At 39.0% G+C, this 89,852-nt stretch carries 79 protein-coding genes and 1 tRNA gene; 25 read left to right on the top strand and 55 right to left on the bottom strand.

What is annotated here, in order from left to right; translation table 11 throughout:
* The first annotated feature begins 79 nt into the window (after positions 1-79).
* Complete coding sequence (locus tag CXF76_RS14955; RefSeq protein ID WP_024590156.1) at positions 80-1,660, top strand: BCCT family transporter; 1,581 nt, start codon at positions 80-82, stop codon at positions 1,658-1,660.
* A gap of 242 nt (positions 1,661-1,902) precedes the next feature.
* Here CXF76_RS14955 and CXF76_RS14950 read toward each other — a convergent pair whose 3' ends face one another.
* The 3 genes from CXF76_RS14950 to trhO form a co-directional block, all read right to left on the bottom strand.
* Positions 1,903-2,613 carry a 3'-5' exonuclease gene (locus CXF76_RS14950; protein ID WP_024590155.1) on the bottom strand — a complete coding sequence of 237 codons (711 nt, stop codon included), beginning with the start codon at positions 2,611-2,613 and terminating at the stop codon, positions 1,903-1,905.
* A 3-nt stretch (positions 2,614-2,616) separates the two neighbouring features.
* Positions 2,617-4,512, bottom strand: coding sequence for a DUF294 nucleotidyltransferase-like domain-containing protein (locus CXF76_RS14945; protein ID WP_024590154.1), 1,896 nt, complete (start codon positions 4,510-4,512; stop codon positions 2,617-2,619).
* Between the two features lie 148 nt (positions 4,513-4,660).
* Positions 4,661-5,668, bottom strand: a complete 1,008-nt coding sequence (gene trhO / locus CXF76_RS14940; RefSeq protein ID WP_024590153.1) for an oxygen-dependent tRNA uridine(34) hydroxylase TrhO — start codon at positions 5,666-5,668, stop codon at positions 4,661-4,663.
* A gap of 208 nt (positions 5,669-5,876) precedes the next feature.
* Here trhO and CXF76_RS14935 point away from each other — a divergent pair, with 208 nt between their 5' ends.
* Entirely contained in the window at positions 5,877-7,205 is a 1,329-nt protein-coding gene (locus tag CXF76_RS14935) for a DEAD/DEAH box helicase (RefSeq protein WP_007583068.1), read from the top strand.
* A 2-nt stretch (positions 7,206-7,207) separates the two neighbouring features.
* A complete protein-coding gene (locus tag CXF76_RS14930) occupies positions 7,208-8,041 on the top strand; it encodes a CvfB family protein (protein WP_024590152.1) in 834 nt (277 codons plus the stop codon).
* A gap of 43 nt (positions 8,042-8,084) precedes the next feature.
* Here CXF76_RS14930 and CXF76_RS14925 read toward each other — a convergent pair whose 3' ends face one another.
* The 10 genes from CXF76_RS14925 to gyrA form a co-directional block, all read right to left on the bottom strand.
* The gene (locus tag CXF76_RS14925; protein WP_101164055.1) at positions 8,085-8,459 is read right to left on the bottom strand and encodes a hypothetical protein; all 375 of its coding nucleotides are present in this window, start codon (positions 8,457-8,459) and stop codon (positions 8,085-8,087) included.
* Positions 8,460-8,552: 93 nt separating this feature from the next.
* Positions 8,553-9,257, bottom strand: a complete 705-nt coding sequence (pyrF, locus tag CXF76_RS14920; RefSeq protein ID WP_010552857.1) for an orotidine-5'-phosphate decarboxylase — start codon at positions 9,255-9,257, stop codon at positions 8,553-8,555.
* Positions 9,258-9,607: 350 nt separating this feature from the next.
* On the bottom strand, positions 9,608-10,744 hold the full coding sequence (gene lapB / locus CXF76_RS14915; RefSeq protein WP_010552858.1) for a lipopolysaccharide assembly protein LapB: 1,137 nt from the start codon (positions 10,742-10,744) through the stop codon (positions 9,608-9,610).
* Between the two features lie 2 nt (positions 10,745-10,746).
* Complete coding sequence (locus tag CXF76_RS14910) at positions 10,747-11,028, bottom strand: lipopolysaccharide assembly protein LapA domain-containing protein (protein WP_007583056.1); 282 nt, start codon at positions 11,026-11,028, stop codon at positions 10,747-10,749.
* Positions 11,029-11,049: 21 nt separating this feature from the next.
* Positions 11,050-11,337, bottom strand: a complete 288-nt coding sequence (gene ihfB, locus CXF76_RS14905) for an integration host factor subunit beta (RefSeq protein WP_007583054.1) — start codon at positions 11,335-11,337, stop codon at positions 11,050-11,052.
* Between the two features lie 67 nt (positions 11,338-11,404).
* Positions 11,405-13,072, bottom strand: coding sequence for a 30S ribosomal protein S1 (gene rpsA / locus CXF76_RS14900; protein ID WP_002961176.1), 1,668 nt, complete (start codon positions 13,070-13,072; stop codon positions 11,405-11,407).
* 96 nt (positions 13,073-13,168) lie between these two features.
* Complete coding sequence (gene cmk / locus CXF76_RS14895; RefSeq protein WP_024590151.1) at positions 13,169-13,879, bottom strand: (d)CMP kinase; 711 nt, start codon at positions 13,877-13,879, stop codon at positions 13,169-13,171.
* A 106-nt stretch (positions 13,880-13,985) separates the two neighbouring features.
* The gene (aroA, locus tag CXF76_RS14890; protein WP_024590150.1) at positions 13,986-15,263 is read right to left on the bottom strand and encodes a 3-phosphoshikimate 1-carboxyvinyltransferase; all 1,278 of its coding nucleotides are present in this window, start codon (positions 15,261-15,263) and stop codon (positions 13,986-13,988) included.
* On the bottom strand, positions 15,263-16,345 hold the full coding sequence (gene serC, locus CXF76_RS14885; protein ID WP_010552860.1) for a 3-phosphoserine/phosphohydroxythreonine transaminase: 1,083 nt from the start codon (positions 16,343-16,345) through the stop codon (positions 15,263-15,265). Before serC ends, aroA begins: the two co-directional genes overlap by 1 nt.
* Before the next feature lie 321 nt (positions 16,346-16,666).
* A complete protein-coding gene (gene gyrA, locus CXF76_RS14880) occupies positions 16,667-19,366 on the bottom strand; it encodes a DNA topoisomerase (ATP-hydrolyzing) subunit A (protein WP_007583046.1) in 2,700 nt (899 codons plus the stop codon).
* Positions 19,367-19,542: 176 nt separating this feature from the next.
* Between gyrA and ubiG the strand changes: the two genes are divergently transcribed.
* From ubiG to yfaE, 5 genes are all read left to right on the top strand, one after another.
* Positions 19,543-20,253: a bifunctional 2-polyprenyl-6-hydroxyphenol methylase/3-demethylubiquinol 3-O-methyltransferase UbiG gene (ubiG, locus tag CXF76_RS14875; protein ID WP_008171708.1), complete on the top strand. Its 711-nt coding sequence runs from the start codon at positions 19,543-19,545 to the stop codon at positions 20,251-20,253.
* On the top strand, positions 20,253-20,933 hold the full coding sequence (locus CXF76_RS14870; RefSeq protein ID WP_101164054.1) for an HAD family hydrolase: 681 nt from the start codon (positions 20,253-20,255) through the stop codon (positions 20,931-20,933). Before ubiG ends, CXF76_RS14870 begins: the two co-directional genes overlap by 1 nt.
* Positions 20,934-22,011: 1,078 nt before the next feature.
* Positions 22,012-24,294 (top strand): class 1a ribonucleoside-diphosphate reductase subunit alpha, encoded by a 2,283-nt coding sequence (gene nrdA / locus CXF76_RS14865; protein WP_010552863.1) that lies wholly within the window; start codon positions 22,012-22,014, stop codon positions 24,292-24,294.
* Positions 24,295-24,359: 65 nt separating this feature from the next.
* A complete protein-coding gene (nrdB, locus tag CXF76_RS14860) occupies positions 24,360-25,490 on the top strand; it encodes a class Ia ribonucleoside-diphosphate reductase subunit beta (RefSeq protein WP_007583038.1) in 1,131 nt (376 codons plus the stop codon).
* A complete protein-coding gene (gene yfaE / locus CXF76_RS14855; RefSeq protein WP_024590148.1) occupies positions 25,490-25,762 on the top strand; it encodes a class I ribonucleotide reductase maintenance protein YfaE in 273 nt (90 codons plus the stop codon). The genes nrdB and yfaE overlap by 1 nt, the downstream gene beginning before the upstream one ends.
* Before the next feature lie 34 nt (positions 25,763-25,796).
* Here yfaE and CXF76_RS14850 read toward each other — a convergent pair whose 3' ends face one another.
* Together CXF76_RS14850 and CXF76_RS14845 are read right to left on the bottom strand one after the other, a co-directional pair.
* Positions 25,797-26,351, bottom strand: a complete 555-nt coding sequence (locus tag CXF76_RS14850; protein ID WP_407072743.1) for a DUF1287 domain-containing protein — start codon at positions 26,349-26,351, stop codon at positions 25,797-25,799.
* A 60-nt stretch (positions 26,352-26,411) separates the two neighbouring features.
* Complete coding sequence (locus CXF76_RS14845; RefSeq protein WP_024590146.1) at positions 26,412-26,885, bottom strand: hypothetical protein; 474 nt, start codon at positions 26,883-26,885, stop codon at positions 26,412-26,414.
* 293 nt (positions 26,886-27,178) lie between these two features.
* On the opposite strand from CXF76_RS14845, the gene CXF76_RS14840 reads away from it, so the two are divergent.
* The 3 genes from CXF76_RS14840 (at position 27,179) to CXF76_RS14830 (ending at position 29,150) form a co-directional block, all read left to right on the top strand.
* Entirely contained in the window at positions 27,179-27,589 is a 411-nt protein-coding gene (locus CXF76_RS14840; RefSeq protein ID WP_024590145.1) for a hypothetical protein, read from the top strand.
* 53 nt (positions 27,590-27,642) lie between these two features.
* Positions 27,643-27,990 carry a hypothetical protein gene (locus tag CXF76_RS14835; protein ID WP_024590144.1) on the top strand — a complete coding sequence of 116 codons (348 nt, stop codon included), beginning with the start codon at positions 27,643-27,645 and terminating at the stop codon, positions 27,988-27,990.
* A 164-nt stretch (positions 27,991-28,154) separates the two neighbouring features.
* Positions 28,155-29,150, top strand: a complete 996-nt coding sequence (locus CXF76_RS14830) for an alpha/beta fold hydrolase (protein ID WP_101164053.1) — start codon at positions 28,155-28,157, stop codon at positions 29,148-29,150.
* A 136-nt stretch (positions 29,151-29,286) separates the two neighbouring features.
* On the opposite strand, the gene CXF76_RS14825 is transcribed toward CXF76_RS14830, so the two are convergent.
* Positions 29,287-29,715 carry a hypothetical protein gene (locus CXF76_RS14825; RefSeq protein ID WP_024590143.1) on the bottom strand — a complete coding sequence of 143 codons (429 nt, stop codon included), beginning with the start codon at positions 29,713-29,715 and terminating at the stop codon, positions 29,287-29,289.
* 199 nt (positions 29,716-29,914) lie between these two features.
* The gene (locus tag CXF76_RS14820; RefSeq protein ID WP_024590142.1) at positions 29,915-30,094 is read right to left on the bottom strand and encodes a hypothetical protein; all 180 of its coding nucleotides are present in this window, start codon (positions 30,092-30,094) and stop codon (positions 29,915-29,917) included.
* 284 nt (positions 30,095-30,378) lie between these two features.
* Between CXF76_RS14820 and CXF76_RS14815 the strand changes: the two genes are divergently transcribed.
* Positions 30,379-30,768 carry a YkgJ family cysteine cluster protein gene (locus CXF76_RS14815; protein WP_024590141.1) on the top strand — a complete coding sequence of 130 codons (390 nt, stop codon included), beginning with the start codon at positions 30,379-30,381 and terminating at the stop codon, positions 30,766-30,768.
* A 215-nt stretch (positions 30,769-30,983) separates the two neighbouring features.
* Positions 30,984-33,353, top strand: a complete 2,370-nt coding sequence (locus tag CXF76_RS14810) for a TonB-dependent receptor (RefSeq protein WP_101164052.1) — start codon at positions 30,984-30,986, stop codon at positions 33,351-33,353.
* 375 nt (positions 33,354-33,728) lie between these two features.
* Here CXF76_RS14810 and CXF76_RS14805 read toward each other — a convergent pair whose 3' ends face one another.
* From CXF76_RS14805 to CXF76_RS14775, 7 genes are all read right to left on the bottom strand, one after another.
* A complete protein-coding gene (locus CXF76_RS14805) occupies positions 33,729-34,349 on the bottom strand; it encodes an FKBP-type peptidyl-prolyl cis-trans isomerase (protein ID WP_007586200.1) in 621 nt (206 codons plus the stop codon).
* Between the two features lie 69 nt (positions 34,350-34,418).
* Positions 34,419-34,805 (bottom strand): hypothetical protein, encoded by a 387-nt coding sequence (locus CXF76_RS14800; RefSeq protein ID WP_024590139.1) that lies wholly within the window; start codon positions 34,803-34,805, stop codon positions 34,419-34,421.
* A gap of 52 nt (positions 34,806-34,857) precedes the next feature.
* Positions 34,858-34,948 (bottom strand) — tRNA-Ser (locus tag CXF76_RS14795).
* A 158-nt stretch (positions 34,949-35,106) separates the two neighbouring features.
* Positions 35,107-35,484 (bottom strand): hypothetical protein, encoded by a 378-nt coding sequence (locus tag CXF76_RS14790; protein WP_007582705.1) that lies wholly within the window; start codon positions 35,482-35,484, stop codon positions 35,107-35,109.
* A 203-nt stretch (positions 35,485-35,687) separates the two neighbouring features.
* A complete protein-coding gene (locus CXF76_RS14785; protein ID WP_024590138.1) occupies positions 35,688-36,236 on the bottom strand; it encodes an NAD(P)H nitroreductase in 549 nt (182 codons plus the stop codon).
* Positions 36,237-36,365: 129 nt separating this feature from the next.
* Positions 36,366-37,049: an HvfX family Cu-binding RiPP maturation protein gene (locus CXF76_RS14780; RefSeq protein ID WP_007582701.1), complete on the bottom strand. Its 684-nt coding sequence runs from the start codon at positions 37,047-37,049 to the stop codon at positions 36,366-36,368.
* Between the two features lie 93 nt (positions 37,050-37,142).
* Positions 37,143-39,104: an oxidoreductase gene (locus CXF76_RS14775; protein ID WP_101164051.1), complete on the bottom strand. Its 1,962-nt coding sequence runs from the start codon at positions 39,102-39,104 to the stop codon at positions 37,143-37,145.
* A 219-nt stretch (positions 39,105-39,323) separates the two neighbouring features.
* Between CXF76_RS14775 and sppA the strand changes: the two genes are divergently transcribed.
* Positions 39,324-41,189, top strand: a complete 1,866-nt coding sequence (gene sppA / locus CXF76_RS14770) for a signal peptide peptidase SppA (RefSeq protein ID WP_101164050.1) — start codon at positions 39,324-39,326, stop codon at positions 41,187-41,189.
* An 82-nt stretch (positions 41,190-41,271) separates the two neighbouring features.
* Positions 41,272-42,282, top strand: coding sequence for an asparaginase (gene ansA / locus CXF76_RS14765; protein ID WP_101164049.1), 1,011 nt, complete (start codon positions 41,272-41,274; stop codon positions 42,280-42,282).
* A gap of 69 nt (positions 42,283-42,351) precedes the next feature.
* Here ansA and gndA read toward each other — a convergent pair whose 3' ends face one another.
* Positions 42,352-43,725 (bottom strand): NADP-dependent phosphogluconate dehydrogenase, encoded by a 1,374-nt coding sequence (gene gndA / locus CXF76_RS14760; RefSeq protein ID WP_010554474.1) that lies wholly within the window; start codon positions 43,723-43,725, stop codon positions 42,352-42,354.
* Positions 43,726-44,102: 377 nt separating this feature from the next.
* Between gndA and pyk the strand changes: the two genes are divergently transcribed.
* Entirely contained in the window at positions 44,103-45,539 is a 1,437-nt protein-coding gene (gene pyk, locus CXF76_RS14755; protein WP_101164048.1) for a pyruvate kinase, read from the top strand.
* Between the two features lie 68 nt (positions 45,540-45,607).
* Here the strand turns inward: pyk and CXF76_RS14750 are convergent, their stop codons facing one another.
* The 10 genes from CXF76_RS14750 to thrS form a co-directional block, all read right to left on the bottom strand.
* Positions 45,608-46,432: a LytR/AlgR family response regulator transcription factor gene (locus CXF76_RS14750; protein ID WP_007582688.1), complete on the bottom strand. Its 825-nt coding sequence runs from the start codon at positions 46,430-46,432 to the stop codon at positions 45,608-45,610.
* The gene (locus CXF76_RS14745; protein WP_007582687.1) at positions 46,425-47,501 is read right to left on the bottom strand and encodes a sensor histidine kinase; all 1,077 of its coding nucleotides are present in this window, start codon (positions 47,499-47,501) and stop codon (positions 46,425-46,427) included. The genes CXF76_RS14750 and CXF76_RS14745 overlap by 8 nt, the downstream gene beginning before the upstream one ends.
* Positions 47,502-47,752: 251 nt before the next feature.
* Complete coding sequence (locus tag CXF76_RS14740) at positions 47,753-49,309, bottom strand: SulP family inorganic anion transporter (protein WP_010554472.1); 1,557 nt, start codon at positions 49,307-49,309, stop codon at positions 47,753-47,755.
* Between the two features lie 128 nt (positions 49,310-49,437).
* Positions 49,438-49,896 carry an Lrp/AsnC family transcriptional regulator gene (locus CXF76_RS14735; RefSeq protein WP_007375323.1) on the bottom strand — a complete coding sequence of 153 codons (459 nt, stop codon included), beginning with the start codon at positions 49,894-49,896 and terminating at the stop codon, positions 49,438-49,440.
* Between the two features lie 107 nt (positions 49,897-50,003).
* Complete coding sequence (locus CXF76_RS14730; RefSeq protein WP_101164047.1) at positions 50,004-50,645, bottom strand: MBL fold metallo-hydrolase; 642 nt, start codon at positions 50,643-50,645, stop codon at positions 50,004-50,006.
* Position 50,646: 1 nt separating this feature from the next.
* Positions 50,647-52,464 (bottom strand): M14 family metallopeptidase, encoded by a 1,818-nt coding sequence (locus tag CXF76_RS14725; protein WP_101164046.1) that lies wholly within the window; start codon positions 52,462-52,464, stop codon positions 50,647-50,649.
* Between the two features lie 486 nt (positions 52,465-52,950).
* On the bottom strand, positions 52,951-53,310 hold the full coding sequence (rplT, locus tag CXF76_RS14720; protein WP_002960711.1) for a 50S ribosomal protein L20: 360 nt from the start codon (positions 53,308-53,310) through the stop codon (positions 52,951-52,953).
* 15 nt (positions 53,311-53,325) lie between these two features.
* Positions 53,326-53,526, bottom strand: a complete 201-nt coding sequence (gene rpmI, locus CXF76_RS14715; protein WP_002960713.1) for a 50S ribosomal protein L35 — start codon at positions 53,524-53,526, stop codon at positions 53,326-53,328.
* A gap of 212 nt (positions 53,527-53,738) precedes the next feature.
* Positions 53,739-54,299 carry a translation initiation factor IF-3 gene (gene infC / locus CXF76_RS14710; protein WP_002960714.1) on the bottom strand — a complete coding sequence of 187 codons (561 nt, stop codon included), beginning with the start codon at positions 54,297-54,299 and terminating at the stop codon, positions 53,739-53,741.
* A 59-nt stretch (positions 54,300-54,358) separates the two neighbouring features.
* Positions 54,359-56,269, bottom strand: coding sequence for a threonine--tRNA ligase (gene thrS / locus CXF76_RS14705; RefSeq protein WP_101164045.1), 1,911 nt, complete (start codon positions 56,267-56,269; stop codon positions 54,359-54,361).
* Between the two features lie 355 nt (positions 56,270-56,624).
* Here thrS and CXF76_RS14700 point away from each other — a divergent pair, with 355 nt between their 5' ends.
* Positions 56,625-57,071, top strand: coding sequence for a DUF3010 family protein (locus CXF76_RS14700; RefSeq protein WP_002960715.1), 447 nt, complete (start codon positions 56,625-56,627; stop codon positions 57,069-57,071).
* A gap of 185 nt (positions 57,072-57,256) precedes the next feature.
* Complete coding sequence (locus CXF76_RS14695; protein ID WP_101164044.1) at positions 57,257-58,990, top strand: AMP-binding protein; 1,734 nt, start codon at positions 57,257-57,259, stop codon at positions 58,988-58,990.
* Positions 58,991-59,090: 100 nt separating this feature from the next.
* On the opposite strand, the gene hflX is transcribed toward CXF76_RS14695, so the two are convergent.
* The 8 genes from hflX to CXF76_RS14655 form a co-directional block, all read right to left on the bottom strand.
* Positions 59,091-60,440 carry a GTPase HflX gene (gene hflX, locus CXF76_RS14690; RefSeq protein ID WP_024592374.1) on the bottom strand — a complete coding sequence of 450 codons (1,350 nt, stop codon included), beginning with the start codon at positions 60,438-60,440 and terminating at the stop codon, positions 59,091-59,093.
* Positions 60,441-60,637: 197 nt separating this feature from the next.
* Complete coding sequence (gdhA, locus tag CXF76_RS14685; protein ID WP_101164043.1) at positions 60,638-61,990, bottom strand: NADP-specific glutamate dehydrogenase; 1,353 nt, start codon at positions 61,988-61,990, stop codon at positions 60,638-60,640.
* A 381-nt stretch (positions 61,991-62,371) separates the two neighbouring features.
* On the bottom strand, positions 62,372-62,845 hold the full coding sequence (locus CXF76_RS14680) for a DUF1456 family protein (RefSeq protein ID WP_101164042.1): 474 nt from the start codon (positions 62,843-62,845) through the stop codon (positions 62,372-62,374).
* Positions 62,846-62,955: 110 nt separating this feature from the next.
* Positions 62,956-63,348 (bottom strand): hypothetical protein, encoded by a 393-nt coding sequence (locus CXF76_RS14675; RefSeq protein WP_101164041.1) that lies wholly within the window; start codon positions 63,346-63,348, stop codon positions 62,956-62,958.
* A 14-nt stretch (positions 63,349-63,362) separates the two neighbouring features.
* The gene (locus CXF76_RS14670; protein WP_008134012.1) at positions 63,363-64,607 is read right to left on the bottom strand and encodes a lipoprotein-releasing ABC transporter permease subunit; all 1,245 of its coding nucleotides are present in this window, start codon (positions 64,605-64,607) and stop codon (positions 63,363-63,365) included.
* Positions 64,597-65,295 carry a lipoprotein-releasing ABC transporter ATP-binding protein LolD gene (lolD, locus tag CXF76_RS14665; RefSeq protein ID WP_007375330.1) on the bottom strand — a complete coding sequence of 233 codons (699 nt, stop codon included), beginning with the start codon at positions 65,293-65,295 and terminating at the stop codon, positions 64,597-64,599. The genes CXF76_RS14670 and lolD overlap by 11 nt, the downstream gene beginning before the upstream one ends.
* Positions 65,288-66,505, bottom strand: coding sequence for a lipoprotein-releasing ABC transporter permease subunit (locus tag CXF76_RS14660; protein WP_024590127.1), 1,218 nt, complete (start codon positions 66,503-66,505; stop codon positions 65,288-65,290). Before CXF76_RS14660 ends, lolD begins: the two co-directional genes overlap by 8 nt.
* A gap of 147 nt (positions 66,506-66,652) precedes the next feature.
* On the bottom strand, positions 66,653-67,525 hold the full coding sequence (locus tag CXF76_RS14655; RefSeq protein ID WP_197192344.1) for a LysR family transcriptional regulator: 873 nt from the start codon (positions 67,523-67,525) through the stop codon (positions 66,653-66,655).
* Between the two features lie 134 nt (positions 67,526-67,659).
* Between CXF76_RS14655 and CXF76_RS14650 the strand changes: the two genes are divergently transcribed.
* Both CXF76_RS14650 and fghA read left to right on the top strand, forming a co-directional pair.
* Positions 67,660-68,781, top strand: a complete 1,122-nt coding sequence (locus CXF76_RS14650) for an S-(hydroxymethyl)glutathione dehydrogenase/class III alcohol dehydrogenase (protein WP_007375333.1) — start codon at positions 67,660-67,662, stop codon at positions 68,779-68,781.
* Between the two features lie 72 nt (positions 68,782-68,853).
* Entirely contained in the window at positions 68,854-69,696 is an 843-nt protein-coding gene (fghA, locus tag CXF76_RS14645) for an S-formylglutathione hydrolase (RefSeq protein WP_101164039.1), read from the top strand.
* Here the strand turns inward: fghA and CXF76_RS14640 are convergent.
* The gene (locus CXF76_RS14640; RefSeq protein ID WP_101164038.1) at positions 69,650-69,988 is read right to left on the bottom strand and encodes a hypothetical protein; all 339 of its coding nucleotides are present in this window, start codon (positions 69,986-69,988) and stop codon (positions 69,650-69,652) included. The two genes, fghA and CXF76_RS14640, sit on opposite strands and share 47 nt — an antisense overlap.
* A gap of 72 nt (positions 69,989-70,060) precedes the next feature.
* Complete coding sequence (locus CXF76_RS14635; protein WP_232785129.1) at positions 70,061-71,578, bottom strand: BCCT family transporter; 1,518 nt, start codon at positions 71,576-71,578, stop codon at positions 70,061-70,063.
* 213 nt (positions 71,579-71,791) lie between these two features.
* Between CXF76_RS14635 and CXF76_RS14630 the strand changes: the two genes are divergently transcribed.
* Positions 71,792-72,208, top strand: a complete 417-nt coding sequence (locus tag CXF76_RS14630; protein WP_024590122.1) for an MgtC/SapB family protein — start codon at positions 71,792-71,794, stop codon at positions 72,206-72,208.
* Between the two features lie 107 nt (positions 72,209-72,315).
* Here the strand turns inward: CXF76_RS14630 and CXF76_RS14625 are convergent, their stop codons facing one another.
* Positions 72,316-73,341 carry an energy transducer TonB gene (locus tag CXF76_RS14625; RefSeq protein ID WP_101164037.1) on the bottom strand — a complete coding sequence of 342 codons (1,026 nt, stop codon included), beginning with the start codon at positions 73,339-73,341 and terminating at the stop codon, positions 72,316-72,318.
* Between the two features lie 181 nt (positions 73,342-73,522).
* A complete protein-coding gene (locus CXF76_RS14620) occupies positions 73,523-75,430 on the bottom strand; it encodes a beta-ketoacyl synthase (protein ID WP_101164036.1) in 1,908 nt (635 codons plus the stop codon).
* A 126-nt stretch (positions 75,431-75,556) separates the two neighbouring features.
* Between CXF76_RS14620 and CXF76_RS14615 the strand changes: the two genes are divergently transcribed.
* The gene (locus tag CXF76_RS14615; protein ID WP_101164035.1) at positions 75,557-76,567 is read left to right on the top strand and encodes a GlxA family transcriptional regulator; all 1,011 of its coding nucleotides are present in this window, start codon (positions 75,557-75,559) and stop codon (positions 76,565-76,567) included.
* 54 nt (positions 76,568-76,621) lie between these two features.
* Here CXF76_RS14615 and CXF76_RS14610 read toward each other — a convergent pair whose 3' ends face one another.
* Genes CXF76_RS14610 through CXF76_RS14600 form a run of 3 tightly spaced genes read right to left on the bottom strand, consistent with a single transcriptional unit; the run spans position 76,622 to position 79,654 of the window.
* Complete coding sequence (locus CXF76_RS14610) at positions 76,622-77,134, bottom strand: MgtC/SapB family protein (RefSeq protein ID WP_007582656.1); 513 nt, start codon at positions 77,132-77,134, stop codon at positions 76,622-76,624.
* Between the two features lie 8 nt (positions 77,135-77,142).
* Positions 77,143-78,255 carry a GNAT family N-acetyltransferase/peptidase C39 family protein gene (locus CXF76_RS14605; RefSeq protein WP_101164056.1) on the bottom strand — a complete coding sequence of 371 codons (1,113 nt, stop codon included), beginning with the start codon at positions 78,253-78,255 and terminating at the stop codon, positions 77,143-77,145.
* Positions 78,256-78,259: 4 nt separating this feature from the next.
* Complete coding sequence (locus CXF76_RS14600; protein WP_101164034.1) at positions 78,260-79,654, bottom strand: RimK family protein; 1,395 nt, start codon at positions 79,652-79,654, stop codon at positions 78,260-78,262.
* A gap of 303 nt (positions 79,655-79,957) precedes the next feature.
* Here CXF76_RS14600 and CXF76_RS14595 point away from each other — a divergent pair, with 303 nt between their 5' ends.
* The gene (locus CXF76_RS14595) at positions 79,958-80,296 is read left to right on the top strand and encodes a zinc ribbon domain-containing protein YjdM (RefSeq protein ID WP_101164033.1); all 339 of its coding nucleotides are present in this window, start codon (positions 79,958-79,960) and stop codon (positions 80,294-80,296) included.
* A gap of 125 nt (positions 80,297-80,421) precedes the next feature.
* On the opposite strand, the gene CXF76_RS14590 is transcribed toward CXF76_RS14595, so the two are convergent.
* From CXF76_RS14590 to CXF76_RS14570, 5 genes are all read right to left on the bottom strand, one after another.
* Positions 80,422-81,183 carry a DUF4145 domain-containing protein gene (locus tag CXF76_RS14590; protein WP_101164032.1) on the bottom strand — a complete coding sequence of 254 codons (762 nt, stop codon included), beginning with the start codon at positions 81,181-81,183 and terminating at the stop codon, positions 80,422-80,424.
* Between the two features lie 306 nt (positions 81,184-81,489).
* Entirely contained in the window at positions 81,490-81,966 is a 477-nt protein-coding gene (locus tag CXF76_RS14585) for a GreA/GreB family elongation factor (RefSeq protein ID WP_101164031.1), read from the bottom strand.
* 181 nt (positions 81,967-82,147) lie between these two features.
* Positions 82,148-83,092, bottom strand: coding sequence for a protein translocase subunit SecF (secF, locus tag CXF76_RS14580; RefSeq protein ID WP_101164030.1), 945 nt, complete (start codon positions 83,090-83,092; stop codon positions 82,148-82,150).
* The gene (gene secD / locus CXF76_RS14575) at positions 83,085-84,923 is read right to left on the bottom strand and encodes a protein translocase subunit SecD (RefSeq protein WP_101164029.1); all 1,839 of its coding nucleotides are present in this window, start codon (positions 84,921-84,923) and stop codon (positions 83,085-83,087) included. Before secD ends, secF begins: the two co-directional genes overlap by 8 nt.
* Before the next feature lie 108 nt (positions 84,924-85,031).
* Complete coding sequence (locus tag CXF76_RS14570) at positions 85,032-85,493, bottom strand: hypothetical protein (RefSeq protein ID WP_101164028.1); 462 nt, start codon at positions 85,491-85,493, stop codon at positions 85,032-85,034.
* A 101-nt stretch (positions 85,494-85,594) separates the two neighbouring features.
* Between CXF76_RS14570 and CXF76_RS14565 the strand changes: the two genes are divergently transcribed.
* Positions 85,595-87,373, top strand: a complete 1,779-nt coding sequence (locus CXF76_RS14565; RefSeq protein ID WP_101164027.1) for an ABCB family ABC transporter ATP-binding protein/permease — start codon at positions 85,595-85,597, stop codon at positions 87,371-87,373.
* Positions 87,374-87,613: 240 nt separating this feature from the next.
* Positions 87,614-89,692 carry a M13 family metallopeptidase gene (locus CXF76_RS14560; RefSeq protein WP_101164026.1) on the top strand — a complete coding sequence of 693 codons (2,079 nt, stop codon included), beginning with the start codon at positions 87,614-87,616 and terminating at the stop codon, positions 89,690-89,692.
* Positions 89,693-89,852: the final 160 nt, after the last annotated feature.

Below are 89,852 nucleotides of genomic sequence, written 5' to 3'. Positions count from 1 at the left end.
CTTAATATTTAAAGGCTAATGTAATTCGATATGACGCCGAATTTATTTTGGCTTGTTAGGACAACTAAAGAGGTATTGCATGAAGGAAAATCATGACAAATATAGTATTGACAATACGGACTACACCGTAGGTCAGGACAACGTACAAAAGTGGGGTTTTGATATACACAACCCTGTTTTTGGAACTAGTGCGGGCCTGATTGTCATCTTTTTAATCGCCATACTTGTTACCGACCCACAAACTGCAAAAACAGCGCTTGATAGTATCAAGACCGATATTATTAATAATTTTGATGCCCTATTTATGTGGGCTGCTAACTTCTTTGTACTCTTTTGTTTAGCACTTATTGTTTCTCCTTACGGGAATATTCGCCTTGGTGGTGATGATGCTAAACCTTCTCACTCTCGAGTTTCATGGCTTGCTATGTTATTTGCTGCAGGTATGGGTATCGGCCTTATGTTTTGGGGCGTTGCTGAACCGGTTGCTTACTTTACTGGTTGGTACGAAACACCACTTAATGTAGCCGCTAATACACCAGAAGCTGCAAAATTAGCAATGGGCGCAACTATGTTCCATTGGGGTCTTCATCCTTGGGCTATTTACGCTGTTGTTGGTTTATCTCTTGCATTTTTTACGTATAACAAAGGTTTACCGCTTTCTATTCGTTCTATTTTTTATCCTATATTAGGTGATAGAGCATGGGGTTGGCCTGGTCATATCATTGATATCTTAGCTGTACTTGCTACGTTATTTGGCCTTGCAACATCTTTAGGTTTAGGTGCTCAACAAGCCTCTGCAGGTATTAACCATGTATTTGGTACAGAAGGTGGCATTGGCTCTCAAATTCTAGTTATTGCGGGTGTAACACTTTTAGCCATTGTTTCTGTGGTTCGCGGTATTGACGGTGGTGTGAAACTGCTAAGTAATGTAAACATGTTAATTGCTTTCTCATTATTATTGTTTGTTTGTTTAGTGGGCTTTGCTGTAGCAATGGGTAATGTACCGACTACCGTGATGGGCTATGTAGAAAACATTATTCCATTGAGTAATCCTCACGGCCGTGAAGACGAAACATGGATGCATGGCTGGACTGTATTTTACTGGGCTTGGTGGATTTCTTGGTCACCGTTCGTAGGTATGTTTATCGCGCGTGTATCACGTGGTCGTACAATTCGTGAGTTCTTAATTGCGGTATTACTCGTCCCTACTGCTGTTACCATTTTATGGATGTCTATATACGGCGGTATTGCTATTGATCAAGTAGTTAATGGTGTTGGTGCACTAGGCACTAATGGTTTAACTGATGTCCCTTTAGCTATGTTCCAGATGTTTGATGCATTACCTCTATCTAATATCTTATCATTTATTGCGATTATATTAGTGTTAGTATTTTTTATTACGTCATCTGACTCAGGCTCATTAGTCATTGATTCAATTACAGCTGGCGGTAAAATTGACGCACCGGTGCCACAACGTATATTTTGGGCAACGGTAGAGGGCGCAATTGCAGCGGCCTTACTTTGGATTGGTGGTACACAAGCAATCGAAGCACTACAAGCAGGTGCTGTTTCTACAGGCTTGCCATTTACTATTGTATTGTTGTTTATGTGTTTAAGCTTAGTTTTAGGTTTACGAACTGAGCCTCGCCCAGTTAAATAATACTTTTAGTAAGCAATACTTTTAATTAGTAACGAAAGCGCCGCAATTTTTGCGGCGCATTTTTATTTAACTATTTAAGGTTATACCCATTCGCTTAATAAAGTGATCTATTTTGTGGCAGGAAAAACTTCTCGATAGTAAGGCAAAATTTCTTTATTTAGTTGCTCTAAATGAGAAATTTTTAACGCAGCTAGCGTCAGGTTTAACCCTCAATATGATTAAAGTATTATTGCGTATTAGTATTATACCCACAACTCTGAGATTGGAGTATCTACACGGTAATGATGACTCAGTTGCGCTTGTAAAAGCTCAGCTGTGGCAAGTGCATCCGTTAACGCATTATGATTTTGGTACGCAGGTAGGGAATAACGCGCACGGCAATCTGTTAATCTGAGCGAGCCTAGTTTTGTATTAAATAATCGGCCTAATAAACCTTGCCTCTCTTTTAGTGCTCTTTTTTCTAGCTCCATTGTGTCAACAAGAGCAAACTCAATACCTTCTTTAAGCCTTAGTAATAACGCATTATTTAAAAAATGGCGTTCTATTGCGGCGTAATGTACCACGACAACTTTACCACTTAGCGCTTCAAGTAAAGGCTCAATAATTCGATTAAAGTCTGGGGCGTCATCGACCTCAGAGTGCGTTATTCTATGGATTAAAATAGACTCTTCATGCAGGTTACGTCTTGGTTGAACAACCCAATGCCGGCTGTGTTTGCAATAAATACGCTTTAAATTAAACGGCACTAAGCCAACACTCACAATATCGTCGTTTTGGCTATTTAAACCTGTTGTTTCAAAGTCCATTGCTACGAAAGGCACATCTTCTACAGCGGCTTTATCTTGATTATAAGCACCTGCATAAAAGTGTTTTAGAAGTTTATTTTCGGTGCTGTTGGCAAGCTCGTTATATCTAGCTTGCCAATCAACTGCTTTGTAATTACGCGGGTTCATAGGCTACTTCACACCTGAGTTTGCTGTGTAGCTAAATTTCAAATAGCTTTGTGCTTTTTCTAAAATAGCGAATGCCTCTTTCAAGTTTCGCTGTTCAAAAGGAGACAGTAAATGTGGGTCTAAGTCGTTATCAGGCTCTTCGCCCTTCTCTATTTGCCACGCTTGATGGCGAATTCGCATCATGGCAATATACTCAAGTGAATCACGTAAATCTTGCGCTTTACCCTGCGGTAATAGCTTAGCTTCAATAATGTCTTCTAATCGCTCAAACGAGTTTTGTTTACGCGAACCAATAGCTAATGCGTGTACACGTATAACATCAGAAAGTGGTGCAGTACCTCTTCGTTTTAAGTTCATTGAACGCTTATGTTGGCCGTTATGCTCCATAACAAAGCCTTTAAAAAAGCCAAGAGGTGGTGTCCTATTTCGAGCATTTGCCGCCATATTTGCTAGAAATATACGATTCACTTTACTTTGTTTCGCTATAAATATTTTAAGCTCGTCGGCCCACTTGGTTTTGCCCCATACACCGTCTAAATCAAAAAATATAGAGCTATTAAGCAGTGCTTGTGGTTTTGGCTGGGCTATCCAATCAGCAAATTGATCAAACCACTCTGAGCGAGTTTTACGCCATTTTTTAAACGACGCCATTATTTCTCCATCACAGTAGGTGTAACCACACTGCGCTAAGCCATCACACACAAAATCGGCAATACTTTGAAAATACGCGTTATGTTTTTCGTCATCGTAACTGTCATCTAAAATTAGTGCGTTATCTTGATCAGTTACAATAAGTTGCTCGTCGCGAGCCATTGAGCCCAGTGCAATAAAACAATAAGGAACGGGAGGTGGACCAAAATTTTCTTCAGCTAATACAAGTAATCTTTGTTTAAATGTACGTCCTATAACGGCCATGGCAGTACCAATCATGTGTGAATTTGCATCTTCATTAACCATACGGACAAATACATTGGGCAATTGGCGTGCATAATGGGCTAAATCCTCAATTGTTTGTTGAGCAAGTATGCCGCGTACAAGTAATAAGCTGCTTTGCGATTCGTAACGTAAAATATCAGAGAGGGAGATAACTCCTATAGGACGTCTTTTTTGTACTACGGGCAAATGATGGAGATTATCTCTGAGCATGGCAAGTACTGCTTCAAAAATATAGTCATTAGCGTCTAAAAGCACTAAGTTAGTAGACATAATATCTTTTGCTTGTGTATTAAAGCTAAGCCCTTTAGCCACTACTTTTGATCGTAAATCCCTATCGGTTATAATGCCAACGACTTGTCCATCATCTTCCTCAGGATCGTCGTTTATTGGTTTATTTACATCGGTTACCAAAACTGACGATACCGCCTCTTCGGTCATTAATTTAGCGATATCTTGTATTGTAGAGGTTGCATCTACGGTGACTACATCTCTGTGAATTAATGATTTTACTTTAGCTGTTGTAAGGTCATTGCCATCGGCTTGTTCAACAATAGCTTGATGCAAACGTACGTTACCGTCTGTTTCAAAGTAATCAGCAAACGCATCAAACTCATCACAGTAACGATTGAATAGCTCAACATTTATACAATAAACTAACGTATCTTCAAGAGCAGTTGCAGGAAAACGCACCTTACGGTTCATCAATAAACCCATTTGACCAAATATCCCTGCGATGGCCAAACGATTGTATAGCTCACCATTTCGGCGATACATTTCTACAGAACCACTTCTAATCACATACAAATCAGATATGTCTTGTCCAAAACTCAAAATATCTGTTTTTGCTCTAAAATAAGCAACTTCTACTTGTTGAGCTAGCTCATTAAGCGCTTTTTGAGGTAAGTCATCAAAAGGAGGATGTTGTGCTAAAAATTGTGCGATTTCAACTTGTTCGGCTTGCATAAATCCCTTCCTGTATGCGCATTAAAATGACTAAATCTGTTTTGCAGATTAACACTATCATCGGAGTGTGAAAACAATTACTGCACAATTTTGGGCACAAAAAAAGAGTCTAAATAGACCCTTTAAATGTAATACTTATTGTAAAAATTTATTTACCGCGCTGAGCGTCTTTTTGGGCTTTTTTGGCTTCTTTACGTTGCTGTAAAACAGCCTGTGCCTCATTACCAATATGGCCTTCACCACGGGCTTGCGCTAATTCTATTTGCTTTTGGCGCTCCGCAAAACGTGTCCGTTGCTCGTCTGTCACTTCTTCAATACAATGATGACAAGATACACCTTCCATGTATTCAGGCTTTAACTTTTCGTCTTCTGTAATTGGCATACGGCACGCGTGGCATTGATCATAAGAGCCTTTTTGTAAGTCGTGATCAACCGCAACGCGATTATCAAATACAAAACATTCGCCTTCCCACATGGTTTCTTCTTTTGGCACTTCTTCTAGATATTTTAAAATGCCGCCTTCAAGATGATAAACTTCGTCAAAACCTTGCTCTTTCATGTAGGCCGTCGATTTTTCGCAGCGGATACCACCTGTACAAAACATCGCTACTTTTTTATGTTTTTCAGGGTCTAAGTTTTCTTTAGCCCACTGTGGAAATTCGCGAAAGGTTTTAGTATTTGGATCGACTGCATTTTGAAATGTACCAATTTCAATTTCGTAATCATTACGTGTATCAATTAAAATTACTTCTGGATCAGATATAAGTGCGTTCCACTCATTTGGCTTTACATAGCTACCCACAACTTTAAGCGGATCTACGCCTTCAACGCCCATCGTTACAATTTCTTTTTTTAGTTTTACTTTAGTGCGGTAAAACGGGCATTCATCATCGTAAGATTCTTTTGTTACGATGTTTTTTAAATTTGGTTGCTCATCAAGCCAGGCTAATAAGTTGTCTATCCCTTCACGTTTTGCAGAAACAGTGCCGTTTATACCTTCGGCAGCGAGTAGTAAAGTACCGCGTACTTCATTTGCTTCCATCACTTCAAGCAAAGGCTTACGGATAGCTTCAAATCCAGGTAAACCAACAAATTTATACAGCGCACATACTACAAAGTGATCGCCCGTTACATTATCTTTATGAACAACAGTCATTATATTTCCTATTTTGCCTTGTTAGCCAGTATTGGCGTTTACCGAATCGTAAATCCGGCGCATATGGGGCGCGTATTTTACGCTTTTTTAGTTTAATTGCAAAAAATAGCGCTATAGATTGGTTTTTACTGTTAGCGACCTATCTGTGTAAGCTATAATGCGCTGATAAATTTATAGACTTAATTTGCTCATTTTGGAGAAACACACATTGCAGTTTACTGATCTTGGGATTGATACACGCCTTGAAACACAACTAGCACATCAAGGGATCACCCAGCCCACCGATATTCAAGCGCATGCAGTGCCTACCGCACTTGCAGGGCATGACATTTTCGCTCAGTCTAAAACTGGGTCGGGCAAAACCTTGGCGTTTTTATTACCTGCTGTACAAAGGGTTATGAAACAAAAAGCACTCAGTAAACGCGATCCTCGTGTACTTATTGTTGCTCCTACTCGTGAGCTTGCTACGCAAGTATTTACCCAGCTGCGTTTATTAATTGCAGGCACAGCCATTAAGGCCGTAAAAATACTTGGTGGCGAAAACTTTAATGACCAAATAAAAGCACTTAGAAACGACCCACAATTCGTAGTTGCTACACCTGGGCGTTTAGCTGATCACATTACAAAACGCTCATTACAATTGAGTGGACTAGAACTGCTTATTTTTGATGAAGCCGATCGTATTTTAGATTTAGGCTTTACCGAGCAGTTAAAAATGATTAACGAGCAAGCTAATCACCGCTTACGTCAAACGTTATTGTTTTCTGCAACACTTGACCATGCACAAGTAGATGCTCTATCACGTAACCTATTAAAAAAACCAAAGCAAATTACGCTAAGTGCAGCGAACGAGCAACATAGCGATATTAAACAAACTTTATATCTAGCCGATCACCTTGACCATAAAGAAGCGCTATTAGAGCACTTTTTGAATCAAGATGATGTTGGTCAATGCATTATCTTCACAGCAACACGTTCTGACACGAGTCGCTTGAGTGAAGCGCTTAATGCTAAAGGCTTCAAGTCTGTAGCGCTTGCTGGTGATTTAACACAAAATAAACGTTTAGATATAATGGATTCGTTTAGTCGCGAAAACTTTAAAATATTAATCACAACCGATGTTGCATCTCGTGGTTTAGATTTACTAAGTGTAACGCATGTTATTAACTTTGATTTGCCAAAACACGCTGAAGAATATGTACACCGCATAGGTCGTACAGGACGAGCAGGCTTTAAAGGTAACGCAATTTCATTAGTTGGCCCAAAAGATTGGGCAAGTTATTTAGCTATTAAAGCATTTTTAAATGATGAGTTAAAATTTGCGAGCGTAGAGGGCTTAAAAGCTAAGTTTAAAGGTTTAAAAGAGAAAAAGCCTGAGGCAACGTGGGATAAATCTAAAGAAAAATCCGCCGCTGTTAAAAAGCCTGTATTTAAACGCAAAGCCAAACCTAAAAAGCCAACAGCACCAATTAAAGCACCAATGAACATTGATGGCGATACACCAATGCGCCGTAAAAAAAAGACTGAGCAGGAATAATTATGAGTTACCTAGGAACCACACAAACATTATTTGTAAAAGAAGTGAGTAACGAAGGTGCTTACTTAGACGGTCATGATTTAGGTGAAGTGTTTTTACCAAAACAAGAAATTAAACATGAGCTTGAAGCGGGCGATAGCATTAGTGTATTTATCTTTTTAGACAACGCTAACTTAGCAACTGCCACAACTAAAAAGCCACACGCACAAGTAGGTGAATATGCCCTGCTTCGCGTTAAAGAAATTAATAGTATTGGTGCATTTTTAGATTGGGGTCTTGAAAAAGATGTACTAACCCCGTTTAACGAACAAAAACCACGCATGCAAGAAGGTCACTCATATTTAGTTCGTTTGTACCTTGATAATGCAAGCCAACGTATTTGTGCATCAAATAACTTTAATCGCTTCCTATCTAAAGATGAGCCACAATATACTCACTTACAAGAAGTGGATTTAATTGTTGCTGGCAAAACAGATATTGGCTACAAGGTATTAATTGAAGAATCGCATTTCGGTGTTGTTTTTTACAATATGGTATTTAAAAGCTTATTTGTGGGTCAAAAGCTTAAAGGCTTCATTCAGAAAGTACGTGAAGACGGAAAAATTGATGTTGTATTAGAAAAGCCAGGTATGGGAAAAGTAAGTGACCTTGGTGAAACTATTATGCAAAAACTAAAAAATGAAGGTGGTGTTATCCCATTAGGTGATAAATCTGAACCTGAAGCTATAAAAAAGATGTTTTCTACTAGTAAAGCTAACTATAAAAAAGCAATTGGTGGATTATTCAAACAAGAGTTGATAGATATTGAAGCGAAATCCATTCGCTTAAGATCTTAATTATAAATAATAGGCTGTAATTACTAATATTATCTGTTTGTAATTAACCTAAAATATACTTATAAGGCAATGTACATTGCGTATATTGCCTTGAATAATCAAGCACTTCACCTTTTGACTCTAGGTTAAGCGGTGCCAAACGAAAAACCTTCTTTTCGCATTCTATTTTTTTATCATCAAGCTTAGATATGCAATCAGTTACTGTTATATGCTGAGATATGAGTGTATCCTCATTTTTGTAACATAGGTGGTGTGCATAATCTTGCATTGTTTGTTTAAAATCGAACATATTGACAGGGTAACTCGTGATTATATCTGTTACTGATGTAACATCATCATATGCTTTATTAGAAAAAAGATTTTTATTTACTGAAAAACCCGCAACAATAATAATTATAAAACCTAATAATAACTTCAAAACAAACCCCTACTACATTTCAATCCTAATAATGTAACATAAAATATACATGAGGTAAGGGCTTTTAGCACTATATTGCTGCTTTTTGTTAAATTATGCTATAGATCTATTAACATCACTAAGCACTTTTACGGGATCATCTGCCTGAGTAATAGGTCGGCCTATAACTAAATAATCACTTCCTGCATCTATTGCTTGCTTAGGAGTCATAATACGCTTTTGATCGCCAGCATCACTGCCTTCAGGACGTATACCTGGTGTTACAAGTTTAAAGTTCTCACCTAACTCTGCTTTTAAAGCTTTTGCTTCTTGTGCAGAACACACAACGCCATCAAGCCCTGCTTCCTTTGCAAGCTTAGCTAAATATATAACTTGCTCTTGAGCAGATTTATCAACGCCTAAACGCTTTAGTTCTGTTTCATCCATGCTTGTTAATACAGTAACCGCGATAAGTAATGGCGCTTTATCGCCAAATTGTTCTAGAGCCGATTTAGCTTTGCTCATCATTTCAAAACCACCAGAAGCATGAACGTTTACCATCCACACACCCATTTTCGCAGCTGCAGTAACAGCTTTAGCTACTGTATTAGGGATGTCATGAAATTTTAAATCTAGAAAAACATCAAAACCTAAATCAATTAACTCTTTAACAAATGCAGGTCCAAAATAAGTAAACATCTCTTTGCCTACTTTAAGACGACATGTATCAGGAGAAAGTTGTTTAACAAAGTTTAAAGCAACCTCTTGATCATCGTAATCTAATGCTATAAGAATTTTTTTTGAGTGTTCGAAAGACATGACTATCCTAATGTATGGCTATAATACCAATCCGCAATAATACTTAATCAATTTGAGGACCAAATCTGACGCTAACTGCGTTAAAAATTTCTTATATAGAACAATAATATTACGAAATTTTTGCCTTGTTATCGACACAATTTTCTTACCTCAAAACAGACCACTTAATTAAGCGAATTGATATAAAGTAATTGTATAAGTAGATTTAATGCAATAGTGCTAGCTGGTAATTTGAGAGAAGGTGTAGAGAAATTTATATAGACACAACATCAAAAAATTCCAACCCAGTAAACTCTCAGTTTAATTTGCTAAAATTATCATAGTTAAATCCGATATTATTTAAGGGGTTATTAAAATCCGTCTAAGCCTCGACTTGGAACAATGGTTTCCCAATGCTTACAAGAAGGGCAATTCCAATATATTGTGTAGCTTGTAAAACCGCAATGCTGACATTGGAAATCAGGTTTTGTAGCAATATAAGAGGTTACAAGCTTATCAATTTCATTAAGTACTTCTTTAGTATTTTTATTTTGGTCACCCATTAATTGCAGTAAAAAACTGAAACCACGAATAGTCGGTTGACGTTTTAAGCTATCAGTTAGAAATTCAAAGGCTTGTTTAGTGTGTCCTTGCTCAAGCAATGCCTGGCAATGTTTTATTTTAATTAATACACCGCCCTTTTCTAACAAGTCACTGACTAATTCATGAAATTGATGCGTTAAATTTAATTGTTTATAGCTGTGAGCCAGCTCATCAATAAACAACGGCGCAAACAAAGTGAATTGTGATACAAGCTCACGCCAGTAATAAATAGCTTTAACGTAATCTTCTTTCGCGTAAGCAACTAATCCTAACTCGTAAAGCGGACGTACGGCTTTATAATTTAAGCTAATCGCTTTTCTCATTAGTTGGGGCGTGTTGTCACTTAAAGCTGACTCACAATAAAAATTAGCAATCGCTTTAAATTGCTGTTCTTTTGAAAATAGTTCGCTGTGGGCTTCAAACATGTTGATGCCTTTTTCCCATTCACGGGTTTGCGAATATAAAGTAATAATAGGGTCTAGCGCTTCTACATGGCCAGCCTTAACTAACCAAACTAAGTGCTCTTCTGCACTATCTAGTAGACCAGCCATTATATAATCTTCGGCAAGTTCTAAACGGCTAGTTGCAGCTTGTTGTTCATTTAAGCCTGGGTGTTTTAATAGAAGTTCATGAATTTTAATTGCGCGGTCCAATTCACCTCTACGGCGAAACATGGTGGCAAGTGTAGAATAGTGTTCAACAGAGTCAGCTGAAACTTCAAGCAAATTAATCAAGTGCTCTAAGCCTTGGTCTTCTTCTCTGTCGAGTAGAAACTTTAAGCCTTTGCTGTATTCAGAAGTGATCTGACGATTTAGTTGATGAGCTTGGTTTTTAGCACTGTTTTTACCCATAATCCAGCCGTAACCGGCGGCAACAGGTAATAGTAAAAACAAAAGCTCAATCATAGTTAGGTGTCTTTATTCGCGGCAAGCTTTTTTTTATCTTTTTCAGGCGCTAATTGCTTTTTTAAGCGGTAGTTTTGCCACTTTAATTGTGAAAACAATTTAAAGCTAATAAAACAACCCACTAAAACACCTAATAAAAAGCAGATACTTATTATTACAGCTAAAGGTAGTGTATTACTGGCTATAATATAATTTATTTGTACTAACTGTGGGTTTTGTGACCCTAATACAAATGCACTGATAAGGCATAGCGCAACCAGAATAATTTTTAATACCTTGAACAAGTAACTACTCCACTAAGTTAACTAGGCAATGCTTTCATTTACGCGGTCGCGTAATTCTTTGCCTGGTTTAAAATGAGGTACATGCTTTCCTTCAAGCTCAACTGTATCGCCAGTCTTAGGATTACGACCTGTGCGAGGAGCGCGGAAATGCAAAGAGAAACTACCAAAACCTCTGATCTCAATACGATCTGAAGTAGATAATGAGCCGGCCATTTGTTCAAGAATTTCTTTTACAGCATTCTCAACATCTTTCACTGGAACGTGTGCGTGTTGTTCCGCAAGTGTTTCTATCAGTTCTGACTTAGTCATAGCGTTTCCTTAAAAAGAGATATAGGAAGGGCAAAAAATGCCCTTCCAACTAAAAACTAATTATATATTAGTCTTTTTGTGCATTTGCGAAAGCAGCTGCCATTGCGTTTTCAAACACTGGCTCTTCTTTCTTAAGCTTCTCTAGTACTTCTTTCTCTTCTGCTTCGAAAAGAGCTTTTACAGATAAGCTTAAAGTGCGGTTCTTACGATCAACACCAACGTATTTAACTTCAATCTCGTCGCCTACAGAAACAACAGTAGTTGCATCTTCAACGCGTTCTTGAGCGATATCAGCTACACGGATGTAACCTTCAACGCCTTCGATAAGTTCAACAGTTGCGCCTTTCGCATCAACTTCAGTCACTTTACCTTTAACAATAGCACCTTTTTTGTTTGCATCAAGGTAGTTATTGAATGGGTCAGCTTCGATTTGCTTAACACCTAGAGAGATACGTTCACGCTCTGGGTCAACTTGCAATACGATAGCAGTGATTTCGTCGCCTTTCTTGAATTCACGTACAGCTTCTTCGCCAGGTGTATTCCAAGAAATGTCTGAAAGGTGTACAAGACCGTCAATACCACCGTCAAGACCGATAAAGATACCGAAGTCAGTGATTGATTTGATCTTACCAGTAACTTGATCGCCTTTGTTTTGTAGACGAGCAAATTCCTGCCAAGGATTAGCAATACATTGCTTAAGACCAAGAGAAATACGACGACGTTCTTCGTCAATTTCTAAAACCATAACTTCAACAGTGTCGCCTAAGCTAACAACTTTTGAAGGATGGATGTTTTTGTTAGTCCAATCCATTTCAGAAACGTGTACTAAACCTTCAACGCCTTCTTCGATTTCCACGAAACAGCCGTAATCTGTAAGGTTAGTAACACGACCAGAAAGTTTAGAACCTTCTGGGTAACGACCAGCGATAGCTGCCCATGGATCTTCACCAAGCTGTTTAAGGCCTAGAGATACACGAGTTTTATCTTTGTCGAATTTTAGAACTTTAACTGCGATTTCGTCGCCAACATTAACGATTTCTGAAGGGTGCTTAACACGCTTCCAAGCCATATCAGTAATGTGTAGTAGACCATCAACACCACCAAGGTCAACGAATGCACCGTAGTCAGTAAGGTTCTTAACGATACCTTTAACTTCTTGGCCTTCAACAAGGTTAGCAAGAAGCTCTTCACGTTCTTGTGAGTTTTCAGATTCGATAACTGCACGACGTGAAACAACAACGTTGTTACGTTTTTGGTCAAGCTTGATTACTTTAAATTCAAGCTCTTTGCCTTCAAGGTGAGTTGTGTCACGTACTGGACGAACATCAACAAGTGAACCAGGTAGGAAAGCACGGATTGAATCAACTTCAACTGTGAAACCGCCTTTAACTTTACCGTTGATAACACCAGTAACAGTCTCTTGCTCTTCACATGCTTTCTCAAGACGGATCCATGCTTCGTGACGCTTAGCTTTCTCACGAGAAAGTATAGTTTCACCGAAACCGTCTTCAATTGCATCTAGTGCAACATCTACTTCGTCGCCAACAGCAACTTCAAGTTCACCAGCAGCATTTTTGAACTGCTCAGCAGGGATAGCACTTTCTGATTTAAGACCAGCATCTACAAGTACAATGTTGTTCTCGATTGAGATTACTGTACCTTTAACGATAGAGCCTTGCTCTGCTTCAAAACCCTTTAAGCTTTCTTCAAATAACTGCGCAAAATTTTCTGACATACGAATATACGTCTCTATATATTATACCAATAAGCAACCATGCTGCATGGGGTTGTTAAAATAGCACTGGCATCCTGCTGGCGCATAAAATGTGTTTTAGCTTCGTTTAGGAAGCTTACCTTCAGAGATTGCAATATCTAATAAAGTTATTACTTTATCAAACACTTGCTGTGCATTGAGTTCGCTAGTATCAAGCTCAATAGCATCTTCTGCAGGTACAAGCGGAGCAACGGCACGATTCATATCGCGCTCGTCACGAGCTTGAATGTCCTGTAATAGACCACTTAGTGTAACATCAAGACCGCGCGTATTCAACTCAACAAAGCGTCTACGAGCACGCTCTTCTGCACTTGCTGTTAAATATATTTTTAACGGCGCATCTTGAAAAACCACAGTGCCCATATCACGGCCATCGGCAATTAAGCCGTTTTCAGTGCGAAATGCACGCTGGCGACGTAATAACGCTTCACGAACGCGAGGTAATGCTGCAACTTTTGATGCTGCAGCGCCTACTTCTTCATTACGAATAGTAGTAGTTACATCTTCGCCTTCTAAAATAACTTTTCCTGCATTAGTTTGGCTATCTACCAAAAACTGCACATCTAAATTTGCAGCAAGAGGGACAAGCCCTTCTTCATTGTCTAATGCAATTTGGTGATGAAGTGCAGCTAAAGATAAAACGCGATAAATCGCACCGCTATCTAATACATCCCACCCTAACTTGTCGGCTAACAAGCGACAAACAGTTCCTTTACCTGAACCACTTGGGCCATCAACGGTGATCACGGGCATTAATAACGCCTGCATTTAAAACCTCCTGCAATGCACACCTAAATAAACCGCGACATTATACGTCAGTTATTAAAATATATCTGCTATTAGTGTGTAACTTTTGTAATTACTTCTAATTAGCTTATTCACTGACTGACGCTAAAACATTGAAAAATGTAGGAAATGTTTTATAGGTACACTTTGGATCATTAATCGTTATTGGCTTTCCACCAACGGCAACCATTGCAAAACACATGGCTATACGGTGATCGTCGTAAGTGTCTATTGCTACATCGTTGAAGTGTTTAGGCGGTGTAATTTCTATAAAGTCATGCCCTTCTACCACTTCTGCACCTACTTTTCTAAGCTCAGTTGCCATCGCATATAAACGGTCTGTTTCTTTTACTCGCCAGTTATAAATGTTACGAATGGCAGTTGGGCCTTTAGCGAAAAGAGCAACAGTTGCAAGGGTCATAGCAGCATCAGGAATTGCATTAGCGTCAATATCTACGCCTTTTAATTCGCCTTTGCGAACAACTAAACGCTCATCATACCAATCGATTTTCGCGCCTACTTGCTCCATTACTTTAGCAAAGCCTATATCACCTTGAACTGATTTAGCACCCACGCCTTTAATTTCAATCTCGCCGCCAGCAATTGCAGCCGCAGCAACAAAGTAAGAAGCAGAAGATGCATCGCCTTCAACCATAATTCGTTCGAGTGATTGATACTGTTGACCACCTTTAACTTTAAAAGTTGCATAATCACTGTGTTCAACATTAACACCAAAACGTGCCATTACATCAAGCGTAATATCAATATAAGGTTTAGATACTAAAGTACCTTTAATAGTTATCGTTGTATCACCGCTAAATAATGGCGCTGCCATTAATAGAGCCGTTAAAAATTGACTTGAAATACTACCGTCAATTTCAACCTCACCACCTTTTATTTGACCACCTACAATTTTAAGTGGTGGATAGTCTTTGTGTTTTGTATAGGTAACATCACCACCAAGCGCTTGTAGAGCATCAACCAAGTGACCTATCGGACGCTCTTCCATACGTGGCTCGCCAATTAGCTCATACTCACCAGCAACGGCAGCAAGTACAGCCGTTAAAGGTCTGTAAGCAGTACCTGCATTACCTAAAAACAAGGGCTCAGTAGGTGTATTAAACACACCACCAACTCCCTCTACGGTCGCTACAGTGTGTTCATCATTTAAAGTTACATTTACACCTAATAACTTTAAAGCACCCAGCATATGGCGTATATCGTCACTATCAAGTAAGTTTTCTACAACGGTGGTACCGTTTGCCAGTGCTGCTAATAATAAAATTCTGTTCGATAGACTCTTTGAACCTGGTAGGGTTACCGTGCCATTTACTTTAGAAATAGGTTCTAAACGGAGCTGCTCCATTAGCTGTGCTCCTTTGCAAATGCAGCCATAAAATCTACAAGTGCTTGAACACCTTCAAGAGGCATAGCGTTATAAATACTTGCGCGCATACCGCCCACAATTCTGTGACCTTCAAGTGCAAGTAAACCGGCCTCGTTTGATTGAGCAACAAATTTGCTATTTAAGCTTTCATCGTTTAACCAAAATGGAACATTCATGCGTGAGCGGCAATGTTTAGCGACTATATTTGAATAAAAATCTGAGTTATCGATAAAATCATACAGTAAATTTGCTTTAGCAATATTTTGTGCTTCCATGGCTTTTACCCCACCATTGCTTTCAAGCCATTCAAATACTTCAGCCGCTAAATACCAAGCAAAGGTAGGTGGGGTATTAAACATACTGCCCTGCTTTGCTTCAAGTGCGTAATCTAAAATACCGGGCTTTGGCAAACCTTCGCGCTCAAGTAATGTTTTACGAACAATAACAATTGATATGCCCGATGGACCGATATTTTTTTGCGCACCAGCGTAAATCAAATCAAATTTATTAACGTCTATCTCACGCGATAAAATAGTTGAAGACATATCAGCAATAATCGGAGCTGTTGGGTGGCTTGGTACATCAAAAATCTCTAAGCCATCGACAGTTTCATTAGGGCAATAGTGGATGTACGCAGCGTCTTCTGGTAATTCCCAGTCAGCAACGTCTTTAATTGAAAACTCACCATCAGCATCATTACGGACATCCGTAAAAGACGTTTGAGTAAACTTATTCGCTTCATCTCTGGCGCTTTTCGACCATACGCCATTCTCGCAATAAAACGCTGTTTTGCCTTCTTGGTGTAAGTTTAATGGCACAGCACTAAACTGGCCACGACCACCACCATGCATAAACAGCACTTCAAATTCATCACTAATATTCATTAGGCGACGAAGGCTAGCTTCACATTTAGCTGTAAGCGCTAAAAACTCTTTACTACGATGGCTAATCTCCATCACAGACACACCTAGGTCTTGCCAATCTAGAAACTCTTTTTGCGCTTTTTTCATAACCGCTTGCGGAAGCATAGCTGGCCCCGCACAAAAATTATATTTACTCATTACCTTTGCCTCATTCCAGTAATTTAACTACTAAGCATGAACATTTAATACCAATCCGCTAAACCTTTAAAATTTAATGAATAATACCAATCCGCAATAATACTTAATCATTTTGCGGGGCTAAACGTGTCGCTACTTGCGTTAAAAAATTCTCATTTAGAACAACTAAATAGCGAATTTTTTGCCTAGCTATCAACACGTTTTTCCACCCTCAAAATAGATCACTTAATTAAGCGAATTGGTATGAGTATAATTTCACACCCTATTAATTTTTTTCAACAACATTAAAAAAAGCGGCCAAGGCCGCTTTTTCAATATCAATTATTCTGAAGGAGGATTATCATCCGCTACTTCATCAATAACCGTATCTACTGTTTCAACGTCTTCAATATCAATTAAGTCACTTTCTGTAACTTCAATCTCTTCTATACGTTGTAAACCAACTACTTGCTCTCCGTCAATAGTTCTGATCAAAATAACACCTTGTGTGTTACGTCCAACCGTTGAAACTTCATTAACGCGAGTTCGTACTAAGGTACCACGATTCGAAATAATCATTATTTCATCGTTGTCATCAACTTGCACAGCACCAACAACAGCGCCGTTACGTTCACTCACCTTAATTGATACAACACCTTGTGTTGCACGACTCTTAGATGGGTAATCTTCAAGTTGTGTACGCTTACCGTAACCATTTTCAGTTACCGTTAGAATAGCACCGTCAGTTTTTGGTACAATTAACGATACTACGCGTTGCTCGTCTGGCATTTTAATACCACGAACACCTGTAGCAGTACGACCCATTGGGCGAACACCTTTGAAGCGAATCTCAGGGTTACCTTCTTCGTCTAATACTGGGTTACCGTTTTCATCAACAACTGTTGTTTCTTCAGCTTCTTTGAACCGTACAACTTTACCTGCATCAGTGAACAACATAATTTCGTTGCTACCATCGGTAATATCAACACCAATCAAGCTATCGCCATCATTTAAGTTAACAGCAATAATACCGCTTGCACGTTGACGACTGTAAGCCGTTAATGGTGTTTTCTTAACTGTACCGAATGCAGTTGCCATAAAGATATATTTATCTTCTGCGTACTCGCGTACTGGCAATATAGCAGTAATACGTTCATCAGCTTCAAGTGGTAACAAGTTAACAATTGGCTTACCGCGCGCTGCACGACTTGCTAGTGGTAACTGATACACTTTAAGCCAATATAAACGACCGGCCGTAGAGAAACATAAAATAGTATCGTGTGTATTTGCAACTAACAGACGTTCAATGAAATCTTCATCTTTCATCTTCGTTGCTGACTTACCTTTACCACCACGACGCTGTGCTTCGTAATCAGACAATGCCTGATACTTCACATACCCTTCGTGAGAAAGCGTTACAACAACGTTTTCTTCGGTAATTAAGTCTTCAAGGCTGATATCGTGAGCCGCTGCATTGATCTCAGTACGACGTTCGTCGCCATACTGCGCTTTAATTTCAACTAGTTCGTCACGAATAACTTCCATTAAACGCTCAGGTGTTGCCAAAATATAAAGTAGCTCAGCAATTAACTCTAATAGCGCTTGATATTCAGTTAAGATTTTTTCGTGTTCAAGACCAGTAAGCTTGTGTAAACGCAAATCTAGAATTGCTTGAGCTTGTTGCTCAGAAATATAGTATTGACCGTCGCGAATACCTAAATCATCAGCAAGCCAATCTGGACGGGCTACATTATCTTCGCCTGCTTTTTCAAGCATACCTTGTACATGACCTAATTCCCACGGACGTGCAGTTAAAGCAATTTTAGCTTCAGCAGGTGTAGGTGATTTACGAATAAGCTCGATAATTGGGTCAATGTTTGCAAGCGCAATTGCTAAACCTTCAAGCGTATGAGCACGGTCACGCGCTTTGCGTAAATCAAACACGGTACGGCGAGTTACTACTTCACGGCGGTGAATAATAAACTCTTCAAGCATTTCTTTTAGATTAAAACACTTAGGTTGGTTGTTAATTAATGCAACCATATTCATACCAAACACAGTTTGTAACTGAGTTTGTGAATACAAGTTATTTAAAATAACTTCGCCTACATCACCACGTTTAATTTCAATAACGATACGCATACCGTCTTTATCTGATTCATCACGTAGTGCACTAATACCTTCAATTTTCTTATCTTTAACAAGCTCAGCAATTTTTTCAATTAAACGGGCTTTATTAACTTGATAAGGAATTTCGTGAACGATGATTGTTTCACGGCCTGTTTTTTCATCGGTTTCGACGTCGGCGCGTGCACGCATGTACACTTTACCACGGCCAGTTAAATAGGCTTGTTCAATGCCTTTTTTACCGTTGATAATTGCAGCCGTAGGGAAATCAGGACCAGGGATATAATCCATTAACTCTAAAATAGTTAAATCAGGATTTTGAATAAGTGCCAAACAACCGTTCACAACTTCAGTTAAGTTATGTGGTGGTATATTTGTAGCCATACCTACTGCAATACCCGACGAACCATTCACTAATAAATTAGGGACTTTCGTAGGTAACACGTCAGGGATGAACTCAGTGCCATCGTAGTTAGGAACGAAATCAACCGTTTCTTTTTCAAGATCGGCTAATAACTCATGCGACATTTTTGCCATACGTACTTCTGTATAACGCATTGCCGCTGCTGAATCACCATCAACCGAACCGAAGTTACCTTGGCCATCTACAAGCATATAACGTAGTGAGAATGGCTGAGCCATACGAACTATCGTGTCATAAACTGCACTGTCGCCGTGTGGATGGTATTTACCGATTACGTCACCGACCACACGGGCCGATTTTTTGTAAGGCTTGTTCCAGTCATTACTAAGCTCGTTCATTGCAAACAAAACGCGGCGATGAACAGGTTTTAAGCCGTCACGTACGTCTGGTAATGCACGTCCTACTATTACGCTCATTGCGTAATCTAAGTAGGAGTTTTTTAACTCGTCTTCAATATTGACTGGCAGAATTTCATTGGCGAGATCAGTCATTTGATATCACATTCCTTCAGTATCAGCTCTCAACAACCCGGTATTGGGTATTAAGAGTATTGTTATTATTTCTAACAGCCATGCTATCACAATTAATTTTAATTTACAGGCGCAAAACTTTGCGATTTATCAATTTAGCCCTATATAATGGCCTCAGATTGACGAGGAAGTATTTTATGACCGAACATCAAAATGTAGATCACGCAGAAATAGCAAAATTTGAAGCCATCGCTGAGCGTTGGTGGGACCTAGACGGAGAATTCAAACCTCTTCACGAAATTAACCCGTTACGTTTAGACTTTATAGCAAACAAAACGCAAGGCTTATTCGATAAAGAAACACTCGACGTTGGCTGTGGCGGCGGTATTTTAAGCCAAAGCATGGCGCGTATGGGTGCAAAAGTAACTGGCATCGATATGGGCCAAGAACCTTTAACTGTTGCTAAGTTGCACAGTTTAGAAACTGGCGTAAATGTAGATTATATAAAAGTGCCTGCAGAAGAGTTTGCAACACAGTACCCTGAGCGCTTTGATGTAATAACGTGTATGGAAATGCTTGAGCACGTTCCCGACCCAGCATCTATCATTCATGCTGTAGCTGCACTTGCCAAACCAGGCGCGGACGTGTTTTTTTCAACCCTGAACAAAACACCTAAAGCATATTTATACGCGATTGTTGGCGCTGAAAAACTCTTAAAAATGGTGCCTGAAGGTACACACGACCATAAAAAGTTTATAAAGCCTGCACAACTTATTGCATGGGCAGAGCAAGCCGGTTTAAAAGTTCGTGCAAGCACAGGGCTTTCTTATAACCCACTATCAAAGCAATATACGCTCAATAGTGACGTTAGCGTAAATTACATACTTTATTTTGAGAAGTTAGCTTAATGGCTAACTCTCAAGCCCCCCTACCCCTTATTGAGTACGATGCATTTTTATTTGATTTAGACGGCACCCTACTCGACACCGCTGATGATTTAGGTGCCGCTTTAAACGCAGTTCTTATTAGCAATAAAATAGAACCTGTTAGTAGTGATATATACCGTCCTGCGGCATCTAACGGCGCAGGCGCATTATTAGAGGCTGGTTTTAAAGAATTATGGGCTAAACAACCCCAAAGCGAGCTTATAAAGCAATTAGTTGACGAGTACGCCACAAACATAGCAAATCACACACGTTGCTTCAGCGGAGTTGAATCGTTACTTATCGCCCTTGATCAGAAAAAGATCAAATGGGGGATCATGACTAATAAACCAGGGTTTTTAACCGCTCCTTTAGTGGCAGCTATTCCCGCATTAAAAAATGTCAGTGTAGTAATAAGTGGCGACACATTAGCTGAAGCTAAGCCATCACCTTTACCACTGCTACATTGTGCAAAGCTTATGCAGGTAGAACCAAGCCGTTGTTTATACATTGGTGATGCACAGCGTGACATACAAGCAGGCAAAGCGGCAGGTATGCATACCGCAACGGCACTTTGGGGTTACATCCCAAGTATTGATGAAGCCAACAGCTGGAATGCTGATTTTAACTGGCAAAGCCCAATTGATGGTTTTAACCATATATAGTGCTATTTTAATTATCAAACACTATATGCTGTGGTTTTGTTAGCTTTCACACAAAGCTTGCTGATAAAAAAAGCAGTCAGAATTTATTTTTAAAATGCGTAAATTTAGCAGATCACTAATTGATTTTTGCATATTTCAACTTAATTGATTGTTCGAAGGTGAGTCTCTACTAACACAAATGCGTTATCCTAAAGTTATCCACAAACAGGGGCAATTATGTCCCTTGCAAAACAACTCAGACCACATTAAAGTTTTATTAACACTTTGATGGAATTGATATTTCAACTAGGTGGAGGGGCTAACATCATACCCAAGGTTTGAATATGATGTTAGCAAAGACACTTGCTAAAATTTTAGGAAAGCGCCCAAGTGTGGAAGTTTGAGCGTAACTGATTCTTATATTGTCGGCAAGTGACTAACTCAGATTTAGGATAACTAAAGTTGAAACTCAATATTTCTATAGAAATTTCAGAGAGTGTAATAATGATTGTTTTTAAAATTATTACACTGGGTAGTTTGCTCGTAGTATAAATTTAAATGGGCTAATTTTTAGCCCATTTTTATATCTTACATTCCAGTATAACTATATCTGAAAAACTTACCTTGCCTCAATCTTATATATTACAACCATATACCCTGTACAAAAATTCGATTCAACCATATATAGTGCTATGTTAATTAATAAACACTATATATTGTGATTGAGTCAATTTTCACGCAAAGCCTGATGATAAAAAAAGCAGTCAAAATTTATTTTTAAAATACGCAAATTTAGTAGATCATTAGTTGATTTTTGCATATTTCATCTTAAATGATTGTTCGAAGGTGAGTGTCTACTAACACAAAGGCTATATCTCCTCATTATCAGATAATAGACACAATTCTACCTCTTGCAAAACAACTCAGACCACACTATCTTGTGATCATTAAATTGAACAGCACCAGATATTGTGGCCAAATGTTATTCAATTAAATTCTCCAATTTAATTAAATTTATACAAAACGAGTATCTACCTTGCTTCGGCGAGGCATAAACATTGGTCAAAATACATAATTCCCAAGGAATACAGGCAAATCTATGAACCAACAGTTATCTGTAAGCAAACGTGATGGGCGCAAAGAGCCTCTTGATCTGGATAAGATCCATCGCGTTATTGAATGGGCCGCCGAAGGTTTAAGCAACGTTTCGGTTTCGCAAGTTGAATTAAAATCGCACATTCAGTTTTACGACGGTATTCGTACTAAAGACATTCACGAAACCATCATTAAAGCAGCAGCGGATCAGATTTCAAAAGAATCGCCTGATTATCAATACTTAGCTGCACGTTTAGCTGTATTCCATTTACGTAAAAAAGCGTACGGTCAATTTGAGCCACCACGTTTATTTGACCACGTAACAAAAATGGTTGGCGATAAACGCTACGATGCTCACTTATTAGTAGATTACACAGAACAAGAATTAGACGAGCTTGATGCATATCTTGATCATTCTCGCGATCTTAACTTTAGCTACGCGGCTGTAAAACAGCTTGAAGGTAAGTATCTCGTTCAAAACCGTGTATCGGGTGAAATCTACGAAAGTGCACAGTTTTTATATATTTTAGTAGCAGCGAGCTTATTCTCTGACTACCCACGTGAAACACGCGTTTCTTACATTAAGCGCTTTTACGACGCAGTATCGTTATTTAAAATATCTCTACCAACGCCAATTATGTCGGGTGTACGTACACCTACTCGCCAGTTTAGCTCGTGTGTATTAATTGAATGTGGCGACAGCCTTGATTCAATCAATGCAACGTCGTCAGCTATTGTTAAATATGTTTCACAGCGTGCAGGTATTGGTATTAACGCTGGTCGTATTCGTGCGCTAGGTAGCCATATTCGTAACGGCGAAGCGTACCACACAGGTTGTATTCCTTTTTATAAGCACTTTCAAACAGCTGTTAAAAGTTGTTCGCAAGGTGGTGTACGTGGCGGCGCTGCAACATTATTCTACCCGCTTTGGCATTTAGAAGTAGAAAACCTACTTGTACTTAAAAATAACCGTGGTGTAGACGACAACCGTGTTCGTCACCTAGATTACGGCGTACAGTTTAATAAACTAATGTACTCTCGTTTAATTAAAGACGACTACATTACGTTATTTAGCCCATCAGATGTGCCAGGCCTTTACGATGCATTTTTTGAAGATCAAGCTGAGTTTGACGCGCTTTACGTAAAATACGAACAAGACGAATCGATTCGTAAAAAACGCATTAAAGCGATTGAGCTTTTCTCTATGTTTGCGCAAGAGCGTGCAAGTACAGGTCGTATTTATTTACAAAATGTGGATCACTGTAATACACACAGCCCGTTCATTGCTAAAGTTGCGCCTATTCGCCAATCTAACTTATGTTTAGAAATTGCATTGCCAACTAAGCCACTTAATAACGTAAATGACGAAGAAGGCGAAATTGCCCTTTGTACACTGTCTGCGTTTAACTTAGGTGCAATAGAATCACTTGATGAGCTCGAAGAGCTAGCTGAACTTGCAGTACGCGCACTTGATAACTTACTTGATTTCCAAGACTACCCAGTACCGGCTGCTAAAAATGCAACTATGGGTCGTCGAACGTTAGGTATAGGCGTGATTAACTACGCATACTACCTAGCTAAAAACGGTAAACGTTATTCAGATGGCAGCGCAAATGCATTAACACATAAAACCTTTGAAGCGATTCAATACTACTTGATGAAAGCATCAAACGAGCTTGCTAAAGAGCGTGGCGCCTGTCCTAAGTTTAACGAAACAACGTATTCACAAGGCATTATGCCAACAGATACGTACAAACGTGATTTAGATAAAATTTGTGATGAGCCACTTCATCTTGATTGGGATACACTACGTGCAAATATTAAAGAGCACGGTATGCGTAACTCAACACTAAGTGCGTTAATGCCATCAGAAACATCGTCGCAAATCTCTAATGCAACAAATGGTATTGAACCACCACGTGGACATATTAGCGTTAAAGCAAGTAAAGACGGTATTTTAAAGCAAGTTGTTCCTGAGTATGAGCGTTTAAAAGATCAATACGAGCTACTGTGGGACATTCCATCAAACGATGGTTACTTGCAGCTTGTTGGTATAATGCAAAAATTTGTAGACCAAACAATTTCTGCAAATACAAATTATGATCCAAACAAGTTCGAAGGCGGTAAAGTACCTATGCAAGTCTTATTAAAAGACTTACTAAGCGCGTACAAACTAGGTGTTAAAACCTTGTACTACCACAATACTCGTGATGGTGCCTCAGATATGCAAGAAGATACTCCAGAAGTGGAAGATGATGATTGTGAAGGCGGCGCGTGTAAAATATAACTGCTGATTTTTATTTTAAGCGGGCATTTAGCCCGCTTTTTCTGATAGTTTTTTGAGTGATAAACATGTCTTATACTACTTTTAGCCGAAACCATAATAACCAAATGCAAGAGCCAATGTTTTTTGGCCAAACTGTAAACGTATCTCGTTACGACCAACAAAAATACCCAATTTTTGAAAAATTAATCGAGAAGCAACTGTCTTTCTTTTGGCGTCCTGAGGAAGTAGATGTAAGTAAAGACCGTTTAGACTTTCAAGCGTTACCCGATCACGAAAAGCATATATTTTTAAGTAACTTAAAATACCAAACTTTGCTTGATAGCGTACAAGGCCGTTCGCCAAACGTTGCCCTACTCCCTATTGTATCGCTACCAGAGCTTGAAACATGGATAGAAACGTGGGCGTTCAGTGAAACAATTCACAGCCGCTCATACACGCATATTATCCGTAACGTAACACAAGCACCTGAACTTATTTTTGATGACATTGTTAGCAACGATAAAATTAGCGAACGTGCTGATGCCGTAACTAAATACTACGATGACTTAATTAACTCTGTATCGCTTTACAACTTATACGGTGAAGGCAAACACGAGATTAACGGTAAAACTGTTATCGTGAATTTGTTTGAGCTTAAAAAGAAACTTTACCTGGCTATGATGTCGGTAAATATTCTTGAAGCGATTCGCTTTTACGTAAGCTTTGCATGTTCGTTTGCGTTTGCTGAGCGTGAACTAATGGAAGGTAACGCTAAAATCATCAAGCTTATTGCGCGCGATGAAGCACTTCACCTTTCGGGTACTCAGCATATTTTAAACATTATGCAAGACGGTAAAGACGACCCTGAAATGGCGATTGTTGCAGCTCAGTGCCGCGACGAAGCGATTAAAATGTTTGTTGATGCTGCAGAGCAAGAAAAAGAGTGGGCTGAGTATTTATTTAAAGATGGTTCAATGATTGGCTTAAATAAGCATATTTTATGTCAGTACGTTGAATACATTACTAATGCACGTATGACTGCCATTGGCTTGCCAGCACAGTTTGAAAATAACAGTAACCCTATCCCATGGATAAACTCGTGGTTAGTGTCTGATAACGTGCAAGTAGCACCGCAAGAAGCAGAAATTAGCTCATACCTTGTTGGTCAAATAGACTCTCAAGTTGATGCATCAGAATTTGGTGATTTTGATTTATAATGAGTGACAAGTCTACTGCAAGCATAACGCTTGCAGAAAACAGCCAGTGTATAGAATTTACCGCTGGCTGCCCTTCTCTTTTACAGTGCTTAGAATCCATGAAAATAGACGTCGCATTCCAATGCCGTGAAGGTTACTGCGGCGCTTGTAGGGCAACGTTAGTGTCAGGTAGTGTTGAATATAACGAAGAGCCACTTGCGTTTGTGCGCGAAGGCGAAATACTCCTGTGCTGCTGCAAGCCTAATGGCAATGTAAGTATTGATCTGAAATAAAATTAATACTTACATCTATCGTTTATTAAACTTATCAATAGTGTGGAACAAACCGGTAATGCCCGGTAATTTTGTAATCAAAAAGCATATCGCTTTTTTGCGGACCACGCCCTATATTATGCACAATAAGTGGGTTACCCGTATCTTGAGATAACTCATTAATCACCATACCTATATGAGGTAAATTACCTGATAACATCCACGTTACTATATCGCCGGTTTTATAATCACTCACCTTACTGGATTTACTTAATACGTTTGCATGGCGCTCAAAGTAAGCTTGTAAATTTGGTACACGTCGGTGGTCTATATTTCTATCAGGCTTAGCTAAACCCCAAATACGTTTAGATGGATACAGTACAAAGTTTTTTTGCATGTCTTCATGCACGAGTTTCTGTAAGTCGATACCTAACTTTCTGTAACTTCTGATTATAACGTCGGTACATACCCCAATATTTTTAGGCACATCACCACCTGGGTAAGCAATTGAGTGATAAGCCCCATCGTAGGTAATATTGTGTTTTGTTCGCTCGAGTAAGGCTGATACTATACCTTCTTCAAACGTTACAGCTTGTGCATCAATACACATTAAAGTAAAAAAGCATCCTAACGTTTTGTTCATATAAATTCCTTTAAAATTCTGCGCTAATTACAGAGTATGAGTTACATATTTTGGCACATCTATTTTTTTACCACGACTAGCAAATTGATCATCAAGCGCGTATGCCATCTTTTCGAGCGGAGCATGGTGATATCCCTCTCGTTGAATTTCACTAATGTAACGAAGCATAAATGCGTTAGCGCCAAGCTCAAGCCACTGCGCAACATGAACAAGTTCATGAAAATGGACCCTTAAATTAGTAGCGACGTGGGGAAGTATATAATAAGTATTTTTATACGTTATACCCGCCGCGTCCATATCGACAAAATCACCTAGGCCCATTTCTCGCAGACCCGCAAAGTCTGGCTTTGGTATTTGGTCTACAACAACGTAATACGCGTTTTTTAAAAACTCGGTAGGATAAAACCCATAAAATTCATTACTGAATTTATCACAACTCACTTTTTGACTACTGTATTTTAAATTTGTAGCGTCAATCCAATTTTCTATCTGTTCTAGCACAGCTCCTCTCCTAAAGTACAAATGCAACACACCATGTGTAAACCTTAATCTAATATTGTAGTAAGTTTTTTAACCAGCACTTTTAGTATTAACACCTCGCAACTAGCGAAGAAAATAGAACGCATAGAGTATCTAAACAAAAAGCTCTAAATCAAAATTATCATATAAACATAACCAGTCTATAAACAGTAAAAACCTTTTTTATACTTTTTAAAGTGTTATTATTTGTAACTAAAACAGTAACACTTAAAATCATGTATAATTTTACTAATACACTCTTTCGCATGAAAATAATGCGTTTCAGTCCCATTGTCTTACTGGTCATATTAAGTAATACAGCAAATGCTGAAAATATAAAACCGTTCACATCAGATGGCTGTAGTGCTTTTCCGGACGGCACGACAAAAGATAAAAAGTTGTGGCTTGCATGTTGTAAAGCGCACGACTACGCCTACTGGCAAGGTGGCACTTATTGGCAACGTTTAGAAGCAGATAAAGCCTTGCAACAATGTGTTATTGAAGCCGGCGAAACGAGTATAGCGAACCTTATGCTTGCTGGAGTTCGATTTGGTGGCAGCCCTTATATACCATCGACTTTCAGATGGGACTATGGTTGGCCCTATCCTAGGTTATATCAAGCATTAACAGCTGATGAAATTAAGCAAATTGCTGCTTTAAAAACGGTATTAACTCAAACCAATTAACACATTGTGAAAAACTGTGTTATGCAAATAATATCAAAAGGAATTGAATCACTATGCTTATACTGCTAAGTATCATTTTAACTTTGTTTCCAACGGTAATATCTTATTTTGTTTCACGTAATTACGCTAAAAAGGCTAAAGCGACTAATAAAGGTGCTTACATCAGAGCAGTGCTTTGGCCTAGTGTTTTCTCGTGGACACTATTTGCTGCTGTTGGGCACGGCGCAATCATCTTCCCCTTACCTTCAACGTTTGCGGTCGTGTTATATGTGTTTCTATATGACGAACGTGGTATCTATTTTCATCCTCACATATTTTTAAGCCCAACGATTCCAATAGCCGTTTATTTAATAAGCTATTTCAAATACAAAAAAGCGGCCAATAAAGAGCTAACGCCCTAGCCCACTGTTGGCTCATAAGTATCTTGTAAGGTCCAAAGCTGCACTTACTCCTGCTGTACACTTCTTTGCTGTGAAACTACAACGTTATTATCTGAATACAATTGTGTAAATAACGGGTCTGGTAAATTAATAAAGCGTCATTACCAAAAATAACGAGTTTACTTATGCACCCAGATATACAAAAAAATCTTAAAGTAAAACCTGCTCACATCGTCTCATTTATTGTGTTTTTATTAGTTTCAATATCTACGTTTACCGTTCAAGTATATGCCGCTGATGCTGTATGGCCTTCAAAAACCACTTACAAATATGCAAATGTAAACGGTAAAAAGGTATTTTACCGAGAAGCTGGCATCCAGCATAAGCAAACCATTGTGCTTTTACATGGCTATCCGTCGTCTTCACACAGCTACCGAGAATTGATCCCGCTTTTATCAGGTCGTTATCATGTAATTGCACCCGATTATTTAGGCTCAGGATACAGCGAACGCCCAAACCCAGAAACTCAAAAATATACTTTTGAATTACTAGCTCAATACGTTGAAGGGTTACTAACAACGCTTAAAGTAAAGCGCTACAGCCTATATATACAAGACTTTGGAGCACCTGTAGGCTTTAGAATGTTGTTAAATAATCCTAATAAACTTGATGCACTTATTGTACAAAATGGTAATGCGTATTTAGAGGGGCTAACCCTACCGAGGCAAGCATTTTTTAAAGCCGCGAATGAAGATAGTTCGAAAGCTCAGCAAGATAAAATTTATTCGTTCACGTCTGAACAAGCCATTATTAATAAGCAGTATTTACGAGACGTACAAAGTAACCCAGAAGTGATGAGCCCAGATAGCTGGACGCACGATCTTCACTTTTTACAAACCAAATCCGATAGAGTAATTCAAGTTCAATTGCTACGAGATTACTACAACAACCTTCTCGACTATCCAAAGTGGCAAGCTTATTTACGCAAGTACCAACCACCAACGTTAATTGTATGGGGTAAAAACGATCCTGCGTTTATAGCCGCAGGCGCTAAAGCATACTTAAAAGATATACCGAACGCTGAACTGCACTTACTCGATTCAGGGCACTTTAGTGTTGAAGAAAAACCAGTAGAAATTGCAAAGTACATTATCGATTTTATGAATAAGCTAGCTCAATAGTAAGCCTTTTCTTTTGGTTTAGTATTTATAGCGAACATAAAAAAGCGCTGAGGGTATAAACCATCAGCGCTTTATTAAGCTCAAGCTAAATCCACAAAAATCACATTTAATATGGATAAGTTATGCTTTTATGTATTTAACCTTCTTCTTCAATAAGCGACTCTAGTAGGTCGTGTATTTCAGCTTTAAGCTCTTTGTCTTCAATTTTATTGGCGCTGACTTTAGCATTTTGAAGGTTTTTAATAGCTTCATCTTTTTGGCCAAGCTCAAGCTGTAATGTAGCCATTGAAAAAGAAACCGACGACATATGATCTTTGTTATTAATCGCAATCGACTTTTCTAATGCTTTTTCGTAAGTAGTAATTGCCTCTTCTAACTCTTCGGTAAAATCAGCTAAGGTTTCCCATTGTACAGGGTGATCTTTTGAGGTGTTTTCGTTTTCAATACAAATAGCTTTTAATTGAGCAAATAACGACTCAAACTTTTCACGGTTATTTTTGTTAGCCGCCGCCATTAAATCTTCTGCTAGATCATGTACCGCTTTGTATATTTTTGTATTCATCATCACTGGTTATCCTTTAATGCAGCTAAACTCATTTACTCACTCAATTTAGCTAAAATATATCATTACAGTCATTATAAAACGTATTTAAACAACTGATTTATTTAATTTGGTGTATAGCGTAATAATACATTAATAATGAACATCGCGTAGGCGTTAAACACTCTGTGATTAAACTTTATCGAAATTACTCTTGGTAAACTTACACGCTGAATAAACTTGCAACCCAATCCAACGTAAAGATGGTCGTAAACACTTTAAGTGCAATGACAACTGAAAATAATAGGATGATTGCCGCTTTAGCTTTGCTACTTTTAAGATTGTTCCAATACAATAACTTTGCATTAAATTCTGTTTTTAACTTAGTGACAGCCTCTTTCATAATAACGCCCTACTTAGGTATCCGCGCTCAGCAACATTTAACAATCACACAGTTGCTCAAGCGGGGTTTGTAACATTTTTCGCTACCTTTAGAGTAAACCATTAAATAAAGCCTGTACTATATAAAATGTAACAAAGGGTTTTAACTTAAGTTATTGTATCTAACTATTGTTTACACACCCAAAAATTAAAGGATAGGTAAATTCAGTAGAGCGTTAATAATAAATTTGGTGCTACACTAATAACTAACTTAAATTCGTTAACAGTCAACTAAATTAGCCAATTATGAAAGAATGCAACCAGTGTGGTAAATGCTGTATTAAATATGGCGGCGGCGATTTAAGCGCAACGAAAGAGGAAATAGATTTATGGGAGCTCTTTAACCCCGAAATTTATGAATATGTTAAAAACAACGAAATTTGGTTTGACCCAAAAACAGGCTTAAGACTTCAAGTGTGCCCATTTTTAGAAATTGCGCCTAAAAAAGATCCTCTCGCTAAAAATATGTATACCTGCAGTATTTACCTCGACCGCCCAGAAGACTGCCGCCACTACCCTAGCCTTATTTCAGAGATGATCCGCGACGAATGCGAAATGATTGAATCTGTAGATATAACAAATCAGACAAGAGCGCAGCATAAACTAGATGCGATAATGATAGATAGCCGCTATTAAATACATAGATTTACCGGCTAGCGCTATGAGTTCTTCGGTCAAATAGATAAGTTTTCTATTCACAAACCTATTATTTGAATTTTTATAATATTGGCTTAATCGTCATTTTTAGATTATTCATCGCAAAATACAAAGTTATACTATAACATTGTTGATTCGTTAATTTTGTGGTGTTATATTATATCACAACATAATAACCACGAACCAATATATCCATGACAAAGTTAACATTAATCTCCTCTGCTATTTTTTCTGTTTTATGTTCTCAATCAGCTTTGGCTGCAACCGTTACTGGTAAAGTAATGGATGATAAAAATCAACCAATTAAAAATGCCTCTATCCATGTCCATGGCAAAAACCAAAGCGTTAAAAGTAATGATTTAGGCGAGTTTGCTATCGATATAGATGCAAACAGCCAATTACATATTAGTAAAGACAACTACATAGACTCTCGTATTACTGTTACCGAATCTTCAAATAATCTGTCTGTGTCACTTAAACCAACATCGGTTGAAACAGTGGTTGTTTATGCCTCTGCACTTCATAAGAACAGCCTAGAAATGATATCGCCAGTAAGCGTGCTCTCAGGTGATGAATTAAGAAATAAATCTAAACCAACACTTGGAGAAACTCTTAAAGGTTTACCAGGCGTAAATGCAAGTTACTTTGGCCCTGTATCATCAAGCCCAATTATTCGTGGTTTAGATGGCCCTCGCGTTAAAATCACACAAAATGGATTAGATGCCAGCGATGCGTCGCGTATTGGCCCAGACCACGCGACATCAAGCGACAGCCTAGCGGCAGAACAAATTGAAGTGTTGCGCGGTCCAAGTACCCTACTTTATGGCTCTGGTGCAATTGGTGGCGTTGTAAACGTGGTTGATAACCGTATTCCTACTAGCAACATCGACGAGCTTACAGGCGCTGCTGAATACAGCCACGATACGGTGTCAAATTCAAACACCGTAGCTGCAAAACTTGAAACAGGTAATGAAGGCTTTAACTTTCATTTTGATGGTACTAAGCGCAGCGGCGATGATTACCAAACACCTACCTTTACTATTGCCGACGATGATGGCGATGTTGAAACTGAAAGATCGGTAGAAAATACTTTTATTGATAGCGAAACACTTAACTTTGGTACCAGCTATGTTGGCGATCACTTAACGATTGGTTTTTCTTACGGTAGCATTGATACTGATTACGGTATTCCTGGGCATGAGCATCATCACGATCACGAAGGTGAAACTGAAGAAGAGCATGCAGAACATGAAGATGAAGCTGCTGAAGAACCAGTTTATGCACATTTAGAGCAAGATCGCTGGCAAGGGCTTGTAAGTTACGCACTGCATAATAACTGGATTGAAACCATCAATCTACGTGTTGGCTATACTGATTACTTGCACAGCGAAATTGAAGATGGCGAAATTGGTACTACTTTTAAAAATAAAACGACTGAAGCACGTTTAAATGTAGAGCATAAGTTTGCTGATTGGCACGGAATGATGGGCTATCACTACAGCGATTCTGACTACGATGCAATTGGTGAAGAAGCATTTACACCCGCGAGTGTAACTACAACTAACGCATTATATTTACTAGAAGAGCGTGAATTTGGCGACGTGACAATAGAGCTTGGTGCACGTGTAGAAGATTACAAAATTGAAAGCCAAATCACGGCACACGAACATAGCCACGATGAAGTAGAAATAGATCATAGCGACGAAGAGACCATTGGGTATAATGAAAGCTTTACCAATTTAAGCGCCTCTGCCGGTGCCATTTGGCAATACAGGCCGGGTCATAGTATTGCAACAAGTATTTCTCATTCAGAACGAGCACCACTTTCGGCAGAGCTTTTATCAAACGGTTTACACATTGCAACTGGCACTTATGAGCTAGGTCTTGGTTACAGCATTGAAGATAATGAAGCGCATTTTGAGCCTGAAAATATTAAGCAAGAAACCTCAACAAACCTAGATTTGAGCTTTAGACGTTTTAGCGGAGACTTTGGTTACACCGTTAACTTTTTCTATAACGATATTAAAAACTTTTATTTCCAAGAAAATACGGGTTTAGTTTACGATGAAGAAGATGGTTTAGAATCAGCTATTGGTGCACATGACGATGCTGTTGCGGTTTATCAGTTTACAAGTAAAGACGCAGAGCTTTATGGAATTGAATTTGACGCACATTACCAAGTAGCCCCAAGCGCTATGGTTAAAGTATTTGGTGACTCAACTCGTGCAAAACTAAAAGACGACGAAGGCAACTTACCGCGTATTCCTGCCAATAAATTAGGCTCTGAGTTACAGTACGATTTAGGTGACTTACAATTAACACTGACGGGTACTCATTACTTTGATCAAAACGATGTAACTGCATTTGAAACAAAAACGGACGGCTATACGTTATTTGATGCACAAGCTAATTACCAATTAGGTTTAGGCGGTGTAGATGCACAGCTGTATATAAACGTGGATAACATTACTGATGAGTTAGGCTTTGTGCATAGCTCATTTATTAAAGATAAAGCCCCACTACCAGGCAGAAACTTCCGCTTTGGTGTTCGTGGTTATTTTTAATAATTAAAGATAGTTTTTAGTTTATATATTTACAAACCGCATTTTATTAATGCGGTTTTTTTATTTTTAAAATATATAATATCAATACGCAATAATACTTAATCGATTTGAAGGATCAAACCTGACGCTAACTGCGTTAAGAATTTCTGATATACGACTGCATGGATGCAGGAGGTAGAGCAATGCAAGAGCAATTAGTGATAACAACTAAACAACGAAATTTTCACCTTGTTATCGACACAATTTTCTTAGCGAAAAACAGATAACTTAATTAAGAGAATTGGTATAAAACTCTTAAATTACAAACACAAAAAAGCCGTATTCAAATTGAATACGGCTTTTTACACTTTTAAATTAAAATTTATTTAATTTAATTTAAGAAATGATTTCGTGTAGCTCAACGTCAAATACAAGCGTTGAGAAAGGTGCGATTGCAGCACCTGCGCCACGTTCACCATAAGCAAGCTCATGAGGAACGTAGATACGCCATTTAGTACCTACAGGCATCATTTGTAATGCTTCAGTCCAGCCTTTGATCACGCCACCAACTGGAAATTCAGCTGGTTGACCGCGCTCGTATGAGCTATCAAACACAGTACCGTTAATAAGTGTACCGTGGTAATCAACACGTACTGTAGACTCAGCTGTTGGCTTTTCGCCTTCGCCAGTTGCTAGTACTTCGTATTGAAGACCAGACTCAGTTACTGTGATTTCAGGACGTTTTGCGTTTTCTTCTAAGAATGAAATACCTTCTGCAGAAAGTACTTTAGACTCTTCTTCACGACGAGCTTGAATCTCTTCGTTGATTTTTTCAAATGCAGCTTGGATCTCAGGGATCTCAACTTGAAATGCGCTACCAGCGTACGCATCTTTCATGCCTTCAAATACTGAATTTAGGTTTAAGCCTTCAAAAGGATTAGACTTAAGTTGCTCACCCATTTGTAAGCCAATACCGTAACTTGCTTTTTCAGCATCTGTAGTAAAATTATCTGACATAATGTGTTTTTCACGTTTTGTTAGTTAAAAGACGCGACTATGCTATCACAAAATAAACCGCGTTTGGGGCTAGTTTTTGCTGAGTTTTAGCTTAATTAGGCCAACAATATAACTACAAAGCGGCAAACTGAATAAAATTCCAACAAGTAGAGGCATTGTTAGTAATCCTGATTCGCCAAACAGTAAAAATGGCACTACAAGCAGCCCTATACAACCAATAAAAACAGAGCCAATAACTGGCCAATGCTTATCGTATTTGGTAATAAGATGGGCAGCTAAAACATTAAAACCAACACCATAAATTAAACCGGTAATTAATGGATACTCTGGTTGAGCGTCTATAGCCATTTTTACTAATAAGCTAATAGCACTTTGATAGCAGTAACCAAATACCGTCCATAATAAAAGATGTTTTATTAATTTCTGCGAGGTTGGTAGGTTTGTTGCTTTAGTCATTTAGAAACTCCACAAAGCAAAAAACCGCCCATAAGGCGGTTTTTTTAAATAATGGTGGAGAGATAGGGATTTGAACCCTAGATGGGCTATAAACCCATGCCGGTTTTCAAGACCGGTGCATTCGACCACTCTGCCATCTCTCCGCACGGCGCGAATAATATGGCTAAATACATAACTTGTAAAGAGCTAAATAGAAATTAATATAAAATATTAACATATTGGATAAAATAGACCCACTTTGTTCTTTTGTTAAGCTCTTCACTTTAATAAAAGTGTAGTTAATGGACTAAAGTTAAACACATTAATAATATTGTTTAGGTCTACGTGCAATCCAAGAGCAGATTAAACAAGCCAATATACTCAGTGCAGTAAAGGTAACGCCTTGAAAAATTAAATCGAATCGATTTAAATCATCACTTGGTACTACAACAAACATAAAAGCTGGTAGCACACTAAGCGATAAAACGTAGCAACATACTTTAAATGCACGCCCAAAGTCGAAACGTTTGGACTGGTGCATCCACCATGTTAACAACACAAGCATACCCATCGCTGAACCGGCTATAAAGTGTGATGCATTTGTGCTCATTGCAACATACAGTGTTACAAAAGCACCAATGATTCCCCAAATTGACCATGCTAGCCAATTCTCTTTTTCACGTAAAAATAAATTTCCCATAGTTTTCGTCTTCTTTATCGTTATTTTTATTAAGACTTTCCATAATGTATCAAAAAACAACCGATTAAAAAACAAACTGAAGAAGATTTAGTAAATTTAGTGCTTCCAAGCGCTTCTTACAGCCAAGTCATTAACTTTTAAATAATACTCTTTGTAACCTTAATGAATTATGACTACGTAAGTTGCGCAAAGTTCATACTATTTCACAAATTACTAAAATAGTGTTCCGGCTTATGGCGAGGCGACTTTTTACAATCGACTTCGGGTGTACCTATATATAAATACCCTACTATTTCATCTTGCTCATGTAAGTTAAGCGCTTTTTTAACCGCGCTACTTTGAGCAAAGTAGCCTGTGCGCCAAACACCGCCTAACCCTTGGGCAAATGCAGCTTGTTGCATCGCTAATACACTACAGCCTGCGCTTTGTACTTGTTCTATTCTAGGAACTTTTGGGTGTTCTTGATATTTAGCAATTGCTATTACAATCATAGGCGCACGAAGGGGAAGCTCTTTAGCACGGTTAATTACTTTTTCTTCTTGTTGCTCTGCCACTGCACTTTGATGGTAAATTTCACCCAGTTTATTGCGTGCATCACCTTGAGCAACAATGAACTGCCACGGTGCTATACAGCCATGATCAGGAACACGTAATGCTGCTTGCTTAATTATGTCGAGCTGCTCAGGCGTAGGGCCCGGCTCTGTTAGTTTAGAGTCTGATTGGCGGGTAAGTAAAAGCTCGATAGCGTTCATAACGATTCCTCAAAATTCAAAACGCTAGAGTAACATTTAAACCCTTAAAAAATAAATACCGAGAAATTAAAATGCAAAACGGCCGCAAAGGGTCAACTATGCGGCCGTTAGTAAAGCAGATTAAATACGTTATTCTTTTACAATATTTCGCCTTAACCAGTAATCTATACTAACAAAACGCCCACCGCCCATAAAAAACAAACTAAGAAGCATAGCAAAATAAATTGCCGAAAATTCTATACCGTTATTTAAAATAGACGGCTTGCCCTTTTCGTATAGATAATCAGGAAACCCGTGTTCTTCAACTAAGCCACGAATTTTACCTATTCGGTCTTGTACTTCTAGTGAGTTTTCAAGGCTTTCTTTAGCGCCCGGAATTGATAACCAATCGAGCACTTGCGCAGCACTTGTTTCTGGGTTAGTTGGTGCTATTGCAAACCAACCATTATGCCAATGCACTGAGGTTGCAGCGACAACCATTGTGAACATAAGTGGGATACTGACCAAGCGAGTTAAAAGGCCAAGTAATAAAAACCAACCTCCTAAAAATTCACTCCAACCAGCTAAAAAGGCTAGTAAGTCAGGAAACGGTAATCCTAAACCCCATTCATTATTACCAAACCATTGAACTACATCTGGAGATGCTAAAAAATTATCAAAGAAACCTTCTGTCTCACCGCTTATAGCAAGTTTGTTATAACCTGCAATGATCATAACAGGGGCTAAAATCAAGCGAAATAGCAATGCAGGTAAACCATCTAAAAATGATAGTTTACCCAATATTGCATCATAAAGATTGGTTAGTTTATTCATGCGTATCCTGTGTGTTCACTGTTTATTAAGTTATAGACTATAAACAGCAAAGACCGCATGAATTGATAAACTATTTCAATTTATTTACAAAGGTTAAATACTTCTAGCGACCTGAAGTGCTTCAAAAATAGCGCGTTTAGCATCAATAGCTGCAGCTAGTTTAGCTCCGCCTATAACATGTACCTTTGCGTTATCTGTGTAATTTTCTAGCACTTCGTTATTAGAAACCTGGCCAATACAGGCAATAACAGTGTCTACTGGCAGTACTTGAGTTTCACCAGCAACATTAATAGTTAGTCCGCTTTTATCAAAGCTTTGGTATTGGCAATCAGCAATTTGCTTAACGCCATGCTGCTTAGCAATTTGGCGATGTATCCAACCCGTTGTTTTACCAAGCTCGCTACCAAAACGACCCGCACTGCGTTTTAACATATACAATTGACGTTCATCTTTATGAGGTTGGGCTTCACACTCAATCCCCCATTGCGTTTTAAACTCGCTAATAGTTTGCGATTTATGTTCGCTTAAAAACGCAACCATATCAAAACCTATACCACCGGCACCTAAAATAGCAATTGATTTACCCAGCTCTACTTCGCCGCGTATAACTTCGTCATAAGCAAATACACGCTTATCATCGCTACACTTAATTAAGGCTTCACGCGGCCTAACGCCAGTTGCGAATACGATGTCATCATAGCTTTTAAGCATTGAATCGTCATAAGCTTTACCAAGCTCTACAGTTACTTTTAATCGCTCAAGCTCATTAGTGAAGTAAGTAAGAGTATGGTTAAAGTCTTCTTTACCTGGTATTTGCATAGCTAAATTAAATTGGCCACCCATTTGCGGTTTTTGGTCAATTAGCGTGACGTTATGCCCTTTTTGAGCCAAGTAACAACTTGCCGATAAACCAGCAGGGCCTGCACCGACTACTAATACATTTTTAGCTTTGGTTGCTTTCTCTAACGGGTAATCTAGCTCAAATGCAGCTTGTGGATTAACTAAACACGTAGCACGTTTATTTTTAAATACGTGATCTAGACAACCTTGGTTACACCCTATACAAATATTAATTTGCTTAGATTGATTCTTTGCGTATTTATTAAAAAACTCTGGATCGGCAAGTAGCGGCCTTGCCATCGAAATTAAATCAGCCTCGCCTGCATTTAAAATATCGTTAGCAATTTCTGGAGTATTAATTCGGTTAACAGCAATAACTGGCACGCTCACCACGTCTTTTAAACGTTTTGATGCTTCTTTAAATGCACCTGGCGGCACCATACTCGCAATAGTCGGTACACGCGCTTCGTGCCAACCAATACCTGTGTTAAAAATATCAACGCCCGCTTTTTCAAGCTCGGTAGCTTGTATGACAACTTCCTCAGGTGTTGAACCGTTTGGGATTAAATCAATAACCGACAATCTAAAAATGATTAAGAATTGCTCAGATACTTTTGCTCTTACAGCTTTAACTATTTCAAGCGCAAGTCGCATTCTATTTTCTAGGCTGCCACCAAATTCATCTTCACGTTTATTGGTGTGCGGCGCCATAAACTCATTAATCAAATACCCTTCAGAACCCATAACTTCAACGCCATCGTAGCCGGCTTTTTCAGCCATATAGGCAGAGTGCGCAAAGTCTTTAATTGTTTTTTTAATCGAGCCAAGCGTCATCGCTTTAGGTTTATAAGGATTAATAGGTGCTTTTATTGCACTTGGTGCCTGATTGAATGGATGGTACGCATAACGTCCAGCATGTAATAATTGCAAACAAATTTTTCCGCCGTGTTTATGCACAGCATCTGTGTAAGCGCGGTGCTTAAATACATCGTAATAACTATTAAATGAAGATGAAATAGGTGTTAATTTGCCACGTAAATTAGGGCTGTATCCGCCCGTAATTAACATTGCAGTGCCGCCTTTTGCACGTGCTTCGTAAAATGCACGTAAGCGTTTGCGGTTATGCCATCCCTCTTCAAGGCCTGTATGCATTGAGCCCATCACTAATCGGTTACGTAATTGTGTGTGTTTTAATTGTAATTGTTGTTCTAACATCTTGTGCCCCGTCAACTGGTCTAACCTGTATACATTAGCTAATTCTGCTTTAATGGCAAGTAATAAGCAATATGTGCCTTCATTTAATTAAAAAAAGCCATAAAAACATGTATTAATAGCACCTCATAAACACTTCGTTACGATTTAGCAGTTAAATTTATTTTTATTCTAGGCTAAGATGGAACTAATGTATTAACTGTACCAAATTAAGGAGCTATTTTGATAGCAAAGGTATTTAAAGGTATTTGGACTGGAATTAACTTTTCTCGTCGTTTAATACTCAACATTCTGTTTTTATTACTGGTAATTGTTTTCTTAGTGTCACTCTCAAGTGACAACGATAAAATAATAGTTGAAAATGGCTCTGTGCTTAGGCTTAACCTAAATGGCCCTATTGTTGAAGAAAAAACATACATAGATCCGGTCGAAGCTGCAATTAGTGATGCTACTTCTGGTTCTGAAGCGCCAAGCGAAATATTACTCGACGATATTGTTGAAGTAATAAACGAAGCGACTAAAGACGATCGCATTACGGTGATGCTGCTTGATTTACAAGAAATGCCTAAAGCACATTTAAACAAACTTAAGCAAATTACCAATGCTATTGATGCATTTAAACAAGCTGGCAAAAAAGTGATTGCATCGGGTTATTACTATACCCAAGCACAATACTATATTGCATCACATGCTGATGAAATAGCTATGCACCCATACGGTAGCGTAGGTATTGAAGGTTACGGCATGTATCCGCTTTACTTTAAAGATGCACTTGAAAAGCTTGAAGTAACGCAGCATATTTTCCGTGTTGGTACATTTAAGTCTGCTGTAGAACCTTTCATTCGTAATGACATGTCTGAAGCAGCCAAAGAAGCTAACCGTGTTTGGTTAGGCGCTCTTTGGAGTGAATACAAACAAGATGTTGCTGCGGTTCGCCCATTTGATGAGTCAAATTTCGACGAGACAATGGACGTATATCTTGAAAAAATGAAAGCTGCCGATGGCGATGCAGGTAAATATGCACTTGACCACCAGTGGGTTGATTCTTTAAAAACAAATCAACAAGTTCGCAAACAATTAATTGATTTAGTTGGCGCACAAGAAGATGGCAAAACATTTAAGCAAGTTTCATTTCGTGAATACTTAAGCTTGGTTAAACCACCGATTGAATTTGATAACCCTATTACCGAAAAAGTCGCCGTTGTAGTTGCTAAAGGTACAATTGTTGATGGTGAGCGTAAAGCTGGAGAAATTGGTGGCGACTCTACAGCAGCCCTACTTCGTAAAGCACGCCTTGATGACAAAGTTAAAGCGGTCGTACTGCGCATTGATTCAGGTGGCGGTAGTATGTTTGCCTCTGAAGTTATTCGTGCAGAAGTATTAGCGCTTAAAGCTGCTGGTAAGCCTGTTATTGCCTCTATGAGCTCTGTAGCTGCATCAGGTGGTTATTGGATTGCCTCTGCTGCAAACGAAATCTGGGCAGCACCGAGTACTATTACAGGTTCAATTGGTGTGTTTGGTACGTTTATGACATTTGAAAAAACCTTATCTAAAGTTGGTGTTTATTCAGATGGCGTTGCAACAACCGAAATGGCTGGTTTTTCTATCACTCGTCCCCTAAACGAAAAAATGGGTCAAGTAATTCAGATGAGCGTTGAAGAAGCATACGGTCGCTTTTTAAATGTTGTCGCTGATGCCCGTAATATGACGCCTGAGCAAGTTGATAAAATTGCCCAAGGCCGCGTATGGATTGCATCTCAAGCACTTGAACTAGGTTTAGTAGACAAACTTGGTGATAAACAAGATGCTATAAAAGCAGCCGCAGCACTTGCAAAACTGAATCACTATGAAGTTAAAACCATTAAACAAGATTTAAGCTCGCAAGAAAAAATGATTCAAAACATTTTTGGTAACGCGTCTATTAAATCGATGCTTGGTTTACAAACACAAAAAACATCTGTGTTAGCAACGCAAGCTAACTTGCAAAGCGTTATTAACCAATTAAGTACTGAAGTTGAAAACCTTAAAGATTACAACGATCCACAAGGTGTATATGCACGCTGTTTAGTGTGTAACGTTGCACAATAAAAGTGCATAGCTTTACCTAATCAGCTGTATTTAAAGTTACTTAACGTTATACTAAGCCCAGTTTTTTTACTGGGCTTTTTTTATGAAACGTAAACGCATTTATATCGCTTATACTGGCGGTACTATAGGTATGAAAAAATCGAGTCGAGGTTATATTCCTGCTGAAGGTTTTTTAACAGAAACCGTAGTAAACAACGCAGAGTTTAACCGTGATGAAATGCCTTTGTTTGATATTCACGAATACTGCCCGCTTATAGATTCTTCAGATATGTCTCCTGAGCATTGGCAACTTATTGCTGATGACATTAAAAACAAATACCAAGATTATGATGGTTTTGTTGTGCTTCATGGCACCGATACAATGGCGTATACAGCCTCAGCACTATCGTTTATGTTCGAAAATCTAACTAAACCTGTAATTGTAACTGGCTCACAAATTCCGCTTTCTCAATTACGCTCAGATGGTCAAGTAAACCTTCTGAATGCAATGTATTTAGCGGCAAATTATCCAATTGCAGAAGTAAGTCTATTTTTTAATAACCAACTGTTTAGAGGTAACAGAGCAACTAAAGCCCACGCCGATGGATTTAATGCATTTGCGTCGCCTAATCTTGATCCCTTAGCGTTATCGGGTATTAGTATTCAACTTATTAAAGGCCAACTTAGTCCTTATGTTGAAAATGAGCTGCAAGTTACCCCTATTACACCTCAACCCATTGGTGTGCTTTATTTATACCCTGGTATTAGTCAAGAAGTGGTTAAAAGCTTAGTTAACGGCAATATTAAAGCACTGGTGTTGCTTAGTTTTGGTGTAGGTAATGCACCGCAAGATCCTAACTTTTTATCAATACTTGAAGATGCAAGTAAACGTGGCGTCGTTATTGTTAATTTAACTCAGTGCTTAAAAGGCCATGTAAATATGGGCGGCTATGCAACGGGTAATGCACTGTTAAATATTGGTGTTATTAGTGGGTACGATATGACCCTTGAAGCATGTTTAACTAAATTACATTATTTATTTAGCCAAAAGCTAGAAGTAGAGACGATTCGTCATTTAATGCAAGACAATTTACGTGGTGAGTTAAGCCGTTAAATCTCACAGCACCAAAAATACAAAAGGCACGCTAAATAGCGTGCCTTTATCGTTTTAAACAACTGTTTATTATCTAACTTTAGCGTCGATATCTACTAGGTCAGTTAAATGGCATGTTTCACCGCTATGGGTTTTAACGCCGTGCTCACCAAAGTAATCACGCTGGGCTTGAACTAAGTGCCCATTACTCGGTGTGGTTAATGTTGCTAAATACGTTTGTGTAGCACCCAATACAGGGAATGCTAAACCAGTCATTATTGCTTGTCCGGTAATTTTGCGCAAAGAGTTAGACTCTTTCTCAAGGGTATCAATAAATTCAACACCTTGTGCAACGCTATCAAGGTAGTCAGCACGAATAATACAACCAGCACGCCACGTTTGAAGCGTTTTAGATAAATCAACTTTCCACTGATGAGTACGTGATGCACCTTTAATTAACGCTAAACCTTGGCGATACGCTAGTAAGCTTGCAAGTAAGAACGCTTCTTTTAGCTCTTCTAAATCAATTTCAACATTGTTAGTTGATTTAGATGCATACGTCATCTCTTGCGCAGCCGTTGTATTACATGCATTAGTTAAATGACGTGCTTGTACAGCAGCAACAAGTGAAGGAACTGCAATACCAAGCTCTAGTGCATTTTGCGCAGTCCAAAGACCAGTACCTTTAGCGCCAACTTTATTATCAATTAAGTCCGCAAGCGGTACATTATTATGATTTTCAAGTGACAATATGTGGCTAGAAATAGACAGTAAGTAGCTATTTAATTGACCTTCTGACCAGTCATTAAATATCTCAGCCACTTCTTTTGGAGAACGATTAGTGCCTAGACGAAGTAATTGGTACACTTCTGCAATAAGTTGCATAAGAGCGTATTCAATACCGTTGTGAACCATTTTTACAAAATGACCACTTGCTGATTGACCAACACGTGCAAAACACGAGTCGCCATTATAGCTAGCAGCTACTTTTTCAAACCATGGCTCAATACGTTCCCAACCACCCTCAGAACCACTTGCCATCATTGCAGGACCATGGCGAGCGCCTTCTGCACCGCCAGAAATTCCCATAGTGGCAAATTCAAATTTATTTTGGTATTTAAGTTTACGCGTTATACCGTCTTTATAATTACTATTACCGCAATCGACAATCATATCGTCACAGTTAACGCCGGCCTCTACAAGTTCATTACAAACTGTATCAACTAACTCACCAGCAGGAACAAGTAATAAAATAGAACGAGGTGCCTCTAAACGCCTTACCATGTCTCTTAAATCAGAGACAATGTGAAGCCTATCAGCCATGCCTTGAGATTTAGCACAACTTAGTAACTCTTCACCCGCATGTGGGTTTTTGTCATAAGCGACTAGCGTTATCCCTTTTTCAATCAAGTTTAGGGCAAGATTTTTTCCCATAACGCCTAACCCTACTAATGCAACTTGCATCTAGTGTCCTCCTCGGTAACAACTATTTGGTTAGAAAATTCAGTGTATAAATTAAATAATACCGCGTGCATTATACTCATACAGTCATAAAATACTAATTATGAGTCAATACAACATGCTTTTTTATTACAGATAAATAAGCTACGTAATTATATCAAACATCAATGGTCTCGGGGTGACTAAAAGCAAAGCTAATTGAAATTAAGATCATTGACGCATTCTGACACCGGTGTCATAATGATGACACAATAGTTTTGTATAAAATAGTGGCAAACCTTTGAAGTTTGCACATAACTAAAATATTTTATTCTAATATAGATATTTTAAGTCAACAAAATAACGTCAACATGCTTTCACCAAGCAAACAGGAGAAATTGATGCTAAGACGCACGAAAATAGTCGCTACCCTTGGACCTGCTACCGATAGAGATAACAACTTAGAAAAAATTATTATCGCTGGGGCTAATGTAGTACGTTTAAACTTCTCACATGGTGTTGCCCAAGATCATAAAGACCGTGCACAAGCTGTACGCGATATTGCAAAAAGATTAGGCAAGCATATTGCTATCCTTGCTGACCTTCAAGGCCCTAAAATCCGCGTTTCTACTTTTAAAGAAGGTAAAGTAACGCTTGCTGTGGGTGCAAAATTTACCCTTGATGCAAAAATGGAAAAAGGCGAAGGCGACATAAACTCCGTAGGTATTGATTATAAAGAATTACCTAACGATGTAAGCCCTAACGATTTACTACTTCTAAATGACGGCCTTATTCAATTAAGTGTTAATGAAGTAGCTGGGCATTTAGTGCATTGTACAGTTACTGTTGGCGGTGTTTTATCTAACAATAAAGGTATTAACCGTTTAGGTGGTGGCTTAACTGCTCCAGCATTTACTGAAAAAGACAAAGAAGATTTAATAACTGCCGCTGAAATTGACGTAGATTACATTGCCGTATCATTCCCACGTAGTGGCGACGATATGCGCTACGTACGCTCACTTGCTGAAGCTGCTGGTTCAAAAGCACAGTTACTTGCTAAAATTGAACGTGCTGAAGCCGTTGAAACCCAAGAAGCTGTTGATGACATCATTTTGGCGTCTGACGCTGTAATGGTTGCTCGTGGTGATTTAGGTGTTGAAATTGGTGATGCTGCTCTTATGGGCAAGCAAAAACTAATTATTCGTCGTGCTCGTTCATTAAACCGTACTGTAGTAACAGCAACGCAAATGATGGAATCGATGATCGATAACCCTATGCCTACACGTGCAGAAGTTATGGATGTTGCAAATGCTGTTCTTGATGGAACAGATGCTGTAATGCTTTCAGCTGAAACAGCTGCCGGTGATTACCCTGAAGAAACAGTTGCGACTATGGCACGTGTTTGTTTAGGCGCTGAATCGCAAAAAGAAACGCACGTTTCTAAGCACCGTTTAGATAGTCGCTTTTCTAACAATGCTGAATCAATTGCGCTTTCTGCTATGTATGCAGCTAATCACTTAGATTCTGTTAAAGCAATTATCACACTTACTGAATCTGGTAGTACGGCTAAATTAATGTCGCGTATCAGCTCAGGCTTACCAATCTACTCGCTTTCACGTCATGCGAGTACATTAGGTCAAACAGCACTTTATCGTGGTGTTTACCCAGTATTTTTTGATTCTACAAAAACTGAAAAAGACGGTATGGTAAAAGCTGCGCTTGATACTTTAGTTTCTCAAGGGTCTTTACAGTCTGGCGATACAGTAATTATTACTCACGGTGACTCAATGGAAACTGTGGGCGCAACTAACACAATGAAAATTGTAACTGTTGCGTAATTAAACGCCGAATATAAAAAATGCGAGCTTAGCTCGCATTTTTTGTGTCTGTAATAAAAGCGTTAGCTTTAACTTGCTAACGCCGCTTTAACCTTATCTCGGTAGCTACGGCTCACTTTTAATTCTTGGCCATTTTCAAGTACTAATAAATACTCACCACTTACTTGTGTAACCAGTTTACTAATTTGTTTTGTATTTACTATTGCGCTGCGATGTACACGCACAAATAACTGAGGGTCGAGCTCTTGCTCAAGCTCTTTCATTGTTTTACGTAGAATATGCGTTTGTCCGTCTTCACAGTGCAAACACATATAGTCACCTGCTGCATCTACCCATTGGATAGTCGCTACTGGTACACGAATAATTTCACCCTGCTCTTTTACAGCAAGCGATTCTGGGTAACGTCTGTCTGTTAGCATATCGCCAGTGGCTAATTTTTTAAGTATTTCTTCGCAATTGTTACCAGTAATACCGGCTACAAAACTCGCTAGTTTTTTCTTATGGGCGTTGTCTTGCTGCGTTTTTAAGTAGGTATGCACTTTTTCTACCGCCTGTTTTAGTCTGTTATCATCAACGGGTTTTAAAATGTAATCGAGAGCATGAATTTCAAACGCTTTTACAGCAAACTGGTCAAAGGCCGTTACAAATACGATCGCTGGTAATGCTTTTGAGCTTTCGCTAAGGGCTCTTGCTACTTCAAAGCCATTCATACCTGGCATTTGAATATCTAAAAAAACCAAATCAATTTTCTCGCTTTGACACATTTCAATTGCATCAGCGCCTGAACTACACAATTTAATTACTTCAATATCAGAGTATTCTTCGAGCCTTACCGCTAAACCTTTTCGTGCTAACGGTTCATCATCAACAATGAGTGTTTTTATTTTAGTCATTTTTCACAGCCTTCTCAAAAGGTACTCGCAGATTAACTTTTAATCCACTTGGCGTATTATGTGATAATACAAACGAATAATTATTTTCATACAACGTTTTTAATCTATCTTTGGTATTAGCGACACCTACGCCTTGAGCGTTAACTAATTGGCCATCGAGTATGTCAGTACCTGGGCCGTTGTCGCCCACTTCTAGTAATAACTCATTCGCAAATACCTGTGCTTTTATATCAATTACTCCACCTTCTGTTAGATGGGCAATAGCATATTTAATCGCGTTTTCTATAATAGGTTGCAAAATTAAGCTCGGTACTAAAGCCTCTTTAGCTTGCTCGCTTATATCTACATTTACCTTTAATCGCTCATCAAAACGTACACGTTCTATTTCTAAGTAAAGCATGAGCGCATGTAACTCTTGCTCTAACGGTACTTTTTTTATTGGATCGGTATTTAATGTATAACGTAGAAAGTCACTTAACCTTGCTACCATTAAGTTAGCATCTTTGTTTTCTTTAACCAAAATTAAAGTAGAAATAGCGTTAAGTGTATTGAATAAAAAATGGGGGTTAAGCTGATACCTAAGCATTTTTAATTGCGCTTCGTGTGCCATAGTTGTGGCTTTTAGTGCTTTTTGTCGCTCACTTTGTAATAACTGATAATATTTAACGCCAAAGTACAAACCACTCCAACATAAAATAATATATACAGAATCTAAGCCTTGCTGCAGGTAATAAAACCACTCCTCTGGTCTATAACCATGGCGGTATATTTCCCACAAATTAAATTTTTGAACGACAGCCCATAAAGTACCTGTTACATAAGAGGCACCAAATACCACAATCATTAATACCCAAGGCGAGGCATTCCAAATTTTACGGTAAATATACCTAAGCGGTACTGTCATTAAGCAACCAGCGTAAGCATTTAATAAAATAACAAATACGTATATATCACGCATTTCAAATACTTTAGAGCCAATATAATTTACTAACGCATAACCAATCCAGCCTGCAATCTGCAAAAGCCAAAAAAAGCGTTGTCTGTTATCGACTAAAGATTGCCAGTTCAAAATAGATGTTTACTCCGTATAGTTAAAGACTAATTCCATAAAATAGGCGCTTGTTATTCTTTATTATTTTTACCTATGTAGGGCTAATTTTAATAAAATTAGATAGTCTTATTATATAGATTTATGAGTTTGCATAGCACTACAGCCTACCTTGCTTTTTAATAGTCTTACCGCAAACAAATAGTAGATACACTAAAAAAGCGAAAGGTTATTCACCTTTCGCTTTTTAAATATAAATAGCTTTGTGTAAATTAAGCTAGTTTGTCTGATGCTACTTTGTATGTTGGATCTTCAATCACATTCACTTCAACCAAATCGCGTGCTTTATGCAACAACTGCGTACAGTCTTTACTTAAGTGACGTAAGTGAAGTTGTTTACCTGCTTTTGTGTACTTATCAGCAAGTGTGTCAATTGCTTCTATTGCACTGTGATCAGATACGCGGCTATGCTTAAATTCAACAATTACATTTTTAGGGTCATTTTTAACATCAAATAACTCTGCAAAGTTTTTAACTGAACCAAAGAAAAGCGGGCCATGTAACTCATATACTTTAGCGCCTTCTTCGTCAATATAGTTAGTTGTGTATATGTGCTTAGCATGCTGCCAAGCAAATACTAATGCAGATACAATAACACCTACACATACTGCAATCGCTAAATCGGTAATAACCGTCACACCCGATACAAGTACTATTACGAACGCGTCTGATAGAGGCACACGCTTCATCATTTTAAAGCTGGCCCATTCAAACGTACCTAATACAACCATAAACATAACACCAACAAGTGCAGCTAGTGGGATCATCTCAATTAAGCTTGAAGCGAATATGATGAACGCAAGCAACATCAATGCAGCACTTATACCCGATAAGCGAGAACGACCACCTGAGTTAATGTTGATCATTGATTGACCAATCATTGCACAACCACCCATAGCACCAAACATACCACAAGTAATATTTGCAGCGCCTTGGCCTATACACTCTTTATTACTATGACCGCGAGTTTCTGTAATCTCGTCAATTAAGCTAAGCGTTAATAATGATTCAATTAAACCAATAGCCGCTAAAATAAGTGCATAAGGAAAAATAATTTGTAGCGTTTCGAAAGTAAACGGCACCATAGGAATATGAAACTGAGGTAAACCGCCTGCAATTGTTGCAGCTTCGTCGCCTGTCATTCCTTTTAAGAAATCAACTACAGTATGCGCTTCTAAATCCAAACCAATGACTAAAGCAGTCACTGTAATAATAGCGACTAATGTAGAGGGTACAGCCGTTGTTAGTTTAGGTAAAAACTGAATAATAGCCATGGTTAAAGCCACTAAACCAAGCATAATATATAACGGGTTACCCGTCATCCATTCTTGTCCGCCCATACCATCAGGCACTTTAAATTGTCCTAACTGAGCGAGAAAAATAACAATAGCTAAGCCGTTTACAAAACCAAGCATTACCGGATGAGGAACCATGCGGATAAACTTACCGAGTTTAAATACACCCGCGAGTATCTGCAGTATGCCCATGAGCAATACGGTCGCAAATAAATACTCAACACCATGATCAAGCACTAAACTTACCATAACAACAGCTAGTGCACCGGTTGCACCTGAAATCATACCAGGGCGGCCACCAAATATAGCCGTAATTAAACCAACGATAAACGCGGCATATAGACCAACTAAAGGTTCTACATTTGCAACAAAGGCAAACGCAACAGCTTCTGGAACTAAGGCTAGCGCCACAGTTAATCCAGATAAAATATCGTTTTTAGCAGAGCTAGGCGCCCTACTGAGTAAGTTAAACATTGAGTTCCTCAAATGGTGTAATGGGTATCAAAAAAGCGCTAAATTCTACCAAATTAGCGCTCAGTTAACAATTGTCATTATGTGGTTAAACTAAACTAAAAGAGGTTTAGCTTTTAAAAGAAGTGCTTTTATAAAGGGAGGGAAGTACTGCGTTTTACACATGTCATTGTTACATTAGAATGTACTTCTTGTACATATTCTAAGCTTAGTAAATTATCGCGTACAAAGTGCTCATACCCTTCTATGCCTTGTGAAATTATGCGTAGCATAAAGTCCATTGTTCCAGCCATGGTGTAACACTCTGTTACTTGATCATAACTCATTATAAGTTTTTCAAATTCAGCAAGGTTCTTTTTACCGTGATTTGATAAACGCACATGTGCATATACAAGCATATCAAAGCCAAGTTTTTTCTCATCTAAAAGAGCCACTTTGCTTTTTATATAACCATCTTGCTCTAGCTTGGCAATTCGACGCCAGCATGGAGATTGAGACAAGCCTACTTTATCAGCAATTTCTGCGGTTGATAAACTAGCATCTTGTTGTAAAAGTGCCAATATTTGGCGATCTACGTGATTTAGAGACATTTTATTTCTTATTTATCAAATAAACTGGTTAAATTATACAACCATTTTAAAACTCAGTCTGCTTATTTTTAATTTTTATGCAGTTTGCCAAACTTCAAATAAGTAACTTAACCAAACTTACCACTCACAAAAGGATTTGTTTGTTTTTCAAATCCAACCGTAGTGTCGCTCCCATGCCCTGCCAATATTTTAGTATTATCAGGCAAGGTTAGAATATGCGTCTTAATCGAATCTATAAGTTGTTCGCTGTTCCCCTTAGGGAAATCAGTTCGCCCTACTGAGCCTTTAAAAATAACATCACCTACAATAACGCATTCATTGTCTTGTTGATAAAACACAATATGACCAGGTGTATGCCCTGGGCAATGCTTCACTAAAAAGCTAAGTTTACCTACGCTCACGGTGTCGTTATGGTTTAGCCAAATATCCGGATAAAAAGGCTCAATGGGTTTAAACCCGAACATTTGTGCTTGCATAGGTAAGTTTTCAAACCAGAAGTACTCATCTTTTTGTGGGCCAATAATTTGTACGTTAAATTGATTACGTAAAATATCAGCCCCACCCACATGATCTAAATGCCCGTGCGTTAACCAAATAGCACTTAATTCTAGTTTATGCTCATTAAGGGCTGCTACTATTTTATCAGGGTCGCCACCTGGGTCTATGACTACGGCTTGTTTAGTTTCACTACACCAAATAATACGACTATTTTGTGCAAATGCAGTGACGGGTATGGTTATAATTTGCATATTAGATTTCTTTACTTTTTTGATCCGGGATAACAACTTCTTCTTCAAATGACATCAATATTGGGTACTTTAAGTACGCTTGATCATAAAATGGACTTTGCTCATATAACCAGTTTAATCTCGCATCAGCGTCGCTTGCGAACGATTTATCTTTAAGCTTTTCATCAAACTTAAGCGCTAGCTTTGGATTGTCCTTTAGCATTTGGCGTGCAAACGGAATTAGTGCATAGTTTTCCATGTACTCAGTACGCTGAAAAATAGTATTAAATTCCCCCCATGCAAAAAACGAATCTGGTGCTTCAGGGTGCAATAAATGCACAGCAAGCTCACCTGCTTTTTGTTGAGTATTGACTTGATACCAACCATCTAAATCTACATTTATAGCAGGGACATAATCAAAACTTGCTGACACTCTAAAACGGCCTTCAAATGGCGCTTTATCAAACGTGTAGTCTGCCACCTTTGCTACTTTTAAAGGCTGTGTGTTTGCCCCTTCAAGTTTATTAATAGAGACACCATGTAACTTTAGTTTCTTAATAATATTGCGATATACAGGCGGAATAAAAAAAGCTTTAGGTACTTCAACTGTATGTTGTACATCTTTTTGCCAATAAATAGGTAAGTCGGTATATGTATGTGCTTTACCCAAATACTTCACTTCATTTTGGCCTGAGAGCGCATTCATGCTTGATGAATACTCAATACCTTTAAACTGCGCAATCGTATCAGCTTGCTTGGAATAGCCACGCTTTACTATTAACTGTTTAGGAACAAATTCCTGTTCTTTTTTTACTGCATTAGCTAATTCATGACTGTGCTTTGATAGCGCAGTAATAGCACCATCTAAAAATACGTAAGTTCCTAATACACGTTGCTTGTAAGGCTTCAATGAATGATTTTCAACTAAAATAGTCGGTAATGACTTTAAATCACCCCAACCATTTGAAAAGCGCGGCGTAGCAACCCACCCCGCTAATCCTTTTTTAAAGTCGCGCTTGTCCATAACAAAAACAAGTGGCCCTGGCATGTGTCCTTGCTTAGCTAGCGTATCGTCAATCAGAGGCTTAAAAAACTGGTTTAGTGCATCAGATACCGCAGGCGACTCGCTTGAAAATACCGGATTGTAGCCATAAGTCACATCGTATTGGTAATCTGCGCCATCGGTTACGTGTACATCAATGTATAAATTTGGGTTGTAGTCGTTAATAACCTTTAAAACACTTCTAACTTCTGGGGTATCTAATTTAGTAAAATCACGATTTAAATTAAGGTTATTAGCATTTGTTCTAAAGCCCATTTTTGTAGGGCCCCGTTGATTGATGCGATTGAATGCACTACTACGTTCGTGTCCATCTACATTTAAAATAGGAATAAATAATATATTTACCTTTTTTAAAATGTCACGGCGCTTACCCGTCGCTATATCTCTAAGCAACATAAACATGGCATCTTTACCGTCTATTTCACCAGAATGTATTCCTGCCTGGATAAAAATAGTTGGCTTAGTGCTATTAGCCATTTGCCTTGCTTCAAAAAAACCTTGTTCACTGGCAATCAACATTTTTATTGCACGCTTGCTATTACTATAGCCAATGGTTTGAGATTGAAACTGAGTAGGGTTTGCAGCAACTAATCTATCTACAAATGCCATTGTATTTGCATAATCGGGCGACGCTTCACCTTCTGACAACTCAAAATCAGTAGTTAACGGCCCTTGTTTTTGTAAAAGCTCTACGCTTTTCCCCTGCCACTCAATTAATGGAGGTAAGTGTGCGTCATACGCCACACTTGCAGATAAAACTAGTAAACTTACAAACATAAAATTCTCTAACAAACGCCTTAATTATATAAATTATATCAACTAAATTTTTTATAATGAGGAAACTGCGGTGATTCAACAAAAAAATGCAGCCAATTACATGTCACTCATTCACACCTGTCTTTTAAGGCTATATAACGTTATTAATGTACAGTAATTCATTACATTACTATTTATACCAACTCGTAAAAATACTTAATCAATTTAAAGGATTACATCTGACGCTAACAGCGCCAAAAATGTCTGATATACGTCTGCATGGATCCAGGAGAGTGAGTAATGATGGAGCAATTGCCAAGAACAACTAAATAGTGAATTTCGCCCTGCTCTAACGTATCTTTTTATCGATAAATAGAGCTAATATAAGCAGATGGGTATTAATTTGAAAAAGCCGATTTAGCTCAGCTATAAAAAAGTGTAAGTTATTAAATTACAGGCACAAAAAAAGGAGCCATAGGCTCCTTTTTAATACTTATATGAAAAAGCTTAAGCGGCTAGGCCTTCTTTTGCTTTTTCTACAAGCGCTGCGAATGCAACTTGGTCATAAACAGCGATATCTGCAAGGATCTTACGATCGATTTCTACAGATGTCTTTTTAAGACCATTGATAAAACGGCTGTAAGACAGACCATTTTGACGTGAAGCAGCATTGATACGTGCAATCCATAATTGACGGAAAGTACGTTTCTTCGCACGACGGTCACGGTAAGCGTATTGACCCGCTTTAGTAACAGCCTGGAAAGCTACGCGGTAAACACGTGAACGTGCTCCGTAGTAACCTTTTGCTTGTTTTAAAACTTTTTTGTGACGTGCACGTGCGACAACGCCGCGTTTAACTCTTGCCATTTCTAAAAACCCCTATTAAGCGAACGGTAACATACGTGAAACTAGACCATGGTCATTTTTATGAACCATCATCTTAGGACGTAGGTGTAACTTACGCTTAGAAGTTTTCTTAGTCAGAATATGACGAAGATGCGCTTGTTTACGCTTGAAACCGCCAGAAGCAGTCTTTTTGAAACGCTTAGCAGCGCCACTGTGACTTTTTAGCTTATAAGCCATTGCAATAACTCCAAATTGTATTGCTTTTAAATTAGTAAGCAGGCGTGAGATATATTTCTATAGCTCCACTTTTAGGCCTAACTTACTGCCATGTTCCGGTGAAGACCCAGCATAAATGCCGCAATCTTACTTTAATACCGGTTAACTCAGGTGAATATTCGCATATTACTTGCAGACCTGAGCTAATTTCGGTGCGTATTATCGCTTAAAAATTATTTTTTAGCAACAGGCGCCATCATCATAACCATTTGGCGACCTTCAACACGATTTGGGAAAGACTCAACTACTGCAAGTTCTTCTAAATCGGCTTTGATACGGTTTAATAATTCTATACCAATTTCTTGGTGAGCCATTTCACGACCACGGAAGCGGATAGTAATCTTAGCTTTATCGCCAGCTTCTAAGAACTTACGTAAGTTGCGAAGCTTAACCTGATAATCACCTTCATCCGTACCAGGACGGAATTTGATTTCTTTTATCTGGATTTGCTTTTGCTTCTTCTTCTGCTCTTTTAGTTCTTTGCTTTTTTCAAAGATGAACTTACCGTAATCCATGATTCTACAAACAGGCGGCTCAGCGTTTGGACTGATCTCAACAAGATCAACACCCGCTGCATCGGCCATAGTTTGCGCGTCTTGTAATGACTGAATTCCAGCTTGTTCGCCTTCAATGTCAATTAAACGAACTTCTTGCGCTGTAATTTCTTCGTTAATACGATTTTTTTGAGCTGTTTGTTGCCCTTTCTTGCCGCCTCTAATAGTACGTTCCTCCAAGAATATCAATAATATAAGCGTGTAATTGGCTGTTTGTTAATGCCTTACACGCTCGATTTTTACTGTCGATTTTTAATTTCTTCGCTAATTTTAGCTACAAAATCATCGACATTAAATTTGCCTAGGTCTTCACCTGTGCGAGTACGCACTGCTACTTCTTGTTGTTCAACTTCTTTATCGCCAACAACAAGCAAGTATGGAATACGCTTCAGTGTATGCTCACGGATTTTAAAGCCAATCTTCTCATTTCTCAAGTCAGCAGCGGCTCTAATTCCAAGTTTATTTAATTTTTGTACAACTTCTTTAACATAAGGAGCCTGTTTATCGGTAATATTCATAATTACCACTTGCTTTGGCGCAAGCCACGTCGGGAATAAACCAGCGTACTCTTCAGTTAAAATGCCAATAAAGCGTTCAATAGAACCTAAAATAGCACGATGTATCATTACAGGTGTACGGCGTTCGTTATTTTCTGCTACATAAGTAGCGCCTAAACGACCCGGTAATGCAAAGTCTAATTGCACTGTACCACACTGCCACGCTCTGTCTAAACAATCGTATAAAGTAAATTCAATCTTCGGACCATAAAACGCGCCTTCACCCGGAAGATAATCAAATTCAATATCGTTTAGCTTAAGTGCTTCGGCTAAAGCAAGCTCTGCTTTATCCCACATATGGTCTTCACCAATGCGTTGTTCTGGGCGAGTAGATAGCTTAACTACAATCTTCTCAAATCCGAATGTTTCATATGTATCATAAACCATCTTAATACACGCTGAAACTTCGTCCATTATCTGCTCTTCGGTACAGAAAATGTGAGCATCATCTTGTGTAAAGCCACGTACACGCATTAAACCGTGTAGTGCACCTGATGGTTCATTACGATGACAACAACCAAATTCAGCCATACGAAGTGGTAAATCACGGTACGATTTTAAACCCTGGTTAAAGATCTGCACGTGTCCTGGGCAGTTCATTGGTTTAATCGCGTATTCACGCTTTTCAGACTCAGTGGTAAACATTGCTTCTGAATATTTTTCCCAGTGACCTGATTTTTCCCAAAGTGAACGGTCCATCATCATTGGACCTTTTACTTCTTCGTACTCATATTCGCGTAACTTTTCACGTACAAATTCTTCAAGCTCGCGGTAAATGCTCCAACCATCGTTGTGCCAAAATACCATGCCTGGCGCTTCTTCTTGCCAATGCCATAAATCAAGCGCTTTACCAATACGGCGGTGATCGCGTTTTTCAGCTTCTTCAAGGCGTTTTAAATACGCTTTAAGTTGCTTTTTATCGCCCCACGCTGTGCCGTAAATGCGTTGTAGCATTTTGTTTTCTGAATCACCACGCCAATATGCACCCGCAACTTTCATTATTTTGAAGTTTTGGCAAAATTTCATGTTGGGAACGTGAGGTCCACGACACATGTCTACATATTCTTCGTGATGATATAACCCTGGGCGGTCATCTTTAGCGATGTTTTCGTCCAGAATTTCTATTTTGTATGTTTCGCCACGCGCTTCAAATGTATCGCGTGCTTCTTGCCAGCTTACTGTTTTTTTCACTACGTCGTAGTTGGTTTTTGCAAGTTGCAACATACGCTTTTCAATTGCTTCAAGATCATCTTGTGATAATGAATGTTCCATATCGATATCGTAGTAAAAACCGTTATCAATGGTAGGACCAATTGCCATTTTTGCGTCTGGGAAAAGTTGCTTAACTGCATGACCAATTAAGTGAGCACAAGAGTGACGAATGATTTCAAGGCCGTCATCGTCTTTAGCGGTAATGATCTCAAGGCGAGAGTCTTCACAAATTTTATCACATGCATCAACACGGTCGCCATTAACACGACCCGCAATGGTCGCTTTAGCTAAACCAGGGCCAATATCGTTTGCAACATCAAGCGTGCTTACAGGGTTTTCAAAACTACGTTGACTTCCGTCTGGAAGAGTAATAACTGGCATTATAAATCCTTGCTACAGTGGTGACACCTACAATGTATCACGTGTATTTTTAATAAATTAAATGAGAATGACTCGACAACGCTTTTACGAATAAGCATTGACTAATAAATGTAGATGCAGAGTCTATTCAACTACAAAGATATATTGTCGCGTGCTGCGCATTTAATTACAAGTTTTAAGGGGTGAAATCCACCCGTTTTGAGCACAAAATGTAACTTTTATAGCAAAAAAAATCATTTCATTAAAATATAAAAGCATCAACGCACTAATTACGCCCCTACAACTATACCTACACTCGCATTTTAATGTGTGTTGCGTATAATACTGCGTAATTAAGTTATTTTAGAGAATAGACATGAGAACATGTGGTGTAGAAATTACCGGTAGTGATGTACTACTTTGTATTTTAAGTAAAGATAATGACGTATTTGATATTCGCGATGTGCGCCAAACACGCTTTACCTTAGGTAACGGTAACGACACTGAAGTAATGCGTAAATTTCAATTCGATTTTGCAAAACTAATGCAAGATTACCAAATTGATTCTGTTGCAATTCGTGAGCGTCAGCCTAAAGGTAAATTTGCTGGTAGTGCAAAAGGCTTTAAAATGGAAACTGCAATTCAATTAATCGACAACTTAGATGTACGTTTATTTACTACAACTGAAGTTAAAGAGCAGTTAAAACGCAACCCCATCCCTATTGATTTTGAAGAAACAGGCCTTAAAAAGTACCAAGAAAATGCTTTTGTAAACGCTTACGTTTACATCATGAAAAAAACATACCGAAGCGACGAAATGTAAACTCATTACTCGTTTAAAAACGCGTACTTACATTGTAAGACGCGTTTTTTTGTGTCTAAAAAGTAGTATTAGCTTTTATTAATCTAATAATACATTAGTCTAACTGCACTTCTCTTTGTCGACAATATGTGTTTATTTTAACTTTGTAGTTTACATAACTCACACACATTTTCATGGAGAGAGCAATGCACACACACACTACCCCGGTAAAAGAAGTAGAGCAAATAAATCACTTACCGTTATCGCAAAGCTATTTTAAAGGTATACAAAGCACACCTTTAACAAATTCGACTATCGGGGAGTACTTTGACTTTATTGTCGACAAAAATCCAGAGGCGTTAGCTGTTGTAGTTCATCACCAAGGTATTCGCTTAACGTATAAAGAATTTCAAAAAGAAGTTAATCAACTTGCTATGGGGTTGCTGGCACTTGGCGTGAAACCAGGCGAGCGTGTTGGTATTTGGTCTCCTAATAATATTGAGTGGTGCTTAACCCAATTTGCAACGGCAAAAATTGGTGCAATAATGGTTTGTATCAACCCTGCGTATCGCCCTAACGAATTACAATATGCCTTAAATAGTGTTGAATGCTCTACTCTAATCACAGCATCAAACTTTAAAGGCAGTGATTATTTAGAAATGCTCAATGGTTTGGCTCCAGAACTTGCAACTTGCGATAAAGACACACTTAATTTAAAAGCACTGCCCACTCTTAAAAATATAATCCGCATTGGCGATGAAGCATCTCCTGGTATGTACTCTTTTAATGATGTTATTAACTTGCCAACATCAGCACATGAGCTTGAATTAAAAGCAATAGGTGCAAACTTAAATGCTGAGCAAGACATCAATATACAATTTACATCAGGCACAACAGGCAACCCAAAAGGCGCAACGCTCACTCATAAAAACATTTTAAATAATGCGCTATTCGTCGCCGAATCTATGCACTTTACGAGCGATGACAAGTTATGTATCCCTATCCCGTTATATCATTGCTTTGCAATGGTATTGGGTAGCTTATTGTGTGTTAGTAAAGGTGCAGCAGCCATTTACCCAGGTGATTCGTTCGACGCAAAAACCACACTAGATGTAGTTCAACAAGAAGGATGTACAGCGCTGCACGGTGTACCTACTATGTTTATTAGTGAGCTTGAGCTAAGTAATTTTAACGATTATGACTTAAGTACTTTACGCACGGGTGTAATGGCAGGCTCTACATGCCCAGAGCAAGTAATGCGCAAAGTACAAACACAAATGAACATGCATCAAGTACTGATTGCTTACGGGCAAACGGAGTGCAGCCCCATAAACAACATTACCGAAACAGACTCTTCAATAGAGCGGCAAGTAACAACGGTTGGCCGCGCACTTGCCCATACCGAGGTTAAAATAATTGACGAGCTGGGTAACATTCAAAAAATTGGTCAACCTGGCGAAGTGTGTAGTAAAGGTGCAGGCATAATGCGCTGCTATTGGAATGACGATGTTAAAACAAAAGCCACAATAGATGAAAGTGGTTGGCTACACTCTGGCGATTTAGGTGTCATGGATACAGAAGGGTTTGTCACTATTGTTGGCCGCATTAAAGATATGATTATTCGCGGCGGCGAAAACATTTACCCTCGAGAAATAGAAGAAGTGCTTTACACCTACCCGGGCATTCAAGATGCTGCCATATTTGGTATAACAGATGAAAGGTATGGCGAGGAAGTGTGCGCTTGGATCCAACCAAAAGAAGACGCTGTGCTTGATGAGCAAGCAATTCGTGAGTTTTTAAAAGACAAACTAGCCTATTTTAAAATGCCACGACATATCCGTTTTGTAGAAAACTACCCAATGACAGTAACAGGTAAACTGCAAAAATTTAAAATGCGTGAGCAAATGCAAGAAGAGCTAAGCGACAAAGCCTTCTCCTAATTTTTCTCTACAAAAAATCTGAACTCTGAATAATAAATCTACCTCAAGTAACGATTAAAAAGCACAGCCAATTGGCTGTGCTTTTTGTATACTAAATTTATTATAAATCTAACATTCTCTTTTTTAAACGTTCTAAATCAATCGCACTCGAGCGCACTGTTAATTTAATGTGGCTGTATTCATATTCTTCTTTAACAACACTCATACTCGATCGGATTTCGCCCACGATACCTTTGGCTGTGTACGGTATAACAATCTCTTCTTCAATCATGTCCTCTTGAGCAATGCCAATAATGTATTTGTGCAATTTACTAATATCATCTGGATTACGCGTAGAGGTCATCATCGCATCAGGAAATTCATCCATTAGCGACTGCTGCTGCTCAGTACTTAATTGGTCTGACTTATTCAGTACTAATAATTTTTTGCTGCCTTCCACCCCAACTTCTGCCAGTACTTTATGTACGACTTCAAGTTGTGAGCGAAAAGAAGGATCTGAAGCATCTACAACATACAACAATAACGACGCATCATGTGCCTCAGCGAGCGTTGAATGAAATGAAGCCACCAAATCATGAGGTAATTTTTTAATAAAACCAACCGTATCTGAAACCAATATACGTGGCTGCGTAATCGGATACAGCGCGCGAACAGTCGTATCTAGCGTTGCAAAGAGTTTATTTTCGCCTTCTACATCACTACCTGTAATTGCGCGCATCATTGATGACTTGCCCGCATTGGTATAACCAATTAAAGCCACTGAGAATAGCTCAGAGCGTTGCGTACGTCTGTCCATCATTACATCTTGAACACTAACAAGCTCACGCTTTAATTCTGCTAATTGATCGCGCACCTTACGGCGATTTAGCTCAAGTGTGGTTTCACCCGCACCTTTACCCATTTGGCGTTCTTTATCACCTGTTGATGTTTCACGCAGCCGTGGCGCTACATAATTAAGGCGAGCAATTTCAACTTGTAATTTTGCAGTTTTAGTACGCGCATGACGGCTAAATATTTCAATGATAATACCGGTGCGATCAAATACTTCTACACCCAGCTGGTTCTCAACATTACGTAGTTGAGAAGGCGTTAAATCACAGTCAAATACCACTACATCAGCACATGCAAAATCAAGTTCGTCTGATGGAATTTCTGAGGATATTTCGGTTAAAGGGTCTTCATCAAGTAAATCATCTTCTTGCTCGTTTTCAACCATCCCTTTATTGCCGGTAAGGTGTGCTATTTCAGCTAGTTTTCCTGAGCCCAGTACATTAACTTTTTGGGTAGAACTTTGCTTTTGCGATTGTGTACCTACTACTTTAAAGCCTAACGTAGTTACCAAACGAGCAAGCTCTGCTAGCGACTCTGTTGCTTCGTCACCTTTAAATTGTGGTGTACTAATAGAAATAAGTAACGCATTAGGAAGTGATGGTTTTGCAGTTAGTTGCATAATTTTTTGTCTTAATGCACCTAAAGTGCAAACCTAATTTTCATTCGAAAGTAACTTGATCCTACGCTGTTATAGCCCAGCTTTATAGGGTTATAGTTCACTAATGGCGTTAATATTTAAAACTAACCATAATATACTCAATTTTATGGCTAGTTTTAAAATCACATTATATTAAGCCTTATTGTTCAGCTTTAATATTAAACGACACCCTGCTCAATCATTGCATCTGCAACGCGCCTAAAGCCTGCAATGTTAGCGCCTAATAAAAGGTTTCCAGGCTCACCAAATTCTGTAGCGGTATCGTTGGCGGTAACAAATATATTTTTCATAATTTGTTTTAGCTTTTCATCAACTTCTTCAAAGGTCCAACTTTGCATACTCGCATTTTGTGCCATTTCTAATTGGCTTGTTGCAACGCCGCCGGCATTGGCCGCTTTACCTGGTCCATACGCAATTTTTGCAGCAATAAAGCAATCAATAGCCTCTTTTGTTGAAGGCATGTTTGCGCCTTCACTTACTAATAAACAACCGCCGGATAATAATGCGTTAGCGTCTGCCTGTGTTAATTCATTTTGTGTGGCGCACGGAAAAGCAGCGGCAGCATTAAAGCGCCAAACAGCGTGCCCATCTTTAGGGTAGTCATTTACAGGAATATAAATAGCATCGGGGTGAGTTTGTTTATATACGCTCAAGCAATCACGCGATTGCTCTTTCAAACATTTAATAAGATTTAAATCTATACCTGATTCATGATACACAGTGCCACGAGAGTCGCTGCAACTTACTGGTGTTGCCCCCATTTGATAAAGCTTTTCCATGGCATAAATAGCAACATTACCTGCGCCCGAGACCAAGCAGCGCTTACCTTGTAGGCTATCGCCGCGCGCTTGCAGCATGTAGTCAGCAAAATAAACAGCGCCGTATCCCGTGGCTTCTTTTCGTACAAGCGATCCACCCCACAATAAGCTTTTACCTGTTAAAACACCTTCATAGCGCCCAGTCAAACGCTTATATTGACCAAACAAGTAACCTATTTCTCTTGCCCCTACTCCAATGTCTCCAGCGGGTACGTCGGTTGTAGGGCCAATATGGCGATAGAGCTCGCTCATAAATGATTGGCAAAAACGCATTATTTCAGCATCTGAGCGCCCTTTAGGATCAAAGTTTGCCCCGCCTTTACCACCACCGATCGGTAAACCTGTTAAAGCATTTTTAAATATTTGCTCAAACCCTAAAAATTTAATTATGCTGGCATTCACACTTGGGTGAAAACGTAAGCCACCTTTATAGGGGCCAAGTGCAGAGTTAAACTCAATTCTGTAGCCTTTATTTACCTGAATATTGCCTTCGTCATCAACCCAGGGAACTCTAAACATAATTTGGCGTTCGGGCTCAACTAAGCGTTGTATAATGGCATTTTTTTTGTATTTTTCTGAGTTTTCTAAGATAGGTTCGAGTGATTCAAGTACTTCTTCAACAGCTTGATAAAACTCGCATTGTGCAGGACTACTATTTTTTAATTGTGCGATTGTGCTATGGATATAATTCATAATTATTCTTCCGTGTTAATAATAAAAGTATTTATCAGATGTTAAAGTAAACGTGATCAAGTTTATGATTCATGCTTTAAAGTCTTAATTTAATATAATTAACTATTACCTTAGCATGAAAAATTGAGATGTTTAACGCGAGCTACGTGAATTATTTTTGATTAGAAGTTTGATTTTTATTTATTAAAGATGAATTTAAATTCACAGATTTAAAATTTAAACAGTGCCAAGTGAGTTTTTATATTTTCAAAAGGGAATTTTAGAAGTATTAGGTTAGGTGTGGGTTTGTTTAAAAATATAACAATTAATGGGTTTTATACTGCATTGCGCTCGCAAAAAACCCACTAACTAAAAGCTAATTAGCTAATTAGCTAAAACCAGTTACTCAGCAGACTCTTCTGGACGGTGCTGCTTTTGTACGCCGGTTAAAAACAAACGTAATATTTGATCGTTACAAACACGGTAATGTTTGTTATCTACTTTACGAGAAAATGCGCTTAACTCATGTTTACTTAAATCAAAATCAACAAGTGCAAGTGTTTCTATAACATCTTCTGCTTTCATATTTAAAGCAATACGTAGCTTCATAAAGATAATATTGTTGTTTAGCTTTTTCTCTGGCTCTGGTTGCTCACCTTCGCGTTTGCCACGTTGGGTATTAATAAACCCATTTAAAAAGCTAGCAAACTCAGTATCACTTATTGGGGTAAAAGCCTCTTCACCTTCTTTAGTTAACCATGCAATTACTTGCTCTTTGGTGACCTTATGCTCTGCTGATGCAAAAACATTGACCATAGCAGTATCAGTTAAGTTAAAAGTGTAGCGAATGCGGCGTAAAATATCGTTATTAGTCAAAGTAAATCCCAAAGTGAGGTATAGCAACTAAGCAGTTATTGCTTAATTTTAAATAAGCGCCTAGTTTAACAGGTTTCGTTATAGTGCCCTATTGTTTATTACTGTTAACGCTAAGGATAAACAAACCTTAGTGCTAATAAAGGAAATACCAAAATAATAGAACCAAATAACCAAATTATCATTGCTACAAAGTAGCGTTTTTTAGAATTAGCCCTAAAGGCGCGTTTTACATTATTGATATAATTGCTACCGCTTCCTAAATAAAGCCCATTCAAAATTGCAATCCCTAACAATAAAACAATGCCAATTAAGCACACTATCACACGAGACACACTTGTTATGGTGTCCATTAAATGCGGGAAAAACACCCCAGCTAGCATAATACAATTTAATAATAAAATAAGCGAAAAGGCAAAAACGCCATCTGCGCCACTTGCTGACTTTGAACGTTTTTTTAGCCATTGCACATAAACAAAGTACATTGCACTGTAACTGGCTCGCATGTTAAACCCTTTTACTAATTACCAAGCACCTTGGCAGGATCTACGCGCGTTGCTTGCCATGCAGGATAAATAGTGGCAAGTATCGCAAGCACAAACGTAACAATCACTGTAATACCAATGTCTTCGAGTACTAATTTACTTGGTAAAAACTCTATAAAATAAACGCCCTCAAGTGGATTGGCTCCAAATAATTGGCTTATCCACGTAAAAAGCTCACTTATATTAAGCGCTAATACCACGCCAATTAGTGTTCCTAGTGCCACGCCTACAAAAGCTTGCATTAAGCCTTGCATTACAAAGGTGGCTAAAATAGTACTGTCTTTCGCGCCCATGGTTTTTAAAATCGCGATATTGCCTTGTTTTTCGCGTACTTCCATCACCAAGGACGATACAATATTAAAACTGGCTACCGCTATAATTAAAAACACCACAATATAAACAATGGTACGTACCATTTGAATATCTTGATAAAGGCTGCCTTGGGTTCTAAACCAACTGGAAACATACACGTAGTCGTCAATAGTTTGGCCCACTTTTAGCGCTATTTGGTGCGCCGAAAACACATCATCAACACTTAACCGCAGCCCTGTTACTTGAGTTTCATCGTAACCCAATGTTTGCTGCGCTTTATTAAGATGTATAAACGCAGCTGTACTATCAATGGGGCCGCCCATTTCTATAACACCTGCAAGGTTAAGTGTTACGCGTTTAGGCGCTAATAATGACTGACCTTTTTGGCCTATTTGCGGAATAAGTAACGTAATGTTGTCGCCTACTTTTGCATCTAACTGTTTTACTATTTGCTTACCTAAAATTACATCGTCAAGGCCTAACTGACTCACTAATTTACCACTGGTAAACTGGTTTACCGCCGATACATTACTCTCGAGCGATGGCTCAACACCTCGAATTTCTATCGCTTTTAGCTGGCTTTTATATTGCGCCATCCCATTCACTGCAATAAATGGCGCAGCCCCTGTTACATGCGGTTGTGTTTGTAAATCCTCAACTTTTTGCGACCAATTCGCGATGGGTCTACTTGGTGCTACATATTCAACCTGCGGCACAACACTTAGCAATCTATGTACTAGTTGCTGCTCAAAACCATTAATTACCGACAGCGCCACAATTAAAACCGCGACACCTAATAAAATACCAATAGTCGACGCTTTAGCGATAAAACTAACAAAGCCGTTTTTTTCATCTTTGTGGCCTGAATAGGCTCTAAAACGTTTACTTAAAAATGCACTAAGCAACATGCTGCGACTCTTTAATAGCTAGTTTTCCATCGTCTAAATAAGCTATTTTGCCTAGCTTATCGGCAAGTTCTAAATCGTGTGTAACTACCACAAAACTCGTGTTTAAGCTTTGGTTAAGCTCATTTATTAAATCGTAAATTTTAATCGCATTTTGTTTATCTAAATTACCGGTTGGTTCATCAGCAAGCACAAGCGCCGGTTTTGTAACCAGTGCGCGGGCAATAGCCACGCGTTGGCGCTCTCCACCAGAAAGCGCAGACGGTTTATGCGAGCTGCGATGTGCAAGGCCTACTTTTTCGAGCATATCGAGCGCTTGAGCTTTGGCTTCTTTTGCACTCAAGCCTTTAATTAATAATGGCATAGCCACGTTTTCAACTGCGCTAAACTCCATTAATAAGTGATGAAATTGATAGATGAAGCCCAAATTTTGGTTTCTAAATGCGGCTTGCTCTGTTCGCGAAAGTTTTGCAACTTCTTGGTTTTTAATTTTAGCGCTACCTGAGCTTGCGGTATCTAATGTGCCAAGTATGTGTAAAAGCGTACTTTTACCAGAGCCAGAACTCCCCACAATAGCGAGCATTTCACCTTGCTGAAGCGCTAAATCAACGCCTTTTAATACTTCAACTTGGTTGCTGCCATCTTGATAAACCTTACTTAAATTTTCACAACTAATTACTAAATCATTCATAACGTAATACCTCTGCTGGTTTTACTTTTGCGGCTTTACGCGCAGGATATAAGGTAGCTAAAAAGCTCATAGCAATACTGGCAAACGCTATTATTACTAAACTCAAAATATCAAATTTTACCGGAAGCTCTATACCCGCCAGTAAGTTTAAGCCCACTAATGCAAGTAGCTCATTTATATATAAACTAAATATTACACCTAAAAATGCGCCTATTGCGGTACCAATTACACCGTTATATAAGCCTTGCACCATAAACACTTTTTGCACTTGCGAAGGTGTTAAACCTAACGTTTGTAGTATGGCTACTTCACCTTGTTTTTCGCTTACCATCATGGTTAATGCCGATACAATATTAAATACAGCCACCAATACAATGAGGGCAAGCAACATAGACATAATGCGCTTTTCCATAGCAACGGCTGCAAATAGAGTACCTTGGGTACTGCGCCAATCACTATAATTATGATCTTGTAAAATACGCTGGCTTGCTTCAATAAATTCATCTAGTTCGAAAGGTTCGTGCAATGAAACACTTAAATTTGGGGCAGTGTTTTTATCCAGCTTTAACACCCGTTGTAGTGAAGCGCCACTCGTAAACGCAAGTGCCATATCTATCTCAGATCCGGTTTCGTATATTGCGGCAACTTTAAATAAACGCTGGCTGGGTACTCGCCCAAGTGGTGTATACGTTGAAGCATTAGGCATAATAACGCGAAGCTTATCACCCACGCTAACGCCTAATTTACGACTCAAATAACGGCTTATAGCAATGTTGTAATTTTTGTTTAATACAGTTTTCCAATCGCCTTGCACTATTTTATCGGTAATTCTATACAAAGAACCACTATCGTTATAAAGGCCTTGTAATAAAACGCCGTGCAAGTCTTTATTCGTTTGCAAAATAGCTTCGCCGTGGCGATATAAGCTTACATGATCAACATAAGGAGATTGTTCGAGGTCGGTTTTTAGGGTGTTCATTTGGGTGGCAGTGTGTTTACCTGCGCTAACTTCAACATGCGGAATAAGTCCAAGCATATTGGTTTTCAGGCTATTTTCAAACCCGTTCATTACACTGCTTACCGTAAATAATGCCATTAAACCAATAGCGATACCGGCAATAGAAAAAAACGAAATAAACGATATAAACGCATTTCCTTTAGAGGAGCGACTATATCTAAGCCCTATAAATAAGCTAACCGGTTGAAACATATTATTTTTAACACTTATCGTAAAAGTATTGAGCAATAGTAGCACGAAAAAAGTGCCTTTGGGTATGGCGTAAAATGTAAGAAATAATTTAAAAATCTGATACTTGGCTATATTTACAGCAATATGTATTTAACCATTAACTCGCGGTTAAGCTTTAAGCCCGTTGACTAAATAATCGAGCAATACCCGTACATTAGTAGCCACAAACTGCCTTGGTGGATATACGCCCCATACCCCTTCTTGCTGTGGTTGATAGGGTGTTAAAATAGGCACCAATTGCCCGGAGTTAATTTCGTTTTCAATGTAATAGTCTGGGAGCTGTACAATACCGAGCCCCTTTTTTGCGCCATCCACCAGCGCCCAACCACTATTACACTGTAGCCGCCCCGCTATTTTAATGTGTTTATCGCGCCCATTTTCGTTTACGCGCCAGTAGCTACTATTCCCAATTAAACATTCATGGCTGTTTAGCTCGCCTAAAGTATGCGGCTCACCAAATCGCGTTAAATACTGTGGTGCCGCGCACATAATAAAACGCCGCGCACTTAACCTACGCGCTTTTAAGCTCGAATCTTTTAAATGTCCTAGCCTTATGGCTAAATCAAATCCGCCCTCTAATAAGTTTTCTTGCTCGTTACTTAGTGTGGCAACAACTTCGACCTCGGGATGATCCTTCATAAAATTATGGACTATGGGCATAATGAACGTTTCCCCATACATAACAGGGGCTGTGAGCTTAATTTTACCCTTTGGTGTAGTTTGGTGCGTGGCAAGACCTTGAGTTGCCTCGTCCATAGCGTGTTGTAAGTGCTTTATTTGATGTAAGTACACTTCGCCTTCTTTGGTTAAAACCACTTTACGGGTTGTACGGGTTAAAAGCTGGGTATTTAAACGTTGCTCAAGCGCTGTAACATGGCGGCTAATATGCGCAACCGAAAGTCCAAGAGTTTTTGCAGCCGCAGTAAAGCTGCCCTCCTCCCCAACAGCTATAAACTCATCTATTCCATTCCAACGCGCCATTATTACCATACTGTAAAAGTGTTTTAATAAAATTGAGATTATCATTATTTGAGAAACAAATACAATAAGCACATCACCCAAGCAAATTGGGTCTACAATTATTTTTTAATAGCCAGTTAAAGGAAATAAAACACATGTCTGAATTTATTAAATCAAAAGCTGCCATTGCTTGGGGTCCTAATCAACCACTTAGTGTTGAAGAAGTTGATGTGATGATGCCTAAAAAAGGCGAAGTCATGGTAAAAATTACCGCTACAGGTGTGTGTCATACCGATGCATTTACATTATCGGGCCAAGATCCTGAAGGCATATTTCCTGCTATTTTAGGTCACGAAGGCGCTGGTGTTGTCTATGCTGTTGGCGAAGGCGTAACGAGTGTTGAAGTTGGGGATCATGTTATTCCTTTATACACTGCAGAATGTGGCGTATGTAAAATGTGTACTTCAGGTAAAACTAACCTGTGTTCAGCCGTGCGCGAAACACAAGGTAAAGGCCTAATGCCAGACGGCACTACACGCTTTTTTAAAGATGGCCAACCAATTTATCACTACATGGGTACATCAACATTCTCTGAGTACACTGTATTGCCAGAAATTTCACTCGCTAAGGTAAACAAAGAAGCATCACTAGAAGAGATTTGCTTACTAGGCTGTGGTGTAACAACGGGCATGGGCGCAGTTACCAACACAGCTAAAGTAAAGCCTGGCGACACGGTTGCTATATTTGGCTTAGGCGGTATTGGTTTGTCTGCGATTATTGGCGCAAAGATGGCTGGTGCGGGTCGTATTATTGGTGTTGATATAAACACCACTAAATTCGATTTAGCTACAAAACTAGGTGCAACTGATTTAATTAATCCAAAAGATTTCGACAAGCCAATTCAAGAGGTTATTGTTGAAATGACAGACGGCGGCGTTGACTACTCGTTTGAATGTATCGGTAATGTTGACGTTATGCGCTCAGCACTTGAGTGTTGCCATAAAGGTTGGGGAGAATCGGTAATTATTGGTGTGGCGGGTGCAGGCCAAGAAATATCAACCCGTCCGTTTCAACTGGTAACTGGGCGTGTATGGCGTGGTAGCGCATTTGGTGGTGTTAAGGGCCGTTCACAACTTCCTGAAATTGTTGAGCGTTACATGGCGGGTGAATTTGCTCTTAGCGACTTTATTACTCATACAATGGGCCTTGAAGATATTAATGAAGCGTTTGACTTAATGCACGAAGGCAAAAGTATTCGTACAGTCATTCATTACTAATAAACTGCATTCGTAAAATAGCTTATTAATAAGCCGTAATACTTTTAAGTTTACGGCTTTTAAGGATTAAGTATGTTAGAAAATATCTCAAGTGTAAAAGTGTCTGGCGGTTGGCATAAACAATATACTCACAGCTCGCAAAGTACACATAGCACTATGCGCTTTGCCGTATTTTTACCACCTGGCGCAAGTGAGACAAACAAAGTACCGGTACTTTATTGGCTATCAGGTTTAACCTGTACAGACGAAAATTTTATGCAAAAAGCCGGCGCATTTAAAAAAGCAGCTGAGCTGGGTATTGCTATTGTAGCGCCTGACACTAGCCCGCGCGGCGAAAACGTCCCCAATGAAGACAGCTACGACTTTGCACAAGGCGCAGGCTTTTACGTAAATGCCACGCAAGCTCCTTACAACACTCATTTTAATATGTACGATTATGTTGTTAGTGAATTACCAGCACTTATTGAACAACATTTTCCGATTACAAGCACAAAAGCAATTAGTGGTCACTCTATGGGCGGGCACGGTGCATTAATGGTTGCACTTAAAAACCCGACTTCGTTTGTAAGTGCCTCGGCTTTTAGCCCTATTGTAAATCCGATTGAATGCCCTTGGGGTGTAAAAGCATTTACTGGTTATTTAGGAAATGACAAAGCGCTTTGGGCACAATATGATAGCTGCGAGTTGATGAAAAACGCAGAGCAAGCTCATTACTTACCCATGTTAGTGAGTCAAGGTGATGCTGATGGCTTTTTACAAGAGCAACTTAAGCCAGAAAACTTAGTCGCTATTGCTGATAAAAAAGGCTACCCACTTACACTTGAAATGCAAGCAGGCTACGATCATAGCTACTTTTTTATAAGCAGCTTTATTGACCAACACTTATTATTTCATCATCAGTTTTTAACTGCATAGGCTCATTAGTGTGTAGGGATGACTTTTCTAACTCTACACACTCTTTCAATACTTTACTCACTTGCCTGCATACTTGTACCGTATTGTTATTGCCCTTACCTTTAATAAATTCAACTATAGCCATATCGGCTTCAACACCGAGTTTAGTAAAGCTAAAGCCCTCTTTATCTTTTACAACAGGCCCCACATTTACTGGGCCAGGTTGAGAGCGCGCTGCCCCATCTAAAATTATACCCGCAGCAGCGCAACCAATTAATACATTTGAAAATAGAATAATCAAAAAAGTACGCATTATTAACCCCACCAATATAATTACCTAAATTATATACAACTTTAAAAATAGCATTGTAAATAAATGTAAGCCTTAGTGCTTAAATTCACGTATGAACTCTTTAATAAAACCAATTAATTGCAATATAAATATAATTAAAAAAGGAAGCGCTCCAATAATAGCAACGCTTCTGTTTAATGGTTCATTGTTTTGTACTAACAAAACAAAAGCGCATAAACCTAGTGCAAACGACCAAGCATACAAGCTCCATGTTTGAACTTCACTTGCACCACTTAATTGGCGAATAACCAAAACAGCAGAGTCTGCTGATGTGGCTACAAAAATGAGTAGAAGCAATAAACTTGACCAAATTAATAGACCGCCTTGCCAGCCTAATTGCTCGAAAAATACAAACAGCCCTTGCGTATAATCGACTTTAATAGCATCTAAAATGCCTGCATTGTGAGTTTGATCCCACGCAATTGCAGAGCCCGAAAACACACTAAACCATATAATAGTCACAAAGGTTGGTACAAATACGACACCTAAAATGTATTGCCAAACCGGCCGTCCTTGGCTAATTTTTGCCAAAAACACACCAACAAACGGGCCCCAAGCTAACCACCAAAAATAGTAATTGTATGTCCAACCTGTTGCCCATGCTGGGTCATTAAGTACGCTTTCAAACTGCCATGTACCTGTGGTTATGAGCTGAATGTAATCCCATGTACCGCCTATTGCTATATCTATAATTGGCTGTATAGGCACAAAAATTAATAGCCATGCTATAAGTGCAAATGCTAAAAACACATTAAATTTACTAAGAGTTTGAATTCCTTTTTTAAGCCCCAACTTTGCAGAAGTAGTATAAAGCAGCGCAATTAAAAAAATTATAATAAACCCCGAAAATAAAGCAGACTCAACCCCTAGCTCAAGCTCGAGCCCTTTACGCAGTAATAAAGTTGAATTAGCAATTGTGCCCACAACACCAAAAAATATTGCAAGTATGGCAATTAATTTAATGCTAAAGCTCAACTGTAACTGCCAAGCCCGATTAATAACGCCTTTAGTTGCACTGATCACAGGAGCACTAATATCGCCCGCTGTACCACTATTGCGAGTAAGCCCACCTAATACCAAGCCAAATACTGCATAGAGCGCCCATGCATGCGCGCCCCAATTAACTAGTGTAAGTGCCAAACCACTTGTTTTGTGGTTGGGATACAAGCTTTGCTTTAAAGGCGAGTTAACTGTGTGTAGTGCAGGCTCTGCTACTCCCCAAAATATAAGTCCTGAGCCCATTCCTGCTGCAAACAACATAGAAAGCCAACCAAAGGTACTAAACTCAACAAGTGCTTGCGTTCCTCCTATTTTTCGTTGCCCTAATGGGCTTATAGCAATAGCTATCACAGAAAAAAGTAACAAGTTTACCAATATAAAAAATGGCGACCCTAAATAACCTAAAATTTTATTAATAGCGGGTTGTAAGTGCTCTGTGAGTAATTCAGGAAATAAAAAAGCAATAACAGATAACCCAACGCAAAATAGTAAGGCTGTTTTTTCAAGCTTAGTGGGTGTGCTTAATGTTTTATTTAAAGGCAAGAGATTCACATAGGTGTCTTTTAGTCTGGATAAAAGAATACGGGGCTTTAAAACTCAGATCAAATTAACTATTGCGTAAAATAGTAATAAAAACATGTAAAAGTTTCCTCAATAATTCTTGTTAAATATAGATATTAACAATAAACCATTGATTACTAGTAATTTATTCCATGGCTTGCTGTTTGCTTATTATTAACAAAGTTAACCAGCACAGGCTCAATAATGGAAATTGATTTACAGTGGAATGAAATCATTGATAACTTAATACACTTAGGTATTGCATACCTACTTGCACTACCCATGGCATACGACAGAGAGCGTAGTAATGATGGCGCAGGCCTTCGTACCTTTCCTCTTGTTGCTGTTGCATCGTGTGGATATGCATTAATTGCTATGTCGGTTTTAGATGGCGCAGAAGCTCAATCAAAAATGTTGCAAGGCATCATTACTGGTATTGGTTTTATTGGCGGTGGCGCAATTTTGAAAAATAACAAATCAACCTCCGGCACAGCAACCGCAGCCAGTATTTGGAATATGGGCTTAATTGGTATAGCTGTAGCCTACAGCCGTTACGAAATAGCCATTTTACTTGCCATTATTAATTTTATAACGCTTAGGTATGTAAAAAAGTTTAAGTAACAGTTTTTTTAATAAGTATTGCAGCAAAATTCCAATGCATTATTTGAATAGCCAAAACTTATTAATGCAATAACTCCCCATAATTTATATGTGGGGAGTTACAATTTTTATAAAAAGCTTTCACCGCTTTGCTTAAGTGTAATTGTTTGTGCTTGAGCGCTTTTTATTAATAATCCACAACGCAAATCATTTTTCGAAATAACAATTTTATCAATTGTATTAGTGTCATAGTCAACGACTTTGTTTTCGCATCTAAGTTGCACTTTGCTCAGTGGTAATTCTGATTCTAATTTAACTTCAGACTTCGACATCATAGGCATTACAGCTTGTTCTGAAGCTAAACTAAATTGTTGCTTAATATCTCCCGAGTTTTTATAAATATCGTTCACTTGAGTTAACAACTGTTCCCTGTTTTGCTCTGTAAAGGTTATGGATTCAATATTGCCTAGTGCATCTATTGCATCATAAGCACGTACATAATCTTGTTTTGATATAAACCACTGTAAAGCGTTTTTAATCACACGTTTTTGAATTTGATCTGGTAGATTATCTCTAAATAAAAACGCTTCGTAGATATGCTGATCAAAGCTCTTCCAATCTTGCACAAAATAACTGTGCTGGCTTTTAAGCCATGCAAGCAAAACAATCTCAACCGTATTTTTTGTATGTTCATTTTCTAATTCATCGATACGGCTTTTAGCTTCATCGTATTTCTTTTCGTCGATTAATTTACTAGCTTGCTCATAATCATTAAAAAAGCCGCGAGACGCTTTATCGTTTGAAAAATTAATATGCAAATTTTGCGAACTTACAGTAATGGTTTTTGCTACAGGTATAGTCTCACCATTTAATTTTGCACTTTTGTAGTTGAGCTTAGACACGTAATCCATTACTTCTCTTTGGTACTTTTTTTGCCCAACCGTAGCTACAATTTCTATATCACTAACCTGCCCGCTTTTATCAACCACGTAACTGCTCAAATTAATCCCCTCTAACCTCGAAGCGCGCGAAGAAGTATTAGTGAGCTGATCGTAGTTTTTATTAATCACTTCTGCAGGAACAAAGTCATCTGCAAAAACAGAGAGTTGAGTAAAAGTACAAGTTAAAGAAAGCGCTAATATGAGTTTTTTCATCAGTTTTATCCATCCTAGATAGTGTTTATATAATAGAAACAAACGATCAACATAAAAGCAAGTGTAAATACAAAAAATTAGTTCATTTAATGAGCTTCACTTAGAAAAAACTTAATAGATAAATATATTTGAGGCATTAAAAAAGGCGCTTAAAAAGCGCCTTGCTAACAAGTATGTGTGCTTAAAACATATCTTGATAATAGTTTGTTGTGCTAAACGTAATTGCTTTTTCAAAGCCAGGCAACTGAATACTTTGCTCGTCTATTACAATATCGTTGTCATCAATAAGTCCGTCGCCAAAGCGATAAATAAGCTCATACTGGCCTAAATCAGCTTGAGTTTGATATGTTTGTTGCGCGGCTTTAACTGCCACGTTTTTCTGTATGTAACTACTCATAACTTCATTGCCATGGCGCTTAGCGAGCATTTGTATTGTTACTTTTGGTGAAAGTAAGGTTGCTGTTGCATTATTACCGCCAAAGCCTTTTGAATTTATAAAAGCAATATCCATTTCACTGCATTCGTAATGGCTATTACGAATATCAAGATGATCGGTGTAAACATCATCAGCCACTTTATCAATTGTGGTAATACCCGGCATAATATTATGGCTAAATACACCTAGAGCTATCGCTAATTGGTCGCCACTTGCAGGAGCTATAGTATGACCAACATAGGCTTTTGGCGCTGTCACTTTCCAATTATCAATAGCGAACGTTTGTGCCACTTTGTGATATATCAGCGACTCTGTTACGCGGTTTAGTGGTGTACTTGAGCCATGCGCTAAAATAAAGCTACGTTCTTGCAAAGCTTCTTTGCCTAAAAGGCTCGTTGCTAAAGCAGCCGATTTAGCCATGGTAATATAGTTACCAGGGCCAGGTGACGTGATTGATTTTTTTATGCCATCTGCATTTACAAATACATCTGGTACGCAGCCCATAATGTCAGCGCCTAGTTCAAGGGCTAAGGCATCGTCCATTAAAATAGCAACTTGTGCGCCTTCACCTAATGTAAAGCCGCAGTTGTCGCCAAATGGTCGGCTACTTTTGCGATAATCTGGTTCTTCATCACTTGATAAGTTATCTAAACGGCGCAAACCTTCGACATTTGCAAGTGCGCTCATGTTACCAAAGCCTTCAATCACTTCTGGTGTAATAGCACACTCAACACTTGCGACAACCGCAACGCGTGTACGCCCTGCCTGTATGTCGTTAACCGCTGCACGTAAGTTGTATAAAAACGTAGCACAGGCCCCCGAGGTCGAAAACGTAGTCCCTACATTGCCCGTAACATACGCGTTAATAAAGTCGGTCGACATTGTATTTAAACCCAGTGCTAACTGCTTAGTACTAACACGGTCGCCTTGTTGGCGCGCCTTTACTAAACCGCCTAGGCCTTTGTCGTCCATTTGGCCAATTACCGATGCTGAATAGGTACCAATTTTATCTGGCTCTACGCTATTCATAATATGCTGCCAATCAAGCCCTGTTGATTTAATAGCATCGGTAGCTGCAAAAATAGTAGCTTGCAAACCACGAGGCTGATAGCGGCTGTTATACATAACAGACGGATCAAACCCAGTCGGGAATTGCCCTGCAGATTTAATCGGGTTATCACGTGTTGAGTCATGCTTAACATCTAAGTCGGCTGCAATAGTTACTTTTACTTTTTTGCCTTCAAGTTCTTCAACTTGCCAGCTAGCTGGAACAGGTGTAGGTAAGTCGCGAGCGCGCGTTTCAAACACAATTGCGTTATCGCTTGATGCGTTTAGCGTCATTTTTTGCTGCCACGGTGTGGCATCGGCATCAAAGTGTTCTTTTTCAATTTTACGAATAAGCGTACCAGCAATAATTTGCTCACCAAAACGTGCTTCTATGTCGCTTTGCTCAACATTATTACCTTGTGTATCTTGTAATTGGCCGTTTACAACACTTACTAGATTCATCAGTGTGGCGAGGCCTAAAAATGTTTCACTGCGATCTTGAGCATTTAAACTATCTAACACGATACGGCGATAACCTTGATGAAAAGAAGTACGGCCAGCGGCGTTAATGCCACCCATGCCTACTATAACGGGTAATGCTGTCATAATTTACCTTTTAGAAACGTGTTATAAGGAGAGGAGGCAGTTTAAATGGATTATGCACCACACATTGTGCTTTAATAGCCAAATATTCAGCACAAAAGGCCAAAATGTACTGGTCGGAGCATTTATATGACTGAAAAAAACACTAATCCACCATTAAACATTGCTATAGCGGTTTATCCGCATTTATTAGTGACTAGTTTAACGCTGCCTATTGAGATGCTAAGAGCCGGCGAAGCCTTTGCTAGAGGCCATATTGATAAGCAAAGTTTTAGACCGCTTGCTATAAATTTAGTGGCTAAAAATGCTGAATTTATACCCACTCGCGCAGGCCTTGCGATAATTCCTGATTGCATAACAACTAACGCCCCCTACAGCGATTTAATTATAGTGCCCGGAATTTGGCGAAACCCGCGCCCTGTAGTGCGTACAAATCAAGACGTAGTTGATTGGCTAAGCGAAAGCTTTAGCGCAGGCAGCCATATAATTGGTGTAGGCACTGGCAACTGCTTAGTAGCTGAGGCTGGCTTACTTGATGGGCACCCTGCTACCACCCATTGGCACTACGCCAATCAATTTAGCCACGACTACCCGTTAGTGCGTTTAAAACCCGACTTTTTTATAACTCAGTCAGAGCGCATGTATACGGTAGCCAGTCTTAATGCCCTTGCAGATGTGATCGTACATATTATTAGTCAGTACTATGGAAAAGCCGCCGCTCAACATGTAGAGCGTAATTTTTCGCACGAAATACGCAAACCCTACGAAGATCAACGCTATCTCGAGGGTGCAGTTGACCGTCACCCCGACGAGCTAATTGCACAAATTCAATTTTGGCTAAAAACCAATTTAGCTACCGAGTTAAACCTGCAAGAAGTCGCTGCCCAATTTAGCTTGAGCTACCGTACTTTTACCCGCCGTTTTAGAGCGGCAACGAACCAAAGCCCTATTGAGTATTGGCAACAATTACGCGTAGAAGGTGCGAAGGAGTTATTAGCATCATCAAATTTATCAATTCAAGAAGTGGCTTTAGAAGTGGGATATAACGACCAAGGTCATTTAACACGCGTGTTTAAAAAAGTATTAAGCCAAACACCCAGTGGCTACAGAAAAGTAGTTAGGAGAAAGTTATTTGGCTAATTATAGTACTTGTTCGAGTAGTACTAATTTCAATAGCACTAAAAAACGCCACTTTTAGTGGCGTTCTGTGTCGTTAAATTCCTTTCGATAATAGCGCTTTTGATAGTTTTTTACTTTAGTGTGTACACCTTTACTTAAGCTTTTAAATTTAGCCTCAAGTACGTCTACACCATATAAAATACCCACCACCAGCACCGAGAGTTTTATTGCAGCGCCAAGGTTTTCGGTCGCTATCATAACGCCTATTGATGCAAGCACCCAAATGGTTGCAGCAGAGGTTACGCCAACTACCGCACCATCTTTAGCAAGCATAACGCCTGCCCCTAAAAAGCCAATACCTGTAATTATTTGCCCAACCACACGAGAGTGATCTATTACATCCCCTTGTAAATTAAACGCAGTGGATAAAAACAAATATGTACCCAAGGTTATTAACGCTGATGTACGAATACCTACAGGTTTACCGCGCAACTGGCGCTCTATACCAATAATGGCACCGCAAAAAGCCGCAGTACCAATAGCTGCCCACGAATACGGGGCTACATCAATTAAATCTAAAAAAGTCACTGTTAACCTTATATTTTATTAGCTATAGCCACCGCCGTTCTTAAACGTTGGCTACCAAACGCTGACATTTTACTAAAATCACTTCGTGCAATAGGTACATACTGGCAATCTATTGCGAGCTGTTTATCGTTACCGGGCTCACAAAACGGATCGTGAACATACACGCAATGCTCATCAAGGTGCGTAACACACACCCAATGTGGTGATTTTTTACCATCAAAACTATATGTGCTAATTAATAACAGCACACTAAAGCCTTTACTTAACCACTGCTCAATATGCTCAAGCTCTACATCTTTATGTGTAAGCGGTATATTTGCTTGTGCAATACCATCTACAAATTGTTGATGCACGGTGGCAAGTACCACTTTTTTGTTTTCGTTGCGTACGCCATCTAAAAACAAAGGCTCGGTGGTATTAACCATTACCTCGCTTTTAAAACCACGCTTATTAGCGGCAAGTGCCAAACCAAACGGGTGGCAACCACCATGACCCGATGTCATAAAAATGGTGGTACCTTCACGCCAAAGTGCCAGCTCATGTGATTGGCTAAGCTCAGTAGCTGGCTCAAGTGCCCCCATTGCCATTAGTAGCGCAGCAGGTCCGCACGTAAACTCAGTTGTTTGCTGATACCACGGCGTTAAACGCGCCACTTTTAACTCACTTGTTTGTCGAATGTTTTTTTGCATTCGTAGTGCGTCACTGTGGTCGTCGTAATAATCGCTATATTGACCAAACACTCTGTAGCCTAAGCTTTTATAAAGCCCAATCGCACCTTCGTTATTTACAGCCACTTCTAAACGAAGGTAAATACGAGCCCGCTCACACGTTTCTTTTTCTAGACTAGTAAGCAGTGCTTTTGCAATGCCTTTACCTTGCATAGTTGGTAAAACAGCAAGCGAATATAAACGCGCTAAGCGAGTCCCTTTATGGCACCATACTAGCCCATAGCCGCATATTTGCTCGCCACTTTCTGCAACGAGTAAAATACCGTGTTTTGCACTTAGCCAGCGCTTTAAACTGCGCGGGCTCAATTTATCGTTATTAAAGCAGGCGTTTTCAACGTCAATCAGTGCGTTTAAATCACTGCTAAGCGCCTTTCGAATAACAAGGTTGCTCATGTTATTACCCACGGCCTCGTGCTTCTAAGCGTTGTTTAAACTCATCCATAATGATCATGTATAGCTCATCGCCTAAATAGCCGTCTTCTACTTTGTGATCAATACTTGGGTTATCGTTTACTTCAAGCACGTATGCTTTGCCTTGATGCTCTTTAACATCTACGCCATATAAACCCCTACCCACTGTTTTACATGCTTTTAATGCTGCATCTAATACCGCTTTTGGTAACTCAAAGGTTGGCAAGGTTTCAAAGCCACCAGAGAAAAACCGTTTAGCGTCGTGGTTATAAATTTGCCAATGGTTACGCGCCATTAAATAGCGGCATGCATAAATTGCACGGCCATTTAACACACCCACTCGCCAATCGTATTCGGTATACATGTACTCTTGTGCAAGCACTAATGCGCTATATTCAAACAGCTCTGTAAGCTTAGCGGCAAGCTCATCACGGTTTGAAACTTTAAACACACCTTTTGAAAAGGACCCTTCAGGCATTTTTAAAACAAGCGGATACGTAAACGCTTCTTCTAATTGCTCAAGCGTTTCATTTGCTTGATCAGCCACTACAACCGTTTTTAAACTTGGCACTTTTTGGTAATTAAACGCATCGTGTAAATACACTTTATTACAACAACGTAAAATAGACTCAGCATCGTCAATAACCACTAAACCAAGGCTTTGCGCTTTGCTTGCAAGGCGATACGTTGGATGGTCAATCGCTGTAGTTTGGCGAATAAATAACGCATCAAACTGGGCAATGTTATCAATTTCGTCAAAGCTTAATGCTTGTGCATTAATACCGTGTTTAGCCGCTGCTTTAATAAAACGTGCAATGGCGTCTTTATCACTCGGTGGTACTTTTTCGTTATGATCAACAAGTATTGCCATGTCCCATCTAAAACGACGTTGTACCGAACTAATACGCCACTGCGTTTTAGTAAAGTTATCTAGCTTGGCTACAAATTCGCTGTACTGTTGCTCGTTTAAAGACGACATCGAGCCTTGTTGTAATAAGCCTTGCTCATCAACAAATAAAATAGGCGTTGGGTATTGTTTAAATACCGACTTTGCCGCTTTTGATTGTAAATCGTTTTGGGCATTACCAAAGTAAAGTGTGCCGTCTATTTGGCCCACATTTAACATAGGAGCTTGGCCACTACGAAGTGCATTAATGGTTTTTACACTGGGTAAAACTTGGTGCTTGCGCGCCTCAGCAAGTAACGAGCAATAGTAACCTTTGCTCAAGTATTGGCTTGAGTCGCACAGATTAATAATGCGTGTTTTTGGTTCGTTATGTTTTGGGTAATCACGTAAGTAGGTATTAAACGTAATTACATTTTCGAACGATTGAGCAAGCGTTTGCTCGTTGTTATCAACCACAATTAAGGTTTTAAACACGACTTTTCCTAGTTAAGTCAAAATATAAAAAGCATGCTTAGTAAAATACTAAGCATTATAAATAGAAACACCCATCGTACTAAGTGGGCATTGCGCGAATCACTTAATATGATGGGTGCTTTAACAGGTACCTACTGTACGAGTTAGCGCTTAAATTGCTTAAGCGACATGTGCTTTATATGCCCTTTTTTAAAAACGCACAAACGAGATATTTTTAGCGTGAAGATGAAAAATATTGATTAACTATATTTTCCACCTAATGCAGATTAAAATACGCAAAACAACACCTTACGAGAGTTAAAAATGTCGCTACCAGCTTGCCCTAAATGCCAATGTGAATACGTTTACGAAGACCAACAACTGCTTGTTTGCCCCGAGTGCGCCCATGAGTGGAACCCAAATAATACAAACGATGAAGCCGCTATTTTAGTTAAAGATGCCAACGGCACTAGGCTAAGTGATGGCGACAAAGTGACAGTAGCCAAAGATTTAAAAATTAAAGGCAGCTCGCAAGTAATTAAAATTGGCACCAAAGCGGTAGTTAGAAGAGTGCTTGATAAAAAAGATCACGAACTCGATTGTAAAGTAGAAGGCATTGGCGAAATGATGGTAACAGCAAAGTTTGTGAAAAAGGCTAACTAAGTTAAATGCTTAACAATACTGATTATAGGCTAAAACTATTTTATCTAACCTCCTAAAGTAACAAGGAGGTGTGGACTAAAACGGGGAAAAACATTGTCTTTATTTAACAGCTTGTAATACCCGCTTTATTTAGGACCTTTATTCTTGTTAATATTCTTAGCTAAACTTTTGACTTGAGCTGCTTTATTGGCATAAAGATCAGTTAATATAACATCGAGAATATCATAGGCATTAAAGACGTCATCAATACTCAAAGGTTTACTTGCATGACTCCCTGCATTTCCAAGCCACTTTATGGCTAATAATAAATCTTTTAAATGCAAGTATTTTGTTTTTAAACTCTCAATTCTCTGATGTAATTTTATAGTAGAACGCTTACCATTTTTTTGAGAAAACCTTTTTATTTTAAGATTATTTAATAATAATTCCACAGCCACACGGATATGATTAGATGCTGAATCAGGGTTAACTAGAATTAAGGAAAATGATTTATTGATACTATTTTTTACATCTTCAGGGCACTTGATGGGTACATCAAAAAAATTTAAGTTCGGTTGAAAATAAGTCGGTTTAAAGTATTCGTTGTATTCTTGAATTTGATTACCATTATTATCCACTCCGATATCAAAATCCATACTGCCAACACCAGTACACGCTACGACTTCATTACATTGATTATTTGAGCATTCAAGCAAACAAGAAAATACTAACTCAATATACTCTAGCTCCCACATTGGATGATCATGACCAGCTCGAGACTTCGAAGATTCTTTTGAGAAAAAAGAATCTTTACTGATCTCTAAAACCCCTTTTTTACAAGTAGGGCATTGCCACTGATAAGGGTGAGATTTTACAAAAGGATATTTGAATATTGCTCTATCTTTCATTGAACGCCTTAAGTTATAACATCTTACTGAACACCATTTTGGTGGTTTATAACCCCCAAATGGCGTACATTACTTAGCTCAATAATTCCACCAAATAACTTCAATGTAAACAAATAATTACCCATGTAATAAAATGGGCTCTATGGGTTTGCACCAAGACGACTTTTAATAATGTTATGAGACAAAATTACCTTTGTCGGGTGACGCTTCGCTTATCCATCCGACAATTAATTTATGAATATAAATAAGCGATTATTACGTTGGTATGGCTCTGCCTGCAAATGCCTCTCTTAAAAAACCAAAGCTTTATAAGATCTCTACCACCACGTATTCGTGGGCTTTACCTGCAATTGTTAACGTAATTTCATCATCAATTTGTTTATTTAATAGCTGCTTACCCATTGGTGCGCCGGGTGTTACAACGGCAATCGCGTGCTCTTTAACATTTACTGTTAACCCACCAGCTGCGGGGCCTAAATAAAACCATTTTTGCGCTGCATTATCATCTTCTAAACACACCAGCGAACCGATAGCTATTTTGTCGGTTGGTTTTTCGTTAAAGGCAGGCTCAAACAATTCTATGCTTTTATAGCAATCGTTTACGCGCTGAGCTTGGCCTTGTGCTAAATAAGCAGCTTCGAGCCCTAGGGTATCGTATTTATTTTCGGCTATGTTTTCTTCATGTGTGGCAGTATCGTGCGCGGTTTTTGCCGCTACTTTTGCTGTTGTAAGCTGCGCTTCTAGTGCAAAACGAAGGTGTTCGATAACGTGGGTTTTATTCATGGGGATTAGTACAATACTGGCAGTAAAAATAAGGCAATTAGTTTAACATTTTTGCGAGGCTTAAAACCATTGTTTTAAACCCCGCAAATTTGATGGGAATATTAGCGGGGCTTAAATTAGCATTAAACAAGCAAATAGCGGTTGGTTGCTGCAGCTCTTTGCTTGTGTTTTATTAAAAACCTTATGGCATATCTAATAATGTTTGCGTGTGGGCATCTACTTTAACTTCGTAGTTTTTAGCGCTTAAGCCCAATAGCTCTGGCAAGGTTGCCGCTATACAAATAGACGAGAACGTACCCACTACAATGCCGGTAAATAATGCAATAGCAAAGCCTTGCAGTGGTGCGCCTGCAAGTAACCAAACGCTGGCAACCGTTGCAAGTGTGGTACCCGACGTTATTAAGGTACGTGTTAGTGTACTTTTAATCGCATTATTAATAATAGTCGCTGGGCTAAGTACATTGTTTGATTGAACACGTAAAAGCTCACGTACTCTATCCCCTACTATTATTGAGTCGTTAAGTGAGTAACCAATAATAGCCAGTAAACTTGCCAGTACGGTTAGGTTAAACTCAATTTGTAATAGTGAAAATAATCCAAGTACGAGTATTAAATCGTGCACTAGCGCTACCACAGAGCCGAGAGCTAAGCGCCATTCAAAACGCACTGCAAGGTAAATCATTACTGCAATCATTGCAGCAAACATTGCTAAACAGCCTTGATCAAATAACTCATCGCCCACTTGTGAACCAATATAAGCTGACGATAATACCTGTGCGTTTATATCATCGTTTTGTGTAACAGCGCTTTGCCAGTTAAGGCTATTAGCTGTTGTTGATATAGTTGATGCACTTGGCGCCTCTCTTAATTGGAAATGACTATTACCTTGCGCGGTTAGCTCAAACTCACCGTTGTGATTTTTAGCAATAAGCGATTGAAGCTCTTTTAGATCAACACTTTGGCTGGTTGTAAACTCAGTTAAATAACCGCCGGTAAAATCTAGGCCAAAATTTAGACCTTTTTGCGCAAGCGTAACTACTGATAGCAGCACTAACATGGCGCTTAAAAGCATGCCCATAAAGCGTAAACGAGTGCCCGCCTCACCTTTCAAAAAAGTGTTAAGCATGTGCTTTTACTCCTGCTTTTTTACCCATTTTTAAATACAACGTTTGGCTTAATATTTTTGATACGTACACACCTGTAAATACAGACGTTAAAAGCCCCAGTGCGAGTGTAATGGCAAAACCTTTAACGGGCCCATAGCCTATGCCGTATAAGATAAGTGCGGTGATCATGGTGGTTATATTAGCATCAAATATTGTATTTGCGGCTTGTTTATAACCCTCTTGAATAGCTTGATATGGTGCACGTCCTTGGCGACGTTCTTCTTTAATGCGTTCAAAAATTATTACGTTAGTGTCTACCGCCATACCTATGGTTAATACCAAACCTGCAATACCCGGAAGCGTTAATACAACCCCTGGTAATAATGACATTAAGCCCACAAGCGACGTTAAATTTAATATAAGTGCCACGTTTGCAATAAGGCCTAAACGGCGATACCAAAGCGCCATAAATGCAAGGGTAATACCCATGCCTAACATAAGCGCGGCTAATCCATTACTAATGTTTTCTTGGCCGAGGCTTGGCCCTATTGTTTGTTCGTGCACAATTGTAACGGGCGCGGTAAGCGAGCCTGCACGTAATAGCAATGCCAGATCGGCTGCAGCTTGTTGGCTTTTCATGTTGGTAATACTAAAACGCGAACTTAAATGCTGAGCAATATTGGCAACATTAATAACTTCGCTTTTTTTAACGACTTCGCCTTTAGCGTTTTGAGAATACTCAGAGTAAACCGTCGCCATTGGCTTACCAATATTGGCTTTTGAAAACGCCGACATTGCATCCCCACCTTGGCCGTCTAGGCTTAGTTGTACCAGTGGTTTACCCCAATCGTCGCGGCCTATGTTTGCATTATTAATATGATCGCCAGTAAAAATTGGCACAGGATCGAGCTTTATCGTTCCGCCCGATTGCATATTAAATGTTTGCCCGCCTATTTCTTTTAATTGATAAAAACCAAGTGATGCGGTTGCACCAATAATACGCTTCGCTTCGGTTGGATCTTGCACGCCTGGTAGCTCTATACGAATGCGGTACTTACCTTGTTGCTGTGTTACTGCTTCGGTAATGCCTAACTCTTCAATACGCGAACGAAGGGTTGTAAGTGTTTGCCCCATAACTTCTTTATCAAAGCTCCTGCGGCCTTGCTCTGAATAGCTAAATTTAGCAGTTTTAACGCTGCCATTATTGCTTGTTATAACGGCTAAATTAGCAAATCGGCTTTGTAGCTCTTTAATAACGGGGGTTAACTTGTCGGTTGCATTAGGCAATGCGTTTATTTCAAACCCGTGCTGAGTTTGCTGCGCTTTTACGCCATGTGCTTTTTGCTTAATTATGATTGATTTAGCTTGTTGATACGCACTGACTAATTGCTCATCAACGGCTTTATCTAAATCTACGTCTAGTACAAATAGCACACCGCCATTTAAATCAAGGCCCAGCTTTATTGGTGATAAACCAAAATCTTGTAACCATGTAGGGCTGGTTGCATGCTCAACAATTTTAACTTGCGTGTTTGGGTATTGCGCTTTTATAGCCGCTTGCGCCTGAGCGCTTTTAGTTGGCTCGTTTAAAAGTACATTAATAGTTGATTGCTTATCTAAGCCCTGCTCAACCTCAAGTCCTTGGTTATTTAAAAAAGTAACTAGGGTTTTAGTGCTTGGTAAAGATTGTGTTTCGCTGTGCGGGGCTGCACTGATATGCAACCACGATTTATTTGGATATAGGTTTGGTAATGCGCTAATAGCTAATAAAACCAATACTATTAGCATGGCTATATAGCTTAATTTAAATTTAGCCGTAGACGGCTTTTTATCTTTTTTAAAACTTAACATGTTTAATCCTTACTGCCAGCAAAGCTAGCAACGTACTTTTTAAAAGCACAACTAATCTGCAGGCTAAAACTTTAAAAGTTAAAACCTAATAAAATTAAATAAGGAAAATTAAGCGTGGTAGGTAGTTACAGCTCTGTAGAGTAAGTTTACGTCTTTCCAGCCACTCAAGCGCGACTTTTTACTATTAGTTACAAGCGTATACCAAGGCTGTATAGGATTAACGGCTCTTGGTCGTAAGAATATATGCCTAACAAGATTTTGAGCAAAAAATTCAAAAACCACATCGTATTCTGGCTCACTTTGAACAGTGTGCAAAAACAATGATGAATTATTGGCAGTTAACCTTGGTTGGTGCGCGTCAAAATCGGTTTGATGCGTTTTTTTATGTTGCGAAGTATCTACAGACTTACTAATAGGCTGTATTTTAGTTAAATCGCCAATATCAGTAAGCGAAATCTGCATATTAATATTGATATTTAAATTTTGTGAGGCGCCCATAGCATTGCTCTGCACACTAAAAAGTGCAGCAAGTAGCAAAAAGGCAGTTAAAAACACTCTAAATTTAAACATTCACGTTTTAAAACTAAAATAAGGGATGCGTAGTATATAAGGGCAAGCATTTAAAATACAATGCTTATTAATTAAGTATTTAGTTTTAACAGAGATCACTAATGCGCTCCAAACAAAGCAGTGAAAAACGACCAGACGCCATGAATTTACGCCAAAGTGTAAAAACACTGTGGCCCTACCTTACAAAATTTAAAGGCCGTGTTTTTATTGCACTTATGGCGCTTATAGGCGCAAAAGGTGCCACGCTTTTAATGCCTTGGGCGCTTAAAGAAATAATAGACTCTGTAGATAAGTCGATTAACCCACTGTTAGTTATTCCTGCTTTATTGTTATTGATGTACGGTGCGCTTCGTTTTGCTAGCGTATTTTTAGGTGAAATAAGAGATGCTGTATTTTCTCGCGTAACCGAGCACGCCATGCGCGATATTGGTTTAAAGGTATTTAAGCATTTGCATTCACTTGAGCTGGCTTTTCATTTAGATAGGCAAACCGGTGGCATTAGCCGCGATATAGAACGCGGTACTAGCGGGTTAAGTTTTTTAATGCGTTTTTTAATGTTTAACATTGTACCTACTTTGTTTGAAATACTGACCGTAGCGATTATTTTTGGCACGTTGTTTTCTGTTTGGTTTGCGCTTATTACATTATTGGCAGTCGCTATTTATATTACCTTTACTGTGGTGGTTACTCAGTGGAGAAACCGCTTTATTCGCGAAGCAAACGCTGCCGACAATCAAAGTAATACCCGCGCTATAGACAGCCTACTTAATTATGAAACTGTAAAGTATTTTAATAATGAGCAGTTTGAAGCTAAAACGTATGACACCTTTTTAGCAAACTGGGAAAAAGCCCGTTTAAAAAATAGAATGTCGTTGCTCGCTCTTAACTCAGGCCAAGCACTTATTATTGCTTGTGCTATTACCGCTTTAATGTGGTTGGGCTCAACCGAGGTAGTTGCAGGTACACTCTCTATTGGTGAACTTGTGATGATTAACGCGTATATGATTCAGCTATTTTTACCACTTAACTTTTTAGGTTTTGTGTACCGCGAAATAAGACGCGCCCTAACCGACCTTGAAAACATGCTTGGGCTACTTAACAAAAAACCACAAATAACCGATGCACTTAATGCTAAAGAGCTCAATATTAGCCAAGGTGAAATAACATTTAATAATGTAAATTTTAGTTACGATACCCATCGCCCTATTCTTAATAACCTTAGCTTTAGCGTTAAAGCAGGCAGCAAAGTAGCCATTGTTGGTGCCAGTGGTGCTGGTAAAAGCTCATTAGCACGACTGCTTTATCGTTTTTATGATGTAAGCGCTGGTGAAATTAGTATTGATAATCAAGCTATAAACTCAGTAACACTTAATAGTTTACGAAAAGCCATTGCAATAGTCCCGCAAGATACTGTGCTGTTTAACACCACGATTCGTGAAAATATCGCTTACGGTAGACCATCAGCAAGTGATGCAGAAATTGATGAAGCCATTGCTATGGCGCATTTAAAAGACTTTATAGCAACACTTGATAAAGGCGATAAAACGCTGGTTGGCGAGCGCGGTTTAAAAGTATCCGGCGGCGAAAAACAGCGTATTGCTATTGCGCGCGCCATTTTGAAAAAATCCCCTATTTTAATTTTTGATGAAGCAACATCTGCACTCGATTCTCATTCTGAGCAAGCAATACTCGCAGCAATGCGTGAAGTTGCCAGTAACCATACGAGTATTGTTATTGCTCATCGGTTATCCACTATTACCGATGCAGACACCATTATTGTGCTCAAAGCCGGACAAATTATTGAACAAGGTAAGCACGATGAGTTACTTACATTCGCCGGAGAATATGCCCGTATGTGGGAGCTTCAGCATAAAAAATAAATAGTGTGTAACCCCTCTTAGCTCGGATACTTTCAAGTATTCGAGCTAAATAAAGCTTTTATAGCACCTATTAGCCTTTTTCTTTTCCTCTATATTAGTTTTATCGAGCACTGTGGTGATTCACCTCAAAAGGTTTGTTTGTATGATTAATATCAATAACAATCGATAAGTTAAATATTCGTAACAATAAAAATGATTCACTGCTGCTTTAATTCAATCAGTGATACTCAGGAGTAAGTAATGAAAAAGAGTTTAATTGCCGCAGCATTAGCTGCCACATTTATTACCGGTTGTTCAGAGCCGCAAACAACAAAAACAGACGAGCAACAACCTAAAGTAGCTACTGCAGCAGTAACAGAAAAAGCAGAGTTAGGTAGTTTTGGTGTTGACCTAACAGCACGTAACGAAGCCGTTAAACCAGGCGATGATTTTTTTATGTATGCCAGTGGCACGTGGTATGACAACTACGTAATGCCTGCAGATAAAACCCGCTACGGTGCATTTTCAGGATTAGCTGAGCGCAGTGAAGACGATGTTAAAGCTATTATTGAAGAAATAGCCGCACGTAAAGATTTAAACGCAGAAGAAAGACTCGTTGCTGATTTTTACAATGCCTATATGGATACCGAAACACTTAATAAACTAGGTGTAGCGCCTATCAAGCCATTGTTAAGTGAAATTAATGATATAGCGTCAACTGACGATTTAGCTGAAATGTTTGGTAAGTCTTGGTTAACCGGTAATAAAGCCCCTTTGGGTGGCGGCATGTGGTTTAACCGCTTAGACCCTAATAAATATGAAATGTCACTAGGTGCTGGTGGTCTAGGCTTACCAGATCGCTCTTACTACCTTGAAGACGCTGAGCGCTTTGTAAAAACGCGTGCAGCTTATGTTGCTCACATTGCTGACATGCTTGAGTTTACAGGAGTCGAAAATACCGCTGAGCGCGCTCAAGCAATTGTTGATCTTGAAACCAAAATTGCACAAGGTCACTGGCCACGTGAAAAGCGCCGTAATCGCGATTTAACCCTAAACCAAGTTGAACGTGCTGATTTAAGCACTGCTTATCCTGGCTTTAACTGGGATTTATACTTTGCGCAAACAGGTTATAAAGTACCTCAGTTAAATGTGTCTCAGCCTGAGCCAATAAAAGCGATGATTGAGCTAATCAATCAAGAAGATATTGCAGTATGGAAAGACTACCTAACGTATCACGCTATTAGCGGTAACGCAGGTTTATTATCAGAAGACGTATTTAATACTAACTTTGCTTTTTTTGGTAAAGAACTAAACGGACAGCAAGAACCTCGCCCTCGTTGGAAACGTGCAATAAGTGAAATGTCAGGCACAAGTTCGCTTGGTTTTGCTATTGGTAAAATATACGTAGCACGTTACTTCCCTGAATCATCAAAACAACAAATGTCAGAGCTGGTTGAAAACCTACGCACAGCCCTCGGTGAACGTATTGATAATCTAGAGTGGATGGGCGATGCAACTAAAGTAAATGCGCGCGCTAAACTGGCTGCATTTGTACCAAAAATTGGTTATCCCGATGTATGGCAGTCTTATGATGGTTTAAGTATTACTAAAAACGATTTAATCGGTAATGTGAAAAACATGCGTGAGTTTTTCCACGCAGAAAGTGTTGAAAAAGAGCTACAAAAAACAGATCGTAACCGCTGGGGCATGACGCCACAACGCGTAAACGCTTACTACAATAGCTCGTTTAATGAAATTGTATTTCCGGCTGCGATACTACAACCGCCATTTTTCGATCCAAATGCCGATCCGGCTGTAAACTATGGCGGTATTGGCGCTGTAATTGGTCACGAAATGGGTCATGGATTTGACGATCAAGGTTCAAAATCAGACGAAAACGGTGTGCAACGTAATTGGTGGACTGATGCTGACCGCGCTGCATTTGACAAAAAAGCCGATCAACTGGCTGCGCAGTACAGTAAATACGAGCCAATCGAAGGTAATTTTGTTAATGGTCGAAATAGCCTTGGCGAAAATATTGGTGATGTGGGTGGTTTGTCGATGGCTTATCACGCTTACAAGCTAAGTTTAAATGGTAAAGAAGCGCCTGTTATTGACGGCGTGACTGGCGATCAACGTTTCTTCCTTGCGTGGGCACAAGTATGGAAAGAAAAACGTACTGAGCAAAGCATGCTTAACCAACTGCGTGGTGGCACACATGCCCCAGGTCGCTTTAGAGCACAAGCGCCGCGTAACCACGATGCATGGTACAAAGCGTTTGATGTAAAACCAGGCGATGAGTTATACCTTCCTGAAGATGAACGTGTACGTATTTGGTAAGTAATGTAATACTTACTTTTTATTACTTAGTAAGGCAACCTGTTATACAGGTTGCCTTTTTTATTGAGTTAAATTTACAATAATAGATATAATTCCAACGTCTAAATCCCTCGATAATCCCCTCACTAAAATGCACTTTAGATGGACTTTAAACGCTACA

Origin of the sequence: Pseudoalteromonas sp. 78C3 (assembly GCF_002836695.1) — a bacterium.
GTDB lineage: Bacteria > Pseudomonadota > Gammaproteobacteria > Enterobacterales > Alteromonadaceae > Pseudoalteromonas > Pseudoalteromonas arctica.
Note: the sequence above shows the minus strand (reverse complement) of the source record. Positions and strands in the feature narration are given on the sequence as shown.

Coding starts and splice junctions, on each gene's coding strand:
- CXF76_RS14955 (WP_024590156.1), top strand. CDS start 80: ATGAAGGAAAATCATGACAAATATAGTATTGACAATACGGACTACACC.
- CXF76_RS14950 (WP_024590155.1), bottom strand. CDS start 2,613: ATGAACCCGCGTAATTACAAAGCAGTTGATTGGCAAGCTAGATATAAC.
- CXF76_RS14945 (WP_024590154.1), bottom strand. CDS start 4,512: ATGCAAGCCGAACAAGTTGAAATCGCACAATTTTTAGCACAACATCCT.
- trhO (WP_024590153.1), bottom strand. CDS start 5,668: ATGACTGTTGTTCATAAAGATAATGTAACGGGCGATCACTTTGTAGTA.
- CXF76_RS14930 (WP_024590152.1), top strand. CDS start 7,208: ATGAGTTACCTAGGAACCACACAAACATTATTTGTAAAAGAAGTGAGT.
- pyrF (WP_010552857.1), bottom strand. CDS start 9,257: ATGTCTTTCGAACACTCAAAAAAAATTCTTATAGCATTAGATTACGAT.
- lapB (WP_010552858.1), bottom strand. CDS start 10,744: ATGATTGAGCTTTTGTTTTTACTATTACCTGTTGCCGCCGGTTACGGC.
- ihfB (WP_007583054.1), bottom strand. CDS start 11,337: ATGACTAAGTCAGAACTGATAGAAACACTTGCGGAACAACACGCACAC.
- rpsA (WP_002961176.1), bottom strand. CDS start 13,072: ATGTCAGAAAATTTTGCGCAGTTATTTGAAGAAAGCTTAAAGGGTTTT.
- cmk (WP_024590151.1), bottom strand. CDS start 13,879: ATGCAGGCGTTATTAATGCCCGTGATCACCGTTGATGGCCCAAGTGGT.
- aroA (WP_024590150.1), bottom strand. CDS start 15,263: ATGGAGCAGCTCCGTTTAGAACCTATTTCTAAAGTAAATGGCACGGTA.
- serC (WP_010552860.1), bottom strand. CDS start 16,345: ATGAGTAAATATAATTTTTGTGCGGGGCCAGCTATGCTTCCGCAAGCG.
- gyrA (WP_007583046.1), bottom strand. CDS start 19,366: ATGACTGATCTCGCCAATGAAATTCTGCCAGTCAATATTGAAGACGAG.
- ubiG (WP_008171708.1), top strand. CDS start 19,543: ATGACCGAACATCAAAATGTAGATCACGCAGAAATAGCAAAATTTGAA.
- CXF76_RS14870 (WP_101164054.1), top strand. CDS start 20,253: ATGGCTAACTCTCAAGCCCCCCTACCCCTTATTGAGTACGATGCATTT.
- nrdA (WP_010552863.1), top strand. CDS start 22,012: ATGAACCAACAGTTATCTGTAAGCAAACGTGATGGGCGCAAAGAGCCT.
- nrdB (WP_007583038.1), top strand. CDS start 24,360: ATGTCTTATACTACTTTTAGCCGAAACCATAATAACCAAATGCAAGAG.
- yfaE (WP_024590148.1), top strand. CDS start 25,490: ATGAGTGACAAGTCTACTGCAAGCATAACGCTTGCAGAAAACAGCCAG.
- CXF76_RS14850 (WP_407072743.1), bottom strand. CDS start 26,351: ATGTGTATTGATGCACAAGCTGTAACGTTTGAAGAAGGTATAGTATCA.
- CXF76_RS14840 (WP_024590145.1), top strand. CDS start 27,179: ATGCGTTTCAGTCCCATTGTCTTACTGGTCATATTAAGTAATACAGCA.
- CXF76_RS14835 (WP_024590144.1), top strand. CDS start 27,643: ATGCTTATACTGCTAAGTATCATTTTAACTTTGTTTCCAACGGTAATA.
- CXF76_RS14830 (WP_101164053.1), top strand. CDS start 28,155: ATGCACCCAGATATACAAAAAAATCTTAAAGTAAAACCTGCTCACATC.
- CXF76_RS14825 (WP_024590143.1), bottom strand. CDS start 29,715: ATGATGAATACAAAAATATACAAAGCGGTACATGATCTAGCAGAAGAT.
- CXF76_RS14820 (WP_024590142.1), bottom strand. CDS start 30,094: ATGAAAGAGGCTGTCACTAAGTTAAAAACAGAATTTAATGCAAAGTTA.
- CXF76_RS14815 (WP_024590141.1), top strand. CDS start 30,379: ATGAAAGAATGCAACCAGTGTGGTAAATGCTGTATTAAATATGGCGGC.
- CXF76_RS14810 (WP_101164052.1), top strand. CDS start 30,984: ATGACAAAGTTAACATTAATCTCCTCTGCTATTTTTTCTGTTTTATGT.
- CXF76_RS14805 (WP_007586200.1), bottom strand. CDS start 34,349: ATGTCAGATAATTTTACTACAGATGCTGAAAAAGCAAGTTACGGTATT.
- CXF76_RS14800 (WP_024590139.1), bottom strand. CDS start 34,805: ATGACTAAAGCAACAAACCTACCAACCTCGCAGAAATTAATAAAACAT.
- CXF76_RS14790 (WP_007582705.1), bottom strand. CDS start 35,484: ATGGGAAATTTATTTTTACGTGAAAAAGAGAATTGGCTAGCATGGTCA.
- CXF76_RS14785 (WP_024590138.1), bottom strand. CDS start 36,236: ATGAACGCTATCGAGCTTTTACTTACCCGCCAATCAGACTCTAAACTA.
- CXF76_RS14780 (WP_007582701.1), bottom strand. CDS start 37,049: ATGAATAAACTAACCAATCTTTATGATGCAATATTGGGTAAACTATCA.
- CXF76_RS14775 (WP_101164051.1), bottom strand. CDS start 39,104: ATGTTAGAACAACAATTACAATTAAAACACACACAATTACGTAACCGA.
- ansA (WP_101164049.1), top strand. CDS start 41,272: ATGAAACGTAAACGCATTTATATCGCTTATACTGGCGGTACTATAGGT.
- gndA (WP_010554474.1), bottom strand. CDS start 43,725: ATGCAAGTTGCATTAGTAGGGTTAGGCGTTATGGGAAAAAATCTTGCC.
- pyk (WP_101164048.1), top strand. CDS start 44,103: ATGCTAAGACGCACGAAAATAGTCGCTACCCTTGGACCTGCTACCGAT.
- CXF76_RS14750 (WP_007582688.1), bottom strand. CDS start 46,432: ATGACTAAAATAAAAACACTCATTGTTGATGATGAACCGTTAGCACGA.
- CXF76_RS14740 (WP_010554472.1), bottom strand. CDS start 49,309: ATGTTTAACTTACTCAGTAGGGCGCCTAGCTCTGCTAAAAACGATATT.
- CXF76_RS14735 (WP_007375323.1), bottom strand. CDS start 49,896: ATGTCTCTAAATCACGTAGATCGCCAAATATTGGCACTTTTACAACAA.
- CXF76_RS14730 (WP_101164047.1), bottom strand. CDS start 50,645: ATGCAAATTATAACCATACCCGTCACTGCATTTGCACAAAATAGTCGT.
- CXF76_RS14725 (WP_101164046.1), bottom strand. CDS start 52,464: ATGTTTGTAAGTTTACTAGTTTTATCTGCAAGTGTGGCGTATGACGCA.
- rplT (WP_002960711.1), bottom strand. CDS start 53,310: ATGGCAAGAGTTAAACGCGGCGTTGTCGCACGTGCACGTCACAAAAAA.
- rpmI (WP_002960713.1), bottom strand. CDS start 53,526: ATGGCTTATAAGCTAAAAAGTCACAGTGGCGCTGCTAAGCGTTTCAAA.
- thrS (WP_101164045.1), bottom strand. CDS start 56,269: ATGCCAGTTATTACTCTTCCAGACGGAAGTCAACGTAGTTTTGAAAAC.
- CXF76_RS14700 (WP_002960715.1), top strand. CDS start 56,625: ATGAGAACATGTGGTGTAGAAATTACCGGTAGTGATGTACTACTTTGT.
- CXF76_RS14695 (WP_101164044.1), top strand. CDS start 57,257: ATGCACACACACACTACCCCGGTAAAAGAAGTAGAGCAAATAAATCAC.
- hflX (WP_024592374.1), bottom strand. CDS start 60,440: ATGCAACTAACTGCAAAACCATCACTTCCTAATGCGTTACTTATTTCT.
- gdhA (WP_101164043.1), bottom strand. CDS start 61,990: ATGAATTATATCCATAGCACAATCGCACAATTAAAAAATAGTAGTCCT.
- CXF76_RS14675 (WP_101164041.1), bottom strand. CDS start 63,348: ATGCGAGCCAGTTACAGTGCAATGTACTTTGTTTATGTGCAATGGCTA.
- CXF76_RS14670 (WP_008134012.1), bottom strand. CDS start 64,607: ATGTTGCTTAGTGCATTTTTAAGTAAACGTTTTAGAGCCTATTCAGGC.
- lolD (WP_007375330.1), bottom strand. CDS start 65,295: ATGAATGATTTAGTAATTAGTTGTGAAAATTTAAGTAAGGTTTATCAA.
- CXF76_RS14660 (WP_024590127.1), bottom strand. CDS start 66,505: ATGTTTCAACCGGTTAGCTTATTTATAGGGCTTAGATATAGTCGCTCC.
- CXF76_RS14655 (WP_197192344.1), bottom strand. CDS start 67,525: ATGGCGCGTTGGAATGGAATAGATGAGTTTATAGCTGTTGGGGAGGAG.
- CXF76_RS14650 (WP_007375333.1), top strand. CDS start 67,660: ATGTCTGAATTTATTAAATCAAAAGCTGCCATTGCTTGGGGTCCTAAT.
- fghA (WP_101164039.1), top strand. CDS start 68,854: ATGTTAGAAAATATCTCAAGTGTAAAAGTGTCTGGCGGTTGGCATAAA.
- CXF76_RS14640 (WP_101164038.1), bottom strand. CDS start 69,988: ATGCGTACTTTTTTGATTATTCTATTTTCAAATGTATTAATTGGTTGC.
- CXF76_RS14630 (WP_024590122.1), top strand. CDS start 71,792: ATGGAAATTGATTTACAGTGGAATGAAATCATTGATAACTTAATACAC.
- CXF76_RS14625 (WP_101164037.1), bottom strand. CDS start 73,341: ATGAAAAAACTCATATTAGCGCTTTCTTTAACTTGTACTTTTACTCAA.
- CXF76_RS14620 (WP_101164036.1), bottom strand. CDS start 75,430: ATGACAGCATTACCCGTTATAGTAGGCATGGGTGGCATTAACGCCGCT.
- CXF76_RS14615 (WP_101164035.1), top strand. CDS start 75,557: ATGACTGAAAAAAACACTAATCCACCATTAAACATTGCTATAGCGGTT.
- CXF76_RS14605 (WP_101164056.1), bottom strand. CDS start 78,255: ATGAGCAACCTTGTTATTCGAAAGGCGCTTAGCAGTGATTTAAACGCA.
- CXF76_RS14595 (WP_101164033.1), top strand. CDS start 79,958: ATGTCGCTACCAGCTTGCCCTAAATGCCAATGTGAATACGTTTACGAA.
- CXF76_RS14590 (WP_101164032.1), bottom strand. CDS start 81,183: ATGAAAGATAGAGCAATATTCAAATATCCTTTTGTAAAATCTCACCCT.
- CXF76_RS14585 (WP_101164031.1), bottom strand. CDS start 81,966: ATGAATAAAACCCACGTTATCGAACACCTTCGTTTTGCACTAGAAGCG.
- secF (WP_101164030.1), bottom strand. CDS start 83,092: ATGCTTAACACTTTTTTGAAAGGTGAGGCGGGCACTCGTTTACGCTTT.
- secD (WP_101164029.1), bottom strand. CDS start 84,923: ATGTTAAGTTTTAAAAAAGATAAAAAGCCGTCTACGGCTAAATTTAAA.
- CXF76_RS14570 (WP_101164028.1), bottom strand. CDS start 85,493: ATGTTTAAATTTAGAGTGTTTTTAACTGCCTTTTTGCTACTTGCTGCA.
- CXF76_RS14565 (WP_101164027.1), top strand. CDS start 85,595: ATGCGCTCCAAACAAAGCAGTGAAAAACGACCAGACGCCATGAATTTA.
- CXF76_RS14560 (WP_101164026.1), top strand. CDS start 87,614: ATGAAAAAGAGTTTAATTGCCGCAGCATTAGCTGCCACATTTATTACC.